Origin of the sequence: Prevotella sp. oral taxon 475, from assembly GCF_018127805.1 — a bacterium.
Lineage (GTDB): Bacteria > Bacteroidota > Bacteroidia > Bacteroidales > Bacteroidaceae > Prevotella.
Genome location: NZ_CP072334.1, coordinates 660,001 through 775,343 on the forward strand (window position 1 = coordinate 660,001; position 115,343 = coordinate 775,343).

Sequence of the window (115,343 nt, forward strand, 5' to 3'; positions counted from 1 at the left end):
AACGGGACTGAGACTATGGCTTAACTTATTTCTCATAAAGCAATAGTCGCGAGCAAATCAGGTTTTTTTGATGATGATGTTGCTTAGGTTCCATAAATATGTTATTATGGAGAGATTGAAGAAAATTGTATGTTTATGTTTTACAATTTTATGTTTATGGCCAGGCAAAGTCTTGGCGGAAGGAAATGAAGAGAAGGGCCAGGAAGGAAGATTTGATTGGACACCAGTGATGGAAGCCATCATCAAGGTAGAAAGCAACGGAAACAGACTGGCCAGATGTGGGCAATCGGTTGGGGTCATGCAGATTACGCCGATTTTGGTTGCAGAGTGCAATCAGATTCTCAAAAAGCTGAAAAAAAGCGGAAAGTATCGATTGGTTGACCGACTGAGTGTGTCGAAATCGAAAGAAATGTTTCTCTTGATACAGGCGATACACAATCCGATGAACGACGTTGAGAAGGCGATACGTTCGTGGAACGGCGGAATGAAGTACAGTGTGCGGCGTACGCAACGGTATTTCGAGAAAGTGAAAAAGGCGATGAAGATGACGGAATAGCGGTGTTTGAGCTGCATCCGGCATGAAGAAATGCAGAAGGGACGAGCCACTTTAGGCCCGTCCCTTTTACGTTGTAGAGGAGGGTTTGAACTGCAAGCGGGAGTCTGAGTTTGGCGATTTCTCGTCTTTGTGCTATCTTTGTGTCTGATAATCATTCAAAAAAAGATTTATGAACAACATGACATTCATCATCGCATTGGGCATTATTGCCGTGTTGGTGATTTGGGGAGTGAGTATTTACAACAATCTTGTGAAGTTGCGCAACAACCGTGAGAATGCTTTTGCCAACATCGATGTACAGTTGAAACAGCGTCATGACCTCGTGCCGCAGTTGGTAGCGACAGTGAAAGGATATGCCGAACACGAGCGGGCGACGTTTCAACGAGTGACCGAGGCCCGTGCTGCGGCGATGGGTGCGACGAGTATCAACGACAAGGTGCAGGCCGAGAATCTCTTGTCCAGTGCGTTGGCCGGACTGAAAGTCTCGCTCGAGGCCTATCCCGAGCTCAAGGCGAATACCAATTTTATGCAGTTGCAGCAGGAGATTTCCGATTTGGAAAATAAGTTGGCAGCCGTTCGGCGGTTCTTCAACTCAGCCACACGAGAGTTCAACAACGCCGTGCAGACTTTCCCGTCGAATCTTTTTGCGCGGATGTTCGGTTTCCAAAAAGAACCGATGTTTGAGATTCCGCAGGAGCAACGCGCCGAGATGGACAAAGCCCCCGAGGTGAAATTCTGACCGTTCAATGGCTCTTGCAGATGAAATACGTAGGAATGCAAACCCAAATCAGGCGCAACAACATGCTCAGCGTGTTGTTGTTGCTTTTGTTTCCGCTCATCATTCTGGTCACGGTGTGGGGCTTTCTGGCATTGGTCAACTATTTCGGCAATAGCAGTTATGATGCCTCGGGGCAGCTCATTCGGCAACTCGACATCGCCACGGTGAATGCCTATTTCCTGCAAACGCTACCGTGGGTGGTGGGCATTGTAGGCGTATGGTTTGCCATTGCCTATTTTGCCAATGCCTCGATGGTGAGTCGAGCCGTTCGGTCTCGTCCGCTCGAGCGTCGGGAAAACCCACGGGTGTACAACATTGTGGAGAATCTTTGCATGACGTGCAACATGGAGATGCCCGCCATCAACATCGTGAACGACCGGCAACTGAACGCCTTCGCCAGCGGAATCAACTCTAAAAGTTATGCCGTGACGTTGACAACGGGTATGCTCGACCTGCTTGATGACGACGAGCTCGCCGGCGTCATCGGGCACGAACTCACCCATATCCGCAACCGCGACACCCGGTTGCTCATCACCAGTATTATTTTCGTGGGCATCATCAGTACTGTGATGAGTCTCATCGTGCGGACGATGTATCATGTGATGTGGACCGGTAGCGGGCGCAGAGAGAAGGATAAAGGCGGCCTGTCGGTCTTCTTCGTCGTGCTGCTCGTGGGCATCGTGTGCTGCGCGATAGCCTATTTCTTCACCTCGCTCACCCGTTTTGCTATCTCGCGCAAACGCGAATACATGGCCGATGCAGGAGGAGCCGAACTTTGCGGAAACCCTTTGGCACTGGCATCGGCCTTGAAAAAGATTTCGAACAATCCGGGTCTCGACCACGTGAATCGAGAGGATGTGGCGCAACTCTTCATTGTTCATCCCGACGAGATGAATTCGGGATTGTTGGGCTTCATGAGCGGACTCTTCAGTACGCATCCCGATACCCAGAAGCGCATCGAGATTCTCGAGCAGTTTTAAGTCCTCTCCGTCTGTCTACGCTCAGAGAGCGGTGGATGGAGAGTCCCTGTCGGTCGATCTTTCAGTAGGAGATGACGAGGGGAGTTGCAGCCAGAACGGCATTTCCAGATGGACTTTCGTCCGCCTGGAAATGCCGTTTTTGTTTCTGGCTCCGTCTGTTTCCTAAACGGACGATGGCTCTCGACTGTACCATCTCTTAGCTTTTGCATGGCGTTTTCTTAGCTTTTGGGTCGTAAAAGCTAAGAAAACGCCATGCAAAAGCTAAGAGATGGCAACACCCTTGGGCCTCGTGCATCCAATCAAGGGTGACGGAGAGCCATGCAAGAAAGAAAAATATCCTTTGCAGGTGCCTGCCATTTCTCTTTTTATTATTAAATTTGCAGGGTACAACAAGTGCCCCCTGCGACGCATCGCAAGGGAGTGGCAGGAGGTGTACGAGGCAAAACCGTGAAACGAAATTCACATTACATATATAGTAAAACAGAAAAACGATGAAAGCTATCCTAACAGACAAAGCCCCCAAGGCCATCGGACCTTACAGTCAGGCTATCCAGGCCGCCGGCCTGATCTTCGCATCCGGTCAGCTACCCGTAGATCCCGCCACGGGAGAGTTTGTTCCCGGCGGTGTGAAAGAGCAGACTCGGCAGTCGCTTACCAATGCTCGCAACGTGTTGCAGGCCGCCGGAGCCGATCTCAACCAAGTGGTAAAAACCACCGTCTTCCTTTCGGATATGGACAATTTCGCAGCGATGAACGAGGTTTACGCCGAATTCTTTGCGCAGCCTTTCCCCGCACGCTCGGCCGTAGCAGTGAAAACGTTACCCAAAGGCGCACTTGTAGAGGTAGAGTGCATCGCCGCGCTATAGGAAAAAGCGATTCTGCTGCCGAGTCACCTACCCTTCAACGAACCGCATTATGATTGACATTAACCGCAAATCTGTTTACAGAGAACTCACCGACTATGTGATGATTGGCATCGGAATGATGTTCTACAGTCTGGGGTGGGTGGCTTTCTATCTGCCCAATCACATCAGTTCGGGCGGCGTGGCAGGCCTTTCTTCCATCATCTACTGGGGAACGCATACGCCGGTGCAGTTCACCTACTTCAGCATGAACGTGGTGTTGCTGGCCATTGCGTTGCGCATCCTCGGACTGAAGTTCTGCATCAAAACCATCTACGGCGTGCTGATGATGACGGCTTTCATTGCGCTCTTCCGCAATGTCTTCCCCAATCCTACGATTTTGCGGGGCGAACCGTTCATGGCTTGCATCATCGGGTCGTGTTTTTGCGGCATCGGACTGGGTTTCGGACTGTCTTATCACGGCAGTTCGGGAGGGTCGGACATCGTGGCCTCTATCATCAACAAATACCGAGACATCTCTTTGGGACGCGTCATCCTGCTGGTGGATATGATTATCGTGACGTTGAGTTACGTGGTTTTGCACAGCTGGGAACAGGTGATCTATGGATATGTGGGGCTGATTGTGGTCTCGTTTGTGCTGGATCAGGTGGTGAGCATGGGAAGAAAGTCGGTTCAGTTTCTCATTATCTCTGAACGGCATGAGGAAATCTGCGAACGCGTGATTCGAACTCCGCCCTATCGCAGTTGCACCGTTATCGATGCCACGGGCTATTACTCGGGAAATCGACTCAAGGTGCTGGTTCTCGTCACCAAACAACGTGAAGCCTCCGAGGTGTTCAGCATGATCGACGAAATCGACCCGCATGCCTTTGTGACGCAAAGTTCGGTGATTGGTGTCTATGGCAATGGATTCGATAAGTTCAAGGTGAAGCGTAGGTCGAAGAATCTGCAACCGTCGGTAGAACCAAAGAGCGATAAGACTGCTGAGAACGAGAGCGCACAACATTTGTAAGACGAATATTTGGGACTTCGTACATTTTTATATACCTTTGCAACCGTGAAAAGAAGCGGGTGCAAGGCATAGCGTGACCCTTGCAGTGGAAGTCTATCGGCAGGAGCCTTGGACATGATTCTCGCCTCCTTTTCATGGTTCCGTAGCTCAGTTGGATTAGAGCAACAGCCTTCTAAGCTGTGGGTCTTGGGTTCGAACCCCAACGGAATCACCAGGAGAGACACCCTGAGAGGGCGTCTCTTTTTCTTTAAATCAACTAACTGAAACAATAAATTATAAAAGATAATGAAGAAAAAAATGGGGGCTTTGATGGCGGCATGGCTGCTGTCGGCCGCAGCAATAGCGCAAAACTATACGCAATATGTAGACCCGTTGATCGGTACGGGCGGACACGGACATGTGTTCCTCGGTGCCAATGTGCCGTATGGTATGGTGCAAGTGGGGCCCACTCAGCACAAACGTGGCTGGGATTGGTGTTCGGGTTATCATTATAGCGACTCGGTGATGGTGGGCTTCGGACAGATGCATCTTAGCGGAACGGGAATCGGAGACTTGGGCGACATCGCTCTGTTGCCTTCTACCGTGGCCGGAGAAAAAGAGGTGGCGTTCTCGCATCGGGGCGAACGGGCCCGACCGGGCTACTATGCGGTGACCCTTAACTCGGGTGTGAGGGTGGAACTCACCGCTACCTGCCGTGTGGCCTTTCATCGATATTCGTTCCCGGCAGATGTTCGGAAGGGCTATGTGCTACTGAACCTGAATCAAGGTATCGGTTGGGATAAGATGACAAAGTGCCATTACGAACAGACTTCGCCTACGGAGGTGACGGGATTCCGTCTGTCTACAGGTTGGGCAAAGAATCAACAGGTGTATTTTGTGGCACGGTTCTCGCAGCCGATGCAGTTGAATCGTCATGAAGCCGACAGTGTGGTGGTGTTTGAAACCGATGTCCTCGATGCGCCGCTGATGGTAAAGGTGGGCATATCGGCTGTGAGTGTCGAAAACGCTCGGGCTAATCTGCAAGCTGAACTGCCGGCGTGGAACTTCCGTGAGGTGGCCGCCGAGGCCGATAAGAAATGGAACGGCGAACTGAGTAAAATCAGTATCGAAACTTCCGACGAGCATGCACGCCGCATTTTCTATACGGCGATGTATCATTCGATGTTTGCTCCCTCTGTGTTCAGCGATGTCAACGGAGATTATCGTGGGGCTGACGGTGGCGTGCATCGGGCCGACTTCCAAAACTATACCACCTTTTCGCTTTGGGATACTTATCGTGCGGCACATCCACTCATGACAATTATTCATCCCGAAAAGCAGCGAGACATCGCTCAAACGATGCTTCACATCTTCCAACAACAAGGAAAACTGCCCGTGTGGCACCTTGTTGGAAATGAAACCGACTGTATGGTGGGCAATCCGGGCATACCTGTCGTTGTGGATATTGCCCTGAAAGGCTATGACGTAGACCGTGAAGCGGTGTTCCAGGCAGCCAAAGCGTCGGCTCTGAAAGAAGATCGCGGACTGGGACTGCTGAAGAAATACGGCTATATACCAACCGATCTCGATCCTGAATTCGAAACTGTTGCAAAGGGTTTGGAGTATGCTTTGGCCGATGCTTGTGTGGCATTGCTGGCCAAAGAGCTGGGACATATGGACGATTATCGCTATTTCCTCAAGCGTAGTCAGTCTTATCGCGACCATTATTTCGATCCTTCGACAGGTTTTATGCGCGGGGTTACTTCGCAAGGGAAGTTCCGCGAGCCGTTCAATCCTTTTCACTCGGTTCACCGACAGGACGATTACACCGAGGGAAATGCCTGGCAATACGTTTGGTTAGTGCCTCATGACGTGCGTGGATTGGTGAAGTTGTTCGGCAGCGAGAAGGCTTTTACGCAGAAACTCGACTCGCTTTTCCTTCTCGAAGACACCGATATGGGGGCCGATGCTTCACCCGACATCACCGGACTGATAGGACAATATGCCCACGGCAACGAGCCAAGTCATCACATTCTCTATCTCTACAACTACGTAGGGCAACCTTGGAAGGCCGCACCACGACTGCGTTACATCATGAACAACCTCTATCGCGATGATATTGACGGTCTGTGCGGCAACGAAGATGTGGGACAAATGTCGGCTTGGTACATCCTTTCCTCGCTCGGTCTTTACCAAGTGGAGCCCGCTGGAGGGAAATATGTCTTTGGTTCGCCGCTCTTCAACGAGGCTACTCTTCATGTAGGAAAAGGAAAAACATTCCGCATCGTGGCGCATAACAATAGCCCCGAGAACATTTATATCCAAAGTGCGCGCCTCAATGGCAAGCCTTACACACGCTCTTATCTTCTCTTCCGCGACCTCATGCGTGGCGGAACGCTCGAATTTGTCATGGGCAATCAACCCTCTTCGTTCGGTGCAAAGGTAAAAGATCGGCCTTAATCCTTTAGAAAAGGAGATGATAAAAGACCTTTTATAAAGGAGATTTGGCAGCGTGAGATACCGAAAAAGAGAGCCTGATACGAAGAGTATCAGGCTTTTTTTACGCTCTTTTGAGGCAGAAACTTGGCGAGTGTTGATCAAGTTTAAAGCCTTTTTTCATACCTTTGTACCCGTTAAACGTACATGTTGTTTGATGAATCAACAACAGGATAGCAGCAAAAGAGTGTAGATCAAGTATGAAGTATCGGCATGTTGATTCCATTTTAAATCGCCAAAGTGTAGAAAAGAAAGGTTGTTTTTCTATGCTTTTTAATGCTTTATACTTGTATGTATCAGATATTTTGCTAACACACACACACACACACACACACACACAGGTGCAGACTTATATAAGGTTCGTGTACCTGCGCGCGTAAGTTACAAAATAAATAACAACCGACAAGACCTGCAAAGAGATTTTACGGAATCTCTTTGCAGGTCTTGTCGTGTTTGGAACTGAATGTATAGAAGAATCAACATTTATTTAAACAATAAAAAACAACAGAGTTATGAGAAAAAGACTACAACATCTTCCTTTGGCAGCACTGTTTGCTGTGCTGCTGTTGGCATTGGCTCCGCATAAGGCCGATGCACAAGTGCAAATAGGAAACTTCTCCTACACCTTTTCGGGCAATGAAGCCACGATAACGCAGTGCCATCTCTCGTCGGGGGCTATCGTTTTCCCTGAAACCGTGCAGCATGGGGGAAGAACCTACAACGTAACAGCCATTCAGTTTACAGGTTACAGTTTCATTTCAGGATCTCCTACTTCTATTACGGGCAATTCTATCAAAAGAATTACAGGGCCTGTAGATAGAGTTATGTATACCGGTAACGGTCGATTCTGTTATTGTGACAACCTTACCGCCATCTCTTTCCCTAAATTGGAGATCCTCTCGATGTGTGAATTGATCGGAAGTGCGCCGAAATTGACCTCTGTTAGTTTCCCGCTTTTAGAGAGAATCGATGGAGTTAGTTTTCTAAGTGATTGCGCGATGCTTTCTTCTGTCGATCTTCCCAAGTTGAGAGAGATGTACTCTAGCAGTAGTCTCAGTAACTTATCGAATTTAGCAACCCTCAATTTGCCAGCTCTGACTACTATCAAAGGGAGCTACAATATACAATATCTTCCTAAGCTCACCTCTCTTCAGCTCCCTGTTTTAAAAGTGATTGACTCTTCACACACTCTCTCCTCAATGCTGCTGCTATCCACATTACATCTCCCGGAATTGGAAAGAGCAACAACTCACGGGCTTGATATATTCAGTTCTTTGTCGGCTTTAACCGACTTGAAACTTCCCAAACTGATGCTGATAGAGGGACAGCAATTTATGCAAAACAGCAATCTGAGTGTCATCGAATTGCCTTACGGTTGCGAAATCAATGTGTCTTGGGGCTCTTTTACTGCAAATTCCTCTACTTCGCTTACCATTAAGGGTGTTACAAAGATTAAAGACAATTTCTTTACACCTCACTGTTACTCGCTCAAACACCTCTCTTTGCCCGATGTGCAGGAGATTTCCGGACAGATAGGGCATTATATCACTAACATCGAAAGGGTAGATATGCCTAATCTAAAGAAGATTAACAACTGTAGATTCTTTAATGCTGATCAGTATAACCAGCACCTCACAACCGTCAATATTCCTAAAGTGACAGACATTACGGGGTCGAATCTCTTTTTTGGAGCTCCTATCAAAGAGTTGACGCTGAACGGCAATATCACCGACGGCGGCTCCGGGCAGATTGATCTCATGGCTTATCCCACGGTAGTCAAGATTATTGATGCCGGAACGGTGAACGACAACTCGCAGATCTTTATGGATGTGAAAGGCGGACGCCTGATTGCGCCCGAGGGGAAAGCGGCTTTGTACGCTCAGAAATGGCACGTGCCCGTGTCGCGGATGATGGTGTATGCTCCGGGAAAGATAGCCAAGAGCACCGCCGGCACACTGTATGCCACGGGCAGCATCTCGCCCGCGATGACCGAAACCGTCTATGGCGGCACCACCTACACCAGTGCTTACGATCTGCGCAACGCCATGACGAAAGCCGAATGCCTCAATTCGGCAGTGCTGGGGCCCAACGACGTAGGTTTCACCCCTTCGCTTTCCAGTCTTGTGGTTTCAGCTTATAGCAGTCCGTTTACCACCTTCGATGCCTACATTGCCAAGCAATATGCCGACGACGGCGTCGATCCGCAACTGGGCGACCTCACCCTGGCCTCTCTCTCGCCTGCAGCCGTCGGTACGGTGAAGGGTTTTGGCACTTCGCCCGCTACCACCTACGAAGGTCTGAACGCCACCACCGGCGGATTCCTCTTCAAAGGCAACGCCGCCACCTTCGACGAACTCTATCTCCCTTACACCGCTACGGTGATGCCTACCCCCGCCACCAACTATCTCAAACCCGGCGAAGGAACCACCGTACCGCGCAAAACGGGCAGCAACTTCAACTTCTACTGGCATCCCGGCGATGCCTCTTACGACATGGGTTTCTATATGTCTGCGGGCGTCAACGTGCCCGAAGGCCGAGCTTATCTCTCGCTTCCCGCTTCGCTCACGGGCAATGCGCATGCCAAAGGCTTCCGTCTGATTTTCGACGACGGAGAAACAACCGGCATCTCCTCGCCCGTGGTTCGACACGAGCAGGGCGAGCAGTGGTTCACCCTCGAGGGAATCCGCCTCAAAGCACAGCCCACCCGCGCCGGGGTGTACATCCACAACGGCCGGAAAGTGCTGGTGAAGTGAGTTCACCCGATTGATTATAAAAAACCAGAAGTAGAATTTTAAAACCCCAAAAAGAATGAAAAAGCCATATACAGCACCCTTTATCGAGGTGATGCACATCGGTGCAGAAGGCGAAACCTGCGGTGTTCCCGTTTTCTTCAGCAAGAAACAAGGCCCAGGTCAGGCCGGCAGTAAGGAAAACTTCTATGACGAGGAGGAAGAATGGGACGAAAATGCCGACCCGGACAGAGAGATGCATCCCTGGGGAGAATGAATGGTAGACGCTGTCGATGCTTCGTAGCGATGCATCGACAGGGGAATCCCAGGTGAGTTGTCAGCATTTTTGTGCGCAAACAACCCCATAGCAGTTCTTTTTCAATAGCGAGAAAAGAGCTGTTATGGGGTTGTTAGTTTCCCCGAATTGATATCCTTGAGAATCAAGCATTTGCCAACCGTTTTGCAAAAGCTAAGAAAACGCAGTGCGAAAGCTAAGAAAACGCCTTGCAAAAGCTAAGAAAATGGAATGCAAAAGCTAAGAGATGGGAGAGAGGAGTGGGGCGTTAGGAGTGCTTTTTCAGCATTTGCAGATATTCGTACAGGCCTTGACGGACGGAGCGAAGCCCGAATTGCTCGGTATGAATGTCTTCGGGCGAGAGCCACATGCAGGCGGCGGCATCGTCCATGGGCGTGAGGGCCTGTTCGTCTTCCACTTCGCAGCAGAAGAAAAGGTCGAGCGTTTGCACTTGCATGCCGGAGTAAAGATAGACGTTGGGCTGACTGAAGAGGTAGCGACAGGAGGTGACGGTGAGCCCGGTCTCTTCTTTCACCTCGCGCTTCACGCCCTCTTCGGCCGTCTCTCCAAGGTCGGCAAAGCCACCGGGAAGATCGAGTGTGCCCTTGGCGGGCTCGTTTTTCCGCCGCTCTACGAGCAATTCTCCTTTCTTGTTGACAATGAAAGCGACGTTGGCACTGCTGGGATTGAGAAAGTATTCAAATCCACAGTTTTGGCATTTTTTGCTCTTTTCGGTGCAAGCCTCGAAGTGTGTACTGCCGCAAGAGGGGCAGTAACGGAATTTTTCTAATGGGTGCATATCCTTCAGACAATAAGTTGTGTGTATGCAATATTACAAAAAAGAAGCGAGCGGAGCAATGAAAAGGCCCGTTTTCTGTACTCGCTTGCTGGCGTTGATGAAATATCGATGGGTTGTGTTTCGCGGTTCGGTCGATAATCGTTACCTTTGCAACGCATGCTCATAGGGCGGCCATCTGCCCGTGTTGCGCCTGGCGGCAAGACATAGGGCAAAAGAAAATACTTATACATAAAAAACGGAAAGATGATAGAAATAGTAAAAGACACTTATTATGTGGGTGTGAACGACCGAAAGAAAGAGAAGTTTGAAGGACTGTGGCCGTTGCCTAACGGTGTGTCGTACAACTCTTATCTCATTGTAGACGAGAAGGTGTGTTTGATCGATACGGTGGAGGCCGACTTTTTTTCGCAGTTCATCGAGAATATCCGCGAGGTGATAGGCGACCGTCCTATCGACTATATCGTGACCCATCACATGGAGCCCGACCACAGTGGCTCGTTTGCGCTGATGCGGAAGTACTATCCCGAGGTGCAGGTGGTGGGAAATAAGAAATCGTTCGACTTGCTGAAGGGCTTCTATGGCCTCTCGGGCGGCGAGGTGGAAGTGAAGAATGGCGACACGCTTTGCCTGGGACGGCATACGCTGAAGTTCTTTCTTACGCCGATGGTGCACTGGCCCGAGACGATGATGAGCCTCGACGAGGCCAGCCAGACGCTCTTCACGGGCGATGCTTTTGGCTGTTTCGGCGCACTGAACGGTGGATTGGTGGACAGCGAAATCAATTGCGAGCCGTTCTGGTTGGAGATGGTTCGTTATTATTCCAATATCGTTGGGAAGTATGGAACGCCGGTACAGAACGCATTGAAGAAGTTGGCCGGCGAGCAGTTCGACTATATCTGCTCGACCCACGGGCCGGTTTGGCATGAGCATCTCCAGCGAGTGGTGGGCCTGTACGATAGAATGAGCCGATATGAAACCGAGCCGGGACTTGTCATTTGCTACGGAACGATGTATGGAAATACTGAGCGAATGGCCGAAGAAATAGCCCGCGCAGCCAGTCAGGCGGGGGTGAAGAATATCGTGGTCTACAATGTCTCGAAGACACACCACTCGTATATCATCCGCGATGTGTTCCGCTATAAGGGGCTCATCGTTGGGGCTCCTACCTACAACACGGGACTTTATCATGAGATGGATGTGCTGTTGAGCGAACTGGCCAACCGCGATATCAAGGATCATCTCCTGGGTTGGTTTGGCAGTTATGGTTGGGCCAGTAAGGCGGTGAGCAAGATTCGGGAGTGGAACGAAACGGCTCTGCATTTCGAAGCTGTGGGCGAACCCGTGGAGATGAAGCAAGCTCTGACGCCTGAAGTGACTGAACAATGTCGTGCCTTGGGTCGTGCCATGGCTGAGAAACTGGGATAGTTCTGGCCACCAAAGTTAAGGGGGTGGGGGCTGTCCCGTCGATGAGTTGACAGGAAACAGCCTCCCAGCCCCTTCATTTAGGAGGCTCACCTTTGTTGACAAACATCGTTGTCAACTCGTCAACTTGTTAACTCGTCAACTGATTCACTAAATACCATCATCTATGAAACTCTCTCTTCTTCCTCGAATTTTGATTGCCATCACGCTGGGAATTCTTCTCGGTGGGGTGATGGGGATGCCGTTGGTGCGGTTGTTTGTCACGTTCAACAGTCTTTTCGGCGAGTTTTTGCAGTTCTGTATTCCTCTCATCATCGTGGGATTGGTGACTCCGGCGATAGCCGACATCGGTCGCGGAGCGGGCAGGTTGCTGCTCATCACCGTCGCCATTGCCTATGTCGACACGATCGTGGCTGCTATTTTGTCTTACGCTACCGGCTCGGCTTTCTTTCCGTCGCTTATCGGCGGAGGTGGGAATGGACTTGTCGCGGTGGAGAAGTCGGCCGACATCTTGCCCTATTTTACCCTCAACATTCCTGCGCCACTCGACGTGATGACGGCTCTGGTGCTGTCGTTCATCTTGGGACTGGGCATCGCTTACGGTGGACTTTCTACCTTGCGCAACGTCGCCGGCGAAGTTAAGACGGTGATTGCTCGCGTCATCGAGCGCGTCATCATTCCGCTGTTGCCTCTTTATATCTTTGGCATCTTTCTTTCGATGACCGTTCGGGGTGATGTGATGCGGATGATGACGGTGTTCGCTAAAATCATTCTTGTGATTTTTGCTCTCCATATTTTTGTGCTCCTCTATCAATATCTCCTTGCGGGGAGTATCGTTCGGCGTAATCCGTTTCGGCTCTTGGCCACGATGTTTCCGGCCTATCTCACGGCGTTGGGCACGTCTTCCTCTGCTGCTACCATCCCGGTGGCTCTTCGACAGACGCTTAAGAATGGCGTGACAGAGGGTGTGGCCGGTTTTGTTATTCCGCTTTGTGCCACGGTGCATCTTTCCGGTTCGGCGATGAAAATCACGGCTTGCGCACTCACTATTGCTTTGATGGAGGGCTTGCCACATGGTTTCCCGCTCTTTCTTCACTTCATTCTCGTGCTGGCTATCTTTATGGTGGCGGCTCCGGGCGTGCCGGGTGGTGCCATTATGGCGGCTCTTGCACCGCTGGGAAGCATCTTAGGATTCGGCGATAACGAGCAAGCACTGATGATTGCGCTCTATATTGCTATGGATAGTTTCGGTACGGCTTGCAATGTGACAGGTGATGGAGCCATCGCATTGGTGGTAGAGCGATTGCAATCTTTGGGAGTAAAAGAGTTGAAAGAATAAGGAGTGAAAGAGGTAAAGATGTAAGAAGTAAAAGAATTGAAGGAGTGAGGAGGAGTGAAAACAAATGTTTTTAGGAGTAAAGAAGATCTTGTTAGGAGTGAAGAAGATCTTTTTAGGAATGAAAAAGTAAAGGATACATTTGTCTTCACTCCTCCTCACTCCTTCAATTCCTTCACTCCTAAAAAATATTCTTTTACTCCTAAAACACTCTTCTTCAGGCTTAAGAAGCTCAGATTCTCCCTCTCATTCGGTCGTCAAAGGCTGAAAGGGCGGCTTTAGCCCCTTCGCCCATGGCGATAACAATTTGTTTATAGGGCACGTTGGTACAGTCGCCGGCAGCATAAACGCCGGGGATGGAGGTTCGGCAGCAGGCATCTATCTCTATTTCGCGCTGCGGATTGAGTGGCAGAACTTCGCGGAAGACATCGGTGTTGGCCGACAAACCTATCTGAACGAAGATGCCATCGAGGGCTATGTCGCGTTCTTTGTCGTTGGTGCGATCCTTCACTCGCAAACCAGTGACGCGTTCTCCGTTGCCCAATACTTGCGTGGTTTGCGAAGAAAGGAAGATGTCGATGTTCTTCATAGCGGCCGCTTTCTCTTGCAGAACGGTGTCAGCACGAAGCGTGTCGGCAAATTCGAGCACAGTGACATGGCTGCAGATGCCGGCCAGATCGATAGCGGCCTCGATGCCAGAGTTGCCTCCGCCGACAACGGCGACACGTTTTCCACGGTAGAACGGACCGTCGCAATGCGGACAGAAGTGAACGCCGCGGCCCAGATGTTCCGTCTCACCCTCGACGTTAAGCCTGCGCCAGCTGGCTCCAGTAGCCACAATCACGGCGGGAGCACAGAACACTTCGCCGCCGGCTACGGCAATACGCTTGCGGGGTGAGGAGAGATCGGCCTCTCGGAGCTGTCGATTCTCATAGAGGTCGATGGGGTAGCGGGAAAGATGTTCGCGAAGATGATCGGCCAGTTGTGCACCCGTGGTTTGCGGAACGGAGATAAGATTCTCGATACCCACAGTGTCTTTCACCTGTCCGCCGATGCGTCCAGCCACCACAGCTACGTGCAATCCCTTTCGAGCCGAATAGATAGCGGCCGAAGCTCCGGCAGGTCCGCCGCCGAGTACCACCACGTCGTAGCTGTGCCCCACGGGCTGAACATCGGCCGAAGGTTCGCTACCGAACTTCTCTTCCAGCTTCGAAAGCAACTCGCCCAGGTCGCCCCGACCGATGTGAAGCAGTTCGCCGTTGGCATAAACAGAGGGTACAGCCTGGATGTTTAGCCGCGCCACCTCGTCTTGAAAGAGTGCACCGTCGATCATTTCGCTCCTCAAGCTCGGGTTGATCAGAGCCATTACGTTGAGTGCTTGCACCACGTCGGGACAGTTGGTGCAGGTGAGCGAGACGTAGGTTTGCAGTTGCAGATCGCCCCGCAGAGCCTGGATGCGGCGTGTGAGAGCCTCGTCGGGCAGATTCTTTCCCTTTCCATCGGCGTTGAGCACAGCCAAAAGCAACGACGTAAACTCGTGTCCGTTAGGGATTCCACGGAACCGAATGCCCGTGTCTTCTCCATTTCTAAGCAGTGAAAACACAGCGCGCGCTTCATCAGCCTCTCCAAACACCACCTCTATCTGGGGCGACGTAGAGGCGAAATCCTCTAAAAACGCCTTTAGATCGGCCGCGCTCGGATGCGCCTCGTCTATCCTTGCGGCCAGCGTATATCGGTTTTTCAGGTCAACGAAGAGACCTTTCACCTGTTGCAATGTATTTGAATCGAGCATAAGAACGATTTTTCTTTTGTGAAATATTTCTTTATAAAAAAACGAGGAGTCTTTCGTTTCTCGTCGGAAAGACCTTAGTGGATGCACACATCCCATCTTTCCGTGTCTCGAAAAATCGAAAAACTCCCCGCCAGTCGATGTCTTTTTAGAGCTTACCCACCAGGTCGATGCTGGGTTTAAGCGTCTCTGCGCCCTGCTTCCACTTTGCGGGGCATACCTCGCCGGGATGCGATGCAACGAATTGTGCTGCCGAAACCTTGCGCACCAGTTCTTCGGCGTTGCGGCCTACGCTGTTGTCTTGAATCTCGGCAATCTTGATTTTTCCTTCGGGATTCACCACGAACGTACCGCGATAGGCCATTCCTTCCTCCTCGATAAAGACGCCAAAGCCTTTTGCCAGCACGCCAAGAGGATCGGCCAGCATGGGATAGGTAATCTTCTTGATGCTCTCCGAAGCGTCGTGCCAAGCCTTATGAACGAAGTGAGTGTCGCAACTCACCGAGTAAACCTCTACGCCCATCTTCTTGAGTTCCTCGTATTTCTCGGCGAGGTCTACCAGTTCGGTAGGGCAAACGAAGGTGAAGTCGGCGGGATAGAAGAAGAACACGGCCCACTTACCCTTTACATCCTCGTTTGAAACGGTTTTGAACTCTCCATTCTGAAAAGCCTGTACCTTAAATTCAGGCATTTGTGCATTGATGATTGATTCCATAATGATTCTTTTTTATTTCTTTTTTGTAATCTGTTGTCTCTATATTTTGTTGTATGTCGCCCCATCTCCGATTGGGTGCAGGAGAGGGATGACAACTTATTTGAGTCGGCCTTCCACTACCGTCCAGTCGATAATGTCCCACACAGCGGCAATATGATCCACGCGACGGTTCTGATAATCCAGATAGTAAGCATGCTCCCAGACGTCCAATCCCAAGAGAGGTGTGAGTCCATGTCGCAGCGGATTGCCGGCATTTGCTTCTTTGGTGATGATGAGTTTGCCGTCTTTGTCTTGTGAAAGCCAGGCCCAGCCCGACCCGAAGAGCGTGGCAGCCGCCTGAGCAAACTCCTTTTTAAAGTTCTCTACGCTTCCAAAGTCTCTCGTCAGTACCTCGGCCATCTTTCCGGTGGGCTCGTTTCCCTTCACCGGAGCCTTGAACTGCTGGAAATAAAGGGCGTGATTCAGTGTCTGGCCGGCATTGTTGAAGATGGCACCATCGGGAGCCGACGTCACGATCTCTTCCACATGTTTTCCCTCAAACTCAGTTCCTGCAATCAGCGTGTTGAGCGTATTGACGTAGTTTTGCAGGTGCTTGCCATAGTGAAAAGCAATGGTCTGCTCGCTGATAACCGGTTCCAATGCGTTTTCGGCATAAGGAAGGGTGGGCATTTGTATATTCATAACAATCAATAATTTAGTTAAAAACATTTCTTTTTCTTATTCTGCACTGCAAAGGTAAGAACAAATCTCCGCGTTTCAAACAGATATTCTCTATCGAATCATAGATCTCATCTATACCATTCTTTTCTTCCTTATGACCTACTCTTTTTCTCCTTACTTCTCGTTTTCTTAGCTTTTGCACGCCAAAAGCTAAGAAAACGCCATGCAAAAGCTAAGAGATGGACGTGCAAAAGGATAGCTTTTGAAAGTTTATCTCTATCATGTTGATTATCAATGGATTGTAAACGCGATTTTCTAACTGGAGAAATCGCTCAGAGAAGGGCCTCCCCACAGAAGGAAACTGGACGACGGGCGGCGACTCCAACTGATTATTTTTCTAATTTTAAATTGAAGAAACGATGGCAGTATTCTTATCGTTGTATCAAGACAACCAGCAACTGCACCACGGTTGTTATTAACAAACGAATCTAAGACCTCTAAGCTAAGGGAGAGACGGGTAAGTAGACAAATGATTATCAGCGAGTTACAAACCCGATTTTTGAGTCCTTTCTCCTTCCCGTTTTTAACAATTGAAGAGGAACGGAAGGCGATAACGAAGACGCCTGAACCTGAACTGGGTGATGCAAGGAGAGGGCTAACCTCATTGGCTCTTGGTCTTAGAGGCGCAACCTGCCGAATCTTCAGGGAAAAACGCTATCTTTGCGTGGAAAAATCTAAGAAGATGAGAAAAAGAATCTGGAAAACTCTCTGTCGGCAGACCGTCTTTGTGGGTCTGCTCCTTGTGGTCTGCCTCGGAACCAGTGCGCAGAAGCTCATTCCCGCACCCGTAGAACTGAAACCATTGGGTGGGAAAACGCGCGTGAGAACCGTAGACGAGCGCATCGACTCCCGTCTCAAGTTACCCGCTGAGGGCTATATGCTCACCGTTTCTGCCGACGGACGGGCTGCCATTCGGGCCAAAGACCACCGCGGAATTCTTTGGGCCAAAGCCACTCTGCGACAGCTTGCTGCCGAAGACGGAACAACGCCCTGCGTGCGGATCAAAGACTATCCTGCCTTTCCTCTGCGCGGCTTCATGCACGACACAGGGCGCAACTTCCGTTCGGTGGAACAACTCAAAAAAGACCTCGAACTTCTCTCCGCCTATAAGCTCAATCTCTTTCACTGGCATCTCACCGACCATCCCGCCTGGCGCATCCAATGCCGAGCCTATCCGCAACTGAACGATGCCCGGTTTCAGCGTGCCGGGCGCGATGAGGGTCGTTTTTACACCTACGACGAGATACGCCACGTCATCGCCTATGCTCGAGAACTGGGCATTACCGTGCTGCCCGAGATCGATATGCCCGGACATAGTCAGTATTTCGAGAAAGCTTTCGGATTCTCCATGGCTTCAAAACAGGGGATGGAGGTGCTGAAGAAATGTCTCGACGAATTTTTCGGCGAAATCTCTCGCCAAGATTGCCCCATGATTCACATCGGAAGCGACGAAATCCACATCGACAATCCGCAAGCCTTTATCCGCTTTTGCGAAGAAGTGGCCCATCAACACGGTCGGCAGGTGGTGGTATGGGATCCCGGTTTGAAGGCCTCGCCAACGGCCATCGCTCAGGTGTGGCGCGAGAATCAGATGGGCGACGTAGATGCTACCGCCTATCCTCATCGTTACATCGACTCCTACATGGGTTATCTCAACAAAGGGAATCCCTTCTGCAACGTCGTTAAATACCTTTTGCACACCCCCTGCGGAGTGTCCTCCGCCAATGGAAAAGCACTGGGCGGCATCCTCTGTTTGTGGAACGATGTCCGCGTGGCCGATCAGCGTCTCCTCTTCCCCCACAACGGCATGCCGCAGTGTCTGCTCCCCTTTGCCGAGCGATTCTGGCGGGGCGGAACAGCTCTGCCCATGGGTGAAGAGAATCTGTTGCCTCCTGCCGGCAGCGAATGGCATCGGCGTGTAACCGAGTTTGAGCGTCGTCTTTCCTGGCACCGCGATCATCTGCTCTACGACTGGGACATGCGATGGGTGGCTAACGCCGATCTGCACTGGCGTGTCTCGCTGCCTCAGCCCCGAGGCACCCATCCTGACTCCCTCCGTTGGACCGAAGCTTGGGGTGGAACCGTCAACCTGATCGAACTGGTCAAACGCCACCACATCCCTCTCCTACCCACGATGGATGCCTGGATGGAAACCCAACTCTTCGTTCCGCGCGACACCGTTATCACGGCCTGGGTGGGATTTGAAACGCCGCCCCGCTCCTCGCGCATCTCCGACGGCATCGGCTACCAAGGCTACTGGGAGTCGCAGGGCCGACTCTTCGTGGGCCATCAAGAGATTTTCCCTCCCGAGCCTTGGGCCGAACCAGGGAAATATCGTTATCATGAACAAACCTGGAGACAAGCACCCTCGGAGATACCCTATACCAATGAGCAATTCTTCTGGATGCGTTCGCCGGCCCGACTACCTCTGAAAGCCGGCCGAAACACCATTCGACTCTATTGCCCACGCGTCTTTCCCAACGAATCGTGGTTCGTTTCCTTCATCCCCATTCACTTAGACGCCAACGGACACGTGTCGGAGGCACAGGGAATCCAATTCTATTGACCAAGCCGAAAAATGCTGAAGTTCACGCTTCCATACGCCCGATGTTCCACGAAATGAGGATGCTGAGAGAAGCAATCTTGTTTTCCATGCTCGAAAACAAATACGCCGCCGGGTTTTAGAAGGCCCTGTTGGAAGACGCGCGAGGGAATTTCGCTCAATTCGGGCAAGGCATACGGCGGGTCGGCAAAGATGAAATCGAACGACTGACGGCAGCTTCGGAGAAACCGAAAAACGTCTCCGCGAATCAAAAAGCTGCGGTTCGTGCCCAGCTTCTCGGTGCACTGACGGATGAACCGAGCGTGATCGCGGTCGGCTTCCACACTCGTCACCGAAGCACATCCCCGGGAAAGCAACTCTAAAGAAATGCTCCCCGTACCGGCAAAGAGGTCGAGCGCGGTGATCTCTTCAAAGTCGAGATAGCCCATGAGCACGTTAAAGATGTTTTCCTTAGCAAAATCGGTGGTGGGACGGGCCTTGAACGTGCGGGGAATGTCGAAGTGCCGTCCTTTGTATTGTCCTGTTATAATACGCATGGAGTAAAATATCAATAAAGAAAAGGGAGAGGGCGAGGGTGAATATCACTTCTCGCCCTCGTGTGTGTCTTTCAGAAAGAACGTCATCAAGTCGTAAGGCAGATGAGGGATGGTGGTGATGGGAGCGCGATGGAAGTCGGCCGAAGGATTGATGACATAGGTTCTTTTAACGAATTTCTGAAAAGCCGCCTTCAACCAGTCTCGTTCGGGAATCTCACCCACGAGGTGCAGTTCGTCGCTGAGCGCATTCATGCCCAGCTGTTTCCAAACATAAAGAACGAAATAGAGAGCATCGCGCGAGTTGCCTGCCTCGAAAACATTACAAAATCGGAATCGATTCTTCTCGAAAGCAAACACCTCTAATCGCTTGCCATGAAAGTAAGTATACAGCTTTCTACCTATTCCCGTAAAACTGCGGCGGTGCAAATGCGTCCACACACTGCGCATCAAGGGGGTGATGCGCACGTCGGCGAAGTGGTCGGTGAGCACCAATTGCAAGTCTTTGCTTACTGGAAACACCGCCACGGCATTCAGTTCGTTCAGCACCTGATGCCGAAGTGTATCGCCATCGCCCAGCACAAAGGTGTGGCGGTAAAGCTCCTCCACCTCTTCCTCGTGAAACACGTCGATCGGCAGCAGCATCACTGGCGCATCGATGAGCAGGTTCACCTTCTTATATCCCCGCATCAGCAGCATCGAAGTTTTAAAAGCCTCGCGCAGATTAGCAGCCATCGAAATACCGCTTCGCACGGTGTAAGGCTCGAAAAGGAGCTGTTTCTCCGTGCTACGGTCCACCACGGCAAAAGCCAAAGCGGTCCGGCTCAGGCGCACAATCAGTCGGGTTTGCTCCAATTGCATATCGTTTACGTTTTCCTGCATCGTTGTTCGAAAGGTTAAAAGCCGATGCTGCGGATGCTCAGAAAACACAGAACGACGAGCACCAGCACGCACAAGGCCAGGATGTAATTAACGAGGGGATTCATTCGAAGGTTCAGAATACTTTTCCTAACTTTGTCATCCCGTTGCCGCACGGGCTTTTTTAGGTGTTGCAAAAGTACGAATTTGTTTGCAAATCCCACCTCTTCAACTTAAAAAACAATGATGACCGACGAGATTCTCTTTCATATTCAACGCCACTTCCGTTTCCATCCCACTACCGAACAGGAAGAGGCCATCCAGACGTTTGCCCGTTTTCTCACCGCCCGCGACCCGCATTCGCTCATGATTCTCACCGGAAGTGCCGGTACGGGAAAGACCTCTATCGCCGGTGCCATCGTGCAAACGCTCACGCAGTTGCGGCAGAAGGTGGTGCTGATGGCCCCGACGGGCCGGGCCGCCAAGGTGTTTTCGATGAACAGCGATGGGCATCCGGCCTTCACCATCCACCGCAAAATCTACCGACAACGCACCTTCGACGGATCGGGCGGCCGTTTCAACCTCAACGACAATCTTTTTACCGACACGCTCTTTATGGTAGACGAGGCCTCGATGGTGGCCAATTTGGGTGCTGCCGACACCACTTTCGGCAGCGGATGCCTGCTCGACGACCTCGTGCAATACGTCTATGCCGGGCGCAACTGCCGTCTGCTGCTCATCGGAGACAAGGCTCAGCTGCCTCCGGTGGGCGAAACGGAATCGCCCGCACTGCTCGCACACGTCATGGAGGGTTACGGAATGACTGTCTTTCACTGCGACCTGAGCGAGGTGTTGCGCCAGAATCAGAACAGCGGCATCCTCTTCAACGCCACCCGAATCCGTGAGCTGATCACCCGCGAACATCTTACGCAGTTGCCCCAAATCCGCCTAACGGCTTTCGCCGACGTGACGCTTGTCTCGGGCGACGAGCTGGTCGACCGTCTCAACAGCAGCTACAACCAGGTGGGAACCGACGAAACCATCGTCATCACCCGCAGCAACAAGCGCGCCAACATCTTCAATCGGGGCATCCGCGGCATGGTGCTTGAGTGCGAAGAGATGCTCGTTCGCGGCGACCTCCTCATGATTGTCAAGAACAACTACTACTGGACCGAGCGCGAAAAATCCTCCATCTCTTTCCTGGCCAACGGCGACAGGGCGCGTGTGGTCCGAGTGAGTCACCAGCGAAAGGAGCACGATCTTCATTTTGCCGACGTGTGGTTGCAGTTCCCCGACTACGAAAACCTGGAACTGGAAGCCACCGTTGTGCTCGAGAGTCTCACTACCGAGGCTCCCGCACTTACCCGCGAGCAGAACGAACACCTATATAATAAGGTGATGGAAGACTATGCCGACATCCCCTTGAAAGCCGATCGGATGAAGAAAGTCAAGAACGACGTCTTTTTTAACGCCCTGCAAATCAAATATGCCTATGCCATTACCTGCCACAAAGCTCAGGGCGGACAGTGGGAACACGTCTTTCTCGACCAGGGCTATGTCTCTGCCGAGGCTCTCACCCCCGACTATCTGCACTGGCTCTACACGGCCTTTACGAGGGCGCGGAGCCGACTTTTTCTCGTGAACTGGCCCCAAGCGCAGTGCGAAGAAACATAACCCGCTTTTCAAAAGCTAAGAAAATGCATCGCGAAAGCTAAGAAAACGGCAGGCAAAAGCTAAGAAAATGCAAGGCAAAAGCTAAGAAAACGCACATCAAAAGCTAAGAGATGAGAAACGAATTTGTAAACGACTGTCTATCAAAGAGATAGAAACGCCTTTTTCAAAATAGTTTCCAGTAGATTCTTCGGTGAGTCTTCACGTCCAATGCACTCCGCCTTCATCGTGCTATTCATCGTTTTCTGTTCGTCGAACGACCTCATAAATTTGCGCATCTCACGAATAAGTGCTAACTTTGAGCCTCGAAATTCAACTCAAGAAGCCCCATCAAATGGAAGATTTCGTACACCTTCACGTACATACTTATTACTCAATTCTCGACGGACAGTCGAGCGTGCAACGTCTCGTAGACAAGGCCGTGGCCAACGGTATGCGAGGCATGGCCCTCACAGACCATGGCAACATGTTCGGCACAAAAGAGTTTTATAACTATTGTAAAAAGGTGAACGGCAAACGCAAAGAAGAGGGCTTGCCCGAGTTTAAACCCATCATCGGATGCGAAATGTATGTGGCTCGCCACCGAAAAACCGATAAGGTGAAGGAGAACGGCGACATGAGCGGCTACCATCTCATCGTCTTGGCTAAAAACTATCAAGGATATAAAAACCTCATCAAACTGGTTTCGCGGGCCTGGGTAGATGGTTATTACATGCGTCCGCGCACCGACCGCGAAGATTTGGAACGCTACCACGAGGGCCTCATCGTGTGTTCGGCCTGCATTGCGGGCGAGGTGCCCCGCAAAATTCTCAAAGACGACCTCGCCGGAGCTCGTGAAGCCGTGGAGTGGTATCATCGTGTTTTTGGCGAAGACTACTACTTAGAGCTGCAACGACACGAGGTAAAAGATCCTCATATCCGAGCCAATCGCGAGGCGTTCCCCTTGCAACAACGCGCCAATAAGGTGATGCTGCAACTGGCAAAAGAGTATCACATCAAGGTGGTGTGCACCAATGATGCACATTTCGTAGACAAAGAGAATGCTGAAGCTCACGACCACCTGCTCTGTCTCTCAACCGGTAAAGACTTAGACGACCCCTCGCGTATGCTCTACTCGAAACAAGAGTGGTTTAAAACCCGCGAGGAAATGAACGAGGTGTTCGGCGATCTGCCCGAGGCTATGCGCAATACGCTCGAGATTCTCGACAAGGTGGAGACTTATTCTATCGACCATTCGCCCATCATGCCTTTCTTTCCCATCCCCGAAGACTTCGGAACCGAAGAGCAATGGCGGCAACGTTTCTCGCCGGAAGACCTGTACAGGGAGTTCACCAGCGACGAAAACGGAAACAACCAACTACCTGCCGAGGAGGGAGAAGCGAAAATCAAGAAGCTGGGAGGCATCGATAAGCTCTACCGAATCAAGTTCGAGGCCGACTATCTGGCCAAACTCGCCTACGACGGAGCAATGCGTTTGTATGGCAATCCGCTGACCGACGAGGTGAAAGAACGCATCAACTTCGAACTACACATCATGAAGACGATGGGCTTCCCGGGCTATTTTCTCATCGTGCAAGACTTTATCAACGCAGCCGAAAACGAACTGGAAGTGATGGTTGGGCCTGGTCGTGGGTCGGCAGCAGGCTCTGTTGTGGCCTACTGTTTGGGCATTACAAAAATCGATCCCATTAAATACGACCTGCTGTTCGAGCGTTTTCTCAATCCCGATCGCATCTCATTGCCCGATATCGATACCGACTTCGACGACGACGGACGAGGACGCGTACTCGAATGGGTGGAAAATAAATACGGACACGATAAGGTGGCACACATCATTACCTATGGTACGATGGCCACCAAAAACTCGATTAAGGACGTGGCGCGTGTGGAAAAAGTGCCGCTCGACCAAGTGAATGCCCTCTGCAAACTCATCCCCGATAAACTGCCCGATGGTTTGAAGATGAACATTCCTAATGCTATCAAAAGCATTCCGGAGCTTCGCGAGGCCGAAGCTTCTACCGATGAGCGGATGAGAAACACCATGATGTATGCCAAAATGCTGGAGGGCACCGTGCGCGGAACAGGTATCCACGCCTGCGGAACCATCATCTGCCGCGATGCCATTAGCGATTGGGTGCCCGTTTCCACAGCCGAAGACAAGACAGACCCTGGACATAAGCTGCTGTGTACACAATATGACGGACACGTCATTGAAGAAACGGGACTCATCAAGATGGACTTCCTCGGTCTGAAGACGCTTTCCATTCTGAAAGAGGCGGTCGAAAACGTTCGCGTCTCTATGGGAACGAACATCGATTTGGAAAAGATTCCCATCGACGATCCCCTCACTTACCAGCTCTATTGCGAGGGACGAACCATCGGAACCTTCCAGTTCGAGTCTGCCGGCATGCAAAAATACCTGCGAGAACTGCAACCTTCGGTCTTCGAAGACCTCATTGCGATGAACGCTCTCTATCGTCCGGGACCCATGGACTATATTCCTGACTTCATTGCACGTAAACGCGACCCATCAAAGGTACAGTACGACATCCCGTGCATGGAGAAATACCTCAAAGATACGTATGGTATCACCGTCTATCAAGAACAAGTGATGCTCCTGGCACGTCAGTTAGCAGGTTTCACAAGGGGGCAAAGCGACACGCTAAGAAAGGCCATGGGCAAGAAGCTTATGGCCCAAATGGATAAGTTGGAGACGCTTTTCTACGAGGGCGGAACGAAGAACGGACACTCTAAAGAGACATTGAACAAGATTTGGGAAGACTGGAAGAAGTTTGCTTCCTATGCTTTCAACAAGAGTCACGCCACATGCTACTCGTGGGTCGCTTTCCAAACGGCTTATCTCAAAGCGCATTATCCGGCCGAATACATGGCGGCCGTGATGAGTAGGAACCTTGCCAACATCGCCGAAATCACGAAATTCATGGACGAATGCCGCTCAATGGGCATCAGAACGTTGGGCCCCGACGTGAATGAATCGCGTCTGAAATTCAGTGTTAACAAAAAAGGTGAAATTCGTTTCGGTCTTGCGGCCATCAAGGGAATGGGCGATGCGGCGGCACAAGCCATCATCAGCGAGCGCGAAACCAATGGTCCTTTCAAGGATGTCTTCGATGTTGTGCAGCGCGTCAACCTAAGTTCAGTCAACAAAAAAGCACTTGAGAGCTTGGCTTTGAGTGGTGGTTTCGACAGCTTTTCTATCGCTCGGGAACGCTATATAGGTACTGATGTCAAAGGAACGGCTTTCCTCGACACGCTCGTTCGCTACGGACAGCTCTACCAAGCCGAACAAACGCAGGCGCAGAACTCACTCTTCGGGGCTACCGATGCAGTGGAAATTGCCACGCCTCCCATCCCGAATGCCGACCCATGGAGCAGCATCGAGCGTCTGAATCGTGAGCGCGACCTCGTTGGCATCTATCTTTCGGCTCATCCCTTAGACGATTTCAAACTCGTTCTCACAGGCATGTGCAACACGCATTGTGCTGAATTGGACGACAAAATGGCTCTTACCAAGAAAGAAGAGATTGTGTTGGGCGGCATTGTCACCGAGGTGAAGTCGAAATTTACCAAGACCGGAAAACCCTGCGGTTTCGTTACGATAGAGGATTTTGAAGGTGCCGGCGAGTTAGCTTTCTTTGGTGAGGAATGGGGGAAGTGGCGTGGACATCTCTCTGAGGGCTATACGGTTTTCATCACGGCCAAATGCGTGCAGAAATATCCCAATAGCAACTACATCGACTTCCAGGTGTCGAACATCGAATACCTGCAAAGTGTGAGTGACAAACGCATCGAAAGCTTCACCATCGAGGCTGACAGCAACCATATCGACGAGACGGTGGTGAACGACATCTTAACGATGGTGAACGAAAGCCCGGGAAACACGCAGCTCTATTTCCAAATTCACGATAGCGAATCGAACAATACCGTGCTGCTCAGATCGAGAACGCGGCCCATCACCGTGAAACGAGAACTGGTGAACTATGTGGAGAGTCATCCCAATATGACGTATAAGGTGAATTAATGGTAAACAATGCCTCCGCAAAAGGACTGCAACAAACAGCAAGGCCTCTCTATCTGCATTTCTCCAATGGCTTTTTCACTTTTGACAGGCTTGTTGGATCGCCCGGGAAAACTGGCACATTCTTTGCAAAACTAAAAAATACGACAATACAAAACCCTAACAAAAAAACGAAAGGAAAAGAATCATGGAAGTAAAGATTACAACTGAAAACTTCGAGAATTACAAGAATGGCGACTTGCCATTGGTAGTAGACTTGTGGGCAACTTGGTGCGGACCGTGCAAAATGGTGGCTCCAATCATCTCCGAATTGGCAGCAGACTACGATGGAAAAATCGTTGTTGGCAAATGCGATGTGGAGGAAAACGATGAGCTTGCCGCACAATTCGGCGTTCGCACCATTCCTACCATTCTCTTTTTCAAGAACGGCGAAGTGGTAGACAAGTTCGTTGGAGCTACCAATAAGGCCACACTTGATGCCAAATTCCAGGCTTTGCTGTAAGCCAAGTCCTAAAAAGAAACCGGAAAAAGAGGGTTCTCCCATACGGAGTGCCCTCTTTTTGTTTTGCCCTTCCCCGTTTTCCGGTTTTCAACAACGAGTTCTATCAAGCACTTTTGCAACGTCTTCATGATCAGGCTCTTACAAACCGATTTTCAAAAGCTAAGAAAACGCAAGCTAAAAGCTAAGAGATGGGGATGCAAAAGCTAAGAAAACGTAGGACAAAAGTTAAGAGATGGAGGAGTAAGGAGGGAAGTAGTAAGGAGTAAGGAGGGAAGTAATGGGGCTGCCAAGGTTGGCAATAATCCGTAAGAGTTGGTCTATTGGTAGGTATAGGTTGGCAAGTGAAGCACGCCAACCTTGTCTAAACGACATCCATCAATAACAGTCCTAAGGAGGTTAGTCTGTTTCACATGATAAAAGTATTTAAGAGTGATGTTCAACTACGATAAGCATTTCAACTCAAAGGAAAAGAGAATTCATCCTTCGCGATAAAAGTCGAGTGCGTCTTTGATTTCCTCTTCGGTGGCCGTTTGGTCGATGAGGGGAGCTCCGATGTCAGCCAGGAGGGTGAAATGAATGTCAGTCGAGATGTTCTTTTTGTCATGGTGCATGAACGAAAGCAGAGTAGGATAGTCGTTGCAAGTGAGTGGCAAGGTGCCGTAATAACGACGGATGAAGTGTTGCATCTGGCGAAGTCGGTCCGTGGGGAAGCCTGTTTTCAGAGCTGAGAGATAGAGTTCTACAATCAGCCCATAAGCCACGGCGTAGCCATGCAGCAACAGTTGACCGCGCTGAAGCCAGAGAGCCTCGAGAGCATGACCAATGGTGTGCCCCAGATTCAAGACCTTGCGAAGCCCCTGTTCGTGCGGATCGGCAGCCACTATCTGTTCTTTCACTTCTACAGACTGGGCTACCAAGCGTTGTAAAACAGCGAAATCGGGCTGTTCGAGGGGAAAGTTGAGATGTTCGGCCCACATCTTTTCGTCTTTAATCAGAGCGTGTTTAAGCATTTCAGCATAGCCTGAACGCAGATTTTCCGCATCGAGCGTGTCGAGAAAAGTCGTGTGGAGCAACACATATCGGGCATTAGCAAACGTTCCGACCTCATTTTTCAGATGATTGAAGTTGATGCCCGTCTTTCCGCCTACAGCCGCATCGACCATCGCCAGCAGAGTAGTGGGAAGGTTGATGAAGGGAATGCCACGCTTGAACGTCGAAGCAGCGAAGCCTCCAAGGTCGGTCACCATGCCGCCACCAAGGTTCAACAAGCACGAATGGCGGGTGGCTTCACCATCGCTCAAGGCCTTCCACACCTGCGAAAGAGTGTCGAGCTGCTTGTGAGCGTCGGTTGGAGGGATGACAATCTGTCGGGCCTTGTCGATGCCGGAAACGGTTTTCAGTTTGGGAAGACAGAGCCGATGAGTCGTCTCATCGGCAAGAATGAAGAGCCGATCGGGGCGAATGGCGTGCAGAGCGGTGAGAAGGTCTTGCTCAATATGGTTGGAAAGGATCACTTCTTGCTTCATGTTTGGGAAAAATAAACAGTGAACATCGTGTTGATCAGAGCTGCATCGGTTGGTTGATTTTTAGCGAAGGTCCCCTCTTTTCCTCTCTTGGAGGAGTTGCACCATTCTTTGGGCGGCATTCTTGGGAGCCGATTCATGCCCCAAAAGACGATGAAGATGAGCGTAATCGGTCAGCATCCGGCTCCGAGAAGTTCCGCTGGGGAGAATCCGAAGGAGTTCGGTGGCGATGGAATCGACGGAGAACCGATCGGCAAACAGCTCGACAACCACCTCTCGATCGGCAATTAAATTCACCAACGAGATGTATTTCACGCCTATAAAATGGTTGAAAGCGAAACGGATCAGACGGGGGAACGGCGTTTGATAGCATACCACTTGCGGTACGGAAAAGAGGGCTGTCTCGAGCGTTGCCGTGCCACTGGTGACGAGAGCAGCGGTGGAATGGGCGAGCAAGGGGTAGGTTTCGTTCTGCACCAACAGCGCGTTCGACTCGCCAAGAAACTGCTTGTAATACTCAATGGGGATGGATGGCGCACCGGCGATCACCGTTTGATAGTGCGGAAACCGACTGGCCACCTGAAGCATCGTGGGCAGATTGTCTTTAATTTCCTGCAATCGGCTACCGGCAAGCAGAGCGATGATGGGCCGGCGGGCATCCCATTCGTGCCTGCGACAGAAGCTCTCGAACGTTTCTTTGTAGTCGGCAAGGAAGCCTCGAACCTCGTCTGCTGTGGGATTCCCTACGTAATGGATGGGATAATGATGCCGATTTTCGAAGAAAGGCACTTCGAAAGGCAGGATAGAAAAGAGCTCATCGACATCGCGTTTGATGCTTTTGATGCGGTATTCTTTCCACGCCCAGATCTTTGGCGATATATAATAATAGACGGGAATGCGAGTGTTGGCCCGAAGAAACTTGGCGATGCTGAGGTTGAAACCGGGATAATCGATGAGTATCACCACGTCGGGTTGCCAGTCGACGATGTCGCGTTTGCACATCGCCATGTTCTTAAAGATGGTTCGCAAGTGCAGCAACACAGGGACAAAGCCCATGTAGGCCATCTCTTTGAAGTGCCGAACGCGTGTTCCGCCGACAGCCGTCATGAGGTCGCCGCCCAGAAATCGAAACTCGGCCTGTGGGTCTTCGCTCTTCAAGGCCTGCATAAGATGCGAGGCATGGAGGTCCCCCGAGGCTTCACCCACGATGAGATAGTATTTCATAATTGGCAATTGAGAATGGACAATTGAGAATGGAGAAAGGGGAATAGATGGCTGAGCGGGAGTAGAACGACTGACAACCGATGGGTCCTTACTCCTCTCCCGCTGGGGAAGAGGCCTCCCACCAACTGCTTTCCATCCATTGTAGCCGTTCCATAGACGGATAATCGGTGACATCGATTCTCGTGGGAGTCACCGCTACAAAACCGTTATTGAGAGCCCACAGGTCGGTATCGGCGGCATCAGGTTCCTCACTTTGGAAGTGGCCCGTTATCCAATAATAGTCGAATCCGCGCGGATGGAGCTTCTTTTCGCACTCGTTCACCCAGCAACCACGGTTCATTCGACACACTTTGATGCCCTTCAACTGCTTCGTTGGTGGGAAATTGACGTTCAGACACACATCCGTGGGCAGTCCGTCGGTGAGAACCCGGCGCACGATAGCCCTTATCACAGGGCGCAGGGGGGAGAAATCGGCCTCCTCGCTCTCGTCGCACAGCGAGAAACCCACAGCGGGCACATGCTTTAAGCAGCCTTCTATCACTGCGCCCATCGTGCCAGAGTAATGCACATTCACAGCGGCATTACCGCCATGGTTGATTCCACTGAGAACGAGATGAGGCTTCCGACCGTCGAGAAGCTCGCTAAAGGCCAGTTTGATACAGTCTACGGGCGTTCCGCTGCACGACCACACCGCGGCAGTCTCAATGTCTTTCCGTCGTTTCAGTCGTAAAGGTTCCGCCACCGAGAAAGCTCCCGCAAAGCCAGAACGGCCCGCTTCGGGTGCGCATACAATGATATGGGCCACGTCGGCCAGCATCTTCACCAGCGAACGCAAACCCTTGGCATGGTAGCCATCGTCGTTCGAGATGAGAATAAGGGGCTTTTCTTCTTTCATTTCCGTTTCTTACCAGTTGTTATTCCTCTACAAAAATACGCAAAATCGCCGGAATAACGACAGTCCTTCTTGTCCAAAACACATTTCTTGATCCGCAACCAACGGCATAAACGCACGCCTCCCATTTGCAAAAGCTAAGAAAACGAAGGCCAAAAGCTAAGAAAACGAGGTGCAAAAGCTAAGAGATGGGAGTCTATTTTCTTAGCTTTTGCAAGATGCTTGATCATCGTCTGATTGTTAAGTACTTTCTCTTCCTCTTGAACAAATCCGTAGAAATAGGCCTATCCAATGGTATCGGCGAGAGAAAAGAACAAAAAGAGGCCGCCCAACGGAAGGCCCGAAAGCATTCCAAGGGGCGGCAGTTACCCTGTTTCTTCTTAATACCTTAACTAAGTTCTAATCCAATTGAGCGTTTTTACTCTTTTTCTAATTTACCTAAACTATGAACTATATTCCTATCTATAGAGCATTTCTATTCTTCATTGGATGGGACAAAACCTGCAAAGGAGGCGGTTTTCACAACCTTCCCGGCAGGCGTTCATGCTCCCGTGAGTCGGCGAAGCTCGCTCAAAAGCCGCTCTAAAGGCACGCCGGAACGGTCGCTCATCATCTGCACATCCACCTTACCGATCATCAGTTTGCCCAGTGGCGTATTGAGCATCTTGAACTGTGGGGCTATTTCGGGCAAGCGTTTCTTGAGATCGGGATATTGTTTGAGCAGATCTTTGAGTCGGGTTTGCGGCGTTATCTCGCCCACAGGTTGTGTGGTTTCCTCTTTCTCGGCGGTCGGAGTGTCGGCTGTTTCGACAGTCGGAGCTTCGGCGTCGGCGTGGCTCCAGGTGAGTAATGTCTGCGAACCTTCCAGCGAACGGATGTGCGTACAGTCCTGCATCATCTCGAGCACACCGCGGAAGCGACCCTCTTTGTCGCGAACGGCCACGTAGATGATGTAGATGAAGAGGCCCGGCTTGTTGATCCAGAACTCGGCACGGTCTTGTTCGCCGCTGCGAAGCTTGTCGATCACCTCGCGAACGATGTGTGCACTCTTCCTCGGATGGCAGTTCATGACCTCGCGTCCGATCACATTTTTACTGCGTGGGAAGACGCGATGGTCGGTGTCGGAGTAGAAACACACCAGTTCGTTCTCGTCGACGAAAGAGATGTCGATGGGCAGATGTTGATAAATCAGGTTGATTTGCTCGAGCGAGAGCCGGCCGGTGGTCACGTCCAACTTCTCGCCTGCCCCTGCGCTATAGCCGTATTTGGAGAGGAGGGCCTGCAGTTCGCCAGCCAGTCCGCCGGCGGCTGCTTCCGATGCGGCGGCAGAACGGCCTGTGGAAGTAGAGGAAGCGGCCTTTGGCTGATGGGCTACGGAGAAGAAGGCGAAACCAATTTCCTGATCGCCCGACTTCATATCCTCAAACTCCTCTTCACTGATCAGAGCGAGCGAAGTAGGGTATAGAATGTATTCTTCCTTCTCCATGAGGTCGCGCGCATACAGAATCACCCGTTCTTGTTGAGCGATGAACTCCTCTTCGCGGTCTTCGCGCAGTAATCTTTCGGCCTCTCGAATCTCATCGCGCACCATATCGTCGAACGTCCACATCGTGGTCGTGGGCCGGGTGAATCCCTTTCGTTCCAACATGGGGTAGAGTTGGTTCTGCTTGCGTTTGTAGTGCAGCGGATATTGTGAGATCTGTTCGTAGAGCTCGAGCCATTGATTCTTGATCATCGGATATTGCATCAGGTCTTCCACGGCCAGCAAGAGCCGCTTCATCTCTTTGTTTTCGTTGAGATAATGCATGATGGGATGATCTTCGGGCAGGTTGGGCAGCGTATTGTCGAGCTGATCTCCCAGCATGCCGATGACAGAGTGGATGTCTTCCCGGATGCACTCGTCGCTGGTTTCCTCGGTCATGGTCTGCTCGATATAGGCCACATGATAGGCACTCACCTTTCCCACTCGCTGCCGAATCTGCTCTTGTGCCTCCTGGGCAGAGAGTTTTCCAGCCTTGAAAGCAGTTTCTATCTCGAAAAGAGCCTGCATTTTCTCTGTATCGAGATGGGGCAGATAGCTCTTCATTTGATTTTCCATTTCTCTTGTTTTTATTGATTGATGATGTCGCAAAGTTAGACAATCTATGTCAAAGATTAGGTAACAAATGTTACCCTATCGAATTAAAAAAGGTTAACCTCTCTCGGTTCCATTTGCAAAAGCTAAGAAAACGCACACCAAAAGCTAAGAAAACGACATGCAAAAGCTAAGAAAACGACATGCAAAAGCTTAGCTTTTGCAAGCGCGCCTCGCAACCAATGAAAAATCAATACTTTGCAAGGGATGAGTAGAAGAGCTGTCATAGTTCGCCAACGGGCACAAAAAAGGCATCCTTTCAGGGGGGTGCACTCTGCCGATGGCTGCCAGAAGAGAGGCTCTTCTTTTCACCATCTGGCGACACTCGGCCTTGAAAGGATGCCCGTTGAAAGGGTTGATTTACTTCACCAACTTCAAGTCGTAGTTATTGGCACTGGCTGCTTCTTCGAGCTGATCGTTGACAACGCGCAACGTAGCGTCGTCTTTCACGAGCAGATAGAGCGCATTGTCTTTGTCCATCGCCAACTTATAAGCCGTTACGGGCTGGCCTTTCACGTCTTTCTTGATCACTTCCACCTGGCCGGTATAGCTCTTTGTATCGTCTTTTCCGTCTTTGGCTTGCAGGTAAACTTCTTCCAAAGTAAACGTCTTTGCAGAGTCTCCGGCCAAGGTTACGGTGTATTTGATGCCCGGACCGTCGGCAGCGGGGATGGTTCCGGCATAGGTGAGCGCGGCGGTTGCAGCCGAATCGGCCACCATGGTCGTGTCGTTGGCGTTCTGATCTGTTGCGGTCTTGCCCTTCTGTTGGCAAGAAGCGATGACTGCACAAGCAGCCACAATCATAAATACTTTCTTCATTTTACGTCTTATTTGATTAAAAACTGAGTGCAAACTTAGATATTTTACATTGAAAAGAAAGCAGATCCTTTCATAAAAGTATTTAAAAGCCCCACTGTAGCCACAATTATAACTACCTTTGTGCTTCATTCAACAATAACAACACGAAAAGAAATAGCCGCTATGAGTCAAGTGATCATCACTAATGTCACCGATCCCGTTTGCCCGTGGTGCTGGGGCGAGGAACCGTTTTTCAGAAAGTTGGAAACCCATTTCCCCGGCCTCATTGCCTGGCGCCATGTAATGGGCGGACTGGTGGAGGACATGAACAAGAACAAACCCGCCGACATCGATGCCGACACCTATTATAATAAGGAGAACAAAGACTTCATTACCCACTGTCTGGAGACTGCCGAGAAACACGGGATGCCCATTCGGACGGAGAGGTTCAACCTGTTTTCCGAAACAGAGAACTCGTCGTTCCCGCTCTGCATCGCCTTTAAGGCGGCACAGATAGCGAATGCCGAAAAGGCCGATCTCTTTCTCTATAATCTGCGGGCAGCCGCGATGGCCGAGGCCCGACAAGCTATCGCCGAAGCCGAACTCATTGCCATTGCCGACGAAAGTGGCATCGACATCGCCGCTTTTCTCGACTCATTGAACGATGGTTCGGCCGAAAGGGCTTTCTGGCAAGACGTTGAGGAGGCCAAAAAACTCAAGGTAGAGGTGTTCCCCACCTTTGTTTTCGAGTATGAAGGCAAGCAGATGCCCCTGAAAAACTTCCGCGACTACAACACGATGGCGGCCATGATCAAGGCCGTTAGCGGCGGAAAGCTATTGCCGCAAGCCGTTCGTTTCTCGTCCGAGGCTCTGCTCGAGTTGATGGAAACACACCCACGCCTGTCGGCAGAAGAGGTGAAAGAGGCTTTCGACTTTGCTTCTCTTCAAGACATGGAGGCTGCTATCGCTCCTCTCTTGGCCTCGGGCGAACTGCTCAAACAGCCCGCCGACAACAGCTATTTCATAAGAAAACCCGCCAAAGGCATGGCCTGCGACTTGACAACGGGCATCTGCAAATAGAATGAAACAAGAGAGAAAAGGCTCTACAAAAAGTATTAAACAACGCTAACAAATACATTTTTCGCAAACAAGGTTCGTCCTTTTGTCGTATTTTTGCAAAGCAGATGATCGCGCGGAATAAAAAAACGCGCGCATGACAAGTGGCCAATAGGCATAAAACAAGCATTTTGCACATGAACTGTAACAAACACCTCAGACGTTTTTTGGCATGGATGTTCATCGTAACATTCATGTCGGTGTTTGCTATCAAAGACTTTCATGTGCACGAGGATCATCCTTCCAAGGTGCACTTCGCTTGCGATGGCACCACGAAGGCTTTCCAATCCTCGTGTTTCATCTGCGACTTTATTCTGCATAAGGCAAGCGCACCAACGCTGCAAACCTATCAGCCCGCGGTGTTTGCCACTATTCTTACGCCTTATGTCTTTACTCAACAAACGGTTTACCGCCACGTTGAAGCGGTAAACACTCACTCGCCACCCGTGCGCGGATAAGTTTTTTCACACCCATTATCCTCCTATTGTATCTATTCGTGAGGGCAAATACGCCTTTTCGGATGGTATGATGGGCTACATTCACCTTTTTATCACTGGAGACCGAACGATGTTCGGTGACTCCTCCCATCAGTAATGAACAACTGTTGGACGGGGCATGCTGCCGCTATCAACCACGGTGCACGCCAGCCAACACACATAGATGTATGGTTAAAAGAACTTTTCTTTGCATCGCACTCGGTGCGAGCATCGCGCTATGGACTTCTGCAAAGGCATCGATCGCTCAGAAAGCGACTTCGCTCAGTGAACAAACCGACACCACAAAAACAAAAAACAACAAGAAAAACGGTGGGTCGGAACTTGGAAAAGAACACAATATCGGCGAGATTGTGGTAACGGGCGTGCGCCAGCAAGCCAGCGTCAACAGCGTAAGCGACAGGATAGGCGAAAACCTGATCGACCGTTCTATGGGCAAATCGCTCGCTTCCATCCTCGAACATGTTAGCGGTGTCAGCTCTATTCAGACGGGAACCACAGTGGCCAAACCTGTGATCAACGGCATGTATGGCAACCGTATCCTCATCGTTAACAATGGAGCGCGGCAGACAGGACAGCAATGGGGAGCCGACCACGCTCCCGAAATAGACCAAAACAGCAGTGGGTCTATCGAGGTGATCAAGGGTGCTGAATCGGTAAGATATGGCTCTGAGGCTCTCGGCGGTATCATCGTGATGGAGCAAAAGGCTTTGCCTTACGGGCAAAAAGGCGTTTCGGGACATCTGCGGACACTCTATGGCAGTAATGGTAAACGCTATTCTGTCGTGGCACAAACCGAGGGAACAATGCCTTTCTGCAATAGTTTGGCTTGGCGACTGCAAGGCACCTATGCTAATTCGGGCGACCAAAGTACGGCCAAATACTTGCTGAACAACACGGGTTATCGCGAACACGATTTCTCGGCGGCATTGGGTTACCATCGCCATGCACTTCAATTGGAAGGGTATTACAGTATGTACAACCTGAAATTGGGCGTTCTGCCCAGTGCACAAATGGGTAGTGAGGATCTACTTAAACAGCGTATTGCGCTCGGACGACCCGTGGAAGTCGAACCCTATACTCGCCACATCGACTACCCTTTCCAGCATGTTGTTCACCATACGGCCATCGGTAAGGCTTCTTTCGATGCGGGCAAGTATGGTCGTTTTCAATGGCAGACTGCCTTCCAGGCCGACGATCGCAAGGAAAATCGTATCCGACGAATGAACCTCTCGAGTATTCCGGCTGTGAGTATGTACCTCACCTCGTTTCAAAACCAACTGAAGTGGAATTTGGCCTACAACAGATGGAACACTGAAGCAGGTGCCTCTTATCTGCACATACGTAACCGCAACCAAGAGGGAACGGGCGTTGTGCCACTGATCCCTAACTACACGGAGTACGACTTGGGCGTTTATGCCATACAGAAGTATCGCCATGAGCATTGGACGGCAGAGGCTGGCATACGCTTCGACAACCAAGAAACGCGTGCTTCGGGTTATGACTACACGGGAAAGTTGTATGGCGGACATCACATTTTTAGTAATTTCTCGTACAATCTCGGGACAAGCTATCGCCTGAACGAGCAATGGAAGATTACCTCCAACGTAGGTTTGGCGTGGCGGGCACCACATGTGCACGAGCTTTATAGCAATGGGAATGAGCTGGGATCGGGTATGTTCGTCATGGGCGACTCAACCATGCGCTCCGAACAGAGTACCAAATGGGTTACGTCGCTATCCTATCGCACGGCCTTTGCCGAGGTCCGGATGGATGCTTACCTACAATGGATCAAGGGTTACATCTACGATGAACCGGAAAAAGGCAAGTATATCACGGTGATTTCAGGTTCTTATCCGCTGTTTCAATATAAGCAAACCGACGCTTTCTTCCGCGGAATCGACTTCGATGTACGGCTCAAGCCGATACAACACTTCGAGTACCATCTGCTGTCGGGTCTGATCTGGGCCAACGAAAAGCGGACAGGCAACTATCTGCCTTATATTCCCTCAGCACGCTTCGACCACGACTTGACGTGGGAAGACATTCGGGTAGGTAAGGCAAACGCTTGGTTGCAATTGAAACATAGACTGGTTTTGAAGCAGACACGCTTCCATCCTGCCAGCGATCTTGTCGACTTTACGCCGCCAACCTACAACCTCTTCGGCTTCGAAGCTGGCATCGAATGGCCGCTGAGTAGACAGAACAAACTGCGGATGCTCCTCTCTGCCGACAACCTTTTTAATAAAGAATATAAGGAATACACCAATCGCTCGCGCTACTACGCCCACGATATGGGGCGCGATGTACGCTTTTCGGTCGGTTGGTTTTTCTAAAAACGACAAAACATTGACAATTAAACAACAAAAAATAATAAGGTTATGAAAAAGAATTTCTTTCAATCAATGCTCACATTATCTTGTGCTGCATTGTTTACTTTGGCATTCACTGCTTGTGACAACAAAGTAGATACGCCTGTCAACGAGAATGATCACAAACTGCACGAAGACCCGACGAAGGTGACTGTACAACTGGTTCAGGGTCACATGCACGCCAATTGGCGTACGGTTGACACGAATGGAGGTTTTCATCAAGACTCTGAATCGGGTGCCAAATATCTGAAACGCATCCAAGAAATCACCTATGAGGTAAAGCCTGGCACGGGATGGACACTGGCAAAGGGTAGTGCTGACAAGTTCTATGTAGTGAAAGCGCACGACTATAGCACGGAAGTGGATTTCGAAAATCCTGCTCCCGTGTATCTGCTGTTCATCAAATACTATAACGCTAAGGGTGAACTCATCAACGAACAGTTCGTCAAAAATGGACAAGACGCTATTCATCAACACTTCTTTACTGTTGAGAATCAAAAGGAGATGATGAGCGGAAAAACTATCGCCGGCACCCAAAACACCACCGACTATATCGATTATAAATACGCAGACACGACACCTTGGGACAAAACGCAACATTTCGATGGTGCTCAACTTACCGGAAAGACCAATCCCATTGGATTCAAAGGTGTGATGAAGTTCTTGAAAGACGATGTCACGATGGATCTTCGCATCCGCCTCTATCATGGCTATAAAGGCAAAAAAGACCCAAAAACGGGTGAATTCAGTCCCTATTACCGCTTCTCACCGGCACAATTACAGTTGGGCACATGGGACATTAACTTCACCATTCCTGTTGTAGTGTATGCCGATAGAGAAGATTATATCTCTGATTCGGCCTTTCAAGAGAATATGGATATCGACCATTTCCCCGAGAATGGCTTCTCTGATGCTGTCAGCAATAAGGTGATTCACCGCATCATGAAGGCCTACAACCTTTCCTGGATCGAGGCCCTGCGCGACTATCACGCCTCTTTCTATAAAGCTGCGCCACACGATCTGGGTAAGGGTATTTGGCTATAAGTTTCGCCATGCCTTATGAGCAGAGGCTAAAAAATAAATAACGTGCGTTCCGTTTATTTCGAAACGCACGTTATTGATTGTTCTCCCAAAAGCCTTCAAGTATACGTTGAAGGGAAGACAGGCCTCTTTTCAGATCCTTTTCTGAGTCTGTCTCAATGTCAACATGTCTTTAGGTATGCCCGCTTGGATCTCTTCGACCAGCAGACTGCGCAGGGTTTTACGGATAAAGTTTTTACCAGTGATCATCACAATCTCGCGTGTTGGTACGGGAATGGCAAAGGGACGCACCAAGCGTCGTTGCTTCTCTTCCAGCTGATACACGGCTAACTCCGGAATAAAGGTAAGTCCTTTTCCACTCTCTACAATACGCATAAACGTCTCGATGCTACCCAGCGTATAGGCTTTCTTCGCAGCTGAAGCGGCTTTCAGGTGGCAAAACTTCACTAATTGGTCGCGAAAGCAATGTCCTTCATCCAACAACCAGAGATATTCTCCCGTCAAGTCGGCCGTCTTGATGCTTTCTTTGTCAAAGAGAGGATCGCCTTCTGCCACGTAAGCAAAGAACTGTTCGTAGAACAACGGTATGCTCTCAAACTCGTCCAGCCCTTCTAATTGTGCCAGAATACCAGCATCTACATCGCCACGCACCAAAGCTCGCTTCATGTCCTCTGTCTTCATTTCCACGATACGCACGTCCATATCAGGATATGTTCTCATGAGTTGCGGAAAAAAGCGCGGTATAAGGTAGGGTGCAATGGTGGGTAAGATGCCGATGGTAAACGTTCCTTGCAACGAATGTTTCTCTTCTTCCACCGTCTCTTTCAGCTTTCGTGCACGTAGCAATACTTTCCAAGCCTGCTCTACAACCAATCTTCCGGTGGGCGTTGGGGCAATGGGCTGACTCTTCCGGTCGAAGAGTTTCACACCCAATTCGTCTTCCAGCTTCTGCACCATCGAACTGAGCGTGGGCTGTGTAACGCCACAATGTTCGGCAGCCTTGGCGAAATGCCGAAAGCGAAACACTGCCATTACATATTCCAATTGTTGAAGTGTCATGTCTTTTCTTTATTGTTTTTCTTGCACAAAGGTACGGGGATTTTGCCATCCTGCAAAAAGCCTTTCCTTCTTACCGAACGTTGAGCCGATCTATCTGTATTTCTCCGCTGCCATGCACGGTCTTATCCAACGACCGAGTCGAACCCCATAGCTTGATATCGCCGCTTCCAAAGAGTTCAGTCTTCACCGCTCCGCAATTCTGTAAGCCTGCTTCTATGTCACCACTACCGTAGAGTGAAAACTCTATTCTATCGGATTGAAGCTGTTTCAGGGTCATATCGCCTGAGCCTTTAAGCCGAACCTCGGCGCGTTGACAACTCACTCCATCGAACTTTACGTCGCCACTACCATTTAGAGAGACCCGGAGCTGATCGCAAATCACCTGTCCAAATTTGACATCTCCACTACCGATAAGCGATACTGTCAGTACATCTGTGTCCATCTTCCTGATGACAGAGAAGTCGCCTGAGCCTTTCATCTCTAAGGAAATGAGGTCAGGGGATGTCAGATAGATGTCCACTTCCGAGTCTTTTCCAAAAGAGAATCCTCTTTTCTTCACCCGTTCGATGTACAAAGTCTCACCACTCACTCGCAATATGATATTCTTTAATTCCTCTTGCGTACCGATCATCTTCGCTTCACTCTTCCCACCTTGTACAAAATGCACGTCATAAGGTGCTAAAAGCACAATACGTTTAAAATAGGTCAACTCTCGCGTTGTCGTCATACGTAGCTTCTTTCGGTAGTTCGTACCGTAAGAACAAGAGGCAAAACCCACACCCGCGATACATAACGCGGCCATCAAAACAAAAAATCGATGTTTCATATTTTCTCCTTTTTAAATAAATAATCATCCGTAAGACGAACCGGACAGACGGATAGTTGCAAGAAAACATTTTTTATAGAATCAAGTAAGGATTTTGCCACCAACATCACAAGAGGCCTTCACTCCCAAAGCGCATCTCCGACTCTCCTCATTAACTCCTCGTTAGAAGCATGTCTACCACATAAGCAATAGCGGTTCAGGAGACGATTCTTCCCTTAACTCTTCGCTCCACGGGCTTCGATGGCCCCAAAGGCATAATAGGAGACGAAGAGAGCCCAAACAGAGATAAAGAGAAAGAGGAGGGTGCAGAGTGCAACACTTGCGAATTGCAATAGAGGAAAATAAGTCGGCAAGCCCGATGCATCACCTATCGACTGCCCCACGGCAGACTGTAGCTGAGCCAAAAACAAGATGCTCACGGGCAAGAAGAGTAGTGCTCCCACCACCACAGCGATGAAAGTTGTGAAGAAACTGATACCGAAGAGAAAGCCCCAATGCCTCAATCCCGTGACGTAAAAGGGCAACAAGTGTTTCCGCAACTTTGCTTCCCGACAAAAGAAATACTTTATTGTCACGTAATGAAAGGGCACTAAAAGCAACAGTCCTCCCGTTGCAATGATCAATAAAGCCCACATCCAGACAGAAGAGGAAGCTCCGGCTATCGTCACTCCCGTCGGTGCAAGTCCGAAACCTCCGATAGCCAGAACAACAATCTGTCCTATCGCAAAGAGGAGTGCACCCAAGAGAAAACTTATCTTCATCGCCTTCATCAGATTAGCCTTGACACCGTTTTCCTGAAGCAAGCCCATTACTCCGGCTAAGACATACCCGAAGAGAGCCACTATTGCCATCTCGCCTCCCAAAAAGAGGAGACTCTCGGCAAGCCTAATGCCTTCAGCTGCACCTTCGCCCAAGAGTGTAGTTGTGAACAGCAGGTAAAGCCCGCCCGACACCAGAGCATAGAGCAGGCCAGGGATCCAAAGCCGACAAATAAGAGTGGAGAAATGAGTCAATAGCAACGCTGCCCCTGCTTTGATACAGCCCGAAACACTTCGGTCTTTATACAATTCTGTTTCCATTTTTATTTTGTTTATCGATTGGTCAAATAGAGATTCTTCTGCCTTGTCCCAATCCAAAGAATCTATGAAAAATAACTTTAGGGATTGCCGGCGACACCCCTTCGCCGCAATTCTGCACAGACGATAGCTGTTGCTACAGCCACGTTCAGACTCTCAGCCGTTTCCACTCCTTTAGGGAAAGAAGGGATCAACAAGGTCTGTTTGATGCGTTTTCGGATAGGGAGCGAGAGACCGCGTCCCTCGTTTCCCATGACAACGACGCCGTGGGGCACAAGAGAGGGATGTGCAAAGAGGTCTTCACCGTCGAGCATTGTCCCATAAATAGGGCAGTTTGCAGGGAGAGCATCGAGGAGAGCGTCGAGATCTCCGTATTCTACCCTGACGCGGGCAATGCTTCCCATTGTAGATTGCACCACTTTAGGATTGTAGACATCGGCCGTGTCGAGACTACAGATGATGCGACGGATGCCGAACCAGTCGGCAATACGGACGATTGTGCCGAGGTTACCCGGGTCTTGTACGCCATCAAGCATCAACGTCAAATCTTCCGTCTCGATGGGTTTGAGATTTTTTTCCTCAGTCGAGAACTTCGGAAAGACCCCTACCACCTGTTGCGGAGTTTTGAGAAGACTCGCCTTTTGCAGTTCCTCGTCGCTCACACAGAGCACTTCCGTCTCTGCCGGAGGGTGATTCTCCCGAAGCCAGGCCTCGCAGGCCACCACCAATCGAGGTGAAGCAACGCGCATCAGTTCTCGTACCACCTTTGGACCTTCGGCTACGAAGAGCCCCTCTGCCGTCCGATTTTTTTTCAGTTCCAGCGAGTGGATGAATTTGATTTTCGCTTTACTAATCATCTTCTTTGGGGGCAAAGTTAGCATTTTAATCCGACAAGCTTCTCCTTTTCTCATCTTCTACGTTCTGCCTCTTTCGTCCCTTCCTTCTTCTCTTCCTCTACTTATCGTTGATAGAGATAGCGTTTGATACTCTTTTTGGGTGTCTTTTCAAACTCCTCGTTATGAATTTCGATGGCGGCGAGTTTGCAGTAGGCAGGCAGTGTGGCGTTGAGTTGTTGGCGATTCTGTTCCATCAAGCTGACCAAGTCGTCAGCATTGAGTCCCAGATTCTGTGCTTCATCGTAGTCGGGGAAGACCAAACCCACGAGCTTATCGCCCTCTTGCACCACCAAACTTTCGGTAACGAGCATCATCGAGTTGAGTTGGTCTTCTATTTCCTCGGGATAGATATTTTGTCCGTTCGATCCCAGCAACATATTCTTCGACCGACCCTTGATAAAGACGTTGCCCTGAGCATCCATCAAGCCCAAATCGCCCGTATGATACCAGCCCTCGGCATCGAGAGCCTGCTGCGTAGCCTCCTCATTTTTATAGTAGCCCAACATCGTGTTGGTGCCGCGTGCGAGAATCTCTCCAGGCGTATGCTGCGGGTCAGGACTATCTATCTTCACCTCCATATGCACCACTGGCCGTCCACAAGATGTGGGAACGAAGTCGTGATAGTCGGCATAGGTGATGATCGGAGCGCATTCTGTGGCTCCATAGCCCACGGTGAAAGGCAGGTCGATGCGTTTTAAGAAAGCCTCGATCTCACGATTGAATGCCGCCCCACCGATAATAATCTCATAAAACCGGCCACCAAAGGCTGCGGCCACCTGCTCTTTGATTTTCTGATTCACCTTTTTACTAATGACAGGCATATTGAGTAGCAGTCGCATCTTGTTGTTCTGAATCTTGGGGAACACCTTTTTGCGAATGATTTTCTCGATAACCAGCGGCACAGCGATAATCACCACGGGGCGAATCTCGGCAAAAGCCTGCGCGATAATGGCCGGACTGGGGATGCGACTCAAGAAATAGATATGGCATCCGTGACAAAACTCGAAGAGAAACTCGAACGCCATGCCATACATATGGGCCATAGGCAGAATGCTAATAACAGGATCGCCGCTCTTCACATGTGCACCGAGCACCTGAAAGGCGAAGTCGAGATTGCCCCACAGGGCGCGATAAGGCAGCATAACGCCCTTAGAGAAGCCCGTGGTGCCACTGGTATAGTTGATGAGAGCCAGTTCGTCGGGGTGCTCTTCGATGTAATACTGCACGTGTTCGCGACGGAAATACTTAGGATATTTCTTTCCGAAGATTTCGTTGAGATGTTCTCGGGCATAGGTAAGCTTATCGGTGCGCGACAGCACCAAAGAATAGTCGGGCAGATAGATGATGCCTTCGAGTGCGGGCATCTTGGTTGCGTCGATCGTTGTGGCCACGACATCGCCCACAAAGAGCAGTTTTGCTTCCGAGTGATTGACGATGTTGTGCATCTGATCGGGTGTAAACTCATGCAGAACAGGCACTGCCACAGCTCCATAGGTGAGCGTAGCCAGGAAGGCCACCGCCCAACCGGCACTATTTCTCCCGGCAAGAGCCACCTTGTCGCCCCGTTTCACGCCGCTATGTTCGAAAAGGATGTGCAGCTTTTCAATCTTGCGGGCCACATCATGGTATTGCAACGTCTGTCCTTTAAAGTCGGTCAATGCATCCAAGTCCCAATTGTCTTGAATACTTTTCTGGATGTATGCGTTAAAACTCGGTATATTTTCCATTTTATTGGTGTGTTAGAGATGTTGGTATAAATAGCGTTTGATGCTGCGTTTGGGTGTCTTTTCAAATTCGGTCTCGTGCAGACGGATGGCCGACAGTTTGCAATAAGAAGGGAGAAGCAGGTTCAGCTCCTGTCGATTCTGCTCCATCACGCCCTCGAGGTCGTCGACAGAGAGGCCGAGAGCCTCCATCTCGTCGGTGTCGGGATAGACCAAGCCCACCAATCGTTCGCCTTCCTGCACCACGAGGCTTTCGTTCACCATCGCCATCGAGTTGAGTTGGTTTTCAATCTCTTCGGGAAAGACGTTCTGCCCATTCGAACCGAGCAACATATTCTTGATTCTTCCACGAATAAAGATATGTCCGTCGGCACTCATCGTGGCCAAATCGCCCGTGTGGAACCAGCCTTCCTCGTCGATCACCTGGCGAGTGGCCTCCTCGTTTTTATAATATCCGTGCATCACGTTGAGGCCTCGTGTCACGATTTCGCCCGGAACGTCGGCCGAAACACTGCCTGCAATCTTCACGTCCATATGTCTGACGGGCATACCGCAAGAGCCGGGCACGAATTTCTTGTGGTCGGTAAAAGTAATCACCGGTGCCGTCTCCGTCGTTCCATACACGATGGTGATGGGAAAGCCGATAGACGTAAGAAACTCTTCTATCTCTTTATTCAGACTGGCACCGCCGACAATCACCTCATAGACGTTCCCACCGAACACATCGCGCACCATTTCGCACAGCCGTTGCCGCACTTTCCGACCGATAACCGGCATGTTCAGCAACAGTTTTACCCGATTGTTCTGTACCTGTGGGAAGATTTTCTTGCGCACAATCTTGTCTACCATCAACGGAACGGCAGACACCAGCGCGGGTCGCACCTGCTGCAAAGCCTCGACGATGAGCGTTGGCGAGGGTTGACGGGTGATAAAGAAGTTGTGCGCCCCGATGCAGAAAGCCAAAAGAAACTCGAACATCTGCCCATACATATGCGCCATGGGCAGAATGCTCAAGAAGTGGCATCCCCGCGGGAGGTGAGGCGCGATGTCATGGAGCAGAAAGTCGAGATTGCCCCATAAGGCCCTGTAGGGCAACATCACCCCTTTTGAGAAGCCCGTCGTACCGCTTGTATAGTTGATCAAGGCCAATTCTTCTGCCGTGTCTCGATGATAGGCCACGTGTTTCTTGCGGAAATATTTGGGATATTTCTTTCCGAACAGTTCATTGAGGTGTTCGCGAGCAAAGGAAAGTCGCTCGGAGCGGCTCGCCAGCAGAGAGAAGTCGGGCAGATAGATCAGTGCTTCAATGCCCGGCATAGGCTCTGGCTGAATATGAGGAGCCACAAGGTCGCCCACGAGCAGCAGTTTCGCCTCCGAATGGTTCACGATATGATAAATCTGATCGGGCGTAAACTCGCTCTGTATCGGCACTGCCACCGCCCCATAGGTGAGCGTAGCCAGAAAGGTCACGGCCCAATGTGCGCTGTTTCGCCCGCAGATGGCAATCTTGTCGCCCTTGCAGAGTCCGCCATTTTCGAACAGGATGTGCAGTTTTTCAATCTTTCTGGCCACATCGTGAAACTGTAATGTCCGGCCTTTATAGTCGGTCAGGGCATCTTGTTCCCAATGTTCTGTGATGCTTCTTTCGATATACGAATTGAAGCTCGGTATCTCTTTCATTGCACACATTTCAAAATTCTGTGCAAAGGTACAGTCTTATCTGCGCATTTCCAAAACTTATGTGCAGTTTTGTATACGGTAAAAAAACAAGAGAATTCATAACGCACGGCATGCATCGATTCTCTCTCGTTGAGCCTAACATGAGTTTAATTGTCAATTCTCAATCGCCAATCACGATTTCATCTCTTACCTTTTGCATGGCATTCTCTTAGCTTTTGAAGTCTGTTTTCTTAGCTTTTGGCTTCTAAAAGCTTAGCTTTTACAGATCGTTCCGCAAATGTTTAATAATCAACAAGTTACAGTGCTTACCCAAAAAGAAAAAGACGTGTCTGCAGAAGAGTGAACCAGCGTTTTATCAAAGAACAAAAAATAAAGACAATTTTCTTTCGCCGCAATCAATATAATTAAGTAAATTTGCATATCTAACTTTCAAAATACAATGTATATGGCACAATTATCTGACAGACTCAACCGACTTTCACCCTCTGCCACCTTGGCCATGTCGCAGAAAAGCAGCGAGATGAAAGCCCAAGGGATAGATGTCATCAACCTGAGCGTGGGCGAACCCGACTTCCCTACGCCCGACAACATCAAGGCTGCGGCCAAAAAAGCCGTGGATGAAAACTACTCGAAGTATTCTCCTGTCCCTGGCTACGCAGAACTGAGACGGGCAATTGTGGCCAAATTGAAAAGAGAAAACCAACTGGAATATACCGTAGACGAGGTGATGACCTCTAATGGAGCCAAGCAATGCGTCTGCAATGCGGTGATGGCTTTGGTCAATTCGGGCGACGAAGTGATTATCCCTGCGCCCTACTGGGTGAGCTACCCTCAGATGGTGAAGCTGGCCGGAGGAAATCCTATCTATGTGAACGCCGGATTTGAACAAAACTTCAAGATGACACCCGAGCAGCTGGAAGCTGCTATCACGCCGAAAACCAAACTGTTGATACTCTGCTCGCCCAGTAATCCAACAGGTAGCGTATACTCCAAAGCCGAACTAAAAGCATTGGCAGAGGTAATCAAACGACACGAGAATCTGTTCGTTCTGGCAGATGAGATCTACGAACACATTATTTATATAGGGAACCATGAGAGCATCGCTCAGTTTGAAGGAATGAAAGAACGCACCATCATCGTCAACGGGGTGTCGAAAGCCTACGCCATGACGGGTTGGAGAATCGGTTTCATGGCGGCCCCGGAGTGGATTGTGAAAGGCTGCAACAAACTGCAAGGGCAGTATACCAGCGGTGCGTGCTCTGTGAGTCAGAAGGCGGCAGAGGCAGCTTACACCCTCGATCAAGGCTGCGTGGAAGACATGCGCCTGGCTTTTGAACGGCGAAGAAATCTCACCGTGAAGCTGGCTAAAGACATTCCGGGCTTGGAAGTGAACGTGCCCGAGGGGGCTTTCTATCTGTTCCCCAAGTGCAGCAGCTTCTTTGGTAAACGTTTCGATGGTTATGCGATTAACAATGCTTCCGACTTTGCCATGTACCTCCTCGAAGTGGGACACGTGGCAACAGTGGGTGGCGATGCCTTTGGCGACCCCGAATGCTTCAGAATCAGCTATGCCACCAGCGATGACAACATCCGCGAGGCCATGAAACGCATCAAAGAAGCCCTGGCACAGTTGAGATAAAACGACGGTTTTCAGTCTCGATGCAGTCTGGTGGGCGGTGTCTGTGCGCTCCGTTTCTGCTCCCAGGATCCATCTTTTGGTATGACGAAGCAGCACTTAAGGTGTTAATAGGATAGGAAAAGCGATAGAACACTAACAAATGGCAGGCAAATCAGAACATAAAACTGCTAATTGCGCAAAACAAGCCCTACTTTCGCAGCTTTTACCCGTTAAAACTTCTTAATTGAGTTCCGCATTATGTATAAATTATTATCTTTGCGAAACCATTAAGGGCGTTATTCCCTAAATGTGCAAAGGAAAAGGCATGAGCCGAACACCTCTCAAAGACAAATATAAGCTTAAATATTTATTAACAATTTAAAAATTAAACATTCAATTATGGCAACACAAAAGACAGCCAGCCCTGCTAAAAAATCACAGGGCTTTCAAGGTATTAGAGCAGCATTTTGGGTAATCGTTTGCTGTTTCATCGTAGCAGCATGCTTCTTCAAGTTCTATCTTGGCAATCCTATTCACTTCCAAGGTGGCGATCCCGAAGGACATCCGCTGGACATCTGGGGCACCATTTACAAAGGTGGTTTGGTGGTTCCGGTGATTCAGACCTTGCTCTTGACCGTGCTTGCACTCTCTGTAGAGCGTTGGTTGGCTCTGCGTAATGCTTTCGGAAGAGGCTCCTTGACCAAGTTCGTGGTGAACATCAAAGCCGCCCTCAATGAGAAAGACTTCAACAAGGCACAACAGCTCTGCGACAAGCAGAAAGGCTCTGTAGCCAATGTCGTATCTGCTTCGCTGAACGCTTACAAGATGATGGAAGCAGCAACCGGCATTAAGAAAGCCCAGAAGATCGCTAAGATTCAGCAGGCTCACGAAGAAGCTACACAGCTCGAAATGCCTACGCTGCAGATGAACCTCCCGATTCTCGCCACTTTGGTAACACTGGGTACGCTGACGGGTCTTCTCGGTACGGTAACGGGTATGATCAAATCGTTCCAGGCTTTGGCTGCCGGTGGTGGTGGCGACTCTCTCGCATTGTCTGCCGGTATTTCTGAGGCTCTGATCAATACGGCCTTCGGTATCACAACATCTTGGTTTGCTGTTATTTCTTATGGCTTCTTTACCAATAAGATTGACAAGCTGACTTACGCCGTTGATGAGGTTGGTTATTCTATTGCTCAGACATACGAAGCCAATCACGAAGACGAAGTTTAATTTTTACTAACCCTTTAATCCTTATATCACTATGGGTAAAGTAAAAATTAAGAAGAAGTCTACTTGGATAGACATGACTCCGATGAGCGACGTCATGGTACTTCTGCTGACGTTCTTCATGTTGACCTCAACATTTGTAAAGAACGAACCGGTAAAAGTTGTGACGCCAGGCTCGGTATCGGAAATCAAAGTCCCCGAGAAGAATGTTTTGAATATCTTGGTCGATAAAACCGGGAAGATATTCATGAGCATGGACAACCAAAACGACACACAAGCCGTTCTTGAAGGGATGGCTGGTCAATTTGGTGTAGAGCTGACAAAGGCCCAGATGCATAAGTTCAAGAAAGACGCTATGTGGGGGGTACCCATGAGCGACCTCTCTTCTTATCTCAGTCTTTCTGAAACAGAGATGGCTGGTGAACTGAAAAATCATGGCATCCCTACAGACAGTATCGACGGCAAAAAGAGTGAGTTCCAACTCTGGGTAGAACAAGCTCGCACTCAAAACCCTGATGTCAAACTCGCCATCAAGGCAGACGAGAGTACTCCGTACGCTGTTGTGAAGAAAGTAATGTCAGAACTACAGGACATGAGTGAGAACCGGTACTATTTGATTACATCGTACAAAAAGGTGGAGGAATAAAGAATGGCAGAATTAGTTGAACAAGGCAAAGGCGGCGGAAAACAAAAAAAGAAAGACGTCCGCGTTGACTTCACCCCTATGGTGGACATGATGATGCTTCTTATCACGTTCTTCATGCTTTGTACCTCGCTGGCTAAGCCACAGACGATGGAATTGAGTATGCCGAGTAACGATAAGAACATGCAAGATGCAGATAAGTCGGTAACAAAGGCTTCACAGACCATTACGATCTATGTAGCCGGAAACAACAAGATTTATCACGTCGATGGATTGCCCAATTACAGCGATCCCTCCATTCTTCAAGAAACGACATGGGGCGCAGACGGTATTCGTAAAGTGCTCCAGAATCACCAAACGGAAGACGGATCGATTCCTGTTCAGGCAATTATGGCTGCTAAGAGAAAACTGGATCAAAAGAAGTTGAACGACTCCAAATTTACACAGGCAGAGTACGATAAGGCTCTTTCCAAAATTAAAGGCGGAGAAGTGGATGGGCAGAAAATCCCAACCTTGACCATTATCATCAAGGCCACCGATAAAGCTTCTTACAAGAACTTGGTAGATGTTCTCGACGAAATGCAGATATGCAGTATTGGTAAGTATGTCATTGACAAAATCAATCCCCAGGATCTTGAGCTTCTCAAGAAACGAGGAATTGAGTAATGTTGTGACCTCATTAATTAATAATTAAAAAGGAAAGAACAATGTCAAAGATAGATTTGGTTGCAGGCGATTGGGTCGACTTGGTGTTTGAAGGTAAGAACCAAGCTTATGGTGCTTACAAACTCCGCAAGGGAACTACCAAGCGAAACATTATCGCTATGTTCGCTGTACTTGCTGCTGCTGTAGTCCTGTTCTCGTTCGTTGCAATTAAAAGCGTGATAGAAGCGAATCAGAAGGCAGTCGCCGTTACACAGGCCAACGAACTTTCTGCTCTTGATAAGGTAAAGAAGAAAGCAGAGGTAAAACAGAAACCGAAAGTGAATGTTGAACCCGAGAAAGTGGTTGAACGTGTGAAAAGCTCGGTGAAGTTTACCGCACCTGTTATCAAGAAAGATAGTGAAGTAAAACCTGAAGACGAGCTGAAGACGCAAGAAGAGATTATGACCACCAAAACCGCTATCGGTGCGCTTGATGTAAAGGGTAACGATGACGCTAATGGTGAAGTACTCAAGATTAAGGAAGTGGTGGCACAACCTGAGCCCAAACCCGAAGTGGAAACAAAGATCTTCGAGGTGGTGGAGCAAATGCCTACCTTCCCCGGAGGCGATGCTGCCTTAATGGAATTCTTGAGAAAGAACGTTGTATATCCCGTTGTAGCACAAGAGAACGGTGTTCAGGGACGTGTCGTTATCTCGTTCGTTGTAGAGCGTGATGGCTCTATCACCGACGTGAAGGTGGCTCGTTCCGTAGACCCTTCATTGGATAGAGAAGCAGCCCGTGTGGTAAAGAGCATGCCTAACTGGATTCCCGGTAAGCAAAATGGCTCTTCTGTACGTGTGAAGTACAACGTTCCGGTGTCATTCAGATTGCAATAACAGGCTTTTATGAAGAAATACACATCTTACATCTTAGTAGGATTAACACTGTGTGCTTACGTCTTGGCTTCCTGCGGAGAGCGGAAGCGCAAAGACGGGCGGACAGATACATATTCGTCAGGGGTGATTCGTTTCGCCTCTGACGAAAGTTTTAGTCCCATTATCGACGAAGAACGGAATATTTTTCAGTCTACATATCCAAATGCAAAAGTAAATCCCATTTACACAAACGAGTCGGATGGGATTAATCGGCTTCTTAAAGGCAGCGTGAATTTGGTCATCACCAGTCGCGACCTAAAGAAAGCAGAATATCAAAACTTTATCGATCGACAGTTCCGTCCACAGACCATCAAACTGGCATACGACGGATTGGCGTTGATTGTTAACAAAAACAATAACGATACTTGCATCTCTGTGAAAGATTTTGCCAGAGTGCTGAGAGGAGAAGTAAGAACGTGGGCCGATTTATTCCCCGGTTCGAAAAGAGGAGACATTATTGTAGTCTTCGATAACAGAAAGTCGAGCACTGTACACTTTGTCGAAGACTCGGTGTTAGGTGGGAAACCGATCATCAATCCCAATGCGGTGGCTACTAACAAGACTGCAGAAGTGATCGACTACGTGGAAAAAACACCAGGCGCCATAGGTATTATCGGTAGTAATTGGCTGAACGATAAGCGAGATACCACCAACCTCACCTTTAACAAGAACATTCGTTTAATGTCGGTAAGCAAAAAAGACAAGGGCACACCTGCCAATAGTTGGAAGCCTTACCAATATTATATATATAACGGGAATTATCCCTTGATTCGCACGATCTATGCCTTATTGAACGACCCTTACAACGGATTGCCTTGGGGATTTGCCCAATTCATTGCCTCACCAAAGGGACAAATGATTATTCTTAAGTCGGGGTTGCTGCCCGTACAGGGTAACATAACCATAAGGGATGTTAATGTTAATCAATAGACAAAACATTTATCGCCCTGCTACGTCTTAATAACAATCAACATGTTGAACAAACTTTAGAAAATAAGATTATGAAAGCAATTAAATATCTACTCATCGGTGTATTGGCGACGGGTCTCCATGCACCATTGAAGGCACAGGACAACAAAGCCACAATTGATGCCATCTCGAAAGTGATTAAGGAGAATCCGGCGGCCGCAAAAGACCAAGTAAAAGAAGTATTCAAAAAGAACAAGAAAAATGCAGAGGTGCTTGCAGGTATAGGACGTGCCTATTATGAGGCGAAAGACACTGCCAATGCCAAGGTTTACGCCAATCTCGCCATTAAAGCGAACAAAAACTATGCGCAGGGTTACATTCTCCTGGGCGATCTTGAGGTGCTGAAAGATGATGGTGGAGCTGCAGCCAGTTGGTACCAACAGGCTATTTATTTCGATCCTAAAGAGCCGGAAGGATATTTTAAGTATGCCAATATCTATCGCGGACGCAGTCCGGAGGAAGCTGTTGCTAAACTGAACGATCTTCGTACGCAGCGGCCGGACATCGCTGTTGATGCTTTGGCAGCCCGCATCCTTTATTCTTCAAACCGTCTTGATCAGAGTTTGCAATACTATGACAAGGTGACCGACAAGAATAAACTGGAAGATGTCGACATCACCAACTACGCAACAGAGGCCTGGATGCTGCAAAAGCGCGACAAAAGTTTGGAGATGGCCAAATATGGTTTGACCCGGAATCCCCGGAAAGCTGCTTGGAATCGCCTTGCCTTCTATAATCTCACGGACATGGAGCAGACCGCTGAAGCCTTGAAATATGCCGATGCTCTTTTCAACGCTTCAGACAGTGCCAAACTTTCGGGTTTCGACTATACCTATTATGGTACGGCCCTGAAAAACGATAAGCAATACGATAAGGCTATCGAGATGTTTAAAAAGGCAATGGAAGAAAACAAAGACAACGCCGAACTGCTGAACAGCAACCGGAAATCTCTCTCCGATCTATATCTTGCTAAGGAAGATTTCGAGCAAGCCACCACCTATTATGCAGCTTACCTCGAAAACGCTTCGAAGAAAACGGCAAGTGATATGGCCGGCTTAGCTACTATCTACATGAATATGGCCTCAAAGCAAACCGGTGATAAGCAAAAGGAAACGTTGAAGAAGGCTGATGAGATCTATGCTCAATTGGGCGAGAAGTTTCCGGCCAATATCGACTTTGCTAACTTCATGCGTGCCCGTATCAATTCGAATCTCGACCCCGAGACCAAAGAAGGACTTGCAAAGCCTTTCTATGAAGCCATTGTTACGTCTCTCGCAGATAAAGCCGATAGAGACCGAGCCGACACTGCTCGTTTGATGGAAGCCTACCGATATTTGGGCTATTACTACTTGGTGAAGAATGACAAAGCCACGGCTGATGGTTATTGGAATAAACTCTTGGCTATCGATCCCAATAACGAAACGGCCAAACAAGCTTTGGGCATCAAGTAAAGTTGATTTCTATCGGGGACGATTCGCCCGATATCCCATTGCGTTTCTATAAAGAAGGAGCGCGGCAGAAGAACCTTTTGCCGCGCTCCTTTTTTCCTTTTTACAGTAGGAATTCCTTTTGGGGCTCCATCCTTTTTGTAACAGGAAAGGGTATTCAGATAAAGCCAGACGAGTCGACACTCTTCATTTACCGTTTCCTGTTAGCTCTTATATGGTAACATTCGTCCAAAAGGGGAGGCGAAACAGGCACGACTGGTAGGCAAGGAAAGGGAAACACGGAGACTATTCGTCGTTTTCCTCTTCCTCTCTAAGCTCAGGACAAAACGGATATTTTGGACACCCCACGAAGAGCATCAATGCGATGGGAATAGAACTGATGAGAAGACCTATCGAGAGTTCTCGATAGTCGTCTATAAAAAGCCCAATAACAAGGAGGCTAAACGCAAGGTCGACAATGACAAACAGACTGAATTTCAACCAGAATATAAATGTTTTCATTTCTGGAAGTTTTGAGTTTCTGAACGGCTAAGATACAAAAAAGAGGCAGAATAAGAAACGAAGGAGACTAAAGAAATGAAAAGCAAAAGGTCCAAACAGGTTGTTCCTCTATAGGGAAAGAGGTGTCCATATGCGAATTTATCACTGTGGGGCATTGTTATCCACGGCAAAAAGCGTACTTTTGCACTAAGCGACACTTTGAATGAAGTTTTTAGAATTCACAACGAGACTCTTCCGCGGGGTGTTTTGGCCCTTGCGGGTCAATGCCACTTTCTTTTTTTTCATGTACGTACTGGGTATGGTCTGTGCCTGGTGTACACTTCCAGTCGGCCGCGGAGCACATCTTTATGAATATCTCTATGCCGAACTATTGGTAGATGTCTATGTGTTGTGCGCAATTCTTGCGCTCATCCCTCGGTGTCTGCGATCTTGGCTGCGCGCGCTGCTCTACCTTATTATATATGCAACAGCAGCGATAGACGTGTATTGTTATGCCCAATTCGGCTCGACCCTTACGCCAACAATGCTACTGTTGGTAGCCGAAACCAATGGAAGAGAGGCCGGCGAATTTTTGGCAACCTATCTTTCTTTCGACCTTCTCTTCAGTAAAGTAGGCTGGATTTTGCTCGTCGCAGGGGTGCATACACTGTTTGTATTGCGCCATTTTGCACCGGAACGATGGCGAGAAGAAGGCCGCTTACTGATAGACAAACTCAAAAAGCCAATTCTTCAACAGGCTATGACGACGACATGGGTCGGCGGTGTCCTTTTCACGGGGGGGCTGATATGGAGTGTTTGTCTGTCGGCACATAACAAGACTGCGATGATACGACTGATGTCGGGACGTAATATCGGCGAAGTGGAGCACCGATTGACCGAAGATAAACATGCCGTTCTCTATCAGCCTGTTTACCGATTGGTCTTCAGCTTGTATGCCAATACGCTTGCTGCACAGCAAATCGACCAGCTCATAACTGCCTCCACCCGAGCAACAGTAGACAGCTGTGAATATAAAAGTCCACATATCGTGTTGATTATCGGCGAAAGTTACGGCAAGCATCATGCCCAGATGTACGGTTATACCATGCCCACCACGCCGCGACAAATACGCCGAGAGCGGAGCGGAAGACTGATAAAGTTCACCGATGTGGTGTCGCCTTGGAACCTGACGAGCTTTGTCTTCAAACATCTTTTTTCGCTTTACGATGTAGGAAGCAAAGGCGAGTGGTGTGACTATCCGCTTTTCCCGGAATTGTTTCGCAAGGCAGGCTATCACGTTACGTTCATCACCAACCAGTTTTTACCCAAGGCCCGTGAAGCGGTCTACGACTTCAGCGGCGGTTTCTTCCTCAATCATCCGGTGCTGAGTCAGGCTCAATTCGATACACGCAACGATCGAGTATATCGTTTTGACGAGAGTCTGCTGGGCGAATACGACCGTTTGCGAGAGCAGAACACCGCGCACAACCTCACCATTTTTCACCTCATGGGACAACATGTGACGTACAAGCAACGCTATCCTACCAACAGAGGACGGTGGACGGGGACCGATTACGAAACCCTGCGACCCGATCTGACGAGACGACAAAGGCAGGTCCTGGCGGAGTATGACAACGCCGTGCTGTACAACGACTCGGTGGTAGATCAGGTGATACGCCGTTTTGAGCGTGAGGAAGCCATCGTCATCTATGTCCCCGATCATGGAGAAGAATGTTATGAAGGCAACCGTGGCTTGATTTGTCGTAATCATTCGGCAGAAATCGACTACGACTTGGCCAAGTATGAATTTGAAATTCCGTTTTGGATATGGTGTTCGCGTCGTTACGTGCTTCGCCATCCCGAGGTCTATCGGGCAGTGATTGAGGCTCGCCACCGCCGATTCATGACCGACGCTTTGCCACATCTGCTGCTCTACCTGGCTGGCATCCACACACGAGATTACAAAGAAGAGAACAACCTTCTGAGTCCGACGTACAACGAACGCCGACCGAGAATTTTGAAAGGAAAAACCGATTATGACACGCTTCATCCCTGATCATCCGCTTCGCAGTCCCGAAATAACGCGTGCCGAGGGAGCCTTGTTGCGCGGAATGGCTATCATCGGCATTGTGTTGCACAACTATTGTCATTGGCTCGGCTCGATTGTGCGGGAGAACGAATACACCTTTCGACAGGGAAACGTAGACGGATTGCTCTCTGTGTTGCAACACCCCGATAGCCGGTTGCCTCTGCATCTGCTGTCGTTTTTCGGGCATTACGGCGTGCCCATCTTCCTTTTTCTGAGTGCATACGGACTGGAAAAGAAGTACGCCGGCAAGCTTTTACAGTCGCCCCCAAGAACTCTCACCAAACGGGTGCGCAGCGTCTTGGGTTTCATGGCAACCCATTACCTTAAACTTTTTCGCCTGATGGCTGTGGGCTTTGCTATTTTCCTTCTCGTGGATACCCTCACACCGCATCCCTGGCACTATGATATAGAGAAGATCGGAGCGCAATTGTTAATGCTAAACAACCTCTTTTCGCAACCCGACCGCATGATTTGGCCCGGACCTTATTGGTTCTTCGGGTTAATGATGCAATTCTATCTGCTCTATCGACTGGTGCTCTATCGGCGGCATTGGGCTGTGACGGCGGTGCTGATCGCGGTCTGCGTGGTGGTGCAGGGACTGCTTCCGCCCGACGGAGATGCCATGAACCGGTATCGGTATAACTGGATGGGCGGAATGTTGCCTTTCGGTTTCGGACTGCTCTACGCCCGATTCGAAAAGTCCCTTGGCACCATTTGTCAGACAAGCATTCGGCTCTTTGTAGGCGTTGCGTTATGCGTCGGATTAGTGTTTGCTATGAGTCTGAACTTTGTGGGGTGGACCTTCGCCCCCGCTATCGTATGTATGGGCGGCCTCTTGTTGGCAAAAACACTGACGAGTGCTCCCTTTTTCGGTCTTCTTTCGCAGATGTTGACCTGGTTAGGAAGTATCTCGGCTGCACTATTTGTGGTTCACCCTATTGCCCGAAAGGTCATCATCCCCCTTTCTCATCAAGGCCATCTGTACACAGGACTGTTGCTTTACGTCGTCGTGTCTATCATTTTGGCATGGTTGCTTCATCAAGTCATCCGGCGCATTCCGCTGCCGCGCCTCAACGATTAACACCGTAGGAAGATGCAGTTGAAAGAATTTCAGTGGGCAGGAATCAGCCGATACCGCAGCGAATTGATGGGGCTGGCCATTCTCTTCGTCATTCTCTTCCATGTCTCGTTGCCCCGGACGGATGCCTTTTTCGGCCTTCGCCGCATGGGCAACATCGGTGTCGACCTCTTCTTCTTCCTCAGCGGCGTAGGCCTTTGGTTCTCGCTGGCAGAGCGGACGGGACTTAGGAGATTTTTCCGCCGTCGCTATCTACGCATCTATCCCACTTGGTTGATCGTGGCTTGTCTTTATTACATTCCGATCTATGTCAAGGGGGGACACAATATTCGGGCCACGATTGATCTCCTGGGCGACATTCTCGTCAACTGGAATTTTTGGTTGCACGACGAGCTCACCTTTTGGTACATCCCCGCCACGATGATGCTCTACTTTCTCGCGCCGGGCTATGTACGACTTGTGTCGCGTCATCCCGTCTACCGATGGCTGCCATTAGTAGCCATTGTGTGGTGTTGCGCGGTGCAGTGGGTAAAGCCCTTGAATGATGCGGTGGGGCATTTGGAGATTTTTTGGAGTCGCATTCCCATCTTTCTCCTCGGGATGAACTGCGGGCAATGGGTGCGTGACAGTCGAACCGAAACCGGTAGCGCATTGTGGCTTCTTCTCCTACTGATAGTCCTTCCGCTGGGCACGTGCCTCTACATGGAGCAGCAGTTGCATGGGCGGTTCCCACTTTTCGCAGAGCGAATGTTGTACATCCCGCTGTCAGTCTCAAGCCTATTATTGTTGAGCAAGTTGTTTTCAGTTGTCCCCGAGCGGGTAAGGCACGCCTTGCGATTCCTGGGCAGTCTGAGTTTGGAGCTCTATCTCCTTCACGCCCACTTCGTGTTAGTGCATGTGGAGCGTTGGAGACTCACCTATTGGGGAACGGCACTCGTCTGCCTTTTATTGTCGCTCCCCCTGGCGTGGATGCTCCACCGTACCGTGCATATTCTAATAAAGAGATTTGAAAAATGAGAAACCTCTTGCGCCTTCTCCGTCCACAACAGTGGATCAAGAATGGATTTGTGCTCATCCCGTTGTTCTTCGGCGGAAAGCTCTTCTCCCCGTCGGCCTCCCTTTCTGGGATTATCGCCTTTTTTGCGTTCAGTTTTGCGGCCTCGGCCATCTATTGTTTCAATGATATAATTGATGTGGAGGCCGACCGTCGACACCCCGTCAAGCGTTCGCGCCCTATCGCCTCGGGCGCGGTGAGTCTGTCGTGGGCGTATGCGCTGATGGGTTGGATGGTTGTGCTCTCAGTTCTGCTCGTGACGCTGCTTCCCATCGGTCGAATGCAGGCGGGGATCGTTATCGCCTTCTACTTTGTACTCAACCTGGCCTATTGCGCCCGACTCAAGCGTTATGCCATTGTCGATGTATGTGTGGTAGCCTTCGGATTCGTGTTGCGCATCTTTGTGGGTGGATTTGCCACGGGCGTAACAGTGAGCAACTGGCTCGTACTGATGACCTACCTCCTGGCTCTGTTTCTTTCCTTTGCCAAGCGACGCGACGATGTACTGCGGATGAACGAGACAGGTGAACCTCCCCGGCAGAACACCATCCGATACAACCTCACCTTCATCAACCAAGCCATCACCATCACGGGCAGCGTCACGTTGGTGTGCTATATCATGTATACGGTGTCGCCCGAGGTGATGACCCGCTTCCATGCCCCCAACCTCTACCTCACGAGTATTCTTGTTCTCGTCGGACTCCTGCGATACATCCAACTCACAGTGGTAGATCGACGCAGCGGCGATCCGACTAAGCTTCTCCTGCGCGACCGCTTTACGCAACTCCTCGTCGCGGCCTGGCTCCTGACGTTTGTCGTGATTATCTATTGGGGATGAGATTTTCGGACTTGTCAATTAGTCAACTATGTCTATAAACGTCTCTCTATTCGACTTCGACGGCACCCTCACCACTCGCGACACGCTGCTCGCCTTCATCCGCTTTGCCAAAGGACGGCGACGACTGTTGTGCGGGCTCCTGCTCCATCTACCCATGCTTCTGTCCATGAAGCTACACCTCTATCCCAATGGCCGAGCCAAGGAGCGGCTCTTCAGCTTCTTCTTCGCAGGGACGACCGTCGCGCAGTTCCGCCAACTCTGTATCGCATTTGCCCGTGAGCATCGTCATCTGCTGCGGCCGCAGGGCCTCGAGACGCTCGAAAAAGCACAGAGCGAGGGGCAAATGGTGTTCGTCGTCAGTGCCAGTATTGAAACCTGGGTGAGGCCATTCTTTCCGCAACTGCCCGAGGGGCATGTCGTGGGAACGCAGGTAGAGGTGATCAACGGCCGACTCACGGGTCGATTTGCCACGCCCAACTGCTACGGTCCCGAGAAAGTGCGTCGCATCCAGCCCCTCCTGCCCCCGAGACACGAATGTCATATCACAGCCTACGGCGACAGTCGGGGCGATCAAGAAATGTTCAACTATGCCCATCAAACGTTTTTTCAACCCTTCCGAACCCGGTAGGCCCCAGCGAGCGGCCGAAATGCTGCGCTTCGCCCTCGTGGGAACGGCCGCCGTACTGATACAATACGCCATCTACGCCCTCCTCGTCTGCGCCATCGACCACAACCTGGCCATGAGCGTAGGCTATGGTGTGAGTTTCGTGTTCAACTTTTTGGCCAGCACGCGCTTCACCTTTCGGGTGGAACGGACGGTGAAACGTGGTGCGGGATTCGCCCTATCACATACGGTGAACTGGCTATTGCAATTAGCCGTTCTCAACCTTTTTCTGCGTTTGGGCCTGAGCAAAACTCTGGCTCCCTTGCCCATGTTCGCCATCTGCGTACCTGTAAATTTCGTGATGGTGCGTTTCTTTCTCAAACAGAACGGTGTGCGCATTTTCGCGCTCTTCCAACTGCGCCGAGAGGAGTTCGCCCCTGTCGCCCTGTTTTCGGGACTACTCCTGCCGCTCCACGCCTTGCTCATCGCTCACTACTGGACGCTTTTTACACCACTACGGGCTGAGTATGGCACGATTTTCATCCGCCATTTCCACCTCTCGGGCTTCGACCCCATCACCTATTCGGTCATCAGCGAGTGGTCGGCCGGCTACAACGTCTACCGCCACCCCCTGCTCGCTTTCTTCGTTTATCCCCTCTCCCTGCTGAATCAGGGACTGATGCAGCTCACCGGAATCAACTGCGCCGTCTTCCTCACCGCCGCCCTGTTGCTCTTCTGTGCCCTCTATTCCTTTGTTTTTCTGCATCGCCTGCTGCGCGATGTCTTGAGTTTATGTTTGGCAGATGCCCGTCTGCTCTCAGCCTTTTTCTTTTCCCTGGCCTACGTGCTGCTCTCGGCCATCGCCCCCGACCATTTCCTCCTTTCCCTCTTCCTCCTCCTGCTCACACTCTACCTCTCGGGACTGTATCTGCGCCAGCGTGCTCCCCTCCCGACCGTGACCACCCTTCTGCTCTTCATCCTCACGGCCGGCGTTTCGCTCAACAACGGTCTGAAAGTATTTCTTGCGGCCCTTTTTACACGAGGCCGCGGTTTCTTCCGTCCCCATTTTCTCCTGCTGGCTGTTTTGCTTCCAGCCGCTCTGCTGTGGCAATTCTCGCGTTTCGAATATCGACAGTTTGTCTGGGCAGGCGAAGTGGCTCGGCATGAGGCGCGCGCCAAGCAGAAGGCCGTACGACAGAGGCAGCTCCCCACACTGCAACGGCAGAGCCCACCGCCAAAGACGGCTCCGAAAATGGGTACGCCGATGATGCAGGGCGAGTTCATGCGGTGGACGGACGTGTCCACCCCGCGCCTATCGTCCACCGTAGAAAATCTCTTCGGCGAGAGTTTTCAGCTGCATCGCGACCATCTCCTGGAAGACCTCTTCGGCACCCGTCCCGTCATCCTGCCTTATCGCTGCGTTGTCAATTACGTCGTCGAAGCCCTGCTCGTGTTGCTCTTTCTGGCAGGAGTGATATGCGGCCGCTACAACCGGCTCTTGCAGCTGGCCCTCTCCTTTGCCCTGCTTGACTGGGCTTTGCATCTGGGCCTGGGCTTCGGACTCAACGAAGTCTACATCATGACGGTCCATTGGGCCTACGTCGTCCCTCTTGCCCTGGCCTGCCTTTTCATGAGGCTCCGCGGCGGCTCGCTTCGCCTTTTGCGCGTCCTCGTACTGCTGCTCACCATCTGGCTCTATGGTTGGAACCTTTCTGCCCTCGTTTCCTATCTTCTCCCGGCATAATCCTCTCCACCGTCACTTTATCCCAATCGCAACGCATGAATAAGTTCAAACTCAAGAAGGACGAACGCCCCATTGCCCTGGTGGCTTTCCTCGTCTTTGCCTGTCAAAACGCTCTGACGCTGTATCGCTATCACGAGGAGTTCACCCGGGTGGGATACATGGGACTGTGGACGCTTTTCCACGGTCGGTTCCACGTTTCCGGCTTCGATGCCTTCTCGTGCATCTATCTCTCCAATGGTAAGATTTTCTACGAACTCTCCCGTCACCCACTCTTCGGCCCGATACTCGCACCCCTCTATTGGATCAACGCCGCCATCATCCGTCATTTCGATTTCAATGCCGCTATCTATCTCATGGCTGCCCTGCTCACGGTCTGCGCCACATGGTCTTTCCTGCTGATGCACCGCATCCTGACCGAACTGGTGGGTCTGCGCCGTACGGATGCTCTTCTCCTCTCGGCCCTGCTGTTCTCCTTTGCCTCGGTGATGCTCGCCGCCATGCTCCCCGATCATTTTCTCTTCTCCCTCTTCCTCCTCCTGCTCACCCTTTACCTCGCCGGTCGAAACCTCCTCCGTCATCGCCCCATGCCTTGGTGGCAAACGGCTCTGCTCTTCTTCTTCACGGCCGGCGTAACACTCAGCAACGGAGCGAAAACCCTGCTCGCCTCTCTCTTCGCCAATGGGAAGGCCTATTTTCGACCACGCCACCTTCTCCTCTCCACCCTCCTTCCGCTGGCTCTTCTCGGAGCCGCCTATTATGCGCAGTATGTTTTCCAGTTGCTGCCGCGGCAACGCGAGTCGGCCCATATCGAGGCGATGCGAATCAAGAAGGATAGCATTTTTGTGCAGAAAAGTCTGGAGCACGAGGCGCGTAAGCATCGCATCATCGGCAGACCAATGGGCAACGATGCCTTACTGAAGTGGACCGATAAAGACACGCCGCGACTACAGAGCCTGATCGAGAATGTCTTTGGCGAGTCGATACAGCTGCATCGCGAACACCTGCTTGAAGACATGTTCGTGTCGCGCCCCGTCATCGTGCACTATCATCATGGGGTTTTCTATGTTGTCGAGGCAGCCATTTGTCTACTCTTCGTTCTCGGTCTATGGTGTGCGCGGCACGAACGCCTGCTGTGGCTCTGCCTCTCGTGGTTGGGCTGCGATGTCTTTCTACATCTCGTCTTGGGCTTTGGCCTCAACGAGGTCTACATCATGGGAGCCCATTGGCTCTTCATCCTTCCCCTCGCCATCGCTTTCCTCTTGAAGCGGTTGCCTCCTCGGTCCGCCGTTGTCCTGCGCCTTGTTCTGTTGCTGCTCACCCTTTACCTCTGGGCATACAACGGCACCCTCATTGCGGGCTTTATGCTGGCGTAAAATTTCTTACGATGTGCGAGAAGTCATCTCTTGTGGTGTCAATGATGCTCGCGCACAGAACACCAAGTACTCTTTTGCTAACAACCGCATAGCGGTTGGTCCGTTGGGTAGAGCAGGGTAGGCGAGTGAAACGAGCCTACTCTGCTCTACCATCTGCGGAAGCTACTGAACTGTTCAAAACCATCGCGGAGACCAAAATGGAGCTACTGAACTGTTCAAAACGGCCACGGAGACCAAAATGGTGCCACTGAACTGTTCAAAACCGCCACCGAGACCAAAATGGTGCTACTGAGTCGCTCAAAACCGCTGCGGAGGCAAAAATGATGCTACTGAGTCGCTCAAAACGGTCGCGGAGACAAAAATGGTGCTACTGAGTCGCTCAAAACCGTCAGGGAGGCAAAAATATATGCAAAGAGAAAACAAGGCCGTAGGTCTTGGTCTCTCCTCTATCGCATAGTGATTGACCCATTGGCAACTTATTCAGAACAGATGCCAAACACCCCTCGCGCTAACAACCGCGTAGCGGTTGGTCTGTTGGCAGGGCAGGGTTGGCGAGTGAAACGAGCCTACCCTGTCTACGACGTGCAAAGAGAAAGCAAGGCCGTAGGTCTTGGTCTGTTTAAATCCCTTAAGTTAGAAGGTTGGAAGGATTATTTTGATCTCCTGAGTTAGAGGGCTTTTCTATGAAAACAGACCAACCCCGTTGGGGTTGTTATGGGTGGGTGCCGCTTAAACAGGGTAGGCTCGTTTCACTCGCCAACCCTGCTCTACCAACGGACCAACCCTTACAGGGTTGTTTGCGCACAGTGTTCCCAATAGGTGACAAATACGAGTTCGATATATGGTAGATGACCTCATGATGCATGAGAAATGCGATTCCGATGCATAACAAATGGCCTCGCGATGTGAAAGAGTGCTTTACGATGTACGAGAAACCACCTCTTGCGGTGTAAATGATGCCTGTGCACAAAACATCAAGTGCTCTTTCGCTAACAACCGCGTAGCGGTTGGTCTGTTGGTAGAGCAGGGTTGGCGAGTGAAACGAGCCTACCCTGTCTACGACGTGTAAAGAGAAAGCAAGGCCGTAGGTCTTGGTCTGTTTAAATCCCTTAAGTGAGGCGGGTCGGGGAGAAGTTTTGCCCTCTTGAGTTAGAGGAGTTTTTTATGAAAACAGACCAACCCCGTTGGGGTTGTTATGGGTGGGTGGCACTTAAACAGGGTAGGCTCGCTTCACTCGCCAACCCTGCTCTACCAACGGACCAACCCCGTTGGGGTTGTTTGCGCACAGTGTTCCCAATAGGTGACAAATACAATTTCAATATATGGCAGATGACCTCCTGATACACGGCAAACATAAATCCAATGCATAGCAGATACGATTCCAATACATAACAAATGATTTTCTGATGCATGGCAGATGGTCTACCAATGTATGACAAATGCTATTTCGATATATGGCAGATGACCTCATGATGCGCGGGAGATGACCTCCTGATGTGCGGGAGATGACCTCCTGATGTGCGGGAGATGACTTCCTGATACGCAAGAGGTGACTTCCCGCATATCGGGAAGTCACCTCCGCTATTTTTAATGGTGATGGCACGCAGCGATTGTGCAGATGATTCCGGCAGAAGAGCATTCCGTCAGAACCTAATAGCTCACCTCTCCCCAGGGCTTTTCTTCCGAGGAGTCGAATGTTTCTTCGTCTTCTTCTTCAAAGAATCCATCCTTGGCTTGTCCGCCACCGCCAGGGCCGCCACCCTGACCAATGGGAATGGATAGAATGGTTTGGCAGATGAAGCCTTCGGAGACGGTGTTCAGTACGCTTGTGGTGGGGCGGATGTATGTTTGTTTTTTCATTGTTGGTTCCTCCTAAAGATTAAAATTTATAGAATTTCTTGCCATTCACGACGTACATCTGGCCACGCTCGAGGGCATCATAATTGGTGCCCATGCGCTTACCGTCGATAGAATAGAACGTATGACGGCCGCTTTTCACATCTTGCTCCGTCTCGTTCTCGAGCTGGTGGATGTCGGTGGTGGTATGGTCATCGTCTAACACCATAAGGAAACTCTTGGCCGGCGTGGTGCCGTTGGGACTGGAGATAAAACAGCGGAAGGGCGCGATATAGTCGTTGGTCACACCGTTCTGCACCGCCCACCACTTGTTGCCATTGAGATAGTAGGCCTTCTTGGCATAAGCAGCGGTATTGCCCATAAATTCAGTCGTGCCGTAGAACTTCCAATCATTGTCAGAAGAGGCCACCAAAGCAGATGTTTCAATATCCGGTGTTACGGGCACTTGCACGTTCTGCATCACAGGCAGGGTGTGATTCTGTCCGTCGGTGATGCGCACGAGATAGGGTTTGTTGGCTGAGAGGCGCGTTCCCTGCGGTACGGACGAGAAAAAGAAGGCTTTATCGCCGTTTTCGTCGATCCCCTTTTGTGTCAAGGTGTAGGCTTGCATACCTGTGGGTAGGTCCGTGGGATAAGGTAAATAGAGCGTGCTCACCGCTTTGCCTGCCACATTGCTGAAGGTGCGGTTATATGTTGCTTTCTTGGCTGTAAAGGCGCGGGGAGCGCGGAACGACATATCGTCGCTAATAAGCAGGCTGTCGCAATAACCATCGGCACGCACGATGTTGGTTTCGTCTGCGGTTTGATCTATACTTCCACCATCCTGTCCATTCTTGTTTAGTTTGCCACAGGGATAGACATCGAAAGTAGCAGGGAGATAGATGAGGATCCGCCCTTGCAATAGGAGATACATAAAGAATTGTTGACCGGGCAATGAACCATTCTTTTGAAAAGAGGCTGCCTTTAATTGCGTATTGGAAAGGTCGTAATACTCAATGTTGTATTGAGAAGACGGTGTAAAAGTAGAACTCCATGATTCCGATGCGGGGCGGTAGGTTCTAAAGGCTTTTGCGCCTAAAAAAGAAAGTTGAGAGCCCGCCTCGAAAGACAAATGCTTAATCCGATGATTCATAAAAGCATCCGCTCCTATTTTTTGTACACTGGCAGGGATCACTAAGTTGTCGAAGGAAATGTCGGAAGTGTTGGCATTGAAGGCATTGTCTCCGATCTCTTTCAGGGTGGAGGGCAAAGTGAGCGAGGAGATGCCGCAACCGGAAAATGCTGACTGTCTTATTTTAGTGACAGTGTAAGTGTTTGAGCCAACAGTCACTGTTGCCGGGATGTTGACAACGCCGCCGTTGGTCAAATCGTAACTACCACTCTTTCGTGGATTAGACACCTTATTCGGCGTACTGATGATGGTGGCCTCAGTGCCACTGACGGTAAATAGGAGGGTGAGTCCCTCGGAAACGACGCTGTGAGTCTGCGCCGATGCGTTGCCGGGCACGAGCAGTGCCGCGAGCAAAAGTAAAAAAGTAAGAGTCTGTTTCATAAATCTCTAATATTTAAAGGGTGAAAAAATCGGTGTAATTTCTCCTTTCGCTACCACGAACAGCGGGCACGAAAAGAGAAGCAAAGGGAACTCCGAAGAGCCCTTTGCCTATAGGGGTTGCGCTCGCTTCGCGCGCGCGTAAGAGAAGGCTAAAAAGTGTTACACTGCAATAGGTGCGAACATTGTGTGTGTGTGTGTGTGTGTGTGTGTGTGTGTGTGTGTGTGTGTGTGTGTGTAAGGTAGCGAATTCCTGCGACACTACCAAACAATCGGCGTTAAAAGATGCAGAAAAGTTCGCCCTTTTCTGCCCCGCTGTTATACCTGTATGGAGATGCACGCTACACATTATATCATATATATCCTTTACGATATGACCTAAAACACGGCGGCAAAGGTAGCACAATCTTTTGAAATGAGCAAATATGAGGAGAGGAAAGAGAAGGCAGGAGGGAGGAAGCCACCTATAGAGAGCGAGCAGCAGTACGAATTTCGGTGCTGCGAGATGGGCGGTAAGCCGAATATTTTTCGTAAGTTTGCAAGGTAATCATTTCCACACATACTTTTGACATGACAGAAAGAACGCAACACACAGAAGAGAACATACAGAGATTGCAGACGTTTTTCGAGAACGAACTGTCCGTTTGGCAAGATGCACGGCAGCGATTTGAAGACCTCAGTCGGGTGCAGGTGCGAGAAATGGATGTCGACGGGTTGCAGCTGAGTCTACAATTCAACCCGGCACGCATGGTGTCGACGGGGGCGAAGATCGACCGCGAGGCATTGCAAAAACGCCCTTGCTTCCTATGCGCCGAGAATCGACCGCAGGTGCAGACACAGCTACCTCTGAACAATGACTTCTGCCTGCTCGTCAATCCCTTTCCCATCCTTCCCCAGCATTTCACCCTCCCGGCCAAACGACATCAACCGCAACTCATCCGTCAGCACTACGGATTGCTGCACGAGTTGCTATCGCACTATCCGCATCTCCTGGCTTTCTACAATGGGCCCAAGTGCGGCGCGTCGGCTCCCGACCATCTTCACTTTCAGGCCGGAACATCAGGTCTACTACCTCTGCAACGAGATTGGGCCCGGTTGTACGAGCGACGGAAGACGTTGCTATGCTTTGACGACGGCGAACTGTCGGCCATCACGACGTTCGTCGTTCCGGCATTTGCCATCAGAAGTCGCAGTGCACTAACCGATGCGCGACTCTTCAACCGCCTTTATGAGGTTTTGCCGCAGCGCGAGGGTGAGCCTGAACCTATGCTCAACATCCTGGCTTGGCGCGAGGGTGAAGACTTTCTCTCAGTGGTCATTCCTCGCGAAAAGCATCGGCCCGACTGCTACTCGGCTCAAGGCGAAGAGCAATTCCTCGTGAGTCCCGGTGCACTCGACATGGGCGGACTCCTCATCACGCCACGCCAGGAGGATTTCCGCCGACTCACACCCGAACGGGTTGCGGCTCTCTATCACGAGGTAGGCATGCAGCTCCAAGACTTTAACAAAGTGAAAGAACAACTTTGTTCTTCTGGCGAACGCGACGCCTCGGCCTCATCCGAATTGCGACTACGTCTTGACTACAGTCACACACCGCAGGTGTCGGTGGGCATCTTGAGCGGACAAGAAGTGAACTTCGAGCTTCACGCCGACTATCGTCTCTTGCGCACCGACGACGGCGCACAGGAGCCATCCATCACAGGCCAACAACACGTCGAACTGAAAGACGGACTCATCCTTTGGAACGGGCATTCCTATGCAGAGCTCTCGTTCGTCCCCACCGACCCGCGCGCCTCGTTCTCGTTGCACAACGTCACCATTGGCGTGAACTTCCATTGGGAGCAGCAGCAAACACAGACCTTCATCGGGAAGTTGCGGCTCGCCGTGGCCGACGGGAAGATCTACGCCATCAACCACCTCTCGGTAGAGGACTATCTCACAAGCGTTATCTCGAGCGAGATGAGCGCCACCTCGAGCCTCGAACTACTCAAAGCGCACGCCGTGATTTCGCGCAGTTGGCTACTCTCGCAGATGGAGAATCGGGGCAAGACCCGACAAGCCTGCACCTGCCAGGAAAGCGAGGACGAGCGGATCAGATGGTACGACCGTGAAGACCACACGCTCTTCGACGTCTGTGCCGACGACCACTGCCAACGCTACCAGGGCATCACCAAAGCCAGTCGCAGAGAAGTGGCCGAGGCCGTTCGCGCTACCGGTGGAGAGGTGCTCACGGGCGGCGGAGAGATTTGCGACGCGCGATTCAGCAAATGTTGTGGCGGAATGGTGGAAGAATATCGCTACTGCTGGGAAGACCTGGACAAACCCTACCTCAAGGCCTTGCGCGACGCGCCCGATGCCAGGGTGGATATCGATCTCACCCGCGAGGCGGCCAGCGAGGCCTGGATAAGGAGTTCTCCCGAGGCATTCTGCAACACGCACGACGCCCGCATTCTCTCACAGGTGCTCAACGACTTCGACCAAACCACGCACGACTTCTACCGTTGGCGCGTATCCTATACCCAGGCCGAACTCTCCGAGCTCCTGCACCGCAAACTCGACCTTGACTTCGGATCCATCAGAAACCTCATCCCCCTCGAGCGTGGCAAGAGCGGTCGGATCTCCCGACTCAAAATCATCGGTACCCACCGCACGCTCATCGTGGGCAAGGAACTCGAGATTCGCCGCGCCCTGAGCGAGAGTCATCTTTACAGTTCGGCCTTCATCGTAACGTCTGAAGAGCCCGACGCCGAGGGCATTCCGCAGCGATTCACCCTCACGGGCGCAGGATGGGGTCACGGCGTAGGTCTTTGCCAAATCGGGGCCGCCGTGATGGGCGAGCGGGGATACACCTACGATGCTATCCTAACGCATTATTATCCCGGAGCAGAGCTCAAACGGCTCTATTAAAGCCATCAAACAGGCATTCTACGCTTCCCGCCCTATGGGGTGGACAGAACCGAGCAAAATAGAGCTTTTAACCAGTTGGACGGCTCAATCATTCATTCACAACAGCCCCCAACCCCCTCAAAGCACGCAATGACGAAATCTCCTTGGAAATGGGTTCCTACCCTCTATCTCGGAACCGGACCGGCGCAGGTGGCCGCCACCACCCTCTCGATGTTGCTCTACAAGCAGCTTGGACTGACCAACGCCGAGATCACTCTCTACACCGCCTGGTTTTTTCTGCCCCAGGTGTTGCGTCCCCTTTGGGCCCCGCTCATCGAGCTCACCAAAAGTAGACGCTGGTGGGTGGTGGCCATGCAACTGCTCGTCGGGGCTGCCTTCGGCGGCGTGGCTTTCACCATTCCCACAGCCTATTGGCTGCAAGGCACGATTTGCTTTTTCCTACTGTTGGCCTTTTCGGGAGCCATCTACGACACGGCCGTCGACTCGTTCTATTCTGTCTCCCTTGACGACGATGCCCAACAACACTTCACCGGCATCCGAAGTGCCTTCTATCGCTTCTCGATCATCTTTGCCCAAGGCTTCCTGGTGATGGTGGCCGGCAATCTGCAACTCCTCTATCGCAACAGCATCAGTCTGTCGTGGAGTTTAGTGTTCTACGCTGCCGCCGGACTCTTCATCGCCCTTTGGCTCTGGCATCGCGCCATTCTTCCCCATGCCCGAGCAGACGAGGGGCGATACGACTGGAGCGGCGATCTGCCGGCCGACCTCTCTGACCTCTGGCACGAGATGCGGCGGCGACTTCACTCGTTCGTCACAAAGTACGAGCGACGCAGGGTGGTGGCTACACTCTTCTTCATCGTAGCCTTCCTACTGCCCGAGGCTCTACTCTCGAAGGTGTCAATGCTCTTCTTGGTCGATGCCGAACACAACGGTGGACTGGGCCTCTCGCCTCAGGAATTCGGTTGGGTGCAGGGAACCGTGGCCGTCGTGGCTCTGAGCTTAGGCAGTCTTGCGGGTGGCATCGTCGTCAATCGCGACGGTCTGCGCCGCTGGCTCTGGCCGATGACTGCCGCTACCAACCTCCCCCATCTGCTCTATCTCTACCTGGCTCTGACGCAACCCGGCGGTCTATTGCCCATCACGCTTTGCATCTTTGTCCATCAGTTCGGCTGTGCCTTCGGCACCACAGCCTATCTGCTCCAGCTCATCCACTACAGTAGGGGGCCGCACCAGACCACTCATCACCTGCTCTGCACGGCTCTTATGACCGCTTCGTTCGTACTGCCGTCGATGTTCTCGGGCGCGCTACAAATGGCGTTGGGTTATCCCGCCTTCTTCTTAATGGTGCTGGCCTGCGGAGGATTTTCCTTTCTGTCGATGGCTCTACTGCCCAAAAGATAAAAAAGGTTCCATGCACATAGTATGCATGGAACCTTTTCTCTTCTTCTTTCTCTGAGAAATGTTTCTTTTCAGTCGTCGATGAATCGGCGAGTCAGTCCCTCGTAGGCATCGATACGGCGGTCGCGCAGGAAGGGCCACCAACGGCGAACGTGCTCGCTACGGGTCAGATCAAGGGATACTACGCTGCGACACTCCTCGCTTTCGGGAGCTCGAAAGAGTAGTTCGCCCTGTGCGCCGGCCACGAACGAACTGCCCCAAAACTGGATGCCGGGCGTCTGCGCAGAGGGGTCGGACTCGTGCCCGACACGATTCACCGCCACGACGGGTAGCCCATTGGCCACGGCATGCCCACGTTGTACTAACGTCCAAGCCTCGCGCTGCCGTTGCTGCTCGTCGGGCGCATCGGAGGCGGCATAGCCGATGGCGGTGGGATAGATGAGGAGCTGAGCCCCGCGAAGGGACATGAGTCGGGCTGCCTCGGGAAACCACTGATCCCAACACACCAACACTCCGAGTCGACCCACACTCGTATCGATAGGCTGGAAACCCAGATCGCCGGGTGTGAAGTAGAACTTTTCGTAATAGGCCGGATCGTCCGGGATGTGCATCTTGCGATACTTGCCGGCGATGCTGCCGTCGCGCTCCAACACCACAGCGGTGTTATGACAGAGGCCCGGGGCACGCTGCTCGAAGAGCGAGGCAACAATGACCACGCCCAGTTCGCGAGCCAGACGACCGAAGAAATCGGTTGACGGACCTGGAATCGATTCGGCCAAGCCGAACGTATCGACATCTTCCGTCTGGCAAAAGTACAACGAGTTGTGCAATTCTTGTAGCACGATGAGCTGTGCTCCCTGGGCAACCAACTGCCGAATTCCCTCGGCCAGTCGACTCATATTGTCGGCTTTCTCGGCTGAGTTGTGTTGCTGAATGATTCCCACCTTCAGCGTCTTTTCTGTTTCTTTCGTCATGTTGTTCTTCTTTTTCAAAACTGTTGTTCCTTATTTTAATATGCCTTGAGGGAACTGCATCGTCAGGCAATGAAGCGAACCGTGCTGAAGAATGACAGCGCGTGCGTCAATACCCACCACCTGCCTATCAGGATAGGCTTGGCCGATGGTGCGCAGGGCTTCGCGGTCGGTCGCCTCCTGCCCGTAGGTGGGACAGAGCACCGCTCCGTTCACCACTAAAAAATTGGCATAAGTGGCCGGGAGCCGTTCGTTCGCTTCACGGATGGCATGCGGCATAGGCAGAGGCAAGAGGCGATAGGGCCGTCCGTCGGTGGTGCGAAGAGTTTGCAGCTGTCGCTCGAGGGCGACGAAATCAGCGTATTGTTCGTCCTCGCGGTCGGCGCAACGGACGTAGAGCAGGGTGTCGTTGGGAGCCGTGCGAACGATGGTGTCGATGTGTCCGTCGGTGTCGTCGCCCATCAAGGAGCCGTGGTCGAGCCAAACGATTCGGTCGGCCCGCAAAGCCGTTCGGAGCTTTTCGTCGATTTGTTGCCGAGTGAGCGGCTGATTGCGATGCGGAGCCAAAAGACACTGTGAGGTCGTGAAGATGGTTCCCCGCCCATCGCTTTCGATCGATCCGCCCTCGAGTACAAAGGAGTCGTGCCGTTCGAGCCGCCCGCAAAGCCTTCCGGCGGCATACAGACTTTGCGTGATGGCGTTGTCTTTCTGGGCGGCAAACTTCTCGCCCCAACCGTTGAAGCGGAAGTCGAGTAGTGTCGCTTCTTTCGTTTCTCCGCAAACCTCATCGCCTGTCAAGCAAATGGGGCCATGATCTCTTGCCCAGGTGTCATCGGTGTCGCAGCGATGAAAGCGGATGTTGGCCAGTTCCTCTGGTCTGAGATGCGAGGCCAGCGTGGCCTTCACCGCCTCTGTATCGGGAGCTACAATCAGCAGCAGTTCGCGCTGCGCTATTTCCTGAGCCAGCCGGATGAACACAGTCGTTATCTCTTCTAAATGTGGAGCCCAATCGGTGGCGGCATGCGGCCAGGTGAGTTGCACGCCACTCTGTTCTTCCCATTCGGCGGGCATCCGTAGTTTTGTGGTGCTTTGTTTTTCTTTCGTCATATCAATTTTTTCGTTTCTCCCCTGGTAGAAAGCTCAATCTGTTGCCGGTTTTGCGTTTCCCCCCGGAGGGAAAGCTCATTCTGTTGCCTGTTCTGCGTTTCTCCTCCGGGGGAAGCTCAATCTGTTGCCCGTTTTTCGTTTCTCCCCTGAGGGAAAGCCCAATCCATCGCCGGTTCTGCATTTCCCCCTGGGGGGAAGCTATTTCAAGGCCTGCCAGAGGCTGTCTTCGGGTAGAGGAGCCTCCAAACGGATGATTTCTTTCGATACGGGATGAACAAACTCGATTCTGCGCGCCAACAGCGAGATGCTGCCATCAGGGGTACTGCGGGGCGCACCGTATTTCAAGTCGCCGCGAATGGGGCAACCCATGGCCGCGAGCTGACAACGTATCTGATGGTGTCTGCCGGTGAGGAGCTGGATTTCGAGGAGAGTGTATCGGTCGGTTTGCCCGATGACGCGATAGCGCAACACGGCTTTCTTCGAGCCGGGCACCTCGTTCCGGTAGGCATAACTTTTGTTCTGCCGCTCGTTGCGCGTGAGCCAGTGGATGAGTTCGCCCTCCTCTGCCGGCGGCGGAGTCTGCACCAAGGCCCAGTAAGTTTTGTGGATGCTGCCGTTGCGGAACATCTCGTTGAGTCGCGATAGGGCTTTCGACGTTCGGGCGAAGACCACAAGCCCCGACACGGGCCGGTCGAGGCGATGCACGACACCCAAGAACACCAGTCCGGGCTTGGCATATTTCTCCTTGAGATAGGCTTTCACGTCTTCCGTGAGCGGACGGTCGCCGCTCTTGTCGCCCTGTACAATCTCTCCGCTGCGCTTGGCAACGACGATGATGTGATTGTCTTCGTAGATGACCTGCATTTCCTTTTCTTGAAGGTTTTCTCGAGAAAGGATGGAGGATGAATGTCGATGTGCCTTGCCTTTTCATGCAAAAGGGCACACGAACATTCATCCCCCATCCCTTTATCTTTCGTCTGAAATTACATATTCATTCCGCCGTCTACCTGGATGACCTGACCGCTGACGTAGCTCGAGAGGTCGGAAGCGAGATAGAGGGCGCAGTTGGCCACATCTTCCACCGTTCCGCCGCGACGCAAGGGGATTTGTTTCATCCACTCGTTGCGCACTTCTTCAGAGAGTTCCTGCGTCATAGCCGTGTCGATAAAGCCCGGTGCGATGGCGTTGGCACGGATGCCTTTCGGTCCCATCTCTTGTGCAACCGACTTGGCCAGGGCTATCATTCCCGCCTTTGAAGCGGCATAATTGGCCTGACCAGCATTGCCATGAACGCCCACCACTGAGGCCATGTTGATGATCGAACCGCCACGCTGGCGCATCATCACCGGTACGCAGGCATGAATGAAATTGAACGCGCTCTTCAGATTCACTCCGATAACCGCATCCCACTGTGTTTCGGTCATGCGAAGCATCAGTCCGTCTTTGGTGATTCCGGCATTGTTCACCAGGATGTCCACAGCTCCGAAGTCTTCTTTCACCCGTTTAACCACCTCTTCGCTTTGTGCAAAGTCGGCTGCATTGCTCGCATAGCCCTTGGCTTTCACGCCGAGCGCGGCAATTTCGGCCTCGGTGGCCTTCCCGTTTTCATCGATCACGAGATCGGTGAAGGCAATGTTGGCACCTTCTTGTGCAAACTTCAACGCGATGGCTTTGCCGATACCGCGGGCTGCACCCGTGATGAGTGCCGTTTTACCAGATAATAATCCCATATTCTTTTTGATTTTATTTGATTGATCTTTCTTTTCCTCAGTCGGCGATTCACCGTCTTTTAACATCAGAGATCGCCTTTTCTTAAAAACCGTTCATCGCCATTTCTGTCGCCATCATCGTCCTCTTTTCGAGCGTTTTCTCATCTCTCGTTGAAAACGAAGTTGAGTCCGTGACCTCTGTAACGCGAGAACTTACGATCAGAACTAATAAGAGGCACCCTGTCTGCAATGGCTTGCGCAATAATCAACCGGTCGTTTGGGTCGCGATGGTCGCCCTGAATCGGCAGATTCGAATATTCCAACAAATGCTTTGGTGTGGTTTCACGAATGACAACACCCACATCTTCCAACCAGGACAAGATCTTGCATGCATCAGTTATAGGACTATGTCGGCCAATACGAACCCTTCCAATCTGAAAGATGTGTATCAGTTCGTGAACAGCTACCGTACTTGTATACAAAATATGATAAGGATCGTCGATAAGATTCTGAACATCTGCAGATATGCTGTTGGTGTCCCGAACCAGCATAAAGTACAAAATGTTGGTATCAAGATAATATCTCATTTCAAGACCGCTTTCATCAACGATCTTCTTTCCTGCTCTGTCAGCAAAGACAAGTCGATAATAGGCGAACCTTTCATTCGCATCCACTCCCCAGCCTTGCTTATTTTCTTCTTCAATACCTCTGTCTCCATCACATCTTTTATATTCATTTCATTTTCCATCAAACACCATCTGCTTGACTCTATCTATGTAAAGCCTTTACAAACGATGATTTGATTTCGATTTTTCTACGTCTTTCAGCCTCGCAAAGGTACGAACTTACTTTGATATACCCAAACGAATGTCTACGCCATGCTGTGTTCAGGATTTATTGATACGCTTGCCCAGCGCACCATACACCACCTTTGCCACCAACGGTTTGCTGGCTTCCTCGGTCAGACCGTGCCCCAATCGCCCGTAGATGAACGGCACCTCAAGTCCCTTAATACAATAATGTGTAATGTCGGCCACGAGTTCTACGTTATCGATATCGAACTCTCCGTCGGCCTTACCCTCGGCATACACCTTACGAAAAAGTTCGATTTCATCTTCATCGAAATTCTTGCGCATCTTCTCCACCGTCCAAATATTGCGAAAAAACTCAGCACGGAGGTTTCCATTGCGCACCACCGTCTCCTTAATCATACTCAGATGGGTATAGATCAGTTCGATAATCTTATCTTGCGGACTAATTTTCTTAGCCGCCACCTCGTCCAATCGGTCGGAGAGACGTTCCAGTTCGGCCTCTATCACGGCATAATACACATCCTCCTTACGGTTGAAATAGGTATAGAGCGTGCGTCTTCCCTTGCCCGAAGCAAGGGCTATATCATTCATCGTAGTATTGGCCACGCCGTTGCGGGCAAACAATTGCCGAGCCACATCCACGAGTTTCTGTCTGGTTTTCGAGATAGACATGTCTTTTCTCCTCTTCTTTGATTGTCATTGCACACCATTGTGCAACTGCGCAAATTTATCCTTTTTCTTCGGGTTATGCAAATTCTCTGTGATATATTGTTGCAAATGGGGATGGCCGATCTTTTCAATCGCACCATACCATACGCACAAAAAGAGATCGAAACACCCCTTCAAACAGACCCTAAAATGAACGAAAAAGAAAAATATTGCGCCCAAAATTTGCACAAACCAAGAAAAACCCATACCTTTGCAACCGCAAATCGGGCTTGAAAGACAAGCCATCACATCGCGGAGTGGAGCAGTTGGTAGCTCGCCAGGCTCATAACCTGGAGGTCACACGTTCGAGTCGTGTCTCCGCAACTTCAGAGGTGCAAGGACATATCCTTGCACTTTTTTTTATTCATATCCCCGAAACGACGATGGGTTTTCAAGTTGATCATTCGTCTTTGCAACGTACTGACGGACAGGGCCTTTACAAAACCAATTCCCATCTCTTAGCTTTTGCACGGTGAAAGACGTCCTATTGAAGTGCGAAAGGTGTCCTATTGCATGCCAAAAGCTAAGAGATTGCAAGCTAAAGGGTGTCCTCTCGCTCCGCAATAGGACACCTTTCGCACTTCAATAGGACGTCTTTCCTTTGTTACACCCTGTTCATCTCGTCATTTTAGAGTCCATTCTCAATGACCACTGCTCAACGGTTAATCGTTCATTCTCCACAATCAAATCCCAAGAGGAAAGAATCCCTGTTGTTGTTCCTCCTCGTCGAACTCTTCTTCGTCGAAATGACCGGGCTTGGCCAGTCCTTCATTCTCGCCTACGGAGTGCGAACTCACAACAAATTGGGCGATATTGTCGTCGGTCAAGAGTTGGATAACCTTAATCTGCGGGGTGATATATCTTTGTTTCATTGTTTACTACTTATTACTTAATACTTTTTCTCCTTACTCCCTCACTACTTTCTTGCCGTTGACGATGTAGATACCACGGCCGGGATTTGTCATGCGGCGACCCTGGAGGTCATAGACGACGTCTTCTTTCGCAGGTGTTGTAGGCTTGACAGTTTGGATACCAGTCGTCTCAGCCTCTTTGCGGGCGGCCTCGAAGTCGATAGTAAATCCTTTAGCAGGCGCAATAGCTTCGGCCAAACGCAGACCCGCACGGTGAGCTTTCAACTTGATGGAGGTTCCTTTGCGCGTACCCTGCTTGTAAAAGCCGATACCCTCGTTGCCGTTGGCCAACACGTAATATTTATCGCCGGCCGAAGAGAACTCCCGTTCGATGGCGGTACCTACAAGCAAGTTGCCGGTCACGTCTTCCTCTGTGCCTGCTACGGCTGCCTGATAAAGCAATGTACTGTTAGCTGGCCCTTGCAGGATAAATCCCGTCTGCTTGGGGATAATTTTGCCTGCGGTGAACGCTTTCACCTGGGCTTGGTCTGGAGCTGTAATGCTACTGCTGGGCGTGACGCCGGTGATGATGTAGGCAGTGCAGCCCGCGGGCACGAGGAAGTTCTCATTCTCTAAGTAGTAGGTGGTGTAGCCGGTGGTGCCGATAGTGAGCTTCTCATAATATAGATTTTTAGTCTTTTCCCAACACATTGCGGCCTTGTAAGCTACTGACGATTCTACAGGAACATGCACTACTTTCAGATTTGGACATCCTTCAAAAAGTTGGTCTCCTGTTGGGGATTGCGAATACATAGAATGTCCTTTAACAATTGCAGCTGGCGTTGGACTTTCAAAAATAAGTTCTTCCAATTTTTCCATGCGCTGGAAAGTATATTGGGTAATCCTCTCTAAGCTGGCAGGCAGAGTAAGTGTTTTAATGGGGTTCTTGCCGCCCCATACCATATCGTCAAGCTCTTTAATACAAGGAGAGAGTTTAAAACTATTCAGTTGAGGATCATTCGCTCCTACATTATATGCAAAAAAGGCCATAAGGCCGATGAAAGTTACCTTTGTATTTGATAAATCCACCTCTCGCTGTTTAACCACATAATCACATGACTGTTGCCCTATCGTTTCCAATTCTGTATTCCAAACGATTTCCTCTACATCATATGCGGCATGAAATATGTTGTAATCAGGTATTTCCTTCAAATATTTGGGAAGTATTACCTTCTTAACACCAGAAAACCCGTAAAGGTTTATATAAAGTTCCGTCACTTTATAGCCATTATAGAAATCCGGAATTTTTATAACTTGCGGTGCTGGAGATGGTAATACACCATTATATAAGCTTACATACTTGTTTGTTTCATCTATTTTCGTTACCTGATATTTTATACCTGTTTCTGGATCTGTCCACTCTTCGCTAAAGCAGGCAAACGGAATGATTAGAAAAATAAATGTAAGTAGAAATTGTTTCATTGTGTTACTATTATAAATTATCGAATAAATGATTACATAATTATGTATTGGTAAAATATAAATAATTGCACAAAGGGAACTCCGAAGAGCCCTTTGCTAATAAGGGATGCACTCACTTTGCGCGCGCGTAGAAAAAGGTGAAAAAGTATTACGCTACCAATAGGTGCGCATATGGTGTGTGTTAGCAGATTATTTGGATTGACCAAATAATCGGGTACAAAAACGCAGAAAAGCGGAAACTTTTCTGCACTGGCATGGTGCCTTGTACATTGCTATATGTAACACACTTGCGTTTCACGGCGGCAAAGGTAACACAATCTTTTCGAACTGCCAAATGATGGTTGATCATTGAGAGTTGGCTACCAGACTTTCATCTTTTCTTCGGAAAGCGGGTGTGTTTTATATTTTTTATTTACCTTTGCGCCAAATTCAACGCGTAAAGACAAGAGAAGAGAATAGATTTTAATTCTTTCCATTTAGCCTGATTCTTCACGGGCGATGGGTAATATTCATTTAATTTTAATCATAAGTATGAAGAAAATTTTCTTTGTGGCATTATTAGCCATGTTTAGTGCGTTTGCTTCCGCACAGGTATCGATTGGCGTGCACACCCTTTATGGCACAGAAGTAGAGAATTTGGGCTTGGGCATTAAGGGCCGTTACGATTTCACCGATCATATTCGTGGTGAAGCTAACTTCAACTATTATTTCAAAAAGCACGGACTGGAGTTCTGGGACATCAACGCCAATGCTCATTATCTGTTCCCCATCGGCGAGAAGTTCACGGTATATCCCTTGGCCGGAATCGGTTATGTGCATGTAAAAGGCACGCAGATTGTGCAAACGGGTCCGTTGAGAGCAGAGTTGAGTACGTCTGATGGTAAGTTCGGTTTCAATGCCGGTGGAGGTATGGACTATCTTCTGACAGAAGACCTCTATTTGAATGCCGAACTGAAATATCAGGTTGTCAGTGGTTACAACCAGGGTGTTTTCAGCGTAGGTTTGGTTTACAAGTTCTAAACGAAGACCGCTTCAGCAGAGCTCTCAGAGAGCGATGCTGAACTCTAAGAACAAAGCCCGGAGAGTGGACGCACCACTTCTCCGGGCTTATTTTATCTATTCGGGGCGAAAGAAAAAAGGTAAAAAGGATGCGACTGTTCCCTACCGTGCCGTTGTTACTCATCTGTAGAAATGTAGAAAGACAAGGGGTAGAGATGTTAGATAATCACTTTCGTCTTTCGGTAGTTGTGTCTGTATTCCGTTGGTGAGCAGCCTTTCTTTCGTTTGAAGATACGATTGAAGTTGCTCATATTGTTATATCCGCACTTAAAGCTTATCTCGGCGATGGTCTCGGTGGTGTCTATCAGCATGCGTGCGGCATATCCCATGCGTATGTCGATGATGTAATCGCTAAGCCTGCGGCCTGTGTGTAGCTTGAAAAAGCGGCAGAAGGCACTCTCGCTCATGTTGGCAAGGTCGGCCAGAGTTTTGAGTCGGAGTTCGTACATGTAGTTATCCGAGATGTATTTCTTTACGCGAAGTACCCGTCTACTATCGTCTTCGATGTTCACTTTGGCGTAACTGGTGGTGGCCAACGTGCGCACACCAGTGCTAAGCGACAGCGTGTGCAGTATGTCGAGAAACTGTATCAGGGCCTGAAAGCGGTCGGTTATGCGGCTCATCTCGTCCAGTTTGCCATACACTTTCATGATGGTGGCCATGGGAAAGGCTAATCCCTTCTGCGCTTCTTTCATCATTCGGCGTATGCTTTCGAAGGGTGTTTTGCCAAAGAACTGGTCGGTTTCGGCCATTCCAGCCCCGAAATTAAACTGAATGGTTATCTCGCGGATGTCTTCGCTCTTGCATTCGTGCTGCTCCCAAACGTGTTCTAGCGTGGGACTGGTGATGAGCACGAGGTCGAAATCGCCAATCACTTCGCTATTATCGCCCACCGTTCGTTTCACCCCCGCAGCGTTTTCAACGAAATTTAATTCGAAAACGTCGTGGTTGTGCACGGGATAAGAGAACTCTTTCTTATGCCTGTCTGCGATGTAGAGGGCATCGGTCTCCATCAACGGGGTTATTTCGTGTAGTACGTAAGTGTCCATAATTTTTTTTTAAGGAGTAAAGGGAGTAAGTAGTAAGGAGGAAAAGGGAAGCGAACGGTCGGTGAGTGAGGACCAGGGGAGAGACAGCGTAAAGAAGGAAGGGGGGAACGAAGAAGCTGTAGAAACCATTAGGTGAAAGGGACGAAGACTCTTGATTTTTACTCTTTGTTACCTTACTCTCCAAAAGCTAAGATATTGCCTTGCAAAAGCTTAGATATTGGAGTGCAATCTCTTAGCTTTTGCACTTCAAAAGCTAAGAGATGACTACCTGCTTCTTCTACCCTTACTATTTACTACTCTCCTCCTTTCATTCTTCTTTCTATCACCTCCAAACACATTCTTGCATTATGATAGGGGCATTTCCAAAAGCCGGCCTTATCGTCTACAAGGTTTGGGCGTGCGTTTTCGTCGCATCCCCAGAACCATTCGCCTTGCTCATGGTCTACAATATGTTCGCTAGTATATTGCCAACAGCGGCGCGCGATGTCGAGGGCAGCAGTGTCGCCGAAGTGTTGATAAAGGTCTATGTGTCCAATAACACACTCGCACATCACCCACCATTGACGTTGAGTGTCCACTTTGCCAGTGTCCGTCCATCGTTCGTACACCATCGAGCCATCCGCTTGCAAACCCTCGTCGGCCGCTTTGGCAATGGCTTTGATGGCATGCTCAACCCTTTGTAGCACGTTGGGGTCGTTCAACTCCAACGCAGCCTCGTGTAACAACCACACCGCCTCGATGTCGTGACCAAAGCTTTGTATGTTGCGACGGCCCTGCCAACGGTCGTCGAAGAAGAGGTCGAGGTGGTTTGTCTGTGGATTAAGCAAGCGCGTGAGGAAGATGTCGATAAGGTTGGCGATGCGTTCGGCCAACTGGGGCGTGCGCCACACGCGGTAAAGATTGGTGTATGGTTCGAGAATGTGCAGGTGCGTGTTCATCGTTCGCGACCCGTTCTCGTCCTTATCGCTCAGTCGCATGTCGGCAATGGGCTGCCAGTTGCGCGTTAGGGCCTCAACGTAGCCATTGTTTTCGCGGTCGAAGGCATGCCGTTCGATGTCGGCATAGAGGCCTTTGGCCTGCTGTAAGGCCGCTTCGTCGCCCGTGGCTCGTGCATATTCGCTCAATCCGTAGATGGCAAAGCCAATGGCGTAGGTTTGCTTTTTGGTGTCGAGCGGACGCCCTTGGGCATCCAAACTCCAAAAAACGCCACCCTCTTGCGGGTCGATGAAGTGGGCCACGAAATAATCTTTGGCCCTGGTTGCAGCCTCCAAGTATTCGGGTTTACCCAAAACGCGGTAGGCAGCAGCAAACGCCCACAATATGCGCGCATTGAGTACGGCTCCCTTTTCGGCATCGGGTAGGGGATTGCCATGGCCGTCTATCCGCCCAAGAAAACCGCCATGACGATGGTCTATCATCCTATTGAGCCAAAAAGGCATGATGTTTTGGGTGAGTTCGTCGTGCAACTCGTTCTTCAGTTTGTCCATAATTACTTCCTTTTTTCTTGTAGTTCGGCAGTTATTTGCTTCATCTTCGCTTCCGAAAGAGGGTAGAAATAGATGAATGCCAACGAGAGGAAGGCCCCTGCGGCAGGCAAGAACGAGAGGAACATCTTGATGCCTTGGATGGTTTCGGCCGACTGAACGGCATTGGCTTGGAAACCAAATTGGGCGAGCATCCAACCTGTTACGGCCGTGCCGAAGGCCCAACCGAACTTCTGACTCATTGAAGACGACGAGAAGATAAGCCCAGTTGCGCGGTTGCCTGTTTGCAATTCGCTGTAATCGGTACAGTCGGCATACATGCTCCACAGCAAGGGGAAGATGCTGCCTGCGCAAACACTGATGAGTGCTTGCAAGATAAAGATGAGCGCGAGCTGACCTTTATCGAGCCAAAAGAAGCCTATGCTGAGCACTGTTGCTACTGCCATGGCTGCCATAAAGGTGTGACGTTTGCCTATTCGGTTGCTTATTGGGGCGGCAAGTATAACGCCTACGATGTTGGCGGCTTGTCCAACGGCGAGGTAAAGACCACTAAGCACGAAGGGCAGACCAAGGAACGAGATGTTGCCCACGGCCGTTTCGTCGATGTAATACTTGAAATAGTAGACCGTTGCGCCATCGCGAATGGAGTTGAACACAAGCGATGCCACGCCCGCACCCAGCAAAATCCACCACGGACGATTGTGCAACAGGTCGCGAAGGTCTGTCTTGAGCGAGTTTTTCTCTTGCTTCACGGGTTTTACGCGCTCTTTCGTGAGGGCGAAACAACCAAGGAAAAGCACCACGCACACTACGGCAATAACCACCACGGCCATAAGCCAACCGAACTGTGGAGCGGTGAGCCAGCCACGCATTGGACCTTTGGGGTCGCCTCCACCGAAAGCGTTTACCAACGGCATAAAGAGCAACAAGGCTACGAACGAGCCAAGATAGGCGAAGGTCATGCGGTAAGTGGCCAGCGTGTTGCGGTGTGCAGGGTCGGGACTCATCACGCCTAGCAGCGAGGCGTATGGCACATTGATGGCCGAATACACCATCATCATCAGTCCGTAGGTTACGAAAGCGTAGACGATTTTTCCCGTTTCGTCCATCGGTGGGGTAAGAAACGTTAGCACACCGATAGCTCCGAAGGGCACAGCCAGATAGAGCAGGTACGGACGGAAGCGTCCCCAGCGCGACGAAGTGCGGTCGGCCACGGCTCCAACGATGGGATCGAAGAACGAATCCCATACGCGAGTGATGGCGAACATGGTACCAACGATGGCGGCAGAGATGCCAAACACGTCGGTGTAGAATATCATCAGATAGGCTCCGAAGAGTTTCCAAAACATCGACGACGACATGTCGCCCAGTCCGTAACCTATCTTTTCGCTAAGCCCTATCTTCATAATGCGTGGTTTTTGGCAATGAGTTTCTTGATGGTTTCAACACTAGCAGCGGTGGTTAGTCCGTCTTGCGGCGTGTGCAAGCAATAGTCTACCAGTCGCTCTACGGTCGAAGTGGCCACATGCATGCGTGTATCCGACGAGGCATAATAGATAAACACGCGCCCATCTTCATCGGCAATCCATCCGTTAGAGAAAACAACGTTCATCACATCGCCCACATATTCGCCACCTTGGGGCACCAAAAGGTAGCCGCCAGGCTGAGCAATCATCCGCGTGGGGTCGTCTAAGGCGGTCATGTACATATAGAGAACGTAGCGCAATCCGCTAGCGCAGCCCCTCACGCCGTGTGCCAAATGCAACCAGCCTTGTGGCGTTTTGATGGGATGAGGCCCTTCGCCGTTCTTCATTTCCATGATGGTGTGGTAGTGGCGAGGGTTGATAATGGTTTCTTCGTGTACCTCGGCGTGGGTTATATCGTCGACTAATGCCCAGCCAATGCCACCTCCCGAACCCGTATCGATAAAGCCGTCTTGCGGACGGGTGTAGAAAGCGTACTTGCCATCAACGAATTCGGGGTGCAGAACGACGTTGCGTTGCTGACTCCGCGTTTTGAGATCGGGCAGCCGTTCCCACGTTTTCAGGTCGCGGGTGCGTGCTATTCCGGCCGTGGCCGTTGCTGCCGAGAGGTCGTTGGGCTTGCTGTCGTCGTGGCGTTCGGCACAAAACACACCGTAGATATAGCCATCCTCGTGCTGGGTAAGGCGCATGTCGTAGATGTTTGTTGCGGGATTGTCGGTTTCGGGCATGGTTATCGGCTCGTCCCAAAAGCGGAAATTGTCTACGCCATTAGGGCTTTCGGCCACGGCGAAGAAGCTTTTTCGGTCGGCCCCTTCAACACGAACCACTAGCAGATACTTGTCGCCCCACTTCATTGCGCCTGCATTGAGCGTGGCATTCATCATGATGCGTTGCATCAAGTGGGGGTTGGTGCGTTCGTCTAGGTCGTAACGCCACTCCAAAGGCGTGTGTTCGGCAGTGAGTATAGGGTTCGCGTAGCGTTCGTAAATGCCGTTGCCGTTTTCCAATATGCGGTTAGGCGTGGTGAGCAATGCCTCGTGGCGTAGGCGAAGTGCATTGAGTTTTGAATTGAATGTTGACATCTTTGTGAGGTTATGAGGTTATGAGTGGGTGAGGTTATGGGTTTATGAGGTGTTAAGTTTTTAAGTTTCTAAGTCTTTAAGTTTATGAGTTGGTGAGTTAGTTGGCTTGCGAATTTTTCCTCCTCTTTATCTCCTTTAAAAGCAGAATAAAGCCTTCACACTTATCAACTTAAAAACTCAGAAACTTATTTCTTACGTTTCTTTGATACCATCCAACACGACTTGTTTGGTTCGCTTTTCAGTTTGCTACGGAAAAGGAACACGCCCTCCTTGTGTATCTTCCTGAAATCATCCGCGCAGGTTTTGTCGGGTGCAGGGCCGAAGTTCTCTTCCGCTTTATCCCATGCGTTGCGCCAAAGCAGCACGTAACTGGGGGCAAATCCCTTGATGGCGGGCACCAAGGTTGAGCTGTACCATTGTGCATCGGGCGTGTTTCGGTAGCCAGCCTCTGTTAATGCGTACAGCTTATTGTGGCTTTTGGCATACTCCGACATGATGCGCATCTCGTTCTGGCATTGCTCGATGAAGACCGCACTGCCGTTATACTGATACAAATCAATGCCGAGCACATCCACATAGCTATCTCCGGGGTAAAAGAGAAAATAGTGTTCGGGCGTGTCGTTGGCCTGTGCGTTGGGCGAATAGCTCCAAACTAGGTTGCGCAAGCCTGCTTGCATCATGGCGTTGAACGTAAGACGGAACAGTGCCTTGTATTGTTCGGGCGTGCATTGCTTGCTTCCCCACCAAAACCAAGCACCGCTCATCTCGTGCCACGGACGGAAAATAACGGGCACGGCACGGCCTTTATCGTCTTTAAGCGATGCCATGAAGTCGGCCAAACGCTGGTGCCAAAGTTGCATTTTGGCCGATTCTTTACCGCCAGGCAACACAGCCGTAACGGCATCTCCCTCCGTGTTCCAGGCATCTTTGCCCGTAACGGGGTTGTAAGGATGCCAACTGATGGTTACGATACCGCCTTGTTGATGGTGGGCAATAATCTGTTGGCGCATCTTATCAAAGGGAACACCATCCAGATTTTTGTCGTTTCCCAATTCTAGTCCGCCCAATTCGCAACCTAGAACGGCAGGATAATCGCCACAAACGTCGTTAACGTCACTTCGTCCAAACTCCCATTTCCACGTCGTTCCGTAGAAAAGGGCATCTTGATGACCGAACATTACGCCGCGCTTTTGTAGCGTTTGAAGGCGTTCGATGAGGCTTTGTGCAGGCGTATTTTTTGCCTTTTGCTTTGCATTTGCAGTAAAAGCGAACATTGCTATGACCATAGCGAGGATTATTTTTTTCATATCATTGAACATTGAAAGTGGCTTTTTGCAGGTCTTCGTCGCGGCTACTTCCGCCCACCAGCACTTCAAACGCGCCAGGTTCTACGATTGGTTTCATGTTCAAGTCGTAGAAAGCGAGCTTGTCGGGCGTGATGGTGAACGCGATGGTTTTCTTTTCTCCCGCCTTCAACGCTACACGACGGAAGTCTTTTAACTCTTTTACGGGTCGGGCCACAGATGCCACCACATCATTAATATACAGCTGACAAATCTCCACGCCATCGCGTTGGCCCGTGTTTTCAATCGTTACGCTAGCCGTTATGGGCGTCTTGCCATCGTTGGGAATGCTAGACTGACTAAGCTGTAAGTTGGTGTAACGGAATGTGGTATAACTTAAACCATGCCCGAAGGGATATAGCGGCGTGTTGTCGGTACACACGGCAGGATGGAAGAATGCCGAACGTTTATGGTTGTACCACGTGGATATTTGCCCTACATGGCGCGGCATGGTCATGGCCAATTTGGCTGATGGGTTCACCTTGCCGTATAGTATTTCGGCAATGGCTTGCCCGCCATACTGCCCTGGTTCCCATGCGTTGACGATGGCAGGAGCATGTTCGGCCGCATAACGAACACTGAGCGGACGGCCACTGATGATAACAACGACCGTGGGTTTGCCCGTCTCGTTCAGTCGACGTATCAGCTGTTCTTGCAGCCCAACAAGGTCTAGGTTATCGCGATCGGTATCTTCGCCCGACGTGCGTTCGTTCCAACGAAACCGCATCATGTATTCTCCGCAACACACAATGTTGAGGTCGCAATCCTTGGCTGCTTGCACAGCGGCATCCACTTGGGCTTGCGACATGTTGCGCGGGTCCCATCCTTGGTCCACGAAACAAAAGTCGGTGGTGGGCGCAACGCTTTTTAACCCGCGCAAAACGGTCCACACTTGCTCCTCAGGTTGTGGTTCGCTCCAATCGCCCATAATGTTTTGGTCGTTGGCATTGATGCCCGTTACCAGCACCTTTTTATACTTTTGCGCATCGAGAGGTAACAAGCTGTTGGCGTTTTTCAGCAAAACGATGCTGTTTCGCGATGCGTCTAGGGCCGTTCGCTTGTGTTCGGGGTCGTTGATAACGCGGTCGCGGGTCTTCACGTCACTGTAAGGATGCTCGAAAAGCCCCATTCTGAACTTCACGGTCAGTATTCGGCGCACGCTTTCGTCTATCCTGCTTTCGGGTATTCTGCCCTCGCGCACCAGCTCAACCACGACTTTTTGCCACTCCGGACCGTGCATGTGCATGTCCATCCCGGCCATAATGCTTTGGTAAAAAGCCTCTTTGTTATTGGCGGCAGTGCGATGTTGGTCAACGCAATGCTCAATATCCATCCAGTCGCTCACAACAAATCCCTTGAATCCCCATTCCTTTCGCAACACGTCAGTCATCAACCAGCTGTTGGTGTGGCAAGGAATGCCGTTCAATTCGTTGTGCGACATCATTACATTCCAGTCTCCGCCCTGCTGAATGGCAGCCTTAAAGGGTGGGAAAAACACTTCGCGCAGGGTGCGTTCAGATACGTCGCAGGGTGCGCCGTTTGTTCCATTGATGGCATAAGAGCCGCCCACAAAGTGCTTTACGCAGCCCAACACGTCTTGCGCATTATCCAAATTGCGCTGATAACCCTTGTTGGTGGCCACGCCCATGAGCGTAACCAGATAGGGGTCTTCGCCAAATGTCTCGCCACAGCGACCCCAACGCCCATCGCGAGCCACTTCAACATTGGGGTTGAAGTTCCAGTGCATGTTCATGGCACGCATCTCTTCGGCCGTTTGTCGGGCGATTTTATAGGCCATATCCACATCAAACGACGAGGCCAAACCGATGTTTGTGGGGTAAACGGTGTTGCCCTTACACTTGGCGTTGCCGTGAATGGCATCGATACCAATGAGCAAAGGAATCTGCAAACGGCTCTGCATGTTGAGCTTTTGCAAGTAGTTGGCCTCTTCGAGCGTGAGCACATGGAGGAACGACGACACCCATCCGCGGCGCGTCCACTCTTCCATGTCCTGCACAGTAACGCCTGGATAGAACGCGTTGGCGGTGTTGGTGGCCAGTTCTTCGGCGCTCATCGAGGTCGAATATTGCTTAAAATGCTCAATGCCCACAAGCTGGTTCATCTGCCCAACCTTTTCTTCCAGTGTCATGCGCGCTAAAAGATCGTCTACGCGTTGCGCCACACTGGCTTTGGAATTTTTGTATAAGGGTTGTTCTTTCTTTGCCGACATGGCTGGAAGTGTTAGTGCCGCGAGGGCTAGGGTTAATAATCGTTTCATCGTTTATCAGTATTTTGGCAGTTTGGCAATGCCCGCTTTTATCACGTTGACGGTAGACTTATCTGACGAGAACACCGAGTTAAGTCCCTGTGCCTCTTGTGCTGGGTCGCCTGTATAGTCGTCGCCAGGCTCCCATTGCTCGTGTTTGGGCTGCGCTTGTCCGCCCCAACCCCAGAAGTTGCAGCCTGCAAAGTAGCCGCCCTTGGCTGCATCGGCCGCCAAAAGCGAGAAAACATAGCCGTAATAAGCATCGCGGGCTGTGGTGGGCGACTGCTTTGAGAAGGCGAAACCATCGCGCGGATAGCCAAATTCTTCCATCACTAGGGGTTTGTTTATCTTGGCACAGATGGCCAAATGGCGGTCTATATACTCCTTGGTGTTGTCTTTGGCGCGTTGCAGGTTTTGCGATAGCGAGTCTTTTTTGGCCCAACTCCAATTGTAAGGCCAAATATGTATGTTGCAATAGTCAACGTTTGGGTCGGCGCAAATGCGTTGCCACGAGTCGTAATCGGCCTCGCAACCGAACGCGCCTTCCGAACCAACGCTAACCAAATGTCGCTTGTCGATGCTCTTCATCAAAGCCGCGGCCTTGGCCAACCATGCCTCGAACTGTGGCAGAACGGCCTTATCGAAGGCGCGCGGCTCGTTGCCAATCTGCCACGACATGATGGCGGGATCGTCTGCATAGCGTTTCTTGGTGTAGCGGTTGGTGCGTTTGAGGATAAAACAGAGGTGATTGAAGAACAGCTGTTGCGCCTGTTTGTTGGTTGAAAACTGCGAGGCGTACTTGATATAGGCCGAATAACCCACCTCGTTGGGCTGCAATGCCTTGCCTGCTCCTGCGTGTTCGAGGTAGAATCCATAACCTCCGCTCCACTCCCAAGAGTTGTTCAGGTATAACACGGCCACCATTCCGCGGCGTTGCAACTGCTGCATCAGGTAGTCGAGCCCATCTAATAGGACATCGTTATAGGCACTGGGGGATGGTTGGAGCACGGGCGACACCTTCCACTTAATGCCTTCTTCGCCATCGCTACCCACCAAAATACGCAGGTTGGTTATGCCCAAACGTTTCATTTCGTCTAGTTCGCGGTTCAGTCTTTGCCTGTCTCCGCCCTTCCCTTTCGAGCCAAGAATGGCGCCATACCAATAGTTTGCCCCAATAAAAATGTAGGGTTTGCCGTCGCGATAAAGCCTTCCGTTCTTTACCGTAACAAATGATTGCGCCTTAACGGCTGTGGCACAAACAAGAAGTAGTGCCATCATGTAGTATCGTATTTTATTCATTGCGTTTTGTTTCTTTGTTTAGACAGAAATATTTGCTTGACTTCTTTTGACAGAAACACAGGCTGTTTTGACAGAAATACAGGTTCTTTTGACAGAAGAACATAAGGACATATTGTGGCGAAGATACGTATGCTTCGGCTCGACTTTCATTTGTCCATCATGACATTTCTCACAAAACTCACAGGAGATTTTACTCCCCTTTCCCCTTTGTGAGGGGTTGTGGGTGAGGCTTTTTTAGCTGTTTGCGCAGCCACTCTCGCCATTCTTCCCATTGTTCTTGAAACCAGAAGTGGCCCGTGGCGGGATATAGTTTCAGAGTTCGTAGTCCCTGAGTAACGTTATAGGCAGCGTATGCGCTGTTAGGTGGCACCACCTCGTCGTTATATCCAAACGAAAACCAGCAGGGAATAGTCAGTCGGCGAGCGAAATTCACGCCATCGTAATAGCCACTTGTGGCCACTTTCTTAGCGTCGGGCTGCTTTTGACCATAGAAATAATGTGGCCATCCGCAGGCTTTGCCTTGAAGAGAGGCGGTGAGGTCGCACATTGCGGGATGCACCACGCCCACAAACGTAACGGCAGGATGCAGTGCACCGCACACCAACGACAGCACTCCGCCTTGGCTAGCACCAGTTACGCCCAGTTCTCGACCGTTCCATTCGGGCAGTTGGGTAAGATAATCCACCGCCCTTAGTGCGCCGATGAAGATGCGTTTGTAGGCCATTTGGTCGCGATTGTCGAGGTTTGTCTCCCAATACCTGTTCAATGCGCCGTGCAGCAGATCGTCGTACACCTGCTGCGGCATCGTTACAGGTATGCCATGCACACCTATTTCGAGGGTAATCGCCCCAATATTGGCTTGTTCTATGTCGCCTTGGTAGGGTCTGACGCCCGCTCCCGGAACGCGAAGTAACGCAGGACGCTTGTCCTCGTAGGCAGTGGGTATGCAGAGAATGCCGTAAATTCGGTTGCCGGGATTAAGTCCGTTAAAGCTCACTTCGTAAACTTGCACGCGCTCGGTACAGCGTTCGGGTAGCAGTCGGCGATGTGCTTCGAGCGGGTAATAACTTGCTTTCTCATAGGCATCGGCCCAAAACTGGTCGAAATCGGCTGGGCAATTGTCGGTGGGTTGCAGCGTTTTGGGGGCGTAACCCACGGTACAAAGGCCCTCGTAAGTCTTCTCGCCCACGTGCGCCCACACTTTAAGGCGATAGAAACCAGCCGTTTTCATCGTACCCTTCCATGTCGTTGTGCCGTCTTTTAGCACCACGCCGCTGCGTTTAACATCGGCATACATCACGGGGCCAGCCTCGATATCCACCTTTGCTTGTGGCAACGGACAGCCGTTTTTCAATACTGCCACATTGAAAATGGCCTCTTCTCCCAGCCGATAGTTCCAATTGGCGTGGTTGGGTTGCACTTGCACAACAATTTCTTTACCACGTATTTGCGCCACAACAGCAAGGCTCGCCAATAAGAAAAGCCCCAAAACGAGCGTTATTCGTTTCATTATTATATATTATTTTGAAAGGGAAACACCCCTTACTTCCTTTACTACTTTCTACTTTACTCCTTACCTCTTACTACCTTACAAGCCGATAAACAACCACATCTTGTGCAGGAACAACAAACTTGCGGTCTACTTTTTGCTTGGTAGAAGTCTTTCCTTCCATGCGTCCAGTCCACAAATTCTTCACCTTATACACCTGTTGATCGAATTCGGTGCTACGTTTGCTCACCTCATCGTCGGTAAAGTTAAAGTCTTGCCAATTCAGATGGCAGGCAATGGGCTTGCGTGTGGGGTTGAAAATGGTCATTGCCCAATCGCCGTTTGCCAGCGGTTTGAACCAATAATCCAATCCATCGCGACTAAGAAAGCGCAAACCTTGCACACCAAGCTTATCTTGATTAATGGCGATAAGGTCGCGATTGGTAAGTATGGCTTTCGTTTCGGCACTCATGTTGCGCACATCGTTGCCTAAGATAAGCGGACTAGCCATCATGCACCACATCGTGAAGTGGGCGCGGTCTTGGTTAACGGTAAGCCCATTGCCCACTTCCAGCATGTCGGGGTCGTTCCAATGACCAGGACCAGCATAGCGGCGAAGACTGTCGTTCTTGTTGATACAATCTAAAACACTATATTGCACGTAGGTGGGAAACACGCGCGTGGAGTCGAACGAGCACCAAATGTCTGGCCCAATACGCCACGAATGGCCTATATCTCTTGCCCAACGCCAAGGTTGGTTGTCGCCCCACTCGCACATCGAGAGGAAGATGGGGCGACCGGCAGCACAAAGGGCGTCGCTTATTAGCTGATAAGCGCCACGGGGATTGATGTTTGTGGTGTTGCACCAATCGTATTTCAGATAGTCAACTTCCCATCGGGCATATTGCAAGGCGTCTTGATATTCGTGTCCTAACGATCCTGGACGCCCCGCGCAAGTTTCCGATCCGGCATCACTATAAATGCCCAATTTCAGTCCGCGAGCATGTACATAATCGGCCAAAGCCTTCATCCCACCAGGAAAATGCTTAGGGTCGGCTTGTATAAAGCCGTCGGCATCGCGCTGTCCATGCCAGCAATCGTCGATATTTATATAGGTATAACCCGCATCACGCAGACCGCTCGACACCATGGCATCGGCTATACCCTTGATAATGTCTTCGTCGATGTTGCCCTGAAACTTGTTCCACGAACTCCATCCCATCTGTGGCGTTTGCGACAAACCCTCCCACTTCTGAGCCTTACCTGCCAGCGGAAGCCATGCCAGCATCAGCCCAATAATGATGTTATTTCGATTCATATAGTCGATTGTTTTGCGTTAGATATTGACCCTGCAAAGATAGAGTTTAAAGATGCAATGACCAAATACAATATTAACCGAAACCGATACTTTTATATGTTTGTCGAGAAATCTTTGCCGGCCCTCTCCGCTGCGATGGATTCCTCGATGATCTATAGAAGACGAAGCAGAGCCACTGAGCCGTTCAAAAGCACCGTCTGGAGCCCAAACGGTGCTATTGTACCCTACAGTGACGCCGCGGAGAAGAAAACGGTGCTTTTGTAGGCTACAGTAAGGCCGCGGAGAAGAAAAATGATGCTTTTGTAGGCTACAGTGACGCCGCGGAGAGGAAAATGATGCTTTTGTAGGCTACAGTGACGCCGCGGAGAAGAAAATGATGCTTTTGTAGGCTACAGTAAGGCCGCGGAGAGGAAAATGATGCTACTGTACCCTACAGTGACGCCGCTAACCATCATACGTCGTGCGGGAGATGACCTCCCGAAGGTCAGGAAGTCATCTCCCGCACGACGGGAGGACACCTCCCGTGTCAGGAGAGATCATCAGCCGAAGGATCGTCGGGCACGGGAGCAAAACGAAGATAAAATCGTATTTGGGAGAAAGCATGCTCATTCCATTCTATCCATCGCTGCCGAAAAGTTGCATCCAATCTTTGGTGCTCCGTTCTCCGTGAGGGTCTTCTACTTGGAGACGATGCCGATGGATGTCCGCAAACCCCTTTCGGGCAAGATGCCGTTGGTGCCGTCGTTAAAAAGATAGATAGCGTTGGCGCGCAGACGGATGGGGAATCTAAAAACGAATGTAGGTGGAGGAGACGAGCGTCAGAGGTTGCGCGCTGCCAGGCGTTCGGCTTCTTTACGCTGTGGCTTTCCGGTGGGAGTGATGGGCAAAGCCTCAACGGGGATGTAATAGCGAGGACACCAGTATGGGGGCAGGTATCGCCGGCAGAGACTGCGAAGGGCCGACTGTTGGGCTTGCTGCGAAAGAGAAGATGAGGGAACGTAGAGTAGAACGACGGCCTGTCCGAACTTGGCATCGCGCCGGTGACTGATGAAGAACGGTATGCGGAGATGCGGGCGCAGCAATTGTTCCACCTCTTCGATTTGAATCTTGATGCCGCCGCTGACGATCACGTTGTCTTTTCGGCCCAGAATGCGGAACCCATGGGGAGAGATCTCGGCCAGGTCGTTGGTGATGATGGGCGCATTGCAGAGATGGGGTGCGTCGACAACAAGGCATCCCTCGGCGTTGAGCGTCGTGCTGATGCCCGGCAACGGCGTATACCATCCACTGGCAGAAGGCCCGTTGAGGCGGCGAAGGGCAATGTGCGAGAGGGTCTCGGTCATGCCATAAGTGCTCCACACAGCGTTGGGAAAGTCGCGAAGCTCTCTTTCCAAATCCTCGTCGATGGCTCCGCCGCCGATGAGGAGATGACGAATGCGGCGCAGACGGGTGCGTTCCGTCGGATCTTGCAGACTGTTGTAGACTTGCATCGGAACCATTGCGGCCAAATCGATCTCTTCTTCAACGTTGCGCAGGGGATGCCCGTCGGCCTCTACCTCTATCAGACGCAAGCCCCCTATCAATGCCCGGACGGCCATCATCTTACCACCGATATGCCGAAGCGAGAGACAGAGTAGGGCGGTGTCGCCGGGATGGAGCTGAAGAAATTGGCATGTCATTCGCGCACTGGCCTCCATCCGTCGCTTCTCAACGAGGAGCGGTTTGGGGGCACCGGTCGATCCGCTGGTATGCACCCACATCTGGGGATTCGGATCGGCCCATTCTTCTATCCATTCGGCAAGTACCATAGTCGGTTCTCTTTTATTTGCAGTGGGCGGGAGATATTATCGGTAAAAAGCAGTCCTGTGCCCAATCCTTGCGGTAGAAGGATTCGAGGCCCATAAACTTGTGCGGCGAAATGAGCAATGGCATTCAAGCCGACGTTGCTTTCCAGCGCACTGGTGGCCCACGAGCCGATGCCGCGTTCGGCAGCAAGGTTTATCCACTCGGTGCAACCGCTGATGCCGCCGTGCAAGGTGGGCTTGAGGATAATGTAAGCGGGGCGGATGGTGTCGAGCAACTGCCTTTTCTGTTCGGCAGAGTGAATGCCGATGAGTTCTTCATCGAGTGCGATGGGCACAGCCGATAGTCTACACAGCTGCGCCATCTCGTTCCACTGTCCCTGTCGGATAGGCTGTTCGATGGAATGGATGTCGAAATGGGCCAGGCGTTCGAGCTTGTTGAGAGCTTCGTCGGGCCGGAAAGCACCGTTGGCGTCCAGTCGGAGCTCCACGGCCTCCTTGTCGAAAGTCTGTCGGATGCGGCGCAGAAGTTCAATTTCCTGTTCGAAATCGATGGCTCCGATCTTCAGTTTCACGCAACGGAAGCCCTGCCTGAGTTTTTCTTCAAGCCGCGTTGCCATCTCGCAGAATGTCCCCATCCACACCAATCCATTGATGGGGATTCCCTCTTTGCCCCGTGCAAAGGGCGTATCGGATAGTGCCGTGTTGCCGCCGCGTTGCCATTGCGCCAGAGCTGTTTCGAGTCCGAAGAGGATGGAGGGATAAGCTCGCAGGCGATGACTGTCGATTCGGCCCGTGGTACAGAAGTTGTCGCAGGCTTGTTGCAGGATTTCTTCATAATCGGGCAGGTCGTCGCAGCTGAGTTGGGGCAACGGAGCGCATTCGCCTACGCCCTCGACGCCCGGCATTTCGTCGGCCGAGAGCGTGAGAAGCCATATCCGCCGCGAGCGATAGACACCGCGTGAGGTCATGGCAGGATTGCGAAAATGCAACGTTCGAGGAGCGATGCGGATGCGAAAGGTCGTCACGGCAGTTTGGGATATTTCTTAAAGTCGGGTCGACGCTTCTCGAGAAAAGCCCGACCGCCCTCTTGTGCTTCGTCGAGAAAGTAGTAGAGCATCGTTGCATCGCCGGCCAACTCTTGAATACCGGCCTGCCCATCGAGTTCGGCATTGAGTCCGGCTTTGATCATCCGCAGAGCCAGCGCACTGTGTTCCATCATCCGTTGGGCCCATTCCACACATTCGTCTTCAAGCTGTTCGAGAGGAACCACCTTGTTGACAAGGCCCATCCGTTCGGCCTCGTCGGCAGAATATTGGCGACAGAGAAACCAAATCTCTCGCGCTTTCTTCTGTCCTACGACTCGGGCCAGGTAAGATGCACCGAAACCGGCATCGAACGAGCCTACGCGTGGCCCCGTCTGACCGAAGACAGCATTGCTGCTGGCGATGGTGAGGTCGCAAACAAGATGCAGAACATGACCGCCACCGATGGCAAATCCATTCACCATGGCCACCACAGGTTTGGGAATGCGGCGTATCTGCATCTGCACGTCGAGCACACTCAAGCGTGGCACGCCGTCTTCGCCAACATATCCGCCGCGACCTTTCACGTTCATGTCGCCGCCTGCGCAGAAAGCCTTGTCGCCTGCGCCTGTAATCAATACCACGCCAATGCTTTGCGCCTCGCGACAATAGGCCAAGGCCTGACTCATCTCCCACGTCGTGCGGGGGGTAAAGGCGTTGCGGCGGTGCGGGCGATTGATGGTGATCTTGGCAATGCCATCAAACGCTTCAAAAAGAACTTCCTTAAAATCGAAGCCCGGGATCGTTGTCCAATTTCTTTTCATTGTTTTTATTGATTAGGAATGAGGTTGCACTCTAACAGAATGGGCCGTTCAGACTCTGCGTTCAGTAACCAGTCGATACCCGCTTTCATCTCATCAGTTGTGCAAGCCGAAAGATAATGTACATCGTTTTGGCGGCAAATACCCTCGGCGTGGGTCGTATGTTCGGCGCAGACGAGGCGTCGATGTAGGGCATCGGAGGGCATACCCTGCACCTGTTGAAAGATTCCGCCGCCGCCATTGTTGAGTAAGAGAATACGGAAATTGCCACGAAGATTCCGATTCCACAGGGCATTTTGATCGTAGAAGAAGCTGAGATCGCCGATAACGCAGAACACTTTGCCCGATTCTCCCACAGACATGCCGGCGGCAGTAGAGAGCGAACCCTCGATGCCATTTACCCCGCGGTTGCATCCTACGTGGTGATGGGCATAGCGATTGGCCAGTCGGACGGGTAGACTGTTGGCATAGTGCACCCGGAAAGGGAAGGATGCGCGTGTGAGTTGCGCCTCGAAATGCTTCACGACGGCGGCTTCCGAGAAAGGCAGTTCTTCTTGTTCCCGTTGTTGTTGCAGTGTTTGCGAGGCGTTGTTCCACAGAGTGGCATATTCTTCGGCCTCTTCTTTGGGTAGAGTTTTGAGGCAACAGCGCAGCACGGCGGTGGGAGCAGACTCGACCATCCCTGTGAGATGCATAAAGGTGTCGCACACTTCTCCGGTCTCGTTCACGAGCCATTGTTCGGCCTTCGAGGCTCGGCGCAGAAACGCTTTCAGGTTTTTACCGATGAGCATTCCGCCGAGGTGCAGGATGAAGTCGGGCAGAAGCGTGTCGGCATTGGGAAGCGAGGCAATAAGATCGTCGGCATTTTGTATGCCGCCCGCATAGCTCAATACCTCGGAGATCACTGCTGCACGCGATGCCAAACGCCCGATGCAGTCGGAAGGAAGTGCACCCTCGGGCAACTGACCTATGACAATCAACGGGCGACGAGCCTGTGCAAAGCCGGTCAGCAGGGGGTGAATGTCTGCCGAGTCGACACTTCTTGGCACAAGTCGCCGGATGATACGCTGGGCGGGAAGGGTCTCGACGTTGAACCGAAATAGCGGTTCGGAGAGGGGGACGTTGATGTGCACGGGTCCTGCACCATGATGATCAAGAGCGAGGAGAGCCTCGTTCACCAGTCGGTTGCAGTGCCATCGCTCCGTCTCATCTCGTCCTTCGGGCAGCGAAACGGCTTTCTTCACCAGTGGACCCAGAGCATCGGCCTGCGGAAGAGTCTGTCCGTCTTGTTGATTGATCCAGGCTTTGGGTCGGTCGGCCGAAACAATGACGAGCGGCACGCGCTGATAATAAGCCTCGGCAACGGCGGGAGCGAGATTGAGTAGGGCCGTTCCCGAGGTGACGCACACCGCCACCCGCCCTTTGTTTTGCTGCGCCATGCCCAACGCATAGAAGCCGGCCGAGCGTTCGTCGGTAATGGGATAGCAGGCGATGGCGCCGCATTCGGCCAGGTTATGCACGATGGGCGCATTGCGCGAACCGGGACACACCACCGCTTTCGTCACGCCATGCGCTACGAGAAGCGACGTGAGGATGTTGATTTGCTCTTTGTCTGAATACATCTTTTTGTTGAAACTTTTCCCGATTTTACGTCTTCCTTTCTTCTTGGAGAAGCCTTTTCATCGTCTCCATTTTGGCTTTTGTCTCCTCCCATTCTTGTTCTTCGGTGCTGTCTTTGAGCAAACCGCCACCGGCATAAAGGCGCAATCCGCCATCGAACAGCTCCATACAGCGCAGCGACACATAGAGCCGGACGTCGCCCGTTCTGCTAACAGGACCGGCAAACCCGCTGTAGTAACGGCGAGGGGCCGACTCGTTCGCATTGATAAAAGCCCAAGCCTCGGCTTTGGGCAGGCCACATACTGCTGGTGTGGGATGAAGGGCGTGAACGATGTCTCCCAGTCCGCACTGCGGTTTCAATCGGAAAGTAAAGTCGCTGCGCAGATGCAGCAAGTCGCCCGCTTGTTGAGTGTAAGGGGCGGTCTCGTCGATTTCGGAGGCTAAGCCCTGTAATTGAACCTCGAGATAACGCGCCACGAGTTGCTGCTCTTGCCGGTTTTTCTCACTCCAAGTGGCCTTTTGCACATTGTTCGGTCTGTCTTCATCCTCTTTTGAGGCTGATGGGGAAGGCTGTTTCATGGTGCCAGCCAGAGCCATCGTCTGCCATTGGTCTTCATGGTGGGCCAAAAGCGTCTCGGGAGTGGCCATGAGCCACGTGCCGCTGCGTTGTGTCGAGACCAAGGCTACAAACATTCGGGGATAGACTTGGCAAGCCTTCATAAACAGTTTTTCGACATCGAGGCAACCCTCCACTCGTATTTCTTCCGTTCTACTGAGCACAATCTTATCGAAAACACCCGTTTCCAATTGCCGATGAAAGAGCTGAAAATCTCTTGAGTAATTGAGACTTGACAATGGAGAATGGAGAATGGCCAATGGAGCATCGGGGAGACGGACCTTCGGTATCGGTATTTTCTTCACCTCATCCGGGCGTATCAGCAGGATGGGGCAAGCCTTTGAAGGAGTGAAAGGGGCAAAGACAAAGCCCTCGGCGGTGTTCAACGCCTCGTATTGGGCCAACTCCTGCGCACCGACGTCCGCCTGCGTGTAGCGTGTGGCCTGCGTCTCGTGCGGATGCCGAAAGAGGACGAAGTCTTTTTTGCGGTCAAGCATATTTTATCGGAGAGTCAAACCTGTTGCATCAAGGAGTCGGGTTTCTCTCAACGAGGCATCAAATGCATCTGTAGGGAGTGTCGAACATCTTGGGAAACAGTTGAAAGACGTCAATCGTTCTTGCGAGCATTGAGCACGTAGTTGGTCACTTGGACGGAGCAAACCAGTTCTCCCGCACCGTTTTCTATCTCTACCAGCCATTGATGCAGCGTGCGTCCTTTGTGCATCAGTCGTGCTTTGGCCGTCACGGTGTCGCCCTCTTCCACGGCCAAAAGATGACTTCCGCTCACGTTGATGCCCACACTGATCTTGCCGGGACACAGAGCCAGCGAACCAACACCGGCCAGATTCTCGGCCAAGGCCAACGAGGCACCACCGCTAAGGAAGCCAAAGGGTTGGCGGTTGCGTTCGTCCACCTTCATCTTAGCCATGCAAGTGTCGGGCTCGGGCGTAGAAATCAACTCCATTCCCAGGGCTGATGAGAGATTGGGACGTTTGCCAATCGTTTCTTTAATCTGTTGGATATCCATCTTTTCTTTTGTTTTCGTGTTGTGCAAACTTACAAAAAAAAATGAAGATCGTACTCCTTTCTGCTTAAAAAGGCGTTCTTTTCGAACTGCGAGAGAAGAACAACAAGAACTCAATGAGGACAGGTCGCCACCTCCTTCCAGGTCGTTGCAACGGGCGTTGCCTGCCTTGTACGTTCTCACTGTTCAGAGGCTTACTCCTGACGACTTCTCTCCTTATTTCCAAAAGCTAAGCTTTTGCATGTCGTTTTCTTAGCTTTTGGCGTGCGTTTTCTTAGCTTTTGCAATGCATTTTCTTAGCTTTTGCACGCTGTCGGAGAAAAGGGGGAACTGACAAAACATCTGGCTCTATGTTCTGAATGGGGAAAAAGAGCGACGAGGAGAAACGATGATCTCTCCGTCGATTTTGCTTGTTTTCAGTCGACAAAACAGCGCATGATCTGCCATAGCTATATGACAAATTGTCAGATTTTCTTCTCTGTCTTTCTTTTCTCGTGGCCTTTGGCATAGGCTTTGTTATGATCTTGGCGAGTTGCGATGACTTCATCGGTCGTAATTAGTCGCACTCATTGCACATTGTTATATATAAAGGGTCTCGAACTGTCGGCATCTCGCTCGGCAAATTCGCACACCCGCAACTGATCACAATAGAAATTTAAAACGTTACATATTATGGGAAAAATTATTGGAATAGACTTGGGAACAACCAACAGTTGTGTCTCAGTATTTGAAGGAAACGAACCGGTGGTCATCGCCAACAGCGAGGGCAAACGCACCACACCATCGGTGGTGGGATTTGTGAAAGACGGCGAACGTAAGGTGGGTGATCCTGCCAAACGTCAGGCCATCACCAACCCCAAGAATACCGTTTACTCGATTAAACGTTTCATGGGCGAAACCTACGAACAATGCCGCAAAGAGGCTGAAAGCATGCCTTACACAGTGGTAAACGAGAGCGGACAGCCGCGTGTGGACATTGAAGGACGCAAGTACACACCGCAAGAAATCTCGGCGATGATACTTCAGAAGATGAAGAAAACTGCCGAGGATTATCTCGGACAAGAAGTAACCGACGCTGTGATTACCGTTCCGGCTTACTTCTCCGACTCGCAACGACAGGCAACTAAAGAAGCCGGTCAGATTGCAGGTCTCAACGTGCAGCGTATCGTTAACGAACCTACTGCGGCTGCTTTGGCATACGGTGTAGATAAGGGTCATAAAGATATGAAGATTGCCGTGTTCGATCTTGGTGGTGGAACGTTCGATATCTCTATCCTTGAGTTTGGCGGCGGCGTGTTTGAAGTGCTTTCTACCAACGGCGACACGCACCTTGGTGGCGACGATTTCGACCAAGTGATTATCAAATGGCTGGCCGATGGCTTTAAAGCTGACGAAGGCATTGATCTGACAAAGGACCCCATGGCTATGCAACGCCTGAAAGAGGCTGCCGAAAAGGCAAAGATTGAACTCTCAAGCACTACGTCTACGGAAATCAACCTGCCCTATATCTCGGCAGAAGGCGGTGTTCCTAAACACTTGGTAAAGACTTTGACGCGTGCACAGTTCGAGCAGTTGGCACACGACCTGATACAAGCTTGTCTCGTTCCCTGTCAGAACGCCATGCGCGACGCTAAGTTGCAGACATCCGACATCGATGAGGTTATCCTCGTAGGTGGTTCGAGTCGTATCCCTGCCGTGCAGACCTTGGTGAAGAACTACTTTGGCAAAGAGCCCTCGAAGGGTGTTAACCCTGACGAAGTGGTAGCCGTTGGTGCGGCCATCCAAGGTGCCATCCTCAACAAAGAGAGTGGTGTGGGCGACATTGTGTTGCTCGACGTAACCCCGTTGACGCTCGGTATCGAGACCATGGGCGGTGTGATGACCAAGCTGATTGATGCCAACACCACCATTCCTACCAAGAAGAGCGAAACATTCTCTACCGCGGTAGATAATCAAACGGCCGTTACCATCCACGTGCTTCAAGGCGAACGCCCCATGGCATCGCAGAACAAGAGCATCGGACAGTTCAACCTCGAAGGTATCGCACCGGCTCGCCGTGGCGTTCCGCAGATTGAAGTAACGTTCGACATCGATGCCAACGGTATCCTCAATGTCTCTGCCAAGGATAAGGCAACGGGTAAAGAGCAGAAGATTCGCATCGAGGCCAGCAGCGGATTAAGCAAGGAAGAAATCGACCGCATGAAGGCCGAAGCCGAGCAAAACGCTGCTTCTGACAAGGCCGAGCGTGAAAAGATTGACAAGCTGAACCAAGCCGACTCGATGATATTCACTACCGAGAACTTCTTGAAAGATAACGGCGACAAGATTCCTGCCGACCAAAAGCCTGCTATCGAGTCTGCCCTCCAGCAACTCAAGGATGCCCACAAGGCTGCCGATGTTGCTGCCATCGACGCTGCCATCAACAACCTCAACACCGTGATGCAGGCCGCCAGCCAACAGATGTATCAAGGTGCAGGCGGTGCCCAGCCCGACCCCAACGCCGGTCAAGGTTTCCAAGGCGGTGCTGCCGACAATCAATCGCAAGGCACCAACCCTGACGACACCGTCCAAGATGCCGACTTCGAAGAGGTCAAGTAAGAATAAACATTATAGTAATCGCAGTAGTCCGCAATGGATTGCTGCGATTATTGTGTTTAATCTCAATTTATAAATGATGGAAAAAGAAGCACGAACTACATTGGAAAACCTTATTAAGGAGCAGAAAGAAAGGATTCCCCAGTTAAAAAAGAAGTTACCGCCACCTAATGTTTTTATGCTTCCGTATTATGAATACGAAGATAAAATCCATTATATAAAATGGTTGAAAAGGGCTAAGAGATTCTTAGACACGCAATTTCCCGGTGATAAAGATGTTGATAATTTTGAGCGTATTAGTGAAGAGAAATTGTGTCCTGAACAACAAGAGGAATTATTAGCCATTCTCGAAGCCTTTTTAGAGTATCCTGATATTGTAGAGAAAGAAAAGCCTAATAGAACTAATAGGAATATCAACATAAATACCATCGTAAGTAATACAAATACCCAATCACAGCAGCAGTCTCAACAACAATCCATCGAGATACTCATAAAAGCACTTGAAGACCAACTTTCTGTAAGCCAGTTAAAGGAAATAAAGCAAGTAGTAGAAGAAGCTAAGGGTGACTTAGAAAAAGCTAAGCCTAAACTCATTGATAAAATCAAATCATTTGGTGAGAATGTGGCTTCGAATATTCTTGCAAACATCATAGCCAATCCTGCTATTTGGTCAATGCTTAGCTAAGTATATCTACTCTTTAAATAACTGAAAGGGTGAAAAGCATGCCCGCCCGTGTGGCGTCAGCATCTTTTCACCCTTTCACCTTTTCACCTTTCTAAGGCTTTGGCTTAGCCTTCTTTCTTTCCTTTCTGTTTCGGGTTATCCACCTCAACCTCTATGCCTTTCAGTGCTTGCCGGATGTTGTCTTTCCACGTTACGATAATGCCCGGCTTCTTCAACACTTTTGAAGTAACGTCTTCCTCTTTCTCGATAAACGTCGAGGGCATAGAGACGCGCAGCGAGAAGATGTCGCCAAGGTCGAGCGCACCGCCCAGCGTAACCACCTCAATAATAATGTTGCGCAGCGTTATAAGCACGTTGCGCACATCGCCTTCACTTAGCGACGTTTCGCGTACAATGCGCTGTATAAGCCAGCTTTGCGAAAACTTGTCTTGTGCCTTAGGCGCAGCACCATAGCCTTTTTTACCCTTGAGCGGACCAATCTTCATCAGTCGCTCGATAACTTTAAATTTTACCATAACTGTTTAATTTAATTAGTTGTTTGTAGTTAGAAATATATCCCTTTTACACCCCGTTTTGGAGTTATATAAGGAGTGCCTCTGGATGTATATAAGGAGTAGGGGAGGATGTATATAAGGGGTAGAGGAGGATGTATATAAGGAGTAGGACAGGACTCCTACTATCTCTCCTCTGATACCTGTATTATACCTCATTTCTCACTTCTATTTAAGTTCTTCTTGCTTATTGATTTTACATGCCTTTAGGGCGATACTTATCTCCATTGCACCTCCTTTTGCACCTACACTGTAGCATTTACTCGAATGGCTGTGCCCAGAAGCCATAACTACAATCGCTGTTGGCTACTCCTACATTAGCATTGCTTATGAACATGCTGTACGCGGTGCCCTGGATTTGTGGATCGGAACTCGATGACCAAAAATATCCACTCGAACCGAGAAAACTTAGTTTCCCCCAGCCATAGAAGCCAAACGCGGGTAGAAAGAAATAGTCTGTAAGGTTGCTGGGATTGCCGGTAGATGTGGTGCCGGTTAGAGACTGTCGATTCACCCGAAAATCCGTGATGCTGGCTGTAGCAGAGGCTTGGTAGCCTTCTTTCATCTGCTCCCATGTGAGTGTGGCAGGATAGCCCTCTTGGTCTTTTAGGTAAGCTACGATAGCACTCTTCTTCTTTAACCAAATACCGTTGAGTTTAACGAGATGACCACCCTGTGCGAAAATGCGGTCTGTGATCCAATGTGGGTCGCCTTTCATAACATACCAGCACAGTTCATTAACATTAGGAATGCCTTGCATGCCACCGAACGCATCTGCTTTGGCATCATAACGAGCCGGAGAGGTTGGCGTACCCGTGCTACCATGATCGTAGTCGCGATCGTTCATTTGGTTGCCTACACCGGGACCACCGGGATAGTAATTGTTTTGCTCACCGTTGTTATGAGGTTGATATTGTTCGTAGCCATACCAATAATGATTTTTTGCACCCCACCTGTAGTATTGTTGAGAGGTGTAGTTGGTTATGTTAAAGTTACAAGTCATGTCGTAGTAAGTATTGCCTTCATAATTGAAAGCCGGAAGTTGTCTAGTGATAGTTCCTTCTACCTCGGTGGTATAGTCTTTTACAGTGTATGTAACAGTGAGTGCGTGCGTACCGGGAGCAATTACCATATAGGCAGCATTTGTGGAGAATTTTACCGCTGTGTTGTTTAGTGGAAATCCGTTGGCATAGCTGCCCGTTCCTTTGGTTGTGAGTTTAATCTTATTGCTGCCCGAAACTTCTGTCAATCCTGTTGAAGATATTGTGTATGTACCGGCAATGTTCGTTCCATTAGACGTTACCTCTATCTGGGTGATATAACAGTCTTCCAATTCGGCATTTGTATTATAAGGCTGAAAAATGAGGTAAGCAGCCTTGTGATCGAGCTTAAAAAAGAAACCGTCGCTGACTGCTGTTGCTGTGCCTAAGCCGCAATCTCCGGCTTCGCCGAAATGTTTGGTATCTGCAGGTGCGGTCTGTGTCTGCTCGGTGGAAATGGTTACTTGGTCATTTGTTCCGTTCTTCCCGGGATAGTATACGGCATAGCTTGTGTTTGCAAATGCGCCCGGAACTTGAAAGCGGTATCTTGCTTGTTGTGTTCCGTTCACGACATTCGAGCCGGTCTGCCATGTGCCGCCGTCATCTTTGACAAAGATATTGTCGCCCGTTTCCCAATAGAAAGCTCCTGTGTCGTAGTTGAGCGATGTGCGGGTTTTAGGTTGCTCTGTGCTTGTATCTTCTTTGCCGGACACGAAAACGGTGTAGTTTCCTGTCTTCTGTTCCTGTTTTTGTTCACCTGTCTGTGTCGCGTCTTCACTTGCGCAGCTTGCCGTGAGCAGCAGTGCGGCTATAAGTGCAAAAAATATATTGTCTGTCTTCATCTTCATTTCTTTTTAATTTTTAATACATTAATAATTCTCTATTCCCCAGTTGCTTGCTCCCTCTTCGGAGGTATCGAGAAATGTCTCATCTTCTTCGTCTTCCTCGAACATTCCCTGCTTAGCCGAGCTTGGTCCCGTTCCGTGATGTCCCGGGTTGTGCTGACCGCTGACAACTTGCAACAGGTGTTCCTGCAGCGTGGCAATAATCTTGATTTCGGGTTTTATATAACCCTGCTTCCCGAATTCTTTTCTATTCATATTCCTATCATTTTGTGGGTGAAAAACTGTTGTAATTTCCCTCTTGCCGAGGTTGGCAAAAGGGCATAAAAAAAGCGAACAAAGGGAACTCCTGTGAGCCCTTTGTTTATTGGGGTTACGCGCTTATCGCGCGCGCGTACGAAAAAGCGTGAAATTATGTGGTTAGATTGGTCTCTCTCCTGTGTGTGTGTGTGTGTGTGTGTGTGTGTGTGTGTGTGTGTGTGTTAGCAAATTATTTGGAACCACCAAATAATCGGGCACAAAAATAACAGAAAAGTTCTCGCCTTTCTGCCTCGGCATTGCACCTTGTCTATTGCTCATTATGCCTTGTCTATTGCTCATTGTGCCCTGTCGATTGTTCATTGTGATTGCACCTTGTCTATTATTCGTTGCACCTCGTATCATCTTGCTATTGATAACACTCTTACGTTTCACGGCGGCAAAGATAACACAATCTTTCCGAACTGCCAAATAATCAGAAAGGAAATCTCCTTTTTCTTCTCATTCATCCCTCCTAACACAATGATATTTACTATCTTTGCATACAATAATATAAATATAATATTTATGAAACGTTCGACCACAAGAACAAAAAGTGATGTTATCAAGACATTGCAGAACAATTCAAGGAATGTAATCAATACTAAAGACGACAAATAAGAAGTGTTTGTATATATAATCAAGAATAGATCTCGAACAAAAGAAGAATGTAATTATGGCAAAACAAAATACAGCAGACATCGGATTTGAAAAGGAAATATGGAAAGCTGCAGATTTGCTTCGTGGCAATCTTGATGCTTCCGAATACAAATCGGTAGTATTGGGGCTGATTTTTCTAAAATATATCTCCGATAAATTTGAAACCAAATATCAGGAATTAGTCAATAATGGTGAGGGATTCGAGGAAGACCGCGATGAATACATGGCGGACAACATTTTCTTTGTCCCACAAGAAGCACGGTGGAACGTAGTGGCAGAGGCTGCTCATACGCCAGAAATAGGTACGATAATCGACAATGCTATGCGCCTCATTGAAAAAGAGAACATCCGTTTGAAAGGTATTCTGCCCAAAAACTTTGCTCGCCCAGAACTGGACAAAAGGCGTTTGGGCGATGTGGTAGATTTATTTACCAATATTCAAATGAAAGAACATGGAGATTCTAAAGATATATTGGGACGCACATACGAATATTGCCTTTCTAAATTTGCAGAAGCAGAAGGCAAATTAGCGGGAGAATTTTATACACCCGCTTGCATTGTTCAAACTCTTGTTGAAGTTCTGAAACCTTATCACGGACGAGTATATGACCCAGCTTGCGGATCTGGTGGAATGTTCGTGCAGTCTGCCAAATTCATAGAGAGGCATCAAGGCAATATCAAAGATATTTCTGTCTATGGTCAAGACAGCAATCCTACGACATGGAAGATGGCTCAGATGAATCTTGCCATTCGAGGCATTGAGGCTGATCTGGGTAAGTTTAATGCAGATACATTCTTTGATGACCAACATCCTACATTAAAAGCTGATTTTATCATGGCTAATCCGCCATTCAATCTCAGTGATTGGGGAGCAGACAAGTTGCAAGATGATGTACGTTGGAAGTTTGGCATTCCACCATCTGGCAATGCCAACTTTGCTTGGTTGCAGCACATGATTCATCATCTGTCTCCCAAAGGGAAAATAGGTATGGTATTGGCAAATGGTTCTTTATCTTCACAGACAGGAGGGGAAGGAACGATTCGTGAGAATATCATCAAGGCCGATTTAATAGAAGGTATCGTTGCCCTACCCTCACAGCTGTTTTATACCACAGGTATTCCTGTTTCTCTATGGTTCCTCAATCGAGAGAAGAAGCAGAAAGATAAAATTCTGTTTGTAGATGCAAGAAACATGGGAACAATGGTTACCCGCAAACTTCGTGAACTCCAAGAAGCAGACATTAAAAAGATTGCAGACACTTTTGATAAATATAATGATGGTACACTTGAGAATGAAAAAGGCTTCTGTGCAGTTGTAGCCCTTGGCGATGTGGCAAAACAAGACTATATTCTTACCCCTGGACGTTATGTCGGCATTGCAGAACAGGAAGACGATGGTATTCCTTTTCAAGAGAAGATGGACAAACTCACAACCGAATTGTCCGATTTATTTGCCCAATCTCATGATTTGGAGGATGAGATACGAAAACAGTTGGCAAGCATAGGTTTCACTATCAAGTAAAAGACTGCATGTTCTTCCATATTATCAATTCATTAATATAGAAGAACATGAAAGAAAAACTGATTTCAGAAATTAGCAATGCGATGGTAGGTATATTAAGTGTTGAACAAATGGCACAACTCAATGGGGTATTACTGCAAGTAATCAGTAACTACACCATTTCAGCAGACGATGAGCAGATGCAAGAAAACAACGCATCTAATGAACGTCTGTTGGAGATATTCCTATCAGCCAAGCAAGTTGAAGGTTGCACCACACCTACCATAAAATATTATGGTTCTACGATCAAGCAACTTTTCAAGAAAATGCCCAAAAGAGTTACGAACTATACCACAGAGGATATTCGTGCTTATTTGGCTGTATTTCAACGGAAACACAAATCGAGTAAAGTTACAATAGACAATATCCGGCGTATCTTTTCATCTTTCTTTTCATGGTTAGAGGATGAGGATTACATAATTAAAAGTCCTGTACGTAGAATACACAAGGTTAAGACCGGAACACAGATTAAGGAAGTCCTTACTGACGAAAATTTGGAACAACTGCGCGATAACTGTACAAGGGTACGAGATTTAGCTATGATAGACCTCTTGGCTTCTACTGGTATGCGTGTTGGAGAACTTGTAAAGCTCAATCGTGAGGATATAAACTTCAACGAGCGTGAGTGTATCGTTTTCGGTAAAGGCAACAAGGAGCGTATCGTGTATTTCAATGCTCGTGCAAAGATACATTTACAGCAATATCTCGCAGAGCGGAAAGACAGAAACAAAGCATTGTTCGTGTCCCTTGCCAAGCCACACAATCGATTACAAATATCAGGAGTTGAGACAGGACTAAGAAAGATTGGGAAGCTTTCAAAGATTGTCCGTGTCCATCCACACAAGTTCCGTCGGACACTTGCGACTATGGCTATAGATAAAGGTATGCCCGTGGAGCAAGTACAAAAACTCCTTGGGCATGTTAAAATTGATACAACCATGCACTATGCAATGGTCAATCAAACAAACGTCAAACTCTCTCACCGCAAATTCATCAGTTAAATCAAAATGCAAACAGCATATCACACATATAGCTCATATCAACCGCTATTTCATAAAAGTAGGCGGATAAATGATAATTTAGAGCAACAGGCTCAGGCTTTGTTCAACGAAATGTTTCCCCATATTACTGAAGGAGAAAATATGATAGGGGATCTAATTATGCCTAAACGCGGAAAAGGACTCCTTTCCAAGAATGCAATAAAAGGAGATATACTAGTAGTCGCTGGAGGTATAGAACCTGCAACATACCATAACCAAGCTAATACGACAGCTCCTGTTTTAACAATAGCAGCATCAGGAGCTAATGCTGGGTATATAAATTTATGGCATATTCCTGTTTGGGCCTCAGATTCTTCTTACATTGATGATTCGATAACTCCAAATGTATATTTTTGGTATATCATGCTAAAGAAAAGACAAAAGGAAATATTTGATGCACAAGTAGGTTCTGCGCAGCCACATATTTATCCTAAACATATAGCAGAACTGCCCATGAATGTTGTCTTTGTTGAAAAAATAGCAGAATATAATGAGATTGTTACACCTATATTCGAGAAAAAAGGACAACTTTTTCTCGAAAGTAAGCGTTTAACATCACTTCGTGATACGCTTCTTCCCAAACTGATGTCTGGCGAGCTGAAAATTAATGATATAAACAACTAAATTCCCATTTATGGAAGAGTGGAGAAAATATAAGTTAAAGGATTTTATAGAATTTAATCCCAAAGAAAAAGTACCCCAAGGAGAACTCTGTAGAAAGATTTCTATGGATCAAATAACTCCGTTTACTCGTTTTGTAGAATCTAACATATATGAAGTATATAAGGGAGGAGCAAAATTTAGAAACTATGATACTATTATGGCACGTATCACACCATGCTTAGAAAATGGGAAAACTGCTTATATTTCATCGCTACATCCTGAAGAAGTTGCCGTTGGCTCAACTGAGTATATCGTTTTGCGGAAGCGAGAAAACATTAGTGACAGTAAATTTATCTTCTATTTAGCTATATCTCCAATTGTTCGTGACATTGCGATAAAATCTATGGTTGGCTCATCTGGTAGACAAAGAGTTCAACAAGATGTATTAGAAAATTATGAAATTCCTATACCATCGCTACCTATGCAAAAGAATATTGCTCACATTCTTTCTGTATTAGATGATAAAATCGAGCTTAATAAACGGATAAATGATAATTTAGAGCAACAGGCTCAGGCGTTGTTCAAGTCGTGGTTTGTGGATTTTGAGCCCTTCTTAAGAGAAGAATTTTTCAAATCAGATTCTCTCTTTGGAGACATTCCTGTAGGATGGCATATTGTAGCAATAAAAGATCTATCTGTTTACATAACAGATTATGTTGCTAATGGTAGCTTTGCTTCATTAAGGGAGAATGTACGACTATACGATAAGCCGAATTATGCACATTTTATTAGAAATACAGATTTAAAAGCTGAATCTTATAAAATGTATGTTGATAAACATTCTTATGAATTTCTTTCAAAGTCTGTATTAGAGGGTGGTGAAATAATTATATCGAATGTTGGTGATGTTGGTAGTGTCTTTCTCTGTCCAAAATTGGAAAAGCCAATGACTTTAGGAAATAATATTATACTTCTTAGACCTAAGAAAGACTATTTGACGCTTTATTTGTATATGTTATTTAAAGGTGGGATTGGACAGCATCTTATTGATGGTGTTACGGGTGGATCTGCCCAAAGGAAGTTTAATAAGACTGATTTTAAGTCTATAAAAGTTATGATGCCACCTGTGAATATACTTATTAAATTTGATAGAATTGTAAAACCTATATTTTCTAAAATAGAGGAAAATAGAGACGAAATTTCACGTTTGACATCACTTCGTGATACGCTTCTTCCCAAACTGATGTCTGGCGAGCTGAAAATTAATGATATAAACAACTAAATTCCCATTTATGGAAGAGAAGAAAGAACAACATAAGAAATCAATTCGCTTCTTCAACGACCGTGAAGTACGTGCCGTATGGGATGAAGAAAATAATTGTTGGTGGTTTTCTGCAACAGACATTGTGCGTGCCATTAACGATGAGCCTGACTACACCAAAGCTGGTAACTATTGGCGTTGGCTAAAACGTAAGTTGAAACAAGAAGGCATTGAACCCGTGAGTACTACTCACAGCTTTAAATTTGAAGCACCAGATGGCAAGATGCGTATTGCAGATGTCCTTGATAGTGAAGGAGTGACTTTATTAGCAAAGCACTATCCTAACAATCGAGCAAATGAGTTCCTTGATTGGTTTACATATAGTGATAACACATTGGATGGTCAAAGTCGAAAAAAAGCATATCAGTTATATGAAAGTGGTTTGCTGAAAAGTCTTGAGCCTGGCAGCATACAATGTTTACAACAGATTCATGCCTATCTCTTTGGAGGTCTTTACGACTTTGCAGGACAAATCCGAACTAAGAATATATCCAAAGGAGGTTTCACTTTCGCTAATTGTATGCACTTCCCTGCTACGCTACAAACGATTGAAAGAATGCCAGAAAACACCTTCGACGAAATAATGGATAAGTATGTCGAAATGAACGTAGCTCATCCATTTATGGAAGGTAATGGACGAAGCACTCGCATCTGGCTTGATCTCATGCTGAGGCGTTCTCTCAAGCGGTGTGTGGATTGGAGTCAAATAGACAAAAACGAGTATTTGTCGGCAATGCGTGAGAGTGTGTCTGATAATATGCACATTAAGACTTTAGTAGAGTCTGCACTCACAACAAAGATTGACGACAGAGAAATGTTTATAAAGGGCATAGACTATTCATATTATTATGAACAAAATGATTGATTTTCATCATGGAAGAGTGGAAAGAATATAAACTATATGAAATAGGTAGAATTGTAGGCGGTGCAACTCCTCCTACAAAAGATAGTGCAAATTACGATGGAGAAATCTCTTGGATTACTCCAAAAGACTTGTCTAATTTTACAGGAAGATATATTCAAAAAGGAGAAAGGTCTATAACACAAAAAGGATTTGAAAGTAGTTCATGCCAAATATTACCTAAAGGAAGTATTTTGTTTTCTTCTAGAGCCCCTATTGGTTATATTGCAATTGCAGCAAATGAGTTATGTACAAATCAAGGGTTTAAGAGCATCATACCAGATAACAATCTCGTAAACAATCTCTTTTTGTATTATTTACTAAAATACAACAAAGAGGAGATAGAAAGTTTAGGAAGTGGTACAACTTTCAAAGAAGTTTCTGCTAAAGTGATGCAAAACTTTGATATAAAAATACCTTGTATTCAAACTCAAAAAAAAATTGCAGATATTCTTTCTTCTTTAGATGACAAAATCGAACTCAATCGACGGATAAATGATAATTTAAATTAAGATTAATTATGCAGTGGACAAGAGAATATATTGCAAAAGAACCAAGTCTTAGGACTTTTGAAACGCATATTTCAACAATAGAAAACAATGTTGAGATTAATCCTTCTTTGTGCGTTGAAGTAAGCAAAAGTCTGACTGAAGCACTTTGCAAAATAATTCTCACTAATCAAAATACAACGTACAAAGATGATATTTCATTTAATGGTTTAGTAAAACAGACCTTAGAACATCTTATAAAACAGACTGGAAAGGAAATAGTTGGTCTATCTGAACTATGCCGTAAAATTTCTGCTATCGCTCAATCGATTGCAGAGATACGAAATAATGCAGGATTTGCTTCACATGGTTTGGATGTTTTGCATCCTCAGATAGACAAATCACTATCCCTACTGATATACAAAACAACAGAGGTACTCTGTGGGTTCATTTTACATTTTTATTTCAGTTATGCCCACCACACTAACCAAAGATTAATTTATCAAGATTGTGAGTGCTTTAATGATTGGTTTGATGAAGAAAATCCATTAGAAGTAGGAGGCGTACACTTATCAGCATCAGAGGCTCTTTACAACTTAGATTATCAAGCTTATAAAGCTAACTATATAGATTATTTAGAATTTCTTTTAGAAATGAATGAACAATAAAAATAAAATACAATGCCCTTCACAGAAGATAATTACGAAAAAGCACTAATTTCCCTCTTTGAGGGAATGGGGTATCAATATCTGTACGGTCCAGATATTGAAAGAGATTACTATGTGCCTTATTATGAAGCACAATTAGAAGAAAGTCTGCAAACTATTAATCCAAAGAAGCCACATGCAGCCATTAACGAAGCGATTATCAAACTACGCAATATTGATATGGGTAGTTTGGCGCAGCGTAATGAAACTTTTACAGACTATTTGCAGCATGGCATAGAAGTTTCTTATTTCAATGGCAAGGAAATGCGCAATGAAATGGTTTATTTGATAGACTTTGAGCATACGGACAAAAATACTTTTCAAGTTATCAATCAATGGACATTCATTGAAAATGCAGAGAAACGTGCCGATATCATTGTATTTGTGAATGGTTTACCATTGGCGGTTGTAGAATTAAAATCACCTTCCCGTGAAGAGACGGACGCTTCAGAAGCATATCTTCAACTCCGCAATTATATGAAAGATATACCATCGTTGTTCTCTTTCAACATGTTCTGTGTAATGAGCGATATGGCTCTTTCCAAAGCTGGAACAATTACCAGCAAGGAAGATCGCTACATGGAATGGAAAACAAAAGATGGCAATTATGAAAGTACAGAATTTGTCGATTATGATACATTCTTTGAAGGAATATTTCAAAGGGAACGACTCTTAGACATAATCAAGAACTTTATCTGTTTTTCCAAAGAAGAAAAAGGGAGTGCCAAGATATTAGCAGGGTATCATCAGTATTTTGCAGTGAAGAAAGCCATCGAACGTACCAAACATGCTGCGGTAAGTAATGGTAAAATCGGTGTATTCTGGCATACGCAAGGCAGCGGAAAATCATTGTCAATGATTTTCTACGCTCACTTGCTTCAACAAGAGTTATCTCAGCCCACAATAGTTGTGATTACCGACCGAAACGATTTAGACGATCAACTTTATAACCAATTCTCTAAATGTAAGGAGTTCTTGCGCCAAACTCCAATACAAGCCAATAGTCGTGAGAATCTAAAAGAACTATTAAGTGGACGAGAGGCTAATGGCATTATCTTCACAACCATGCAGAAGTTTGAGGAGTCTGACGAACCTTTGTCAGAGCGAAGAAATATTATCGTGATGACTGATGAGGCACATAGAGGACAATATGGTTTTGAGGAAAAAGTCGACGCCACTACAGGTAAGGTCTCTATCGGCACGGCAAGAATCATTCACAATTCACTACCCAATGCTTCATATATTGGCTTTACTGGTACACCTATTTCTACCAAAGACCGAGATACCGTAGAGGTTTTTGGCGATTACATTGATATTTATGACATGACGCAGGCGGTTAATGACGGTGCTACTTGTCCTGTATATTATGAATCTAGAGTTATCAATCTAAATCTTGACGATGTAACCTTGCAAGCCCTTGATGACGAATATGAACTGTTGGCTGAAGAAGGTGCAACGACAGAACAGATAGAGAAAAGCAAGAAGGAGATGTCGCACTTGGAAGAGATACTCGGTGCACCAGCTACCATCGATTCTCTTTGCCAAGACATTCTCAAACACTATGAGGAAAACCGTCAATATGAATTGACAGGTAAGGCAATGATAGTGGCATATTCGCGTCCCATAGCGATGAGCATTTATCATCAACTGTTGGAACTTCGCCCAAAATGGACGGATAAAGTGAACGTTGTCATGACGGGCAGCAACCAAGACCCAGAAGAATGGCACGACATTATCGGAAACAAGCAGTATAAGAAAGAACTTGCCAAACGATTTAAGGATGACAACGATCCGATGAAGATTGCTATTGTGGTCGATATGTGGCTCACAGGCTTCGACGTTCCCTCATTGGCTACTATGTATGTTTACAAACCAATGAGCGGACATAACCTAATGCAAGCCATTGCACGAGTGAACCGTGTATTCAATGGCAAAGTGGGTGGATTGGTTGTTGACTATATCGGTATTGCCAAAGCTTTGAAAGAAGCCATGCGTGATTATACGGGACGCGACAGAAAGAACTTTGGAAACCCAGACATCAAAGGCATGGCATTTACAAAGTTTAAAGAGAAGTTAGAAGTGTGCCAAGACTTATTTCATGGTTATAATTATAGTAAGTTCCACACAGGGACAGATGCTGACCGTGCTAAATTGATCAAAGGTGGTGTAAACTTTATGTTGGCAACCGACAAACAAGAACAGTTACCGCTCTATATGAAAGAAGCTGCCTTGCTGCACAATTCCATCACTCTTTGCCGAAGCCTGTTGAATGAAGAGCAACGCTTCTTAGCTGCATTCTTTGAAACTGTGCGCACTTTGCTCTCCCGAATGACAGATAAAGGAAAAGTTTCGAAGAAAGAAATTAATGCTCGTATCAGTGAATTGCTGAAACAAAGTGTAAAAAGTGAAGGTGTAATCAATCTTTTCTCTGATGTTAAAGCCGAATTTTCCCTCTTTGATACAGCCTTCTTAGATGAAATTTCTAAGATGAAAGAAAAAAATATAGCTGTAGAACTGCTTAAAAAGTTATTAGCAGAGAAAGTGGCACTCTATCAAAAGACCAATATCGTGCAGTCAGAGAAATTCTCTGACCTGCTCAATCGTTCTTTATCCAACTATTTGAAAGGATTACTCACCAATGAAGAAGTTATCCAAGAACTTTTGCAGTTGGCAAAAGAGATTGCTTCGGCCGATTCAGCAGCTAATGAACTTGGACTCACTCCTGAAGAAAAGTCATTCTATGATGCCTTGATCAAACCGCAAGCAGTTCACGACTTCTATAGTAATGAAGAATTGGTAGCTATGACAAAAGAACTCACCGACTCTCTACGTAAGAACCGCACTATCGACTGGCAAAAGAAAGAGTCTGCCCGTGCAGGTATGCGCAGAATGATTAAGCACCTACTTAAGAAATATCATTACCCACCAGAGGAAGCTGCCAATGCACTGGAAACTGTCATCAAACAATGTGAGCAGTGGACGGATAATGAACAAGAGAATTATTCAACAAAATCAGCCAGGATATATGAAATCCACGAGGAAGACATACAAATGGTTGCAGAACCATAAAATATAAGATAATATGAATGCAGGAGCATTATTTTATAAGGCGGATCTACATATTCATTCTTATGGAGATGGAACAGGTTCTTTTGACGTAACGGATACGTCAAATACTCCACAGGCTATTGTCGAAATGGCAATAGCTAAAGGATTGAAAGTGATAAGTATAACTGACCATAATCAATTCTTAAATAGTCTTTATGCTGTTAACTATTCAAAGGATATGGATATACTGGTAATTCCTGGGATAGAGGTTAGTACCACTCAAGGCCACCTTTTGGTGTATTTTGAGAAAACTGATGAATTGCAGCAATTTTATGGCAAACTAACATTTAACGCAGATAAATCCATTTGTAATCAGGGGATAGCAGAGTGTTTAAATTTTGCAAAGCAATATGATGGAATTGGTATTCTTGCTCACATTACTCTTGATTCTGGTTTTGAAAAAACTATAAATCGATATGGTCCTCAGATGGATCAAATTTTTAAATGTAGTAATCTTCTTGGTTTAGAAATAACAGATAAAAAAGACACTAATTTATATACAGATGCTGATGATAAACTTGAACATAAGTCGTTATTAAACCTATGGCGTGCTACTATAGATAATCGAATGCATCGT

95 protein-coding genes and 2 tRNA genes (1 of these 97 running past the window's edge) are annotated in these 115,343 nt (G+C 49.4%); 50 read left to right on the forward strand and 47 right to left on the reverse strand.

Annotated elements, in window-relative coordinates; all coding sequences use genetic code 11:
• Positions 1–229: 229 nt before the first annotated feature.
• From J5A66_RS02500 to J5A66_RS02540, 9 genes are all read left to right on the forward strand, one after another.
• Positions 230–556 carry a lytic transglycosylase domain-containing protein gene (locus tag J5A66_RS02500; RefSeq protein WP_371742867.1) on the forward strand — a complete coding sequence of 109 codons (327 nt, stop codon included), beginning with the start codon at positions 230–232 and terminating at the stop codon, positions 554–556.
• A gap of 178 nt (positions 557–734) precedes the next feature.
• The gene (locus tag J5A66_RS02505; RefSeq protein ID WP_211791403.1) at positions 735–1,295 is read left to right on the forward strand and encodes a LemA family protein; all 561 of its coding nucleotides are present in this window, start codon (positions 735–737) and stop codon (positions 1,293–1,295) included.
• A 20-nt stretch (positions 1,296–1,315) separates the two neighbouring features.
• A complete protein-coding gene (locus tag J5A66_RS02510) occupies positions 1,316–2,314 on the forward strand; it encodes a M48 family metallopeptidase (RefSeq protein WP_211790888.1) in 999 nt (332 codons plus the stop codon).
• A gap of 491 nt (positions 2,315–2,805) precedes the next feature.
• Positions 2,806–3,180, forward strand: a complete 375-nt coding sequence (locus J5A66_RS02515; RefSeq protein WP_211790889.1) for a RidA family protein — start codon at positions 2,806–2,808, stop codon at positions 3,178–3,180.
• A 49-nt stretch (positions 3,181–3,229) separates the two neighbouring features.
• Entirely contained in the window at positions 3,230–4,189 is a 960-nt protein-coding gene (locus tag J5A66_RS02520; RefSeq protein ID WP_211790890.1) for a YitT family protein, read from the forward strand.
• 136 nt (positions 4,190–4,325) lie between these two features.
• Positions 4,326–4,403, forward strand: a tRNA-Arg gene (locus J5A66_RS02525).
• A 71-nt stretch (positions 4,404–4,474) separates the two neighbouring features.
• Complete coding sequence (locus J5A66_RS02530) at positions 4,475–6,628, forward strand: GH92 family glycosyl hydrolase (RefSeq protein WP_249110008.1); 2,154 nt, start codon at positions 4,475–4,477, stop codon at positions 6,626–6,628.
• Between the two features lie 548 nt (positions 6,629–7,176).
• Complete coding sequence (locus J5A66_RS02535; protein ID WP_211790891.1) at positions 7,177–9,417, forward strand: leucine-rich repeat protein; 2,241 nt, start codon at positions 7,177–7,179, stop codon at positions 9,415–9,417.
• Between the two features lie 55 nt (positions 9,418–9,472).
• On the forward strand, positions 9,473–9,670 hold the full coding sequence (locus tag J5A66_RS02540; protein ID WP_211790892.1) for a hypothetical protein: 198 nt from the start codon (positions 9,473–9,475) through the stop codon (positions 9,668–9,670).
• A gap of 286 nt (positions 9,671–9,956) precedes the next feature.
• Here J5A66_RS02540 and J5A66_RS02545 read toward each other — a convergent pair whose 3' ends face one another.
• The gene (locus J5A66_RS02545) at positions 9,957–10,487 is read right to left on the reverse strand and encodes an NUDIX domain-containing protein (RefSeq protein ID WP_211790893.1); all 531 of its coding nucleotides are present in this window, start codon (positions 10,485–10,487) and stop codon (positions 9,957–9,959) included.
• A gap of 243 nt (positions 10,488–10,730) precedes the next feature.
• On the opposite strand from J5A66_RS02545, the gene J5A66_RS02550 reads away from it, so the two are divergent.
• Both J5A66_RS02550 and J5A66_RS02555 read left to right on the forward strand, forming a co-directional pair.
• Entirely contained in the window at positions 10,731–11,912 is a 1,182-nt protein-coding gene (locus J5A66_RS02550) for an FprA family A-type flavoprotein (protein WP_211790894.1), read from the forward strand.
• 163 nt (positions 11,913–12,075) lie between these two features.
• Positions 12,076–13,248: a dicarboxylate/amino acid:cation symporter gene (locus tag J5A66_RS02555; protein WP_211790895.1), complete on the forward strand. Its 1,173-nt coding sequence runs from the start codon at positions 12,076–12,078 to the stop codon at positions 13,246–13,248.
• Positions 13,249–13,477: 229 nt separating this feature from the next.
• On the opposite strand, the gene ahpF is transcribed toward J5A66_RS02555, so the two are convergent.
• From ahpF to J5A66_RS02570, 3 genes are all read right to left on the reverse strand, one after another.
• Entirely contained in the window at positions 13,478–15,037 is a 1,560-nt protein-coding gene (gene ahpF, locus J5A66_RS02560; protein ID WP_211790896.1) for an alkyl hydroperoxide reductase subunit F, read from the reverse strand.
• Positions 15,038–15,182: 145 nt separating this feature from the next.
• Positions 15,183–15,749 (reverse strand): alkyl hydroperoxide reductase subunit C, encoded by a 567-nt coding sequence (gene ahpC, locus J5A66_RS02565; protein WP_211790897.1) that lies wholly within the window; start codon positions 15,747–15,749, stop codon positions 15,183–15,185.
• A 96-nt stretch (positions 15,750–15,845) separates the two neighbouring features.
• On the reverse strand, positions 15,846–16,457 hold the full coding sequence (locus J5A66_RS02570; protein WP_305792206.1) for a superoxide dismutase: 612 nt from the start codon (positions 16,455–16,457) through the stop codon (positions 15,846–15,848).
• Positions 16,458–17,151: 694 nt separating this feature from the next.
• On the opposite strand from J5A66_RS02570, the gene J5A66_RS02575 reads away from it, so the two are divergent.
• Complete coding sequence (locus J5A66_RS02575) at positions 17,152–19,035, forward strand: family 20 glycosylhydrolase (protein ID WP_211790899.1); 1,884 nt, start codon at positions 17,152–17,154, stop codon at positions 19,033–19,035.
• Here the strand turns inward: J5A66_RS02575 and J5A66_RS02580 are convergent.
• Together J5A66_RS02580 and J5A66_RS02585 are read right to left on the reverse strand one after the other, a co-directional pair.
• Positions 19,029–19,568 carry an RsmD family RNA methyltransferase gene (locus J5A66_RS02580; protein WP_211790900.1) on the reverse strand — a complete coding sequence of 180 codons (540 nt, stop codon included), beginning with the start codon at positions 19,566–19,568 and terminating at the stop codon, positions 19,029–19,031. The genes J5A66_RS02575 and J5A66_RS02580 overlap by 7 nt on opposite strands.
• A gap of 45 nt (positions 19,569–19,613) precedes the next feature.
• Positions 19,614–20,447: a DUF3822 family protein gene (locus J5A66_RS02585; RefSeq protein ID WP_211790901.1), complete on the reverse strand. Its 834-nt coding sequence runs from the start codon at positions 20,445–20,447 to the stop codon at positions 19,614–19,616.
• Positions 20,448–20,666: 219 nt separating this feature from the next.
• Here J5A66_RS02585 and J5A66_RS02590 point away from each other — a divergent pair, with 219 nt between their 5' ends.
• The 3 genes from J5A66_RS02590 (at position 20,667) to trxA (ending at position 26,635) form a co-directional block, all read left to right on the forward strand.
• Positions 20,667–22,097, forward strand: a complete 1,431-nt coding sequence (locus J5A66_RS02590; RefSeq protein ID WP_211790902.1) for an ATP-dependent RecD-like DNA helicase — start codon at positions 20,667–20,669, stop codon at positions 22,095–22,097.
• A gap of 331 nt (positions 22,098–22,428) precedes the next feature.
• On the forward strand, positions 22,429–26,136 hold the full coding sequence (gene dnaE / locus J5A66_RS02595) for a DNA polymerase III subunit alpha (RefSeq protein ID WP_211790903.1): 3,708 nt from the start codon (positions 22,429–22,431) through the stop codon (positions 26,134–26,136).
• A 184-nt stretch (positions 26,137–26,320) separates the two neighbouring features.
• The gene (gene trxA, locus J5A66_RS02600) at positions 26,321–26,635 is read left to right on the forward strand and encodes a thioredoxin (protein ID WP_211790904.1); all 315 of its coding nucleotides are present in this window, start codon (positions 26,321–26,323) and stop codon (positions 26,633–26,635) included.
• A 476-nt stretch (positions 26,636–27,111) separates the two neighbouring features.
• Here trxA and aroB read toward each other — a convergent pair whose 3' ends face one another.
• The 5 genes from aroB to J5A66_RS02625 all read right to left on the reverse strand — a co-directional run bounded on the left by aroB (position 27,112) and on the right by J5A66_RS02625 (position 33,227).
• Positions 27,112–28,161, reverse strand: a complete 1,050-nt coding sequence (aroB, locus tag J5A66_RS02605) for a 3-dehydroquinate synthase (protein WP_211790905.1) — start codon at positions 28,159–28,161, stop codon at positions 27,112–27,114.
• 60 nt (positions 28,162–28,221) lie between these two features.
• The gene (gene lpxB / locus J5A66_RS02610; RefSeq protein WP_211790906.1) at positions 28,222–29,382 is read right to left on the reverse strand and encodes a lipid-A-disaccharide synthase; all 1,161 of its coding nucleotides are present in this window, start codon (positions 29,380–29,382) and stop codon (positions 28,222–28,224) included.
• Positions 29,383–29,470: 88 nt separating this feature from the next.
• Positions 29,471–30,277 carry a 5'/3'-nucleotidase SurE gene (surE, locus tag J5A66_RS02615; RefSeq protein WP_211790907.1) on the reverse strand — a complete coding sequence of 269 codons (807 nt, stop codon included), beginning with the start codon at positions 30,275–30,277 and terminating at the stop codon, positions 29,471–29,473.
• Between the two features lie 538 nt (positions 30,278–30,815).
• On the reverse strand, positions 30,816–32,372 hold the full coding sequence (locus tag J5A66_RS02620; RefSeq protein WP_211790908.1) for a DUF438 domain-containing protein: 1,557 nt from the start codon (positions 32,370–32,372) through the stop codon (positions 30,816–30,818).
• Between the two features lie 396 nt (positions 32,373–32,768).
• Complete coding sequence (locus J5A66_RS02625) at positions 32,769–33,227, reverse strand: copper resistance protein NlpE N-terminal domain-containing protein (protein ID WP_211790909.1); 459 nt, start codon at positions 33,225–33,227, stop codon at positions 32,769–32,771.
• A 162-nt stretch (positions 33,228–33,389) separates the two neighbouring features.
• Here J5A66_RS02625 and J5A66_RS02630 point away from each other — a divergent pair, with 162 nt between their 5' ends.
• The 4 genes from J5A66_RS02630 to J5A66_RS02645 all read left to right on the forward strand — a co-directional run bounded on the left by J5A66_RS02630 (position 33,390) and on the right by J5A66_RS02645 (position 38,232).
• Positions 33,390–34,286 (forward strand): DsbA family protein, encoded by an 897-nt coding sequence (locus J5A66_RS02630; protein ID WP_211790910.1) that lies wholly within the window; start codon positions 33,390–33,392, stop codon positions 34,284–34,286.
• A gap of 173 nt (positions 34,287–34,459) precedes the next feature.
• Positions 34,460–34,780: a hypothetical protein gene (locus J5A66_RS02635; RefSeq protein ID WP_249110010.1), complete on the forward strand. Its 321-nt coding sequence runs from the start codon at positions 34,460–34,462 to the stop codon at positions 34,778–34,780.
• Between the two features lie 206 nt (positions 34,781–34,986).
• Positions 34,987–37,152, forward strand: a complete 2,166-nt coding sequence (locus tag J5A66_RS02640) for a TonB-dependent receptor (RefSeq protein ID WP_211790911.1) — start codon at positions 34,987–34,989, stop codon at positions 37,150–37,152.
• A 45-nt stretch (positions 37,153–37,197) separates the two neighbouring features.
• A complete protein-coding gene (locus tag J5A66_RS02645) occupies positions 37,198–38,232 on the forward strand; it encodes a hypothetical protein (RefSeq protein WP_211790912.1) in 1,035 nt (344 codons plus the stop codon).
• 129 nt (positions 38,233–38,361) lie between these two features.
• Here the strand turns inward: J5A66_RS02645 and J5A66_RS02650 are convergent, their stop codons facing one another.
• The 6 genes from J5A66_RS02650 to J5A66_RS02675 all read right to left on the reverse strand — a co-directional run bounded on the left by J5A66_RS02650 (position 38,362) and on the right by J5A66_RS02675 (position 45,490).
• A complete protein-coding gene (locus J5A66_RS02650; protein WP_211790913.1) occupies positions 38,362–39,288 on the reverse strand; it encodes a hydrogen peroxide-inducible genes activator in 927 nt (308 codons plus the stop codon).
• Positions 39,289–39,358: 70 nt separating this feature from the next.
• Positions 39,359–40,114: a GIN domain-containing protein gene (locus tag J5A66_RS02655; RefSeq protein WP_211790914.1), complete on the reverse strand. Its 756-nt coding sequence runs from the start codon at positions 40,112–40,114 to the stop codon at positions 39,359–39,361.
• A gap of 215 nt (positions 40,115–40,329) precedes the next feature.
• Entirely contained in the window at positions 40,330–41,193 is an 864-nt protein-coding gene (locus J5A66_RS02660; RefSeq protein ID WP_211790915.1) for a hypothetical protein, read from the reverse strand.
• Between the two features lie 77 nt (positions 41,194–41,270).
• A complete protein-coding gene (locus J5A66_RS02665; RefSeq protein ID WP_211790916.1) occupies positions 41,271–42,047 on the reverse strand; it encodes an RNA methyltransferase in 777 nt (258 codons plus the stop codon).
• A gap of 101 nt (positions 42,048–42,148) precedes the next feature.
• Complete coding sequence (locus J5A66_RS02670) at positions 42,149–43,813, reverse strand: AMP-binding protein (protein ID WP_211790917.1); 1,665 nt, start codon at positions 43,811–43,813, stop codon at positions 42,149–42,151.
• A 12-nt stretch (positions 43,814–43,825) separates the two neighbouring features.
• Positions 43,826–45,490 (reverse strand): AMP-binding protein, encoded by a 1,665-nt coding sequence (locus J5A66_RS02675; protein WP_211791406.1) that lies wholly within the window; start codon positions 45,488–45,490, stop codon positions 43,826–43,828.
• A gap of 445 nt (positions 45,491–45,935) precedes the next feature.
• Between J5A66_RS02675 and J5A66_RS02680 the strand changes: the two genes are divergently transcribed.
• From J5A66_RS02680 to J5A66_RS02710, 7 genes are all read left to right on the forward strand, one after another.
• A complete protein-coding gene (locus J5A66_RS02680; protein WP_211790918.1) occupies positions 45,936–47,129 on the forward strand; it encodes a pyridoxal phosphate-dependent aminotransferase in 1,194 nt (397 codons plus the stop codon).
• Positions 47,130–47,504: 375 nt separating this feature from the next.
• A complete protein-coding gene (locus tag J5A66_RS02685; RefSeq protein ID WP_211791407.1) occupies positions 47,505–48,338 on the forward strand; it encodes a MotA/TolQ/ExbB proton channel family protein in 834 nt (277 codons plus the stop codon).
• A gap of 31 nt (positions 48,339–48,369) precedes the next feature.
• Positions 48,370–48,981 carry a biopolymer transporter ExbD gene (locus J5A66_RS02690; protein WP_211790919.1) on the forward strand — a complete coding sequence of 204 codons (612 nt, stop codon included), beginning with the start codon at positions 48,370–48,372 and terminating at the stop codon, positions 48,979–48,981.
• A 3-nt stretch (positions 48,982–48,984) separates the two neighbouring features.
• Positions 48,985–49,644, forward strand: coding sequence for a biopolymer transporter ExbD (locus J5A66_RS02695; RefSeq protein ID WP_211790920.1), 660 nt, complete (start codon positions 48,985–48,987; stop codon positions 49,642–49,644).
• A gap of 41 nt (positions 49,645–49,685) precedes the next feature.
• The gene (locus tag J5A66_RS02700) at positions 49,686–50,519 is read left to right on the forward strand and encodes an energy transducer TonB (RefSeq protein WP_211790921.1); all 834 of its coding nucleotides are present in this window, start codon (positions 49,686–49,688) and stop codon (positions 50,517–50,519) included.
• Between the two features lie 9 nt (positions 50,520–50,528).
• Positions 50,529–51,488, forward strand: a complete 960-nt coding sequence (locus J5A66_RS02705; protein WP_211790922.1) for a PstS family phosphate ABC transporter substrate-binding protein — start codon at positions 50,529–50,531, stop codon at positions 51,486–51,488.
• Positions 51,489–51,559: 71 nt separating this feature from the next.
• Positions 51,560–52,978: a hypothetical protein gene (locus tag J5A66_RS02710; RefSeq protein WP_211790923.1), complete on the forward strand. Its 1,419-nt coding sequence runs from the start codon at positions 51,560–51,562 to the stop codon at positions 52,976–52,978.
• A 282-nt stretch (positions 52,979–53,260) separates the two neighbouring features.
• Here the strand turns inward: J5A66_RS02710 and J5A66_RS02715 are convergent, their stop codons facing one another.
• Entirely contained in the window at positions 53,261–53,476 is a 216-nt protein-coding gene (locus J5A66_RS02715; protein ID WP_211790924.1) for a hypothetical protein, read from the reverse strand.
• Positions 53,477–53,678: 202 nt separating this feature from the next.
• Here J5A66_RS02715 and J5A66_RS02720 point away from each other — a divergent pair, with 202 nt between their 5' ends.
• The 9 genes from J5A66_RS02720 to J5A66_RS02760 all read left to right on the forward strand — a co-directional run bounded on the left by J5A66_RS02720 (position 53,679) and on the right by J5A66_RS02760 (position 63,304).
• Positions 53,679–55,511 carry a phosphoethanolamine transferase gene (locus J5A66_RS02720; RefSeq protein ID WP_211790925.1) on the forward strand — a complete coding sequence of 611 codons (1,833 nt, stop codon included), beginning with the start codon at positions 53,679–53,681 and terminating at the stop codon, positions 55,509–55,511.
• The gene (locus tag J5A66_RS02725) at positions 55,492–56,625 is read left to right on the forward strand and encodes an acyltransferase (protein WP_211790926.1); all 1,134 of its coding nucleotides are present in this window, start codon (positions 55,492–55,494) and stop codon (positions 56,623–56,625) included. The genes J5A66_RS02720 and J5A66_RS02725 overlap by 20 nt, the downstream gene beginning before the upstream one ends.
• A gap of 12 nt (positions 56,626–56,637) precedes the next feature.
• A complete protein-coding gene (locus J5A66_RS02730; protein WP_211790927.1) occupies positions 56,638–57,639 on the forward strand; it encodes an acyltransferase in 1,002 nt (333 codons plus the stop codon).
• On the forward strand, positions 57,636–58,514 hold the full coding sequence (locus J5A66_RS02735; protein ID WP_211790928.1) for a decaprenyl-phosphate phosphoribosyltransferase: 879 nt from the start codon (positions 57,636–57,638) through the stop codon (positions 58,512–58,514). Before J5A66_RS02730 ends, J5A66_RS02735 begins: the two co-directional genes overlap by 4 nt.
• Positions 58,515–58,542: 28 nt before the next feature.
• Positions 58,543–59,142, forward strand: coding sequence for an HAD family hydrolase (locus J5A66_RS02740; protein WP_211790929.1), 600 nt, complete (start codon positions 58,543–58,545; stop codon positions 59,140–59,142).
• Positions 59,102–60,862 carry a DUF6080 domain-containing protein gene (locus J5A66_RS02745; protein ID WP_211790930.1) on the forward strand — a complete coding sequence of 587 codons (1,761 nt, stop codon included), beginning with the start codon at positions 59,102–59,104 and terminating at the stop codon, positions 60,860–60,862. The genes J5A66_RS02740 and J5A66_RS02745 overlap by 41 nt, the downstream gene beginning before the upstream one ends.
• Before the next feature lie 35 nt (positions 60,863–60,897).
• Positions 60,898–62,235: a DUF6080 domain-containing protein gene (locus J5A66_RS02750; RefSeq protein ID WP_211790931.1), complete on the forward strand. Its 1,338-nt coding sequence runs from the start codon at positions 60,898–60,900 to the stop codon at positions 62,233–62,235.
• A 489-nt stretch (positions 62,236–62,724) separates the two neighbouring features.
• Entirely contained in the window at positions 62,725–62,907 is a 183-nt protein-coding gene (locus J5A66_RS02755; RefSeq protein ID WP_211790932.1) for a hypothetical protein, read from the forward strand.
• 220 nt (positions 62,908–63,127) lie between these two features.
• Complete coding sequence (locus J5A66_RS02760) at positions 63,128–63,304, forward strand: hypothetical protein (RefSeq protein WP_211790933.1); 177 nt, start codon at positions 63,128–63,130, stop codon at positions 63,302–63,304.
• A 581-nt stretch (positions 63,305–63,885) separates the two neighbouring features.
• Here the strand turns inward: J5A66_RS02760 and J5A66_RS02765 are convergent.
• Together J5A66_RS02765 and J5A66_RS02770 are read right to left on the reverse strand one after the other, a co-directional pair.
• Entirely contained in the window at positions 63,886–64,095 is a 210-nt protein-coding gene (locus J5A66_RS02765; RefSeq protein WP_211790934.1) for a hypothetical protein, read from the reverse strand.
• A 19-nt stretch (positions 64,096–64,114) separates the two neighbouring features.
• Complete coding sequence (locus J5A66_RS02770) at positions 64,115–65,644, reverse strand: leucine-rich repeat domain-containing protein (protein WP_211790935.1); 1,530 nt, start codon at positions 65,642–65,644, stop codon at positions 64,115–64,117.
• A gap of 567 nt (positions 65,645–66,211) precedes the next feature.
• Here J5A66_RS02770 and J5A66_RS02775 point away from each other — a divergent pair.
• Positions 66,212–68,548: a DUF4922 domain-containing protein gene (locus J5A66_RS02775; RefSeq protein ID WP_211790936.1), complete on the forward strand. Its 2,337-nt coding sequence runs from the start codon at positions 66,212–66,214 to the stop codon at positions 68,546–68,548.
• A 129-nt stretch (positions 68,549–68,677) separates the two neighbouring features.
• The gene (locus tag J5A66_RS02780) at positions 68,678–69,949 is read left to right on the forward strand and encodes an MFS transporter (RefSeq protein ID WP_211790937.1); all 1,272 of its coding nucleotides are present in this window, start codon (positions 68,678–68,680) and stop codon (positions 69,947–69,949) included.
• Between the two features lie 68 nt (positions 69,950–70,017).
• Here the strand turns inward: J5A66_RS02780 and J5A66_RS02785 are convergent, their stop codons facing one another.
• From J5A66_RS02785 to J5A66_RS02815, 7 genes are all read right to left on the reverse strand, one after another.
• Entirely contained in the window at positions 70,018–70,920 is a 903-nt protein-coding gene (locus J5A66_RS02785) for a carbon-nitrogen hydrolase (RefSeq protein ID WP_211790938.1), read from the reverse strand.
• A gap of 30 nt (positions 70,921–70,950) precedes the next feature.
• A complete protein-coding gene (locus J5A66_RS02790; protein WP_211790939.1) occupies positions 70,951–72,024 on the reverse strand; it encodes an agmatine deiminase family protein in 1,074 nt (357 codons plus the stop codon).
• Between the two features lie 198 nt (positions 72,025–72,222).
• Entirely contained in the window at positions 72,223–72,888 is a 666-nt protein-coding gene (locus J5A66_RS02795) for an RluA family pseudouridine synthase (RefSeq protein WP_211790940.1), read from the reverse strand.
• A 119-nt stretch (positions 72,889–73,007) separates the two neighbouring features.
• On the reverse strand, positions 73,008–73,754 hold the full coding sequence (gene fabG, locus J5A66_RS02800) for a 3-oxoacyl-[acyl-carrier-protein] reductase (RefSeq protein ID WP_211790941.1): 747 nt from the start codon (positions 73,752–73,754) through the stop codon (positions 73,008–73,010).
• Between the two features lie 140 nt (positions 73,755–73,894).
• Positions 73,895–74,320 (reverse strand): type II toxin-antitoxin system VapC family toxin, encoded by a 426-nt coding sequence (locus J5A66_RS02805; protein ID WP_211790942.1) that lies wholly within the window; start codon positions 74,318–74,320, stop codon positions 73,895–73,897.
• Positions 74,317–74,469, reverse strand: a complete 153-nt coding sequence (locus tag J5A66_RS02810; RefSeq protein ID WP_211790943.1) for a hypothetical protein — start codon at positions 74,467–74,469, stop codon at positions 74,317–74,319. The genes J5A66_RS02805 and J5A66_RS02810 overlap by 4 nt, the downstream gene beginning before the upstream one ends.
• A gap of 151 nt (positions 74,470–74,620) precedes the next feature.
• On the reverse strand, positions 74,621–75,217 hold the full coding sequence (locus J5A66_RS02815) for a TetR/AcrR family transcriptional regulator (RefSeq protein WP_211790944.1): 597 nt from the start codon (positions 75,215–75,217) through the stop codon (positions 74,621–74,623).
• 287 nt (positions 75,218–75,504) lie between these two features.
• Here J5A66_RS02815 and J5A66_RS02820 point away from each other — a divergent pair.
• Positions 75,505–75,577, forward strand: a tRNA-Met gene (locus J5A66_RS02820).
• A 359-nt stretch (positions 75,578–75,936) separates the two neighbouring features.
• Here J5A66_RS02820 and J5A66_RS02825 read toward each other — a convergent pair.
• Both J5A66_RS02825 and J5A66_RS02830 read right to left on the reverse strand, forming a co-directional pair.
• Positions 75,937–76,125: a hypothetical protein gene (locus tag J5A66_RS02825; protein WP_211790945.1), complete on the reverse strand. Its 189-nt coding sequence runs from the start codon at positions 76,123–76,125 to the stop codon at positions 75,937–75,939.
• A gap of 33 nt (positions 76,126–76,158) precedes the next feature.
• A complete protein-coding gene (locus J5A66_RS02830; RefSeq protein WP_249110011.1) occupies positions 76,159–77,586 on the reverse strand; it encodes a leucine-rich repeat protein in 1,428 nt (475 codons plus the stop codon).
• A 531-nt stretch (positions 77,587–78,117) separates the two neighbouring features.
• On the opposite strand from J5A66_RS02830, the gene J5A66_RS02835 reads away from it, so the two are divergent.
• On the forward strand, positions 78,118–78,606 hold the full coding sequence (locus J5A66_RS02835; RefSeq protein WP_211790946.1) for an outer membrane protein: 489 nt from the start codon (positions 78,118–78,120) through the stop codon (positions 78,604–78,606).
• Positions 78,607–78,803: 197 nt separating this feature from the next.
• Here J5A66_RS02835 and J5A66_RS02840 read toward each other — a convergent pair whose 3' ends face one another.
• From J5A66_RS02840 to J5A66_RS02910, 15 genes are all read right to left on the reverse strand, one after another.
• Entirely contained in the window at positions 78,804–79,694 is an 891-nt protein-coding gene (locus tag J5A66_RS02840; protein ID WP_211790947.1) for an AraC family transcriptional regulator, read from the reverse strand.
• 293 nt (positions 79,695–79,987) lie between these two features.
• The gene (locus tag J5A66_RS02845) at positions 79,988–81,181 is read right to left on the reverse strand and encodes an AGE family epimerase/isomerase (protein WP_211790948.1); all 1,194 of its coding nucleotides are present in this window, start codon (positions 81,179–81,181) and stop codon (positions 79,988–79,990) included.
• 2 nt (positions 81,182–81,183) lie between these two features.
• Positions 81,184–82,584, reverse strand: coding sequence for an MFS transporter (locus J5A66_RS02850; RefSeq protein ID WP_211790949.1), 1,401 nt, complete (start codon positions 82,582–82,584; stop codon positions 81,184–81,186).
• A complete protein-coding gene (locus J5A66_RS02855) occupies positions 82,581–83,744 on the reverse strand; it encodes a glycosidase (protein ID WP_211790950.1) in 1,164 nt (387 codons plus the stop codon). The genes J5A66_RS02850 and J5A66_RS02855 overlap by 4 nt, the downstream gene beginning before the upstream one ends.
• A 185-nt stretch (positions 83,745–83,929) precedes the next feature.
• Positions 83,930–85,051, reverse strand: coding sequence for a glycoside hydrolase family 26 protein (locus J5A66_RS02860; RefSeq protein ID WP_249110012.1), 1,122 nt, complete (start codon positions 85,049–85,051; stop codon positions 83,930–83,932).
• A 1-nt stretch (position 85,052) separates the two neighbouring features.
• Positions 85,053–87,365 (reverse strand): glycoside hydrolase family 3 N-terminal domain-containing protein, encoded by a 2,313-nt coding sequence (locus J5A66_RS02865; RefSeq protein ID WP_211790952.1) that lies wholly within the window; start codon positions 87,363–87,365, stop codon positions 85,053–85,055.
• Between the two features lie 6 nt (positions 87,366–87,371).
• A complete protein-coding gene (locus tag J5A66_RS02870; protein ID WP_211790953.1) occupies positions 87,372–88,652 on the reverse strand; it encodes a cellulase family glycosylhydrolase in 1,281 nt (426 codons plus the stop codon).
• Between the two features lie 190 nt (positions 88,653–88,842).
• A complete protein-coding gene (locus tag J5A66_RS02875) occupies positions 88,843–90,162 on the reverse strand; it encodes an acetylxylan esterase (RefSeq protein ID WP_211790954.1) in 1,320 nt (439 codons plus the stop codon).
• A gap of 73 nt (positions 90,163–90,235) precedes the next feature.
• The gene (locus J5A66_RS02880; protein WP_211790955.1) at positions 90,236–91,459 is read right to left on the reverse strand and encodes a glycoside hydrolase family 27 protein; all 1,224 of its coding nucleotides are present in this window, start codon (positions 91,457–91,459) and stop codon (positions 90,236–90,238) included.
• Positions 91,460–92,277: 818 nt separating this feature from the next.
• Positions 92,278–93,267, reverse strand: a complete 990-nt coding sequence (locus J5A66_RS02885; protein ID WP_211790956.1) for an AMP-binding protein — start codon at positions 93,265–93,267, stop codon at positions 92,278–92,280.
• Positions 93,246–94,232, reverse strand: a complete 987-nt coding sequence (locus J5A66_RS02890; protein WP_211791409.1) for an o-succinylbenzoate synthase — start codon at positions 94,230–94,232, stop codon at positions 93,246–93,248. Before J5A66_RS02890 ends, J5A66_RS02885 begins: the two co-directional genes overlap by 22 nt.
• 53 nt (positions 94,233–94,285) lie before the next feature.
• The gene (gene menB / locus J5A66_RS02895) at positions 94,286–95,110 is read right to left on the reverse strand and encodes a 1,4-dihydroxy-2-naphthoyl-CoA synthase (RefSeq protein ID WP_211790957.1); all 825 of its coding nucleotides are present in this window, start codon (positions 95,108–95,110) and stop codon (positions 94,286–94,288) included.
• 5 nt (positions 95,111–95,115) lie between these two features.
• Positions 95,116–96,729: a 2-succinyl-5-enolpyruvyl-6-hydroxy-3-cyclohexene-1-carboxylic-acid synthase gene (gene menD / locus J5A66_RS02900; protein ID WP_211790958.1), complete on the reverse strand. Its 1,614-nt coding sequence runs from the start codon at positions 96,727–96,729 to the stop codon at positions 95,116–95,118.
• A gap of 25 nt (positions 96,730–96,754) precedes the next feature.
• Positions 96,755–97,840: an isochorismate synthase gene (locus J5A66_RS02905; protein ID WP_211790959.1), complete on the reverse strand. Its 1,086-nt coding sequence runs from the start codon at positions 97,838–97,840 to the stop codon at positions 96,755–96,757.
• 110 nt (positions 97,841–97,950) lie between these two features.
• Positions 97,951–98,370, reverse strand: coding sequence for a PaaI family thioesterase (locus J5A66_RS02910; protein WP_211790960.1), 420 nt, complete (start codon positions 98,368–98,370; stop codon positions 97,951–97,953).
• A 669-nt stretch (positions 98,371–99,039) separates the two neighbouring features.
• Between J5A66_RS02910 and dnaK the strand changes: the two genes are divergently transcribed.
• Together dnaK and J5A66_RS02920 are read left to right on the forward strand one after the other, a co-directional pair.
• Positions 99,040–100,965 (forward strand): molecular chaperone DnaK, encoded by a 1,926-nt coding sequence (gene dnaK / locus J5A66_RS02915; protein WP_211790961.1) that lies wholly within the window; start codon positions 99,040–99,042, stop codon positions 100,963–100,965.
• A 73-nt stretch (positions 100,966–101,038) separates the two neighbouring features.
• A complete protein-coding gene (locus J5A66_RS02920) occupies positions 101,039–101,647 on the forward strand; it encodes a peptide chain release factor 1 (protein WP_211790962.1) in 609 nt (202 codons plus the stop codon).
• 104 nt (positions 101,648–101,751) lie between these two features.
• Here the strand turns inward: J5A66_RS02920 and J5A66_RS02925 are convergent, their stop codons facing one another.
• The 3 genes from J5A66_RS02925 to J5A66_RS02935 all read right to left on the reverse strand — a co-directional run bounded on the left by J5A66_RS02925 (position 101,752) and on the right by J5A66_RS02935 (position 104,338).
• Positions 101,752–102,162: an HU family DNA-binding protein gene (locus J5A66_RS02925; RefSeq protein ID WP_211790963.1), complete on the reverse strand. Its 411-nt coding sequence runs from the start codon at positions 102,160–102,162 to the stop codon at positions 101,752–101,754.
• Between the two features lie 295 nt (positions 102,163–102,457).
• Positions 102,458–104,086, reverse strand: a complete 1,629-nt coding sequence (locus tag J5A66_RS02930) for a hypothetical protein (RefSeq protein WP_211790964.1) — start codon at positions 104,084–104,086, stop codon at positions 102,458–102,460.
• A gap of 21 nt (positions 104,087–104,107) precedes the next feature.
• Positions 104,108–104,338, reverse strand: coding sequence for a hypothetical protein (locus J5A66_RS02935; RefSeq protein ID WP_211790965.1), 231 nt, complete (start codon positions 104,336–104,338; stop codon positions 104,108–104,110).
• Between the two features lie 715 nt (positions 104,339–105,053).
• On the opposite strand from J5A66_RS02935, the gene J5A66_RS02940 reads away from it, so the two are divergent.
• The 9 genes in view from J5A66_RS02940 to J5A66_RS02985 are tightly spaced (at most 47 nt apart) and all read left to right on the forward strand, a layout consistent with a single transcriptional unit that may run on beyond the window.
• Entirely contained in the window at positions 105,054–106,559 is a 1,506-nt protein-coding gene (locus J5A66_RS02940) for a class I SAM-dependent DNA methyltransferase (RefSeq protein ID WP_211790966.1), read from the forward strand.
• A gap of 47 nt (positions 106,560–106,606) precedes the next feature.
• On the forward strand, positions 106,607–107,599 hold the full coding sequence (gene xerA, locus J5A66_RS02945; RefSeq protein WP_211790967.1) for a site-specific tyrosine recombinase/integron integrase: 993 nt from the start codon (positions 106,607–106,609) through the stop codon (positions 107,597–107,599).
• 6 nt (positions 107,600–107,605) lie between these two features.
• Positions 107,606–108,262, forward strand: a complete 657-nt coding sequence (locus J5A66_RS10145) for a restriction endonuclease subunit S (RefSeq protein WP_249110013.1) — start codon at positions 107,606–107,608, stop codon at positions 108,260–108,262.
• Between the two features lie 10 nt (positions 108,263–108,272).
• Positions 108,273–109,523, forward strand: a complete 1,251-nt coding sequence (locus J5A66_RS02960) for a restriction endonuclease subunit S (RefSeq protein WP_211790968.1) — start codon at positions 108,273–108,275, stop codon at positions 109,521–109,523.
• Between the two features lie 10 nt (positions 109,524–109,533).
• Positions 109,534–110,427, forward strand: coding sequence for a protein adenylyltransferase Fic (gene fic / locus J5A66_RS02965; protein WP_211790969.1), 894 nt, complete (start codon positions 109,534–109,536; stop codon positions 110,425–110,427).
• Positions 110,428–110,435: 8 nt separating this feature from the next.
• Positions 110,436–110,975: a restriction endonuclease subunit S gene (locus J5A66_RS02970; RefSeq protein WP_211790970.1), complete on the forward strand. Its 540-nt coding sequence runs from the start codon at positions 110,436–110,438 to the stop codon at positions 110,973–110,975.
• A gap of 8 nt (positions 110,976–110,983) precedes the next feature.
• Positions 110,984–111,619: an abortive infection family protein gene (locus J5A66_RS02975; RefSeq protein WP_211790971.1), complete on the forward strand. Its 636-nt coding sequence runs from the start codon at positions 110,984–110,986 to the stop codon at positions 111,617–111,619.
• 12 nt (positions 111,620–111,631) lie between these two features.
• Entirely contained in the window at positions 111,632–114,727 is a 3,096-nt protein-coding gene (locus J5A66_RS02980) for a type I restriction endonuclease subunit R (RefSeq protein WP_211790972.1), read from the forward strand.
• Positions 114,728–114,740: 13 nt separating this feature from the next.
• Positions 114,741–115,343, forward strand: partial view of a TrlF family AAA-like ATPase gene (locus tag J5A66_RS02985; RefSeq protein WP_211790973.1) — the 5' end (the start) only. The gene runs 2,046 nt beyond the window's last position; 603 of the gene's 2,649 nt are visible here — the first part of the coding sequence; its start codon is at positions 114,741–114,743; the stop codon falls past the right edge of the window.

Coding starts and splice junctions, on each gene's coding strand:
- J5A66_RS02510 (WP_211790888.1), top strand. CDS start 1,316: ATGAAATACGTAGGAATGCAAACCCAAATCAGGCGCAACAACATGCTC.
- J5A66_RS02555 (WP_211790895.1), top strand. CDS start 12,076: ATGAAACTCTCTCTTCTTCCTCGAATTTTGATTGCCATCACGCTGGGA.
- J5A66_RS02730 (WP_211790927.1), top strand. CDS start 56,638: ATGCAGTTGAAAGAATTTCAGTGGGCAGGAATCAGCCGATACCGCAGC.
- J5A66_RS02705 (WP_211790922.1), top strand. CDS start 50,529: ATGAAGAAATACACATCTTACATCTTAGTAGGATTAACACTGTGTGCT.
- fic (WP_211790969.1), top strand. CDS start 109,534: ATGGAAGAGAAGAAAGAACAACATAAGAAATCAATTCGCTTCTTCAAC.
- aroB (WP_211790905.1), bottom strand. CDS start 28,161: ATGAAGCAAGAAGTGATCCTTTCCAACCATATTGAGCAAGACCTTCTC.
- J5A66_RS02520 (WP_211790890.1), top strand. CDS start 3,230: ATGATTGACATTAACCGCAAATCTGTTTACAGAGAACTCACCGACTAT.
- J5A66_RS02715 (WP_211790924.1), bottom strand. CDS start 53,476: ATGAAAACATTTATATTCTGGTTGAAATTCAGTCTGTTTGTCATTGTC.
- trxA (WP_211790904.1), top strand. CDS start 26,321: ATGGAAGTAAAGATTACAACTGAAAACTTCGAGAATTACAAGAATGGC.
- xerA (WP_211790967.1), top strand. CDS start 106,607: ATGAAAGAAAAACTGATTTCAGAAATTAGCAATGCGATGGTAGGTATA.
- J5A66_RS02775 (WP_211790936.1), top strand. CDS start 66,212: ATGACAGAAAGAACGCAACACACAGAAGAGAACATACAGAGATTGCAG.
- J5A66_RS02910 (WP_211790960.1), bottom strand. CDS start 98,370: ATGGATATCCAACAGATTAAAGAAACGATTGGCAAACGTCCCAATCTC.
- J5A66_RS02840 (WP_211790947.1), bottom strand. CDS start 79,694: ATGGACACTTACGTACTACACGAAATAACCCCGTTGATGGAGACCGAT.
- J5A66_RS02740 (WP_211790929.1), top strand. CDS start 58,543: ATGTCTATAAACGTCTCTCTATTCGACTTCGACGGCACCCTCACCACT.
- J5A66_RS02545 (WP_211790893.1), bottom strand. CDS start 10,487: ATGCACCCATTAGAAAAATTCCGTTACTGCCCCTCTTGCGGCAGTACA.
- fabG (WP_211790941.1), bottom strand. CDS start 73,754: ATGGGATTATTATCTGGTAAAACGGCACTCATCACGGGTGCAGCCCGC.
- J5A66_RS02575 (WP_211790899.1), top strand. CDS start 17,152: ATGAGAAAAAGAATCTGGAAAACTCTCTGTCGGCAGACCGTCTTTGTG.
- J5A66_RS02870 (WP_211790953.1), bottom strand. CDS start 88,652: ATGAATAAAATACGATACTACATGATGGCACTACTTCTTGTTTGTGCC.
- J5A66_RS02625 (WP_211790909.1), bottom strand. CDS start 33,227: ATGAAGAAAGTATTTATGATTGTGGCTGCTTGTGCAGTCATCGCTTCT.
- J5A66_RS02865 (WP_211790952.1), bottom strand. CDS start 87,365: ATGAAACGATTATTAACCCTAGCCCTCGCGGCACTAACACTTCCAGCC.
- J5A66_RS02930 (WP_211790964.1), bottom strand. CDS start 104,086: ATGAAGATGAAGACAGACAATATATTTTTTGCACTTATAGCCGCACTG.
- J5A66_RS02660 (WP_211790915.1), bottom strand. CDS start 41,193: ATGGAAACAGAATTGTATAAAGACCGAAGTGTTTCGGGCTGTATCAAA.
- J5A66_RS02650 (WP_211790913.1), bottom strand. CDS start 39,288: ATGACACTTCAACAATTGGAATATGTAATGGCAGTGTTTCGCTTTCGG.
- J5A66_RS02855 (WP_211790950.1), bottom strand. CDS start 83,744: ATGTCAACATTCAATTCAAAACTCAATGCACTTCGCCTACGCCACGAG.
- J5A66_RS02530 (WP_249110008.1), top strand. CDS start 4,475: ATGAAGAAAAAAATGGGGGCTTTGATGGCGGCATGGCTGCTGTCGGCC.
- J5A66_RS02975 (WP_211790971.1), top strand. CDS start 110,984: ATGCAGTGGACAAGAGAATATATTGCAAAAGAACCAAGTCTTAGGACT.
- J5A66_RS02890 (WP_211791409.1), bottom strand. CDS start 94,232: ATGACCTCACGCGGTGTCTATCGCTCGCGGCGGATATGGCTTCTCACG.
- surE (WP_211790907.1), bottom strand. CDS start 30,277: ATGAAAGAAGAAAAGCCCCTTATTCTCATCTCGAACGACGATGGCTAC.
- J5A66_RS02630 (WP_211790910.1), top strand. CDS start 33,390: ATGAGTCAAGTGATCATCACTAATGTCACCGATCCCGTTTGCCCGTGG.
- J5A66_RS02980 (WP_211790972.1), top strand. CDS start 111,632: ATGCCCTTCACAGAAGATAATTACGAAAAAGCACTAATTTCCCTCTTT.
- J5A66_RS02845 (WP_211790948.1), bottom strand. CDS start 81,181: ATGGACAAACTGAAGAACGAGTTGCACGACGAACTCACCCAAAACATC.
- J5A66_RS02780 (WP_211790937.1), top strand. CDS start 68,678: ATGACGAAATCTCCTTGGAAATGGGTTCCTACCCTCTATCTCGGAACC.
- J5A66_RS02760 (WP_211790933.1), top strand. CDS start 63,128: ATGGCCTCGCGATGTGAAAGAGTGCTTTACGATGTACGAGAAACCACC.
- J5A66_RS02850 (WP_211790949.1), bottom strand. CDS start 82,584: ATGAAGATAGGGCTTAGCGAAAAGATAGGTTACGGACTGGGCGACATG.
- J5A66_RS02905 (WP_211790959.1), bottom strand. CDS start 97,840: ATGCTTGACCGCAAAAAAGACTTCGTCCTCTTTCGGCATCCGCACGAG.
- J5A66_RS02550 (WP_211790894.1), top strand. CDS start 10,731: ATGATAGAAATAGTAAAAGACACTTATTATGTGGGTGTGAACGACCGA.
- J5A66_RS02860 (WP_249110012.1), bottom strand. CDS start 85,051: ATGAAAAAAATAATCCTCGCTATGGTCATAGCAATGTTCGCTTTTACT.
- J5A66_RS02725 (WP_211790926.1), top strand. CDS start 55,492: ATGACACGCTTCATCCCTGATCATCCGCTTCGCAGTCCCGAAATAACG.
- dnaK (WP_211790961.1), top strand. CDS start 99,040: ATGGGAAAAATTATTGGAATAGACTTGGGAACAACCAACAGTTGTGTC.
- J5A66_RS02885 (WP_211790956.1), bottom strand. CDS start 93,267: ATGGTACTTGCCGAATGGATAGAAGAATGGGCCGATCCGAATCCCCAG.
- J5A66_RS02920 (WP_211790962.1), top strand. CDS start 101,039: ATGATGGAAAAAGAAGCACGAACTACATTGGAAAACCTTATTAAGGAG.
- J5A66_RS02935 (WP_211790965.1), bottom strand. CDS start 104,338: ATGAATAGAAAAGAATTCGGGAAGCAGGGTTATATAAAACCCGAAATC.
- J5A66_RS02580 (WP_211790900.1), bottom strand. CDS start 19,568: ATGCGTATTATAACAGGACAATACAAAGGACGGCACTTCGACATTCCC.
- ahpF (WP_211790896.1), bottom strand. CDS start 15,037: ATGCTCGATTCAAATACATTGCAACAGGTGAAAGGTCTCTTCGTTGAC.
- J5A66_RS02810 (WP_211790943.1), bottom strand. CDS start 74,469: ATGAATATAAAAGATGTGATGGAGACAGAGGTATTGAAGAAGAAAATA.
- J5A66_RS02785 (WP_211790938.1), bottom strand. CDS start 70,920: ATGACGAAAGAAACAGAAAAGACGCTGAAGGTGGGAATCATTCAGCAA.
- J5A66_RS02500 (WP_371742867.1), top strand. CDS start 230: ATGGAAGCCATCATCAAGGTAGAAAGCAACGGAAACAGACTGGCCAGA.
- J5A66_RS02665 (WP_211790916.1), bottom strand. CDS start 42,047: ATGATTAGTAAAGCGAAAATCAAATTCATCCACTCGCTGGAACTGAAA.
- J5A66_RS02750 (WP_211790931.1), top strand. CDS start 60,898: ATGAATAAGTTCAAACTCAAGAAGGACGAACGCCCCATTGCCCTGGTG.
- J5A66_RS02815 (WP_211790944.1), bottom strand. CDS start 75,217: ATGTCTATCTCGAAAACCAGACAGAAACTCGTGGATGTGGCTCGGCAA.
- J5A66_RS02790 (WP_211790939.1), bottom strand. CDS start 72,024: ATGACGAAAGAAAAACAAAGCACCACAAAACTACGGATGCCCGCCGAA.
- J5A66_RS02825 (WP_211790945.1), bottom strand. CDS start 76,125: ATGAAACAAAGATATATCACCCCGCAGATTAAGGTTATCCAACTCTTG.
- J5A66_RS02770 (WP_211790935.1), bottom strand. CDS start 65,644: ATGAAACAGACTCTTACTTTTTTACTTTTGCTCGCGGCACTGCTCGTG.
- J5A66_RS02690 (WP_211790919.1), top strand. CDS start 48,370: ATGGGTAAAGTAAAAATTAAGAAGAAGTCTACTTGGATAGACATGACT.
- J5A66_RS02830 (WP_249110011.1), bottom strand. CDS start 77,586: ATGAAACAATTTCTACTTACATTTATTTTTCTAATCATTCCGTTTGCC.
- J5A66_RS02640 (WP_211790911.1), top strand. CDS start 34,987: ATGGTTAAAAGAACTTTTCTTTGCATCGCACTCGGTGCGAGCATCGCG.
- J5A66_RS02700 (WP_211790921.1), top strand. CDS start 49,686: ATGTCAAAGATAGATTTGGTTGCAGGCGATTGGGTCGACTTGGTGTTT.
- J5A66_RS02805 (WP_211790942.1), bottom strand. CDS start 74,320: ATGAGATATTATCTTGATACCAACATTTTGTACTTTATGCTGGTTCGG.
- J5A66_RS02535 (WP_211790891.1), top strand. CDS start 7,177: ATGAGAAAAAGACTACAACATCTTCCTTTGGCAGCACTGTTTGCTGTG.
- J5A66_RS02745 (WP_211790930.1), top strand. CDS start 59,102: ATGCCCATCAAACGTTTTTTCAACCCTTCCGAACCCGGTAGGCCCCAG.
- menB (WP_211790957.1), bottom strand. CDS start 95,110: ATGAAAAGAAATTGGACAACGATCCCGGGCTTCGATTTTAAGGAAGTT.
- J5A66_RS02540 (WP_211790892.1), top strand. CDS start 9,473: ATGAAAAAGCCATATACAGCACCCTTTATCGAGGTGATGCACATCGGT.
- J5A66_RS10145 (WP_249110013.1), top strand. CDS start 107,606: ATGCAAACAGCATATCACACATATAGCTCATATCAACCGCTATTTCAT.
- J5A66_RS02635 (WP_249110010.1), top strand. CDS start 34,460: ATGAACTGTAACAAACACCTCAGACGTTTTTTGGCATGGATGTTCATC.
- J5A66_RS02505 (WP_211791403.1), top strand. CDS start 735: ATGACATTCATCATCGCATTGGGCATTATTGCCGTGTTGGTGATTTGG.
- J5A66_RS02960 (WP_211790968.1), top strand. CDS start 108,273: ATGGAAGAGTGGAGAAAATATAAGTTAAAGGATTTTATAGAATTTAAT.
- J5A66_RS02755 (WP_211790932.1), top strand. CDS start 62,725: ATGCCAAACACCCCTCGCGCTAACAACCGCGTAGCGGTTGGTCTGTTG.
- J5A66_RS02765 (WP_211790934.1), bottom strand. CDS start 64,095: ATGAAAAAACAAACATACATCCGCCCCACCACAAGCGTACTGAACACC.
- J5A66_RS02590 (WP_211790902.1), top strand. CDS start 20,667: ATGATGACCGACGAGATTCTCTTTCATATTCAACGCCACTTCCGTTTC.
- J5A66_RS02675 (WP_211791406.1), bottom strand. CDS start 45,490: ATGAAAGAGATACCGAGCTTCAATTCGTATATCGAAAGAAGCATCACA.
- J5A66_RS02710 (WP_211790923.1), top strand. CDS start 51,560: ATGAAAGCAATTAAATATCTACTCATCGGTGTATTGGCGACGGGTCTC.
- menD (WP_211790958.1), bottom strand. CDS start 96,729: ATGTATTCAGACAAAGAGCAAATCAACATCCTCACGTCGCTTCTCGTA.
- ahpC (WP_211790897.1), bottom strand. CDS start 15,749: ATGGAATCAATCATCAATGCACAAATGCCTGAATTTAAGGTACAGGCT.
- J5A66_RS02670 (WP_211790917.1), bottom strand. CDS start 43,813: ATGGAAAATATACCGAGTTTTAACGCATACATCCAGAAAAGTATTCAA.
- J5A66_RS02655 (WP_211790914.1), bottom strand. CDS start 40,114: ATGAAACATCGATTTTTTGTTTTGATGGCCGCGTTATGTATCGCGGGT.
- J5A66_RS02515 (WP_211790889.1), top strand. CDS start 2,806: ATGAAAGCTATCCTAACAGACAAAGCCCCCAAGGCCATCGGACCTTAC.
- J5A66_RS02695 (WP_211790920.1), top strand. CDS start 48,985: ATGGCAGAATTAGTTGAACAAGGCAAAGGCGGCGGAAAACAAAAAAAG.
- J5A66_RS02735 (WP_211790928.1), top strand. CDS start 57,636: ATGAGAAACCTCTTGCGCCTTCTCCGTCCACAACAGTGGATCAAGAAT.
- J5A66_RS02720 (WP_211790925.1), top strand. CDS start 53,679: ATGAAGTTTTTAGAATTCACAACGAGACTCTTCCGCGGGGTGTTTTGG.
- dnaE (WP_211790903.1), top strand. CDS start 22,429: ATGGAAGATTTCGTACACCTTCACGTACATACTTATTACTCAATTCTC.
- J5A66_RS02795 (WP_211790940.1), bottom strand. CDS start 72,888: ATGCAGGTCATCTACGAAGACAATCACATCATCGTCGTTGCCAAGCGC.
- J5A66_RS02970 (WP_211790970.1), top strand. CDS start 110,436: ATGGAAGAGTGGAAAGAATATAAACTATATGAAATAGGTAGAATTGTA.
- lpxB (WP_211790906.1), bottom strand. CDS start 29,382: ATGAAATACTATCTCATCGTGGGTGAAGCCTCGGGGGACCTCCATGCC.
- J5A66_RS02940 (WP_211790966.1), top strand. CDS start 105,054: ATGGCAAAACAAAATACAGCAGACATCGGATTTGAAAAGGAAATATGG.
- J5A66_RS02645 (WP_211790912.1), top strand. CDS start 37,198: ATGAAAAAGAATTTCTTTCAATCAATGCTCACATTATCTTGTGCTGCA.
- J5A66_RS02620 (WP_211790908.1), bottom strand. CDS start 32,372: ATGGAAAATCAAATGAAGAGCTATCTGCCCCATCTCGATACAGAGAAA.
- J5A66_RS02875 (WP_211790954.1), bottom strand. CDS start 90,162: ATGAAACGAATAACGCTCGTTTTGGGGCTTTTCTTATTGGCGAGCCTT.
- J5A66_RS02880 (WP_211790955.1), bottom strand. CDS start 91,459: ATGAATCGAAATAACATCATTATTGGGCTGATGCTGGCATGGCTTCCG.
- J5A66_RS02835 (WP_211790946.1), top strand. CDS start 78,118: ATGAAGAAAATTTTCTTTGTGGCATTATTAGCCATGTTTAGTGCGTTT.
- J5A66_RS02585 (WP_211790901.1), bottom strand. CDS start 20,447: ATGCAGGAAAACGTAAACGATATGCAATTGGAGCAAACCCGACTGATT.
- J5A66_RS02570 (WP_305792206.1), bottom strand. CDS start 16,457: ATGTTTTTAACTAAATTATTGATTGTTATGAATATACAAATGCCCACC.
- J5A66_RS02925 (WP_211790963.1), bottom strand. CDS start 102,162: ATGGTAAAATTTAAAGTTATCGAGCGACTGATGAAGATTGGTCCGCTC.
- J5A66_RS02680 (WP_211790918.1), top strand. CDS start 45,936: ATGGCACAATTATCTGACAGACTCAACCGACTTTCACCCTCTGCCACC.